A 96,957-nucleotide genomic window follows, 5' to 3' on the forward strand; every position below is an offset into this window, starting at 1 on the left:
CCCTACCCCCAGAGGCATGAACCGTAGAATGGTTACCGCTGGTGGGCTGAAGCCCACCCTACTCCCCAGAGGCATGAGCCGTAGAATGGTGACCGCTGGTGGGCTGAAGCCCACCCTACTCGGGGGCATGAACCGTAGGGTGGGCTTTAGCCCACCAAAACCATTCAACCCGACGGTGGCTGGACGTTCCAGGCATGCGGTTCGGAGCTTCAGCCCAGCAAAGGCTCCTTCAGTACAAGGCGCATTCTTTGCGGCTGATCGCGGTGCCCGGCCGGTAGCTGGCAGACCGGCAAGTCGTCGACCCAGACGAAGCCGTATAGCCGATAAAGGGCCAGGGCTGCCCGATTGGACTTGAACACGTTCAATTCGATGCAGCGCATGCCCTGCTCGCGGCAATGCTCGATGACCTTTTCCAGCAAGCGCCGGCCCAATCCCTGGCGTCGCCAGCTGGCATGCACCTGCATGCCAAGGATGCCTACGGTCGCATCGCCCTCGGGCCGGCAGTAGCTGTCCGGGTAGGCTTCGGCGGTAGCGACGATGCGTCCTGCATGCTCGATCACATAGACCGCCCAACCGTTGTCGTCCGCCCGCTCCAGCGCACGGGCGATGACGGCTTTGGGCGGTGCCTGGGGGCGAGTCGAGTACAGCCCTTCCGCTGCCACCTGGCCGAACAGCTCATGAAAGGCGTCGAGGTCGTCCATGCGGATCTTGCGCGGCTGCATGCCCGGGTCATCCTGAAAATCGTCGCCCATGCTACTCCAGAGCGCCTCCGCGTAACCAGAGCAATGTAAAGCCAACTTGACTAACGAAAGGTCTCTCTCTAATGTAAAGCAAACTTTCCATAGAAGGGATGCGTTATGAGCCAGAACCGTTTTCTCGTCCACTTCGCCCTGGCGATGGTTGCCTATGTAATCGCGGTGATCATCAGCAGCCTGTTGCTCGGCACGGTTGCGCACGGCGCGCTGCGTACCCTGTGCGCGCTGATTCCCATTGCCCCGCTGATCGCCGTCGCCATCACGGTGATTCGCCAGGTTCGTCAGCTCGATGAACTGGCCCGCGCCATCCATCTGGAAGCGTTGGCCATGGCCTTCGTGGGTACAGCCCTGATCACCTTCAGCTACGGCTTTCTGGAGACTGCCGGCTTCCCGCGCCTGTCGATGTTCTTCGTGTGGCCAGTACTGGCCTGCCTGTGGGCACTGGGTTCGGTGATCGCCTGGAGACGCTACCGGTGATCAACCATGTACGTGAACGGCGCACCGAGCGGGGCTGGTCACAGGCTGACCTCGGCGCGCAACTGGGCGTCTCGCGGCAGACCATCAACGCCATCGAGACCGGCCGCTACGACCCCAGCCTGCCCCTCGCCTTCAAGATCGCCCGGCTGTTCGAGTCACGCATCGAAGACCTGTTCCAGGCACCCGAGGAGTGAGCATGCCGACAGCGGAACACTCGCCCCTGCAGCGTTATCTGCATGCCGTCGAGCACCAGGGCTTCGCTGCCGACGCTGCCCAGTTGCAGGCCGCGCACCTGCTCCAGGCCTGCCATGAAGCCCTGCATGCAGCACCAGCGCGAACGCCACCAGGGGTTTATCTGTGGGGCCCGGTGGGGCGTGGCAAGACCTGGCTGATGGACAGTTTCTACCACTCGCTGCAGGTTCCAGCTCGGCGTCAGCACTTCCACCATTTCATGCGCTGGGTGCACCGGCGCCTGTTCGAATTGACGGGCACCGCCGAGCCCCTCGCGATGCTGGCTCGCGAGCTGGGTACGGAGATTCGTGTGCTGTGCTTCGATGAGCTGTTCGTCAGCGACATCGGCGACGCGATCCTGCTCGGTCGCCTGTTCGGCTCGCTGTTCGATGAAGGCGTGGTACTGGTTGCCACGTCCAACCAGCCACCGGATCAGTTGTACGCCGGTGGCCACAATCGCGAGCGCTTTCTCCCGGCGATAGCCGCGCTGCAGCGACACATGCAGGTGGTCGCCGTGGATGGCAATCAGGATCATCGTCAGCACCCAGGCCAGCACTGCCAGCGCTACTGGGTTCGCGAGCCGGGCCAGCCCAGCGCCCTGCCCGCGCTGTTCGATTCGCTGAGTGGCGGCGAAACCGCCAGCCACGAAGCGTTGGCCCTCAACCACCGATTGATTGGCGTACAACGTCACAGCGACAAGGTGCTGCATTGCAGCTTCGATCAACTTTGCGTGGAGCCTCTCTGCGCCCAGGATTTCATCCTGCTGTGCGACCGTTTCACGGCCATCCTGCTCGGAGACGTGCCGGCCCTCAGTGCGCAGCAACGCCCCTCGAAGATCGCCCGCGGCACCGAAGATGCCGCCGAGCGGGTGGTGGCCGGTGACCGTCATCTGCCCGCCCTGTCGATCCACGACAACGCCGTGCGGCGCTTCATCGCCCTGGTGGACGAGTGCTACGACCGCCGCGTGCCGCTGTATCTGGAAGCCGAAGTGGCGCTTGAAGCGCTGTACACCGAAGGCTATCTGTCCTTCGCGTTCCGCCGCACCCTGAGCCGGCTGCAGGAAATGCAGATGCAGCGCTTCGGGTGACCGCGGGTGCGCCAGATACTGACTTGGTAGGTTGCAGGCTGGGCCGGGCGGCGATCCGCCTTACCCCACCCGGTCGCTAGCTCCCAGGCTCCAGCATGGGAGTTCGGGCCAGGGTGCTCCGTGCCCTATCCCTGCGCGGCCGTTGGCTCGATGCCGAGGAAAGTACACAGCTCGGCCTTCTTGGCCATGGCGTCCTGGTAGCCCAGCTCGATCAGTTCGCTGCAGTAGCCGGGTTCGAACAGCAGGTAGCTCAGCACCCCACCACCGCCATCGCGGGTCGCGCCGGGGCCGCGCAGGAACAGGCGCAACGCGGCAGGCATTTCGCGGCGATGGCGGGCGGCGATCACGTCCAGGGGCTGACTGGGGGAGATCACCAGCACCTCGACCGGCGTCAGGCCATAGGTGCGGCTGCGCTGCTCGGCAGGCACCAGCCGGCCCAGCTGATTGAGGCGTGCCAGCAGCTCGATGTCGCTCTCGACGTTATCGATGAAGGTGCTGTTGAGCATGTGCCCGGCGATCTGCGCCAGGCTCGGCATGCTGCCGGCCGGCCGTGGAGCCGCGGCGCTGGCGCTGTTCTGATCGCCTACCGGATTGCCGCTCACCCCCACCACCAGCACCCGGGTGGCGCCAAGGTGCAGCGCCGGGCTGATCGGCGCCATCTGCCGCACGGCGCCATCACCGAAATACTCGCGGTTGATCTTCACGGGCTCGAAGATCAGCGGAATGGCGGTACTGGCCAGCAGATGGGGCAGCGCCAGACGGGTCGGTACGCCGACACGACGATGGCGGAACCAGGGATCGATAGCCGCCCGCCCCTGATAGAAGGTCACCGCCTGGGCCGACTCGTAACCGAAGGCGGTGACGGCCACCGCACGCAATTGCCGATGACGTATCGCGGCCGCGATCCCCGAAAAATCCAGCTCGCGTTCGAGCAAACCGGCCAGCGGCGAACTGTCGAGCAGCGCCACCGGCACCTGCTTGCCCAGGCCGAGCATGCTGTGGCCGACGAAACGGCTGGCCTGGCGCAGTACGCCGGGCCAGTCGCTACGGTATACCTGATCGGTGTGGAAGCTGCGCCATACGGTGCTCAGTCGACGCACCGCTTCGCGAAAATGCAGGGCTCCGCAGGCCAGGCTGACGGCATTGATGGCGCCGGCCGATGTACCGACGATCACCGGAAACGGGTTGCCCGATGAATCGGGCAGCAGATCGGCGATCGCCGACAGCACGCCGACCTGATAGGCCGCGCGGGCGCCACCGCCGGAAAGGATGAGGCCAGTGGTGGACGGTTCGCTGCGGGCATCCTGCGTCATCGGGTCGATTCCAATTCGAGGTTGTCAGTAGAGCTTGGGCTCGCCTGGTGGACGGGTCTTGAAACGGCGGTGCGCCCACAGATACTGCGCAGGACAGGTGGCGATGGCCTCCTCGACCCAGGCGTTGACGCGCAGGCAATCGGCCAACTCGGTCTCGCCGGGAAAGTCGGCGAGCGGCGGGTGAATGGTCAGGCGATAGCCCTGGCCATCGGGCAGGCGCTGCTGAGTGAACGGCAGCACGATGGCGCGTCCCAGGCGGGCGAACTTGGTGGTCGCGGTGACCGTCGCGGCCTGCACGCCGAACAGCGGCGCGAACAGGCTCTGCTTGGGGCCGTAGTCCTGATCCGGCGCATACCAGATCGCCCGGCCGCCACGCAGCACCTTGATCATGGCGCGCACGTCTTCACGCTCGATGGCGGTGGCATCCAGGTTGTGACGCTCACGCCCGCGTCGCTGCACGAAGTCGAACAGCGGATTGCGATGCTCACGGTACATGCCGTCGATGGTATGCACCTGGCCCAGCAAGGCTGCGCCGATCTCCAGGGTGGTGAAATGTATCGCCATGAGGATCACGCCCTGCCCTTGGGCCTGGGCCTGCTGCAGGTGTTCGATGCCTTCGATGTGCGCCAGCCGCGCGAGCTTCTCCCGCGGCCACCACCAGCTCATGGCCATCTCGAAAAAGGCGATACCGGTGGAGGCGAAATTTTCCTTCAGCAGTCGCTCGCGCTCGGCGGCGGACATCTGTGGAAAGCACAGTTGCAGGTTACGCGTGGCGATACGCCGCCGGGAACCGGCCACCCGGTACATCAACCAGCCCAGGCCACGGCCCAGACGCAGCAAGGCGCCATAGGGCAATTGCACGATCAGCCATAACAGCCCAAGCCCCAGCCACAACGGCCAGAAGCGTGGGTGAAGGAAGGAGCGACGAAATACTGGACGATCCATTGACGATCCTGGACAGCGTTCAAAGCCGCTTAGTCTAACAGCTCGCTCGGCGATGGTGCCCCACTGCCATTCAACGCCGCCAGCTGATCTGCAGTGTTTCTCCGGCGACCATGCGCTGCATGTGATCGGCCACCACGGGCTCCAGCTGCTCCAGCGTGGCCGCGTCCGGTGCCTCGATGAGCACGTCCAGGCCGCCCTCCACCACCGTCAGGGTGCAACGCGCCGGGTCGAAGAAGATCTCGCCACGGGTTTCGTCGACGCTCACCTGAAACTTGTGGCTCCAGTGCCGACACAAACGGGTCACGCAGCGCACGGCATGTTCGGTGGTAACCGTCGCACGGGATTCGGGCATGGCAGGGCTCCTGATCGATAGGCTGTTGGCGAGGCGGGAAATCTAGCATGCCGCCTCGCTGCTCGGCATGCGGCATTGTTGATCCATACGATCGAAAAGCCTGGACTTGCATGCCGGTCGACCCGGCGTCAGGATCGTACCCAGCCAATAACAATACCCGCCCCGTCACGGCCAGGAGAACCCCATGCAAGATGTCGTCATCGTCGCCGCCACTCGTACCGCCATTGGCAGTTTCCAGGGGGCGCTGGCGGATGTTCCGGCCACCGAACTGGGCGCGGCGGTGATCCGTCGCCTGCTCGAGCAGACCGGTCTGGATGGCAATCAGGTCGATGAGGTGATCCTCGGCCACGTGCTCACCGCTGGCGCCGGGCAGAACACCGCCCGCCAGGCGGCTATCACTGCCGGCCTGCCCCATGCCGTACCGGCCCTGACTCTCAACAAGGTCTGCGGCTCCGGCCTCAAGGCGCTGCATCTCGGTGCCCAGGCGATTCGCTGTGGCGATGCCGAGGTGATCATTGCCGGCGGCATGGAAAACATGAGCCTGGCGCCCTACGTGCTGCCCAAGGCACGCACCGGGCTGCGCATGGGCCATGGCCAACTGATCGACAGCATGATCAGCGATGGCCTCTGGGATGCCTTCAACGATTACCACATGGGCATCACCGCCGAGAACCTGGTGGACAGCTACGCCATCAGCCGTGAGGCCCAGGATGCCTTCGCGGCAGCCTCCCAGCAGAAAGCCGTGGCAGCCATCGCGTCCGGGCGTTTCGCCGACGAGATCACGCCGATCCTGATTCCCCAGCGCAAGGGCGAGCCCATCGCCTTCACCACCGACGAACAACCCCGCGCGGGCACCACGGCAGAAACCCTGGCCAAGCTGAAACTGGCCTTCAAGAAAGACGGCAGCGTCACCGCCGGCAATGCCTCGAGCCTCAACGACGGCGCAGCTGCGGTGCTGCTGATGAGCGCGAGCAAAGCGCAGAGTCTGGGGCTACCGGTGCTGGCGCGAATAAAGGCGTACGCCAACGCCGGCGTCGACCCGGCGATCATGGGCATCGGCCCGGTATCGGCCACCCGCCGCAGCCTGGACAAGGCCGGCTGGTCTCTCGATCAGCTCGACCTGATCGAAGCCAACGAAGCCTTCGCCGCCCAGGCCCTGTCGGTCGGCCAGGAGTTGGGCTGGGATGCTGCAAAGGTCAACGTCAACGGCGGTGCCATCGCCCTCGGCCACCCGATCGGCGCCTCCGGTTGCCGCGTGCTGGTCACCCTGCTGCACGAGATGCTCAAGCGTGACGCCAGGAAAGGCCTGGCCACCCTGTGCATCGGCGGCGGTCAGGGCGTGGCGCTGCTGCTCGAGCGGGATTGAACGGCGAGGCCGGTCTACTGCCGGGCCTGCCATTTCGGGGCCAGTTCGCGATACGATCAGGCTCCATCCCAACGAAGCTCCCCATGAACGATCTCCCAACCCTCCACTATCTGTTCGCCGAATGCCGCAAAACCTGCCCGCAGCGCCCGGAAGTCACGGCCATCGTGCTCTTCGCCCTGCTCTGCGAGGATGACGACGTGGTGTACCTGGAAATCCGCTACACCGACTACGCCAGCGGCCAGTTCGAAGGTGATCACCTCTGGCTGTCGCTGGAGGAAGCGATGCATTCCGCCCTGGAGGATCACGGCATTGCAGAGGATGACTGGCGAGCGCTGTCGGCCCGAGAGATCGCCCGCATAGACCGCACCATCGAGTAGCGGCTCAGGTTGATGGCCGCTGTCGCAGGACGCGGCGAGGCCTGCAGCTAGCGGCGGCAGCCGTCCCACAGTTTCATGATCTGCCCGACTGCGGCATCCAGCGCCGCGTGCTCGATGCCGTCGCGGGCCAGGGTGGACAGCCCCAGCAGGAAGCTGTCGAACGCCGACGTCAGTGCCTGTACGTCGGTATCGGCCGCCAGCTCACCTTCGCTGATTGCCCGCTCGATACAGGCACGTATTCCCTTGCGCGTGCGATCGCGGACTTCGCTCAGCACCGTGGTCCCCTGCTCCGGGGTGCAGACGCCGATCACCCCGAGGGCCACCATGCAGCCTCGCGGATGCCCCGTCTCGCATTGCATGCTGGCCGAGCGGCGCAGCGTCAGCTCGACGGCGTCGCGCGGCGCAAGGCCGCCATCGAAGAGGCTCTCGGTCACCCGACCGTGAGTGCTCATGTAGTGCTCCACGACCTCATCGAACAACGCCTCCTTGGAACCGAAGGCTGCATAGAAACTGGGTGCTGAGATTCCACCACCGATCCCGGCCTTGAGCTGGCTCAGGGATGTAGCCTGATAGCCATGCTCCCAGAACAGGTGCATCGCCTGGACGATTGCCGCATCGCGGTCGAATGTGCGTGGGCGCCCCATCTGTGCCATGTCCGTCCTCCCTCCTGATGACATAAATACTAGTCGATACAAAAGTCGTTGACCATGGCTCTGCGTCGCCTTACATTTGTACCAATCGATACATATATGAGACGCACCCATGACCGACTCCGCGAAAACCGATTCACTTCCCGTTTCAGCGCTACTGGCACTGGCGATGACGGGCTTCATCTGCATCCTCACCGAAACCCTGCCGGCTGGCCTGCTCCCGGAAATCAGCGCCGGGCTCGACGTTTCCCCCGCACTGGCAGGGCAACTGGTCACGCTCTATGCCCTGGGCTCGCTGCTGGCCGCGATCCCGCTGACCATCGCCACCCAGGGCTGGCGGCGGCGCAACGTCCTGCTGCTGTCGATAGTCGGTTTTCTGCTGTTCAACTCGATCACCGCCTGGTCGTCGAACTATGTCCTGACGCTGGCCGCCCGCTTCTTCGCCGGTATGGCGGCGGGTCTGGCATGGAGCCTGATCGCCGGTTACGCCCGGCGCATGGTCGCTCCGCATCAGCAGGGCCGAGCCCTGGCGCTGGCCATGGTGGGCACCCCAATCGCCCTTTCCCTGGGCGTGCCGATCGGCACCTGGCTCGGCGGTATGGTGGGTTGGCGCACCGCCTTCGGGCTGATGTCCCTGCTCAGCGTCGGGCTGATCGTCTGGGTGCTCGCCAAGGTGCCGGACTACCCCGGGCAATCGCGAACCCAGCGCATTGCCTTGCGTTCGGTGCTGCTGACGCCAGGCGTACGCCCCGTTCTCGCCGTGGTGCTGACCTGGATGCTCGCCCACAACATGCTCTACACCTACATCGCCCCCTTCGTCGCCCCTGCCGGGCTGGGCAATCAGATCGATGTCGTCCTGCTGACCTTTGGCGTCGCCGCCCTGGCGGGCATCTGGATTACCGGTCGCCTGGTCGACCGCCATCTGCGCCAGGCAGTGCTCACCAGCCTTGCCACCTTCGCCCTGGTCGCCCTGCTGTTCGGCCTGCACGCCGATTCGGTCGCCGTGCTGTACGTCGGTGTGTTCGTCTGGGGGCTGACCTTCGGGGGTGCGGCCACCCTGCTGCAAACGGCTCTGGCCGACGCCGCCGGCCCTGGCGCCGACGTGGCGATGTCGATGAACGTGGTGATCTGGAACAGCGCCATCGCCGGTGCGGGGCTGACCGGCGGCGTGCTGCTCGGCCAGTTCGGCGTCGGCGCCTTCCCTTGGGTGATGCTGGCCCTGCTGCTGATCGCCCTGTGGATCGCCTCGGCGGCCAGCCGCCACGGTTTCCCGTCCGGGCAACGACGCAGCGACGTGGTCGTCGCCGGACACTGATCACCCACCTTCGCCAATCAGGAGATAACCATCATGTCCCATTCAGATCGCAAATCCGTTCTGGTCCTCGGCGGCAGCCGCGGTATCGGTGCCGCCATCGTGCGCCGCTTCGCCAGCGATGGCGCGCAGGTAACCTTCACTTACGCCAACTCGGCGGCACCGGCACGGCAGTTGGCAGAAGAAACGAGTAGCCGCGCCGTGCAAGTTGACAGCGCTGATCGTGCCGCCCTGACTACCCTGATCGACAGCCTCGGCGCCATCGACGTGCTGGTGGTCAATGCCGGCGTGTTCGTCGCGGGTGACCCGCTGGGGCTGGATGCCGATAGCATCGACCAGCTCTTCACCATCAATATCAACGCGCCCTACCATGCAGCGGTCAGTGCGGCGCGGCAGATGCCAGCCGGCGGCCGGATCATCCTGATCGGCTCGAACATCGCCGACCGCGCAGCGATGCCGGGCATGGCCGCCTATGGCGCCAGCAAGGCGGCATTGAGTGGCATGGTCAAGGGACTGGCAAGGGATTTCGGCGCGCGTGGCATCACCGTCAACGTCGTGCAACCAGGCCCGACCGATACCGAGATGAACCCGGCCGACGGCCCGCTGAACGAGCTGATGCACAGTTTCATGGCGATCAAGCGGCACGCCCGCAGCGATGAGATCGCCAGCATGGTGGCCTGGCTGGCGGGTGCCGAAGCCCGGCTGGTGACCGGAACGGCGCTGACCATCGACGGTGGTTTCTCGGCCTGACGGTCACTGGCGCCATTCGGTGCCTGTTCGGGTGACTGCTCGCTCAGGTCACCCGCTCGGCCACCGGCAGCTTGGCGATGGCATCGCGGGTTTCGCGGTCCTGGGCATCGCGCCAGGTACGAAAGGCGTCCAGTTCGCCGCCCCAGGTTTTCATGACCCAGGCGAGCACGGCCAGATCGTCCACCAGGCCCAGGCCGGGAATGAAGTCCGGGATGGCGTCCAGCGGCGACACGAAGTACAGCAGGCCGGCCACGATGGCGAGCAGCGCCTGCGGGTTGATCGCCCGATAGCTGCCCCGCCACCAGGCCACGCACAGTTCCTGCAGCAGGCTCAGATCGCCCCTCAGCGAGGACAGGCTGCGGCCGCCACCGCTGCTCTTGCGTGTCACTGCCAGCAGCAATGCCGGCAAGCGACCGCGCTTCAGGAAACGCTGCGCGATGGGCAGGTAACGGGCAAAATTCCACGGTGCTTTCATGACCACTCCTCGTCAGCCCGCGTGTTCGCTGGGCTGTCTGTGGTTATCCACCATAGCTGTGGATAACCTTGTGAACAGTTATGGGATTAGCTTACCAAACGCCCTTGCCATGCGGCCTTGCCACAGATCGGACATTTTTTATCCAGCGGATAAAATCCTGCTAAATCAATTAGTTAAAAAAATCAAAAGATTTCGTAAAAAACCTGACCAAGTAAATAAGAACCTTTGTCGCAGTGTGCATAACCGTAACGCGGTGGTTGCATTCAGAGCGCTTTGCGGCTAGGCAAAAGCTCCAGAAACGACAACGCCCCGTAGAACGGGGCGTTGTTTCGAAACGAACAGCGCTTACTGAGCCGGAGCGGCCTCAGGTGCTGCTTGTTCCTGAGCGGCCTGATCCTTGATCGCGATCAGTTCCAGATCGAACACCAGTACCGAGTTGGCCGGAATGGCCGGGCTCGGGCTCTGGGCGCCGTAAGCGAGTTCGGCGGGGATGTACAGCTTGTACTTCTCGCCAACGTGCATCAGTTGCAGGCCTTCGACCCAACCCGGGATCACGCCGCCAACCGGCAGGTCGATCGGGGTGCCACGCTCGACGGAGCTGTCGAATACGGTGCCGTCGGTGAGCTTGCCTTCGTAGTGAACGGTGACCACGTCATCAGCCTTGGGCTGAGGGCCGTCGGCCTTCTTGACCACTTCATACTGCAGACCCGAGGCGGTAGTGGTGACGCCGTCACGCTTGCCGTTCTCTTCCAGGAACTTCTTGCCGGCCTGGGCCGCTTCTTCGTTGGCTTTGGTCATGCGCTCTTCGGCACGCTTTTGCAGCGAAGAGAAGGCTTCGATCAGCTCTTCGTCTTTCAGGCGCTGCTCTTTCTTGCCGATGGCGTCCTCGATACCTTGAGCGACAGCATTCGGATCCAGATCGTCCATGCCTTCCTGAGCCAGGCTTTTGCCCATGTTCAGGCCGATACCGTAGGAAGCCTTCTGAGCCGGGGTTTCCAGTTTCACTTCGCTGGTTTGCGAATCACAACCGGCGAGCACCAGGCCCACCAGGGCGATCGCTGCTGCCAAACGATGCTGTTTCATGCTGATTCCTTGTCCGCTGCGCCCTAGGGCAATCGAGTGAAGGCGCGAGCTTAGGGGGTGTGGGTGTGTCAACGCAAGCCGCGTTGCTGTGAATTGTCCAGGCAGATCACGCATGCTCTGCGGGAAATGGCGAGATGAAGCAGAAAGCTGACCGGATCGCTCAGTTCGCCGCGCCGATTTGCCAAGGCAGCCGCGTAACTGACTAGCCGGTATGAGTTTTTTTGCACGAAGAAGTTCAGTGGTGACCGGGTGAGCGGGCATCACCGAAGCGCTGCCCGCGCTCTCGCCACCCGTGAAGCCGACTCGCGTCCCAGCACCTTGCTGATATGCGACCCGGCGTCGATCAAACGCGCCAGATCGACGCCGGTTTCGATGCCCAACCCCTGCAACAGGTAGAGCACGTCCTCACTGGCGACGTTACCGGTCGCGCCCCTGGCGTAAGGGCAGCCGCCCAGCCCGGCGACCGAACTGTCGAACACCGCGACGCCCTCCAGCAGGCTGGCGTAGATATTGGCCAGCGCCTGGCCGTAGGTATCGTGGTAGTGCCCGGCCAGTTGCTCCCGTGGCACGTCACGGCCTACCACCTCGATCAGTTGCCGCACGCCGCCAGCGGTACCGACGCCGATGGTGTCGCCCAGGGAGATTTCATGGCAGCCCATGGCATGCAGCTCCCGGCAGACGGCGGCGACCTGATGGGGCGAGACAGCGCCATCATAGGGACAGCCCAGCACGCAGGAGACGTAGCCGCGCACGCGGATACCGCGCTGCTGGGCCATCTCCAGCACCGGCTGAAAGCGCAACAGGCTGTCGGCGATGGAGCAGTTGATGTTGCGCTGCGAGAAGGATTCCGACGCGGCTGCGAACACGGCGACTTCCTTCACACCGGCATCGATTGCCGCCTGCAGCCCTTTCAGATTGGGAGTCAACGCCGCGTAAGTGACACCGGGGTGCCGCTCGATACCAGCAAACACCTCGGTGCTGCCGGCCATCTGCGGCACCCATTTGGGCGATACGAAACTGCCGACTTCTATGTAGGCCAGCCCGGCGGCACTCAGGTCATTCACCAGACGCACCTTGTCGGTCACGCTGATCGGCTGCTTCTCGTTCTGCAGACCGTCCCGTGGGCCGACTTCCACCAGGCGCACGTAACGGGGCAGGCTCATGGCTGCGTCTCCAATTCGACCAGCACCCCGCCTTCGCCGATCAGCTCGCCCTCGGCGCAGTGGATCGCCTTGACCGTGCCCGCCTGCGGCGCCCGGATGCTGTGTTCCATCTTCATGGCCTCCAGCACCACCAGCGCGGCACCGGCCTCCACCTGCTGCCCCGGCTCGACCAGGACACGTACGATGCTACCGTTCATGGGCGCGGTGAGCCCACCCTGATGAACGTTGCCCGCTTCGGCAGCGGCAATCGGGTCGAAGCGGCGCACGGCCAGCCACTCCACGCCCCAGCGCAGATAAAGGGTGTCGCCCTGGCGCACGACCTGTGACTGGCGTACCGCGCTGGCGGGGCGCGTCTGAAGCACCAGGCTGTGGCTGGCGTCGCCGCACACCAGCGCCATACTCACCTCAGCGGGCAAACCACTCCGCCAGGCACTGCGTGACGCCCAGGGCGAGTACGGATCGTCCTGCCGCTGCTGCTCGCCATCGGTGGCTAGGAATGCCGCGCCAGCCTGCAGCCAGAACGCCTCCGGCAGCTCCGTGACCGGTGGCAGCAGCTGCGCCTGGTGACGGTCGATGAAGCCGGTGTCCAGCTGTGCGGCAGCGAACGCCGGGTTGGCCAGAATTCGCTGCAGGAACGCCAGATTGGTCTTGAAACCGCCGACCACGGTCTCTCCCAGCATGGCCAGAAGGCGCTGACGGGCCTCCTCACGGTTCTCGCCCCAGGCGATCAGCTTGGCCAGCATCGGATCATAGAACGGCGACACGTCATCGCCCTGCTCCACCCCGCTGTCGACCCGACGTCCCGGCCCGGCTGCCGGCTCGCGGTACAGGTCGAGGTGGCCACTGGCGGGCAGGAAGCCGCCTTCAGGATCTTCGGCGTACAGACGCACTTCGATGGCATGACCGACGAGGGGCACCTGATCCTGACGAATCGGCAGCGGCTCACCGCGCGCCACGCGAACCTGCCAGGCCACCAGGTCGAGATTGGTGATCGCCTCGGTCACCGGGTGCTCGACCTGCAGACGGGTATTCATCTCCATGAAGAAGAACTCGCCCCGGGCATCGAGGAGAAACTCCACGGTTCCGGCGCCGACATAGCCGATGGCCTGGGCAGCGCGCACCGCGGACTCTCCCATCGCACGCCGCAGCTCCGGCGACAGGCCCGGCGCCGGGGCTTCTTCGACCACTTTCTGATGACGGCGCTGGATCGAACAGTCACGCTCGTTGAGGTACAGGCAGTTGCCGTGCTGATCGGCGAAGACCTGGATCTCCACGTGGCGCGGCTGCAACAGGTATTTCTCCACCAGCATGCGCCCGTCGCCGAACGCCGACTGCGCTTCACGCTGCGCCGACGCCAGGGCTTCAGCCAGTTGGCTTTCGCTCTCGACCACCTTCATGCCCTTGCCACCACCACCGGCAGTCGCCTTGAGCAGCACCGGATAACCGATCCCTGCGGCTGCGCTGCGGAAGGTTTGCAGATCCTGAGCCTCGCCGTGGTAACCCGGTACCAGCGGCACGCCGGCCGCCTCCATCAGCGCCTTGGCCGCGGACTTGCTGCCCATGGCATCGATGGCACTGGCGGGAGGACCGAGAAAGATCAGCCCGGCCGCCTCGAGTTTGCGGGCAAAGGTGGCGTTTTCGGAGAGGAATCCATAACCGGGATGAATGGCCTGGGCGCCGCTGGCCTGCGCAGCCTCGATGATCCTGTCCATCAGCAGGTAGCTGTCGCCTGGTTTGGCGCCGCCGAGATCGATGGCGATATCCGCCTCGCGCACGTGCCGGGCACTGCGGTCGATGGTGCTGTGGACAGCCACCGTGGTCAGTCCGAGGGCCTTGGCGGTGCGCATCACCCGGCAGGCGATCTCGCCGCGGTTGGCGATCAGAAGGGTATCGATGGTTTTCATGGCTGTGCCTGCCAGGCGGAGGGACGTTTCTGCAGAAAGGCAGCGAGGCCTTCCTGCCCTTCTTCGCTGACGCGAATACCGGCGATCACGCTTTCGGTACGCTGGCGCAGGGCGTCGCTGAGTACACCGCTACCGACGCCGTGCAGCAACGCCTTGCTCTCGCGCATGGCCTGCGGGCTGTTGAGCAGCAGATTGGCAATCCACTGCTCGACCTCGCCCTCCAGCTCGGCCGCGGGATAGCACTCGGCGAGCAGCCCCAGTTCCCGCGCTCGCTCACCACTGAAGCGCTCGGCACTGAGCGCGTAGCGTCGGGTGGCGCGCTCGCCGATGGCCTGTACCACGTAGGGGCTGATCACCGCGGGAACCAGGCCGATGCGCACCTCGGACAGGCTGAACGATGCCTCGCTGGCACCGATGGCGATGTCGCAGCAGGCCGTCAGCCCGACCGCACCGCCGAACGCGGCGCCCTGCACCACTGCCAATGTCGGGCACGGCAAGTGGTAGAGCAGGCTCATCAACTCGCCGAGTTGGTGGGCGTCGCGCAGGTTGCTGGCGTAGTCGAGCTGCGCCGAAGCCTGCATCCAGGCCAGATCGGCACCGGCGCAGAAGTGCCGCCCCTGGCCGCGCAGGACGAGAAACCGCAGGCTGTCGTCAGCCGCGACCTGGCGCAATGCCTGGATCAGCTCCTCGATCATCTCGGCGTTGAAGGCGTTGTGCTTGTCCGGGCGGTTCAGCCACAGGGTGGCGACCCCGCGCGGGTCGGTGTGCAATTGGAGGGTGCTGAAATCGGTCATCGGTATGTCCTCGGCCAGGCTACATGCGGAACACGCCGAAGCGTGTCGGCTCGATGGGCGCGTTGAGGCTGGCGGAAATTGCCAGGGCCAGCACCTCGCGGGTCTGTGCCGGGTCGATCACGCCATCGTCCCAGAGTCGCGCACTGGAATAGAAGGCGTGGGCCTGGCGCTCGTACTGCTCGACGATAGGCTGCTTGAGGCGCTGCTCGTCCTCGGCGGAAAACACCTGGCCGGCGCGCTGCGCCTGCTCGTGCTTGACCTGCACCAGCACCCCGGCAGCCTGCTGCGCGCCCATCACGCCAATGCGCGCGTTGGGCCACATCCACAGAAAGCGCGGATCGAAGGCTCGCCCGCACATGCCGTAGTTGCCCGCGCCGAAGCTGCCGCCGATGATCACCGTGAACTTGGGCACACGGGCGCAGGCCACCGCGGTGACCAGCTTGGCGCCGTGCTTGGCGATACCGCCCTCTTCGTATTTCTTGCCGACCATGAAGCCGGTGATGTTCTGCAGGAACAGCAACGGAATGCCGCGCTGGCAGGCCAGCTCGATGAAGTGCGCGCCCTTCTGCGCGGCTTCCGCGAAGAGGATGCCGTTGTTGGCCAGGATGGCGACCGGATAACCATTGAGGTGCGCGAAACCGCAGACCAGGGTGGTACCGAACAGCGCCTTGAACTCGTCGAGCTGCGAGTCATCGACGATCCGCGCGATCACCTCCCGCACATCGAACGGCTGCTTGGAATCGGCGGGAATGATGCCGTACAGCTCATCGGCGCAGTAACGCGGCGCGATGGGCTGGCGCGCTTGCACGTCACCGAGCTTGCGCCAGTTGAGGTTGGCAATGCAGCGGCGCGCCAGGGCCAGGGCGTGCCGGTCGTTTTCCGCATAGTGGTCGGCCACGCCACTGGTCTTGCAGTGCACGTCGGCGCCACCAAGCTCCTCGGCGCTGACCACTTCACCGGTGGCGGCCTTCACCAGCGGCGGGCCGGCGAGAAAGATGGTCGCCTGCTCACGCACCATGATGGTCTCGTCGCTCATCGCCGGCACATAGGCGCCGCCGGCGGTGCACGAGCCCATCACCACGGCGATCTGGGGGATGCCCTGGGCGCTCATGGTGGCCTGGTTGAAGAAGATCCGGCCGAAGTGCTCGCGATCGGGAAACACCTCGTCCTGACGCGGCAGGTTGGCACCACCGGAATCCACCAGGTAGATGCATGGCAGGCGGTTCTGACTGGCGATGGCCTGGGCGCGCAGGTGTTTCTTCACGGTCAGCGGATAATAACTACCGCCCTTCACCGTGGCGTCGTTGGCGATGATCATGCATTCGACGCCTTCGACACGGCCAATTCCGGCGATCACCCCGGCGGCGGCAACCTCTTCGTCGTAGACCTGATAAGCGGCGAGCTGACCGATTTCCAGAAACGGCGAGCCCGGATCGAGCAGCCAGTCGATGCGCTCGCGAGGCAGCAGCTTGCCGCGCGAGCGGTGCCGTTCCTGCGCCTTGGCACCTCCGCCTTCGCGGGTACGGGCGAGCACGCCGTGCAACTCATCGACCTGGGCCAGCATCGCTTCTCGGTTGACGGCGTACTCGGGGGAACGGGTGTTCAGTTTTGTACACACAATGGCCATGACATTGGCTCCGACTGGCAGCGTGGGACTCTGATCACGCCGTTTCGTTGAACAGCTCGCGACCGATCAGCATGCGGCGAATTTCACTGGTGCCGGCGCCGATCTCGTAGAGTTTGGCGTCGCGCCACAGACGCCCGACCGGATACTCGTTGATGTAGCCATTGCCGCCGAGAATCTGGATCGCCTCACCGGCCAGCCAGGTGGCTTTTTCCGCTGCATAGAGGATGACCCCGGCGCAGTCCTTGCGGACCTGACGCACATGGCCGCTGCCCAGGGCGTCGAGCTGCCGGCCGACCGCGTAGAGGTACGCGCGGCAGGCCTGCTGGGTGGTGTACATGTCGGCCAGCTTGCCCTGGATCAGCTGGAACTCGCCGATGCTCTGGCCGAACTGCTTGCGGTCGTGGATGTAGGGCACCACCACGTCCATCGCCGCCTGCATCAGCCCCAGCGGGCCGCCAGAAAGCACCGCACGCTCGTAATCCAGGCCGCTCATCAGCACTCGTGCGCCTTCACCGACGCCGCCCAGTACGTTCTCCTGCGCCACTTCGACATCCTGGAATACCAGCTCGCCGGTGTGCGAACCGCGCATGCCGAGCTTGTCGAGCTTCTGGGCGACGCTGAAGCCTGGCGCGCCCTTCTCGACGATGAACGCGGTCATGCCCTTGGCGCCCGCGCTCGAGTCGGTCTTTGCATAGACCACCAGCACGTCGCAATCCGGGCCGTTGGTGATCCACATCTTGGTGCCGTTGAGCAGGTAACGGTCGCCCTTGCGATCGGCGCGCATCTTCATCGACACCACGTCGGATCCGGCATTGGGCTCGCTCATGGCCAGTGCCCCAATGTGTTCACCACTGATCAGCCTCGGCAGAAAGCGGCGCTTCTGGGCCTCGCTGCCATTGCGGTTGATCTGGTTCACGCACAGGTTGGAATGGGCGCCATAGGACAGGCCGATACCGCCCGCTGCCCGGGAGATTTCCTCCATGGCGATCATGTGCGCCAGGTAGCCCATGCCGGCGCCACCGTATTCCTCGCTGACGGTCAGGCCGAGCAGGCCCATGTCCCCGAACTTGCGCCACAGGTCCATGGGGAACTGGTCACTGCGATCGGCTTCGGCAGCCCGTGGGGCGATTTCCTTGGCGGCAAAACCGGCGACCGCGTCGCGAAGCATGTCGATTTCCTCGCCGAGGAAGAAATTCAGACCTGGCAGCGTGATGCTCATGTAACGACTCTCCATTGTTGTAGTTGTTGGATGCGCTAAACGATGGGGCAGCGGCAGATCAAGAAGCGGCGGGCATCTCCTGCATGGCGATCAGGCAGCGCTGTTCGGCGGTGTCCAGCTCACGTTGCATCTGCTGGATGTCGAGCAACTGGCGGGCGAGATGCTCGCGGCGCTCGGCGATCTTTTCCAGAAAATGGTCGAGCTGCTTGCGATTGCCGCCAGCGGGGTCATAGAGGTCGATCAATTCCTTGCACTCGGCGAGGGAAAAACCGATGCGCTTGCCACGCAGGATGAGCATCAGCGTCACCCGATCGCGGGCGCTGTAGATACGCTCCTGCCCCTTGCGCTCAGGCATGAGCATGCCCTGCTCTTCATAGAAACGAATGGTGCGGGTGGTGACGCCGAGTTCGTGGGCCAGCTGGGAAATGCTGTAGGAATGACTCATGGTGCGAGCGGCCTGCGAAGATTACCTTTACGTAAACGTAAGCCTGTAATTACACAGCTGTCAAATTGACGAGAAAGCCGCAGCGCATTGTGTGGGGTATGTGCATGGCCGTTGCGGCCATGCACGTCAACGAGGCATCAGGTGTTCGGCTTGCCGTCCCACGGCTCGCCATCCAGCGGACGTTTTCTGGCCAGTTCGGCTTCGTCTAGCCCTGAACCGCCGCCGATATCGCCTTCGCCGACGACGCTCAGATCGCGGTCAGCGGGCTCGTCACCGCCACGCTCCCGCGGCGAGCGTGCGCCGGTATCGTCGATCAGGTTCTCGGGGCTCAGGTCGTCGAGGCTGACACCGTCTTCATGACGGCCCTCTTTCAGCGTTTCACCGCCACTCTGCCCTGCGTCGCGCACGCGCTCATCCGGGTATTCGTGCTGCACCTCGTCCGCTGGACGGCGGTCGCCGATGCGCCCCTCGCGCTCATCCTTGCTATCGCTGAAATCCAGTTGCTCGATCGAGCCCATGCGATCCTCGGTATCGTCGATCTCACGAGGGGTGGCTGGCTGCTTGGGTGTGCTCATGACGTTCTCCAGTATGGGTCTGTTCGGTTGACTCGACCCCTACCGGGAAAATTCAGGGAAAGTGACGGGTTGCGGTGTGCAGTTCAGCCCTCCCCCACCAACTGTTCAAGGGCTTCTTCCAGCGGGCTGACGCTGGTGGGGCGAATCAGTCGGGTGACCTCCACGCCGTCGCGCAAGAACACCAGGGTCGGCCACAGCTTGACGTTGAAGGCGCGCCCCAGTGGTCGACCGCTGCCGTCCTCGATCTTCAGGTGGGTGACTTCGGGATAGTCCGGCATCACCTTGGCCAGCAACGGCTGCGCCGCCTGGCAATGGCCGCACCAGTCGGTGCCGAATTCGATGAGGGTCATACCAGGCTTGGCCCGTACTTCGGCGGCTGTCGGCGCCGTGCTGCTGTATTCGCTGCTCATGCTATATCTCCGCTCGTGAGCCAAACGCAACCGGCCCGCGCATGGCGGGCCGATTCGTGTTCTCAGCGTATCAGACGCCGTCAGTGACTTTCTTGACGACGGGCTTTACCCGCTCAGCGATTTCGCTTTCCAGCCGGGTGACGGTTTCTGCGATGCGATCCACGGCGGGGCGCATGGAACGGGCGTCTTCCACGAAGCCTTTGAGTCGGCAATGGCCGCTCAGGCCACGGGCAACCAGCAGGCCACCGAACGCTGCGCGAGCAAGGCCGAGTACACCGCCGCGCTTCAGGCCGCCACGGGCCATGGCGATACCACTGCCGATGGAAAGCGCACGCTCCCAACCCTGCACGTTACTGCCGCCTTGCTTATCGAATGTGGACATATCGCTAGCTCCAGTCTGTCTGTGATTCACAACGGACAGGCCGGAAGCAGCCGATGTTCGACCACTCCGACAAGCGGATGAGCGGCATTCAGAGATAACGCAGCCAGGTCAGGTCGCGGCGACGGGCCTTGAGTGCCGCGAACCAGCGCACCGGAGGAAAGAGCACCACGGCGAGCAGAATCGAGCAGAGCCACACCGGACCGATCGAGTCGAAACCGAAGTAATCGCCCTGGTTGGTGCCCCAGATGGCCACCGCCGCCAGGTACAGCAGCTTGAGCACGTAGAGGTGCAGCAGGTAGAAGAACATCGGCGCGCCACCGTAAACGGTCAGCACCTTCAGCCAGCGGTTGCCTTGGGCCCGCTCGAAGGCCAGCAACAGCAGCAGCCCCAGCCCCAGGGTCAGCGACAGGAAGGCCAGCGACGGTGGGTACTTGGTGATATTGAGAATGCTCATCAGGGTTTCCAGCCAGTTGCTGCCCATGATCCAGCTCTTCTCGCCGTAGCCGTTGCCTGCACGAACCACGATGAACACCAGCAGGGAAGCTAATCCCCAACCGAGCAACAGGCGCTGCCGGCCGGCGGCGTCTGCAGCACGGCCGAACCACGAACCAGCGGCATAACCCAGGGCGATCACGCCGATCCACGGCAACAGCGGATACGAGGTGCGCAGACGCAGGTTTTCGGAGACCTGCAGCCAGCCGCGATCATGCAGGATGGCCCATGGCACGTGCATCGCCGAATCGGCCGCGAAGTGCAGGCCATCGAGCAGGTTGTGACCGCATACCAGCACCAGCCCCAGCACGATCAGTACGCCGCGCGGCAGCCATACCAGCAGCGACAGTGCCAGCATGCTCAGGCCGATGGCCCAGATCACCTGCAGGTAGATCACCGTCGGCGGCACCTGAAAGGTCCAGGCGAAGTTCACCAGCGTGAATTCCAGTACGACCAGAAACAGCCCGCGCTTGAACAGGAAAGCGCTGACCGCGGCCCGGCCATTGGCCTTCTCGCCATACAGGAATGCCGACAGGCCGGTCAGGAAGATGAATACCGGCGCACAGAGGTGAGCCAGGGTGCGACTGAAGAACAGAGAAGGCTCGGTACTGCTCACATCCATGGGGTCGAGTACCTGTCGGTGCAGGAAAAACGTCTCGCGCACATGGTCGAGCAGCATGAACAGGATGACGAGCCCGCGCAGGGCGTCGATGGAAGTAAGGCGTGAGGTAACGGGATGGGTGGTGGCGGCAGTGGTCATAGCATATCCAGGACAGAAAGCCGGGCAGACAGAGGGTCTACCGGGCACAGCGAATGGTTATGATATAACAAACCTTAACTACCAGCCCAGCCCCATCGTCCATACGAGCATCAACCCTCTCCCACCAGCAGCGGGCGGCTGGGAACACCCGTCCCAGCGCGCCTTCATGCACTCAGACCAGAAATGAAATGGCCCCGGTCAATACCGCCACCAGGGTGATTCCCAGCGACAGCAGCACGGCCCACTTCACCGTGGATTTCTGAAAGTCGCCGATGTCCTTGTCCACCATGCCGACCAGCAACAGGGTCGAAGCCACCAGGGGGCTCATCAGGTGAACCGGCTGCCCGAGGATCGAAGCCCGGGCGATTTCCACCGGGTCGATGCCATAGGCCGCTGCAGCCTTGGCGAGAATGGGTACCACACCGAAATAGTAGGCATCGTTAGACAGCACGAAGGTCAGCGGCATGCTGGTAACTGCCACCACCAGCGGGAACAGGTGGCCCCAGGACGGCGGGATCATGTTGACGATGCTTTGCGCCAGGGCGTCGACCATCTTGGTGCCCGAGAAGATCCCCGCGAACACGCCGGCCGCGAAGACCAGCAGCACCACCGTCATGGCATTTCCCGAGTGGGAAAGTATCCGTTCCTTCTGAATGTCGAGCTGCGGGTAATTGATCATCAGGGCGACCACGAAACCGATCAAAAAAAGCACGGCGGCATGCGCGACGCCCATCACCAGCGCCGTCATCACGGCGATCACCAGAAACAGGTTCACCCAGACGAAGCGAGGACGCTTGTAGGGCTGGTCGCCGAGAATCTCCTCGATATAGCAGTTGCCGCCGCCGGTCTGCAGTTCGGTGTTGCCGATGCGGCTGCGCTCCTTGCGGCCAAGCACGTAGGCGATCAGCACCACGAAGGCAGCGCCGGCCACCATGGTCGGCAGCAAGGGAATGAAGTATTCGGAGGCATCGAGACCCAGCGCGGCGATGGCGCGCGTCGCCGGTCCGCCCCAGGGCGTCATGCCACTCATGATACTGAGCGACAGCATGGAAACCGTGGCGAGCACCATGGGGTTCATGCCGATGCGCCGGTACAGCGGCAACATCGCCGCGCAGGTGATCATGTAGGTGGTGGTGCCATCGCCGTCCAGGGCAACGGTCAGGGACAGCAGCGCCGTGCCCACGGCGATCTTCACGGGATCTCCGTTGACCTTGCGCAGGATCTTGCGAATCAGCGGATCGAACAGCCCCGTGTCGATCATCAGCCCGAAGAACAGGATCGCGAATAGCAGCAATGCCGCCGAGGGCGCGACCATCTTCAGGCCGTCGAGAATCATCTTGCCGGTCGAATCGCCGAAGCCTCCTGCGACAGCGAAAACGATCGGAATGAAGGTGAGCGCCACGATGGGCGACATGCGCTTCGACATGATCATGTAGGTGAACACGACCACCATCGCCAACCCGAGTAAAGCGAGCATAGAGTTCTCTCTTTTTGTTTTTGGAGACGAGCATCTCGTGGCGATCCGCGACAAGCGGATTTGCCCAAGTTACATGCTTCGTTTGCTGCAGTGACGGCTCTCTGCGTAGAACCTTTGCCAGGAGACCAGTGCCTCACTGGACGGCAATCTCACCCGGCCAGCAGGCGCTCCTCCGGAGCGTGCACCTCACCGGAAAACAGCCGCCTGGCGGTGCGTACCACGGACGCGCGAATGGTCTCGCCCTGCTCGCCCACGTAAGCCAGCGCCACCTCGATCGAACCGCTTGGATGTTCGATGCGTACCTGAGTCATGCGCTCTTCGCTGGCATCGAGACCGAGCATTTGCGCCGCCACGGTTCCCTGACTGACGCACGCGGTGGCCAGACCGATGGAGCCGGTGATGGCCAATGCGCGGTGGCAGTTGTGGGGCATGAAATACCTGACCTGAATCGTTCCGCCGGATGAGGCCGGTGCCAGCAGCACCGGTTTCGGAATGACTTTCTGGCTGACATCACCCAGCCCCATGGCCAGGCCCGCCTGCAGACGAATGGCGTCGAGCCGGGCGAGAAAGTCGAGGTCGGCATCAAGCTCGGCAGGTGACTCGCGGCCGGTCTTGCCCAGGCTGGCGGCATCGATCAGTACCATCGGCATGGCCATGTCGATACAGGTGGTTTCTACGCCATCGAAGCGGTCGCGGGTATTGCCAGTGGGAAACAGCTTGCCGGTCTTGCTGCCGGCAGCATCCAGAAAGGTCAGCTCGATAGGCGCGGCGACACCTGGTACGCCATCGATGCGGGTCGCGCCCGCATAGGTGACTGCACCGCCCGGCGTCTGCACCTTGGAACTGACGAAAGTGCCGGTATTGAGATTCCTGATGCGCACCTCAGTGGTAGCGGGCCCCGCCTTGACCAGGCCCTGCTCGACCGCGAACGGCCCCACGGCGCAGAGCATGTTGCCGCAATTGGGCGCCGTGTCGACCCGCCGCTGGGAGACCATGACCTGCACGAACAGGTAGTCGACGTCTGCATCCGGGTGGCTGGACGGGCTGACGATGGCGACCTTGCTGGTCTGCGGGCTGCCACCGCCTATGCCGTCGATCTCCAGCTCATGCCCTGCGCCCATGACCGACAGCAGGACTTCATTTCTCTCCTCTACCGACTCAGGCAAGTCGCTGGCGAGAAAAACCGGGCCTTTGGAGGTGCCTCCGCGCATGAGCACACAGGGAATTCGCTGCATGATTCTTACTCTTGTACTGATCAATCAGGCCGATTGATGTCTTGAGCAAAAGAGTTACACGCACCGACAATTCCATCAAATGCAAAGATTTAAGCGATTGATGCGTTTGACGCATCATTAAGCATGGCATTTCCGGATGGCTGAAAAACGCAACATCGCCGTGTGAGGTTACGCCGGCTTGTCACCGCCCAACGCGGTATAGCCCGGCCACTGTCGCAGCAAGGTATCGACGAATTGCTCCGCAGCCGGCGACAGCGACGAGCCATGGCGCCGTACCAGGCCCAGGGTGCGGCTGATCACCGGGTCCACCAGGGGGCGCTGCACCAGCGTAGGGTGATCTTCGGCAGGCATCGCCAGGCTGGGCATGGCGGCGATGCCCAGGCCTGCCTCGACCATCCCCAGAGACGTGGACAGGTGCTGAACCTCGTAGAACCAGCTGGGCCGCCAGTCGAGGTGAGCCAGGCCATGGTCGAGCAGCACGCGGTTGCCGCTCAAGCGCCCCACGCCGATCAGGCGGTAATCACTCAACTCCCGCCACGCCACCTGAGGCTGCTCCGCCAGGGGATGGTCACGTCGACAGGCAAGCACGAAGGGCTCGTTGACCAGCGGGGTGAAATCGATCTCCGCGTTCTGCCCGCTGAGCATGTTGATGCCGAAATCCGCCTCGCCGCGCAGCACGGCTTCGAGGCCTTCATGGGCGCTCAGGTCGAGGATACGGATGCGAATTTTCGGGTACTGCCGATTGAACTCACGGATCACCGTGGGCAGAAAGTAGAACGCCGCAGTTGGAATGCACGCCAGGGTGACCTGCCCGGACTGACGCTCGGCCAGTTCTCGAATGCCCAGAATCGAACGCTCGAAATCATCCAGCAAGCGCCGAGCCTTGGGCAGGAAGTCACGGCCCACGGCGGTCAGGCTGACCCGCCGCGTGGTGCGATCGAGCAGCTGGGTGCCCAAGCCCTCCTCCAGCTTCTGCATGCGTCGGGTGAGCGCCGGCTGGGACAGATGAATGGCGTTGGCCGCCTCGTGAAAATTGCCAAACTCAGCAATTTTGACGAAGGCACGAAGATCCTGAAGCTCGTAATTCATGCATAAAACCTATCAATGACGACTTTTATTATGGGAGGCAGATTAGTCCATTAATCAGAACGCGGCGACCACCCGTGAAAATGCCCCGTCCGAAGCCTCTAGCCAGCGCATTAATGCACTAAAAGCATTAGTTCTTGAAATATATGCAATTTACAAAACAAAACACACTGACCACCATTTAAGGAAAGCAACAATAAGCGAATTTATTGCACTGGAGACATCATGCAAGCCATTCCCTGCGTCCTGATGCGCGGCGGCACTTCTCGTGGTCCGGTTTTTCTGGCCAATCACCTGCCTTCCGATATTGCCCAACGAGACGAGCTGCTGCTTAAAATCATGGGCTCGGGTCACGAGCTGGAGATAGACGGTATCGGCGGCGGCAATCCGCAGACCAGCAAGGTCGCCATCGTGAGCACCTCCCCTCACCCGGATGCCGATGTCGACTACCTGTTCGTGCAAGTCATGGTCGCCCAGCGCCGGGTCGACACGGCCCCCAACTGCGGCAACATGCTCTGCGCCGTCGGCCCATTCGCCATCGAACACGGCCTGGTCAACGCCTGCGCACCAGTGACCCGGGTACGCATTCGCAACCTCAACACCAACACGTTGATCGACTCGGAAGTGCAGACGCCCAAGGGCAAGGTTCGCTACGAGGGAGAAACCAGCATCGATGGTGTTCCCGGCAGCGCTGCGCCAATCAAGCTGACCTTTCTCGATGCCGCGGGGGCGAAGACCGGAACACTGTTGCCTACCGGCAATGTTCGCGACCGCTTCGACGGCGTCGACACCACCTGCATCGACATGGCCATGCCCATGGTCATCATGCACGCCGAAGCGCTGGGCAAGACGGGCCACGAGACAGCTGCGCAACTGGACGCCGACAGCGCGTTGCTGGAGCGCCTGGAGCGCATCCGCCTGCAGGCAGGAAAGGCCATGGGCCTGGGTGACGTCAGCCAGATGGTGATCCCCAAACCGGTGCTGCTTGCACCACCTCGCACTGGCGGCACTCTGTCGACCCGCTATTTCATGCCCCACAGCTGCCATCGATCCATCGCCGCTACCGGCGCCATCGGCCTGGCCAGTGCCTGTGCCCTGCCGGGAAGCGTCGCGTTCGACATTGCCCCGATAACCGGTGCGGCCCTGGTACGCCTGGAACATCCGGGCGGGCAGATAGAAGTCTCACTCGAGCCTGGCGAAGACAGCCAGCCGCACCACATGCAGGCCTCCCTGATACGCACCGCGCGGCGCCTTTTCGCCGGCGATGTCTACGTGCCGCTGACGGCAAGAGGCACACAGAAAAACTGACGTCACCCGCGCCCCCGAGAGAACACAATAATGACAAGAAAGAATCTGCTCTATGTATCCCTCGCCCCCGCTTTCCTGACAGGCCTGCCGTTGGCGGCGGGCAACGCCCAGGCGGCCGGATTCATCGAAGACAGCAAGGCCAACCTGGAACTGCGCAACTTCTACCTCAATCGCGATTTTCGTGACGGCCCAGGGCAGAACAAGCGTGAGGAATGGGCCCAGGGTTTCATCCTCGACATGGAATCCGGCTACACCCCGGGCACCGTCGGTTTTGGCGTGGACGCCCTGGCCATGCTTGGCCTCAAGCTCGATTCATCCCCGGATCGCTCGGGTACCGACCTGCTGCCACGCAACGGCGATCGGCGCGCCGAGGACGACTACAGCAAGCTTGGCCTGACCGCCAAGGTGCGTTTCGCCGACAGCGTCCTCAAGGCAGGCACCCTGCTGCCGAAGATGCCGACCCTGCAGTTCAGCAACAGCCGCCTGCTGCCTCAGACCTTCGAGGGCTGGCAGCTGCAGAGCAAGGACATCGACCGACTGACGGCCTCGTTCGGCGAAATATCACGGGTGGTGCAGCGCGATGTCTCGGGCTCCAGCAAGCTGGCACTGAACAACAAGAACGGTCGCTTCGGCGCCAGCCCGAGCAGTGATCATCTGCGCTTCGCCAGCCTCGACTATGCCCTGACGCCGACCACTCAGGTGAGTTACCACCAGGGGGAGCTGAGGGACATCTACCGCCAGCACTTCCTCGGCCTGCAGCACACCCTGGCTCTGGGCCCGGGCAAGCTGAAAAGCGACCTGCGCTACTTCAACAACAGCGAGACAGGTCAGGCACGCGTCGGTGATATCGACAACCAGGTATTCAACGCCATGTTCACCTACAGCCTGGCTGGCCACGCGCTGGGCGTGGCCTACCAGCGCATGCATGGTGACGACGGCTTCGCCTATGTCGACGGCGCAACGCCCTACCTGACCAATTTTCTGCAGATCAACGACTTTGCCGGGCCCGATGAGCGCTCCTGGCAGGTTCGCTATGACTATGACTTCAACAAAGTGGGCATCCCCGGCCTGACCTTCATGACGCGCTACGTGCGCGGTAACGGCATCGACCTGGCGAATGGCGACAGCGGCAGCGAGTGGGAACGCAACACCGACCTGGCCTATGAATTCGCCGAAGGACCGCTGAAGAACCTCAAAGTCACCTGGCGCAATGCCGCCTACCGCGCCAATTTCACCCGCGGCATGGATGAAAACCGCCTGATCCTGAGTTACGCCCTGCCGATCTGGTGAGACGGCGCCACGTGAAAAACCTGCCAATAAATCCAATACAGGTAAACACCATGAAAGCTTTCAAGAACTGCCTTCTTCTCCCCCTCGCCGGTGCACTGCTGCTGACCACCCTGCAGGCCAGCGCCGAACAGCCGCACCGGCCAGAATGCATCGCGCCAAGCAAACCGGGCGGCGGCTTCGACCTCACCTGCAAGCTTGCCCAGGCGGGCCTGAAAGACAATGCCGTGCTCAAGTCGCCGATGCGCGTCACCTACATGCCAGGCGGTATCGGCGCGGTCGCCTACAACTCGGTGGCCGCCAATCGGCGTAACGAGCCAGGCACGCTGATCGCATTTTCCGGTGCTTCGCTGTTGAACCTGGCCTTGGGCAAGTACGGCCAGTTCGACGAAAACGCCGTGCAGTGGCTGACCACCATCGGTACCGATTACGGCACCCTGGCAGTGCGTGACGACTCGCCCTACAAGAACCTCGACGATGTCGTGCAGGCGCTCAAGAAAGACCCGAAGAGCGTCGTCGTAGGCGGTGGCGGCAGCATCGGCGGCCAGGGCTGGATGAAGATCGCGCTACTCGCCAAGGCAGCAGGCATCGACCCCAGCGAACTGCGCTATGCGGCCTTCGAAGGCGGCTCCGAGCACTACATGGCGCTGATGGGCAAACACGTCGATCTGGTCACCGGCAGCGCCAGCGAGATCGCCTCCCAGAAGGGCAACGACATCCGCACCCTGGCGGTATTCAGCGAAGAGCGTCTGCCCGGTGACCTGGCTTCCATTCCCACCGCCCGCGAACAGGGCTACGAGATCCAGTGGCCATTGATCCGCGGCTACTTCCTCGGCCCGGACGTTCCCGAAGAACACGTGCAATGGTGGCGCGAGGCCTTCGCCAAACTGGAGTCGTCCCCCGAGTTCGAGCGCTACATGGTCGACCGTGACGTGCTGCCGATGTATGTCGCCGGTGCGGACCTGCAAGCCCTGGTACACAAGCAGGTGCGGCAGTACCGCGAGCTGGGCCGCGAATTCGGGCTGGTCGAATAACCTCCTTCCGGGGGGCGCCGTTAGGCTCTCCCCATGGCCCCCATGCAAGACCCTATCTTCGCGGGCGTCTGCTTGGTCTCGCCCTAACATTGGCGACCTGATGGAACAGAACCTGCGCCGCGCCCTGTCGCTCTCCAACGGTGACCTGAGCATCCTGTGGAACGCCTCGATCAGCCGGTCGTATGGGCACTGCTGGCATTGATGATAGCCTTGCCCAACTGGCGTATCTGGCGGGCTCGCCGCAGGGCAGCGGCCCAGAGCGTCGGCTGATACATTACCGAATCAGGCTCCCCATGGAGCCTGAACCGCCTGGGAGCCTGCCATGCATATCGTCATTCCGGATGACTACCAGAACGTCATCCTCACCCTCGATTGTTTCGCCACCTTGAAAGGCCATCAGGTCAGCATTTATCACGATGCCGTCGACGACATTCGACTGCTGGCCGAGCGCTTCGCCGATGCCGATGCACTGGTGCTGACCCGAGAGCGCACGCGCATCGACGACGCACTGCTCGCCCATTTACCGAAGCTCAAATTGATCAGCCAGACCGGCAAGGTATCCAGCCATATCGATGTGGATGCCTGTACCCGTCATGGTGTGGCGGTGATGGAGGGGCGCGGCTCACCCATCGCACCGGCCGAACTCACCTGGGCACTGATCATCAATGCCAGGCGGCAGTTGTTCCCGGCCATGCAGGGCATGTACGACGGGTTGTGGCAGGTCAACCTCGGGCAACGCCTGGCCGGGCAGACGCTGGGCATCTGGGGCTACGGCAAGATCGGCCAGCGCCTGGCCCGTTATGCCCAGGCGTTCGAGATGCCCGTAATGGTCTGGGGCAGCGATGCGTCGCGCCAGGCCGCGGTCGCCGATGGGCACCGTGCGGCGCCATCACGGGAAGCGTTCTTCGCCGAATCCGACGTGTTGACCCTGCACCTGCGTCTCGCCGAGAGCACTCGGCATCTGGTCACCGCCAAAGATCTGTCACTCATGAAAACCAACGCATTGCTGGTCAATACCAGCCGAGCGGAACTGATCGCCCCCGGCGCCCTACTCGAGGCACTGAACCTTGGCAGGCCGGGCGCTGCAGCGCTGGATGTGTTCGAGCAGGAACCCATCTTCGACCCTGCGCACCCGCTTTTGAATCACCCTGCCGTGCTCTGCACCCCGCACCTCGGTTATGTGGAGCGAGCAGGTTACGAGCTGTATTTCGGCGATGCCTTCGCCAATGCCCGGGCGTTTTTCAACGGAGAAGAATGCGTACTGGCCAATCCCGAGGTACGACCGCCAAGGGAATGACAGAAATTCTTCAACATTGTGAAATACGCCACAAAGCCCGCGCCAGAGGGTTCAACGCGTCGATTCGCGCGGGCTCCAGCGGTGCTGGAGTCGTTTCGAGCAGGAACTGGCCGGGCCTTCTCGATCACAAAAACCTGACCATAAACCAAAAGATATTTATTAATAATTTAAAATCAATTAGTTGGATCAATTAAAAATCAGACGGACAAGCATTCTGGCGAAAAGAATACTGTCAACCGAACGCAACCTCGCCCTCGCCTTCAGGTGCAGCCCGGAGCGGCACGCGCACGGAAACCGATACCGTTTCGACCATGACCGCTCGCGCTCGCCCCGAGATCCGCAGTGAAGATGTGCTCTGCGACTTCGCTGCCCACAGAGTGATACCAGCCGGTTCCTCCACGGCCTTCGGCATGTCCGACCAGTTGCGCCTGAACCTGGCACTCAATGAGCTCGCCGCCGAGGTGCTCAGCGAAGTCTGGCGCGTTAGCGTTCTCGATATCAGCGTCGAATCGATGGCCGGCGGGCGCCTCAAATGTGCAATGCCTCTGCTGTTCAACGAACCGTTCAGGCTGACGTCCTGCAATTGGGTCAGCAATGTGAACATCGGCGAAACGCTCAGGGCGCTATGGCGAATCACAGGATCTCGTTTGTGAGTAAACGGCATCCAAACCGCACTCAAGAAAATCCTTGCTGTTATTACGTAAGAACCGCTGCATATATGTAAGCCATGATTCATCACCCTTGATCAGACTTGATATTCATTGGCCATCACAGCCCAATCTTTTCTCTTCGGCTAATCCGTTGTGAAGATGCGTGATCACCGGCTGGGTCCAACGCTTCCAACAACGCCTATATAGACGAGGCTGAATCATCAAAAAACAGGAGCCATAAAATCGACTACAACTTCCAGCGGAACTTTCCCTGATACAGCTGACGCCCAGTCAACATGCAAATGAAATCAAAATGACAGCACAATTACGGTAACAACCTTTCGGATTGATCAGCGTATGAACTAACTCGCCACTCGTCGCGCAATTACACCTAATGAAGTGTGGAAGGCCTACTATCGACGCTCTGCCAGAACAGCGATTGATGGCACTTCGCAAGCATGGAAAGCTGAGGCCTATGAGCATCGACGTGAAGTTTTCGGAAGCCGCCTGGTACCTGATCCAGTGCAAGCCCCGACACGACGACAAGGCCTGGGAACACCTGAACAGACAGGGTTTCGAGTGCTTTTGCCCGCGCACCAGAACGCAGGCGACCAGGGCAGGCAAACGCGTCCAAATCACCCAACCACTCTTTCCCGGCTACCTGTTTCTGCATATGCAGGAACAGGGTAACTGGGCAGCGTTGCGCTCGACACGAGGCGTCAGCAGGGTCGTTGCCTTCTGCGGAGTTCCTTGCCGAATAGATGATTCAATTATCGAGCAATTGAAAGCGCGCAGCCTGCAGAGCGTGCAAGCGAAAGCACTGACTGCCGGAGACAGAGTGCATATAAACAGTGGTCCACTGGCCGATATGGATGCGATCTTCCTGGCCATGGACGGCGAACAGCGAGTGATGCTGCTGCTTCGCTTACTTAATCGAGAAAAGCGCATAAAAGTCCCGCTCTCTCAACTTTCAATTTTACAGGCATGAATATTGCTCAACCTCTTAACATGCCTGTAACGCAAAACTTCTACTATCCGGGCTGAACCCAGAGCCTCAGCCACTGCAACCCATCCGACATCGCATCATTGCCCTCAAGAACGATGGCCTTGGGGCGGTAGCGTATTTTTCAGAACCGAGCACGCTGCCCCCGATTGCAGCACTGGCGGCAGGAGCGAACCATTAAAGCGCATGAAAAGTTCCGTGTTTTTTTATCGATGCGCCTGTGATGAGTTTCACGGCCAACGGGGAACTTCTTCCCTGAGCCGACAACCAATGACTCATGAAAAATGGCCGCAAGTCAACGCGATAGGTGACTGAACAGAGGCTGCCGGGCCATCGTCCCGCAGCGTAGTCACCCGGCCACTCCACTCAAGCGATCGACCCCGGGAAGGGATTTGGCACGATGAAACTCACCAAGATATTGACGGCTTCGCTAGCAGGTACGCTGTCTACGACCAGCTGGGCAACCGACCCGGCGAGCATCGACCTGGCTGGTTTCGAGTTCACGCCTACCCTCGACGTTACCGAGAGCTACGACGACAACTACCGCGGCCTGCGTGACGGCGCCGGTTCTTCCTGGATCACCAGCATCAACCCGAAGTTTCTGCTCAGCGCCGAGACGCGCAACAGCGGTTACCAGCTCGAATACGAATTCGACGACCAGACCTACCACTCTGACGATCGGGCCAGTCATACCGACCATCACCTGCGCTTTCGCAGCATTCTCGAATTCAACTCGCGCAATCGCCTGCGCTGGAACCTCGGCTATCACCGCGTCGAGGAGACCATCGACCTGGCGGATCCCGATGACAATGAAAACGACAAGTACGACCGCACCGTCGCTGGCGCCACCTACAGCTACGGTACGCTCAGCGGATTGAACCAGCTGGACTTCGGCGTCAATCGCGAGGGTATCCGCTACCGCAACAGCGGCGAACTCAACGCCGACGAAGAACGCGACAGCACCATGTTCAACACCGTGTGGTACCACCGCCTCGGTGGCAGCACGCGATCGCTGGTCGAACTGCGCCACACCGATCATGACTACATCCGCAGCGGCAGCAACCGCGACAGTACCAATGACGCCGCACTGTTCGGCGCCACCTGGGAAGCCACCGCCAAGACCTCCGGCACCCTGCGCCTCGGTGCCGAACGCAAGAACTTCGACAGCAACACGCGTGAGGATTACACCAGCCCGATGTGGGAAGTCGGTGTGGCCTGGGAACCGCGCACCTACTCTGTCGTCAAACTCAACACACGCCGTGCCTTCGACGAAGGCGACGACGGTGCGAGCACGGTTCAGGACACCACCACCCGCCTGAGCTGGGAACACGAATGGTCGGCCTTCATCCGTACGGATCTTGACTACCGCTTCTCCGATCGCGACTACAAGGCGATCGAGCGCAAGGACGAGCGCACCAGTTACGGCCTGGGAGTCACCTACTCCCCGGATCGCTGGGTCGATGTATCACTGGGTTATCGCCACACCGAAAACGATTCGAGCGTGCGGGAGAAATCCTATGACCGGAACATCTATCAGCTGTCGTTGAGTTTGAGCCTCTAGCACCGGGGCCCTCCTCAACAGGGTGACGACCAACGTCACCAACCCTATCAACCTTTTCCCGTTCGCCTCTGCAGGCGAGCGGTGGCGCCCTTTTTTCCGCGCCACAGACGAATCAACCACAAGGAGTAAGCGGATGTCAGTCCACCATCTGTTCAAAGCCTTCTCGCTGCTGCTGATGCTCGCATTCGCAGCGACTGCCCAGGCCAATCCACAGTATCGGCTGAGCTCTGGCGACGTGATCAAGATCAGTGTCTTCGGCGAGCCGGATCTGTCGTTCGAGGAAATCCGCCTCAATGACGCAGGCACTTTCTCCTACCCCTTCCTGGGGTCGATCGAAGCCAGTGACAAGACTGCCGGCGACATCGAACGCATCATCACCGACAGATTGAAGGCCGACGGCTATCTGGTCGATCCCCGCGTCTCCGTGAGCGTGACCACCTACCGCGAGTTCTACATCAGCGGCGAAGTGAAGGCGCCCGGCGGCTATCCGTATCAACCCGGCCTGACCCTGGACCGCGCCATCGCGCTGGCCGGCGGCCTGACCGAACGCGCTTCCACCAAACGCATCACCATCGCGCGCGGTTCAGGCGAAGCCCGAGCTTCGGAGAAGGCCGCGCTCGACACCCTGGTCAAGCCGGGTGACACCATCACCATCGATCAAGGGTTCTTCTGAATATGAACAGTCCTGCACGAACGATCCGACAGTGGCAGCCATCGCCGTCGGAAGCAGATAGCGATTACATCGACCTGCGGCGTATCTGGAACGCCATCTGGATGCGCAAGTGGGCCATCGTGCTGTTCGTGGTCGTGATCACGCTGGTCACCGCCCTCGCCGTGTCCCGTATGACGCCCGTCTACAGAGCGGTATCGACGGTGATGATCGAGACCAAAGGCACCCAACTGGTGTCCTTTCAGCAGGTCTACGACACCACCGGCGCAGTGAACGAATACCTGCAAACCCAGCTCGGCCTGATCAAGAGCCGCGGCGTTGCAGAGAAAGTGGTTCGCGAACTCAACCTCACCGAGCACCCGGACTTCGACCCGCGCCAGCAGCCCAAGCCGCTGATCAACGTCGGTGGGTTCGTGCGTAGCGTGCAGGGCATGCTGTCGGTGACCGGGCTGGTCGATGAGCCCGAGCCGGCCACACCGATGACCGAAGCCGAGCTGCTGGATATCGTCACCAAGATGCTGATGGACCGCACCAGCATCTGGGTAGAAGGCAAGAGCCAACTGGTGAGCATTTCCGTCGAACTGCCGGACCGCCTGACCGCAGCGCAGATCGCCAACTCCCTGGCCAGCAACTACATCGATAGCCAGCTCGAAGCGCAGATGGAAATGTCGCTGTCCGCTACCACCTGGATGAACACTCGCCTGACCGAGCTGCGCAGCTCGCTGCAGGAAGCCGAGAACCGCCTGCAAGCCTATCGCGAGGCCGAAGGCCTGGTCGATGTGAACGGCGTGGCGACCATCAGCAACAACGAACTGTCGCTGACCGGTGACCGCATGATCGACGCCCGTCGCCAGCGCGCCGAAGCCGAAAGCCAGTTCCGTCAGGTCGAGTCCATGGGCTCCACCGACTGGCGCCGTCTGTCCAGCGTGCCTGCCGTGCTGGGCAACCCGCTGATCCAGCAATTCAAGGCGGAAGAAGCCCGCGCTCGCGCCAAGGTCGAAGAGCTGTCGCGCCGTTACGGCGAGCGCCACCCGGCCATGGCCGCTGCCAAGTCCGACCTCAGTGCTGCCTCGGCTAGCCTGCGTGCTCAGGTCGAGCAGGTCGTGGCGAGCATCGAGCGCAACTACCAGCTGGCTGTCGCCAACGAGAACTCCCTGAATGCCTCGTTCAACAAGAACAAGGAACAGATCCAGGACATCTCGCGCAAGGAGTTCAAGGTACGTGAGCTGACCCGCGACGTGGAAAGCAATCGCTCGCTGTACGAAACCTTCATGACCCGTCTGCGCGAAACCGCAGCCACTCAGGACGTCAATTCCAGCAACGCGCGGATCATCGATCAGGCCATCGCGCCCATTCAGGCCGCTGCGCCGAACAAGAAGTTGCTGATCGTCCTGGCTGCCGGCCTGGCTCTGATTTTCGGTATCGCCCTGGCGGTGATCCGCGACATCCTCAACAACACCTTCAAGAGCGCCGACGACGTCGAGAACAAGCTGAACCTGCCGGTGCTCGGCATCGTCCCGCTGATTTCCACCAACACCAAGTACACCGCAGCGCACCTCTTCGAGCATGGTGAGGACGCGCGCTTCTGCGAGTCGATCCGCACCATTCGCACCAGCCTGATGCTGGCCGATACCTCGCGCTCGCAGAAGGTTCTGGTGGTCACCTCCTCGTCGCCTGGCGAGGGCAAGAGCACCCTGGTGGCCAACATGGCATTCGCCCTCAGCCAGCTGCAACGCGTGCTGCTGATCGATGCCGACCTGCGCCGCCCTACCTTGGCCAAGAGCTTCGACTTCCCGGTAGGTACGCCTGGCCTGGCCAACCTGATCACCGGGAGCGCCAAGGTCGAAGACTGCATCCACAACATGGGCAACAACCTGGACATGCTGCCAGCCGGTGCGGTACCGCCGAACCCGCTGGAACTGCTGGCATCGCCACGTTTCGCCAAGTTCCTGGAAATGATCAAGGAGCGCTACGACCACATCATCATCGATTCGCCGCCAAGCCAGGCGGTCAGCGATGCTTCGCTGCTGTCGACCTTCGCCGACTCGGTCATCTACGTGATCAAGTCCGAGGCGACCTCGATCCCGCTGGCACAGCGTGGCGTGGGCCACCTGCTGCAGAGCGGTGCCTCGGTGATGGGCGTGGTACTCAACCAGGTGGACGTGGAAAAAGCGGCCCGCTCCGGCGATTACAGCGGCTACTACGACCACTACGGTTACAGCGACCGCAAGGCCTGATGCAACCATGAAAATCCAGCGCATGACAGCGGGAGGTATCTGATGATCGATCTGCATAACCACTTGCTGCCGGGCATCGACGACGGTCCGGCAGACCTGCCAACCGCGCTGGAAATGGCCCGCATGGCCGTGGCCAACGGCATCAGCCACATCGTCTGCACGCCGCACATCCATGCCGGCCGCTACGAGAACGACAGCGAGAGCATTCGCGCAGCCTGCGCCAGCTTCAACGAGGCGCTGCAGGCGGCCGGTATCGACCTCAAGGTCGGCGCGGCCGCAGAAGTTCGTTTCTCTGGCGAGCTGATGACCCGCGTGAAGGACGGCAGCATTCCGTTTCTCGGTCAGTGGGAAGGCAAGAAGGCGCTGCTGCTGGAATTTCCTCACGGGGAAATGCCCTTCGGCGCCGAGCGGCTGACCCAATGGCTGCTGGAAAACGGCGTGGTACCGATCATCGCGCACCCGGAACGCAACAAGGCGCTGATGCACACGCCGAGCAAGCTCAAGCCCTTCATCGAGCAGGGCTGCCTGCTTCAGGTGACCGCCGCGTCTGCCGCTGGTCGCTTTGGTGAACGAGCAATGCACCTGGCTCACGAACTGCTGAGACATCGCGTGGTCAGCATTATGGCGACTGATGCTCACAACCTGGATCACCGCCCCCCCCAATTACAAGAAGGTCTCCTGCAAGCCGCCCGGATCCTGGGCGAGAGAGAGGCCGAACGTCTGGTCATCGACACGCCCTGGCGCATCGCACACCAGCATTTCGCTTAGTTGACTGCCTGATAACGCGTGCCTGTCGGTTCAGGCCGCTGGATTCGTATTTGTTGGAGGTTGGAAAACCATGCGTCGAGAACTCAGCAACAAGACGCACCGCAGCTACCGACTGGCGCGAAAGCGCGGTGAGGCAGTGGGTTCGCCCAGTGGCTCGTCATACGTATCGCATACGAACAGGTCGCCTCTCGTGTCGTTTCCGGGGGCATCACACTTCATCGAAGATTTGCACGAGGATCGCCGCAAATGATTTCCAAACGGATCAATCCTGCCGAAAACCGCAGGGGGCTGACGTTCTGGGGTCAATGGACCTGTGCCATTACTCTGGTCAGCATGCTGCTCTGCTATCTGGTCATCCAGCGTTATGGCGATGTGCCGACCGAGTACCGTCTGCTGATCGTACTCACGGTACTGGGTTCGGTGCCTGCCTATGGTCTGCTGCGCGTTTACCACAAACGCTTCAGCTACCTGACCGGTCTGGCGCATTTGCTGGCAGGGTGGCTGACCCTCCTCGCCGGCCTGCTGTTCGTCGCCTACTTCAGCCAGAGCCTGGAGCGTTTCTCCTTCGAAATCATGCGTGAGTGGGCGCTGCTTGGCTTCCTCGCCCAGGCGATCGCCTTCATACCGCTGCGCTATTTCGCCAGGCTTCATTCGGAAAAGCTGCGCAACGATCGCGTCTCGCTGATCATCGGTTCCGGTGAGAAAGCTCACGAACTGGCCGAGCGCCTGGCTGCCTCCAACCGCGTTCCGCTGATCGGCATGCTCGCGTCGAGCGACGATGCGCACACCCAGGACGGCCGCTTCCCGATTCTCGGCGCCCTGCATCAGTTGCGTGAAGTGACCGAGCAGCATGGCGTACGCCGGGTGTACATCGCCCTGACCCTGGACGAGATCTCGCACATCGAGAAGCTCTACATCGACCTGCTCGACATGAGCGTCGACGTGGTCTGGGTACCGGACTTCGGCAGCATGCCGCTGCTCAACCAGTCGATATCGCAGATCGAACAGTTGCCAGCCATCTACCTCAACGAAAGCCCGATCAGTTCGCACCCTGCTGCCGTGTTCAGCAAGGAGCTGATGGATCGCACCCTGGCCTTCCTCGCCCTGGTCGCCCTGAGCCCGGTGTTCATTACCGCAGCCATCGCGGTGAAGCTGTCGTCCCCCGGCCCGGTGTTCTTCCTGCAACCGCGCCACGGCTGGAACGGTGGCGTGATCCTGGTGTGGAAATTCCGCTCCATGCGCATGCACGACGACCAGAAGGTCAAGCAGGCGACCCGTGAAGATCCACGCATCACGCCTGTCGGCCGCTTCCTGCGACGCACCTCGATCGACGAACTGCCGCAGCTGCTCAACGTGCTGCGCGGCGAGATGTCCCTGGTTGGTCCACGCCCCCACGCGGTGGCCCACAACAACTACTACAGCGACAAGATTCTTGCCTACATGGCCCGTCATCGCCTCAAGCCGGGTATCACCGGTCTGGCTCAGGTGACCGGTCATCGCGGTGAAACCGAAACCCTGGAAAAGATGCAGCAACGCGTGGAACAGGATCTGGCCTACATCAACAACTGGTCGCTGTGGCTGGACATCAAGATTCTGGTGAAGACGCCCTTCACCCTGTTCTCGCGCGACATTTATTGAACGATGCCCCTTTGGCGTCACGTAACGATTAACGCTCACTCAAGGAATTTTTATCCATGAATATCACTGTCGTTGGAACCGGCTACGTCGGCCTCGTCACCGGCGCCTGTATCGCCGAGATGGGCAACACGGTTGTCTGCGTGGATGTCGATCCGAAGAAGATCGAAAACCTCAAGCGCGGTGTGCTGCCGATCTACGAGCCGGGTCTGGAGACCGTCGTGGAAGAGAACTTCGAGGCCGGTCGCCTGCAGTTCACCACTGCCCTGCCGGAAGCGATGGAGCAGTCGGACATCATCTTCATCGCCGTCGGCACGCCGCCCGGTGAAGACGGTTCCGCCGACCTGCGATACGTGGTGGAGGTGGCCCGCCAGATCGGCAGCCTGATGACTCGCCACACCACCGTGATCAACAAATCCACGGTGCCGGTTGGCACCGCCGACCTGGTTCGCGCCGAGATCCTCGAACAGCTGGAACTGCGCGGCAAGGACATCAGTTTCGACGTGGTCTCCAACCCGGAATTCCTCAAGGAAGGTGCCGCAGTCGACGACTTCATGCACCCGGATCGGATCATCATCGGTACCGACAGTGAGCGTGCTCGCAAGGCCATGAGCGAGCTCTACGCCCCGTTCATCCGCAACAACCCGCGCATCAAGTTCATGGGCGTGCGGGACGCGGAAATGACCAAGTACGCGGCCAACGCCATGCTGGCCACCAAGATCTCGTTCATGAACGAAATCGCCGGCCTCTGCGACCGCCTCGACGTGGACATCGAGAACGTGCGCCTGGGCATCGGCTCGGACCAGCGTATCGGCTACCACTTCATCTACGCCGGCTGTGGCTACGGCGGTTCGTGCTTCCCGAAAGACGTCAAGGCGCTGATCAGCATCGCGCACCAGAACGATTTCGAACCCAAGGTGCTGCAAGCCGTGGAGGCACGCAACGAGCAGCAGAAGCAGTCGCTGTTCAACAAGCTGGCCGCGCATTTCGAGGGTGACATCAAGGGCCGCACCTTCGCTGTCTGGGGGCTGGCGTTCAAGCCGGGTACCGACGACATGCGCGAAGCGCCGAGCGTGGTGCTGATCAACAGCCTGATCAACGCCGGTGCCAAGGTCAAGGCATTCGACCCGATCGCCCGTGAAACCGCCGCGCGCGAGTTCCCCGAGCACTGGTTCAGCGAAGGTCGTCTGCAGATCGTCGACGGCCAGTACGAAGCCGCCATCGATGCCGATGCGCTGGTACTGGTCACCGAGTGGAAGCCATTCCGCCGTCCTGACTTCAAGGCCCTCAAGAAGCTCCTCAAACAGCCGGTGATCATCGACGGTCGCAACCAGTACGACCTCGACCAGGTAGATCGCGAAGGCTTCGACTACTACGGCATCGGCCGCAAGCAAGTGAACGGCTGAGACCCTCCTGACAATGGACGTCATCGAACCTGAAGTCACAGCCCCCGCCGCCCTCTGGACCCGCTTGAGCGTGTCCGGCAGAGCGGCGCTGCGCAGCCCCGTGCTGCGCAATATCGCGACCGTCGCGTCTGGCACAGCCGGCGCGCAGGTCATCACCCTGGCCCTGATGCCGGTCATCACCCGGATCTACGGCCCGGAAACCTACGGGATACTCGGGGTATTCATGAGCCTGGCGTTCATGCTCATCCCCGTCGCTGCCCTCACCTATCCAGTCGCCATCGTGCTGCCCAAGCGCGATGCCGATGCCCGCGGCCTGATTCGATTGTCCCTGCTGATCGCCTGCGCCTTCGCAGCGCTCGCGGCTGCCGTCATCGCCCTGTTCGGCGAAAGACTGGCCGACCTGGCAGGCGTCACGCAGATCGCACCTTTTCTGATGCTGCTGCCGCTCGTGCTGCTGGCCGGTGCTGCGCTCGAAGTCACCCAGCAATGGCTGATTCGCCAGCAGCGCTATCGCCTCACCGCTGGCGTGGCCGTGCAGCAGGCCATCGCCCATAACGGTCTACGCATCGCTGTCGGCCTGCTGCATGCGAGTCCTGCGGCACTGCTGCTGAGCACCGCTGTCGGCCCGCTGCTGCATACCCTGATGCTCAACTGGGGGCTGCGCCGCAACCCTGGTGCAGTCGCCCAGAGCGAGGCTCCCGCGGTGCAACTGAGCACTCGCGAGCTGGCCTTGCAATACCATGATTTTCCGCTGTTTCGCGCACCGCAGATGCTCATCAACGCGGTGTCGCAGAACCTGCCGACACTGGTCCTCGCGGTGTTCTTCGGCCCGGTGGCAGCCGGCTTCTTCGCCCTCTGCAAACAGGCGCTGAACGTGCCAACGCAACTGGTCGGCAAGTCGGTGGCGGATGTCTATTACCCGCGCATCAGCACGGCAGTACAGGATCACCAGCCGATCGCCGGCATGCTCGCCAAGGCGACGGCGGCATTGGCGCTGGTAGGCCTGCTGCCCTTCGCCCTAGTGTTCTGTTTCGGCCCCCAATTGTTCGCCCTGGTATTCGGTGAGCAGTGGGCGGTGGCGGGTGAATATGCACGCTGGCTGGCCTCGGCCGAGTACATGATTTTCGTCAGCCGCCCCTGCACGGTCGCCGTCCCGGCACTCGCCCTGCAAGGCCGTTTCCTGATTTTCGAGGTGCTCAGCACCGTACTGCGCATCGCGGCCCTGATGGCAGGCGCCCTGTTTCTGGAACAGGCCGAACAGACCGTCATGGCCTTTACCGCGGCCAGCATCCTGATCTACCTGAGCCTGATCGCCAGCGTGCTGCTCGCCGCACGCCACTGGTACGGCAAGGCTGATCGGCAGACGCGCCGCGATCGCCCCTAAACACTTTCATCAGAGACTGGCTTCGATCCTATGACCGCACAATTGCCCACTATCGTCGTCATCGGCTACAACCGGCCGAAGAGCCTCAGTCGCCTGCTCGGCTCACTGATCAAGGCTCGCTATCCGCAAGGCGATGTTCGCCTGGTGATCAGCCTGGACAACTCCGGCAACCCGCAGCCACGTCAGGTCGCCGAAGCCTTCGACTGGCCGCACGGCGAGAAACGCATCATCGCCCATCCCGAGCGCCTCGGCCTACGCCAGCACGTGCTGAGCTGCGGCGACCTGACCGAACAGTACGGCGACGTGATCATTCTCGAAGACGATCTGTTCGTCTCGCCGTTCTTCTACGAGTACACCTCGCGGGCGCTGCAGGCCTATGCCGACGATGCCGGCGTGGCCGGTATCAGCCTGTACAGCGTGCAGTTCAACCAGACCGCCAACCTGCCCTTCACGCCGATCGACGACGGCGACTCTGACGTGCATTTCATTCAGATGGCCGCGTCCTGGGGGCAGGCCTGGTCACGTCGCCACTGGCAGAGCTTCCGCCAGTGGCTGGAAAGCCACGGCACCGACATCAGTCATATCGACGGCATCCCGGCGGATATCCGCGGCTGGCCCGAGTCCTCGTGGCTCAAGCTGTTCACCGCGTACATCATTTCCCGGGATCTGTATTTCGTGTACCCGTTCCGTTCGCTGAGCACCAACTTCGGCGATCCGGGTCAGCATTTCAACATCGCCTCGTCGCGCTTCCAGGTGCCGATCCAGCAACAGCCGATCGACTACCAGTTCGCAAAACGCGAAGAAAGCGTGTCGGTCTACGACGCCTTCTGCGAACTGCTGCCGGCCTGCGTAAAACGCCAGAACCCGGTGCTCGAGCCCTACGATTTCACGGTCAACCTGTATGGCTGCAAGACCTGCAAAAAGGGCCTGCAACTGACCCGTACCGAAGCCCGTGGGTTACACAATTTCAGCCTTTCCATGAAGCCCATGGAACTGAGCATCCTGCATAACATCGAAGGTGAGGGCCTAGCCCTGATCGACTCGGCCGACATAGACGGCGCCAGCCTGTCGCGGCCCAAAACGGAGTACGACATCTACCGTTTCTTTTACAAGTTTCCGTCGGTACGGATCATTCTTTTTGGCGTTATGGAACGCCTCCAGTTGCTGCTCAAGCGTACGTCCTAACGGACCGCGTTCAGCAACCGAACACAGACCCTCTATCAATTGAACATCGCAGGTATCGCAATGGAACAGAAAAAAGCGCTCATCACTGGTATCACGGGTCAAGACGGCTCCTACCTGGCCGAGTTCCTGCTCGAGAAGGGTTACCAGGTGCATGGCATCAAGCGTCGTGCCTCGTCGTTCAACACCCAGCGCGTGGACCACATCTACCAGGATCCGCACGTCGACAACCAGAACTTCATCCTGCACTACGGCGACCTCAACGACTCGTCCAACCTGACCCGCATCATTCAGGAAGTGCAGCCTGACGAGGTCTACAACCTCGGCGCGCAATCCCACGTCGCGGTGAGCTTCGAAGCACCGGAATACACCGCCGACGTCGACGCCATGGGTACCCTGCGCATCCTCGAAGCCATCCGCCTGCTGGGCCTGGAAAAGAAGACCCGTTTCTATCAGGCCTCGACCTCCGAGCTCTACGGCCTGGTGCAGGAAACCCCGCAGAAGGAAACCACTCCCTTCTACCCGCGTTCGCCCTACGCGGTCGCCAAGCTGTACGCCTACTGGATCACCGTCAACTACCGCGAAGCCTATGGCATGTACGCGTGCAACGGCATCCTCTTCAACCACGAGTCGCCACGTCGCGGCGAGACCTTCGTGACCCGCAAGATCACCCGCGGCATGGCCAACATCGCCCAGGGTCTCGAGCCTTGCCTGTACATGGGCAACATCGACTCGCTGCGTGACTGGGGCCATGCCAAGGACTACGTCCGCATGCAGTGGATGATGCTGCAACAGGATCAGCCAGACGACTTCGTGATCGCCACCGGCGTGCAGTACTCGGTACGTGAATTCATCACCTGGTCCGCTGCCGAGCTGGGCGTGCACCTGCGCTTCGAAGGCACGGGCGTGGACGAGCAAGGCATCGTCGAGCGCATCGAAGGCAACAACGCGCCGGCCCTGAAGGTTGGCGATGTAGTGGTACGCATCGACCCGCGCTACTTCCGCCCTGCCGAAGTGGAAACCCTGCTGGGCGACCCTACCAAGGCCAAGACCAAGCTGGGCTGGACGCCGGAAATCACCGTTCAGGAAATGTGCGCCGAGATGGTTCGTGAGGACCTCAAGGTCGCCAAGCGCCACGCGCTGCTGCGTGAGCACGGCCACGATCTGCCGGTATCCGTGGAGAACTGAGGATGACAGCGACTTCTCTCGATCAGCGCATTTTCGTCGCCGGCCATCGCGGGATGGTCGGTTCGGCGATCGTGCGTCACTTGCAGAGCCTGGGGCACCAGAACATCATCACGGCGCCCCGTGAAAGCGTGGACCTGGTCGACGCCGCCAGCGTGCAGCGCTTCTTCGCCGACCAGCGCATCGACCAGGTTTACCTGGCCGCTGCCAAGGTCGGCGGCATCCACGCCAACAACCAGTACCCGGCCGACTTCATCTATCAGAACCTGATGATCGAAGCCAACGTCATCAACGCCGCGCACAATGCCGGCGTGAACCGCCTGCTGTCGCTCGGCAGCTCGTGCATCTACCCCAAGCATGCCGAGCAGCCGATGCGTGAAGAAGCGCTGCTGACGGGCGTACTGGAGCCGACCAACGAGCCCTACGCGATCGCCAAGATCGCCGGGATCAAGCTGTGCGAAAGCTACAACCGCCAGCACGGTCGCGACTACCGCAGCGTGATGCCGACCAACCTGTACGGCCCTCACGACAACTACCACCCGGAAAACAGTCACGTCATCCCTGCCCTGCTGCGCCGCTTCCACGAAGCGACCCTGCGTGGCGACGATGAGGTGGTGATCTGGGGCAGCGGCACGCCGATGCGCGAGTTCCTGCATGTCGACGACATGGCGGCCGCCAGCGTGCACGTGATGAATCTGGATGACGCCACCTACCAGGCGCACACCCAGCCGATGCTCTCGCACATCAACGTCGGCACCGGGCAGGACTGCACCATCCGCGAGTTGGCCGAAACCATCGCTCGGGTCACCGAGTTCCAGGGTCGCCTGACGTTCGACAGCAGCAAGCCCGACGGTACGCCACGCAAGCTGATGGACGTATCGCGCCTGGCCAAGCTCGGCTGGACGGCGAGCATCGATCTGGAAACCGGCCTGCGTGACGCCTACCGCTGGTTCGTCGAACACATCGACGATGTGCGCAGTTGATGTTTCTGCCGACCGAGACCTTCAAGACCGTGGTCGCCAGCACACCGCTGGTGTCCATCGATCTGCTGGTTCGCAATGCAGAGGGCGAGCTGCTGCTGGGCGAGCGTCTCAACCGCCCCGCCCAGGGCAGCTGGTTCGCTCCAGGTGGGCGCATTCTCAAGAATGAAACCCTGGATGCCGCTTTCGAACGCCTGACCCGGGAAGAACTGGGCCAGGCATTCGAGCGCGACCAGGGCAGGCTGCTCGGCGTCTACGAGCACTTTTACGACGACAGCGTGTTTGGCGAAACACCGGATACCCACTACGTGGTGATCGCCTACGCACTGGAGCTTGGCGCTCGGCAGAGCCTGCAACCGCCAAGCGTGCAACACGGTCGCTACCGCTGGTGGCCGATCGAGCAGATGCGCGATGAACCGCGCATCCACCGCAATACGCGGGACTACCTGCAGGCGTTGTACTAGACCTCTCGCAAGCCACTCAACGCGGCGTCGGCTTGCGAGCCACGACAATTTCGATATGGGAACGCGAGCTTGTTCAAGCAATTCCTGGCATACCGCAACCTGCTGCTGATCCTGTTTGTCCTGAACTCGGCCTGTTTCTTTCTGACCGACGACAAGAAGGCCGGCATCCCCTACCTGCGCGAGCTTTATCTGCTCGGCGTAGTAGGTAGCGCTGCGGCCCTGTTCCTGGTGTGGAAGCGCGTTTACCAGTCCAAGACCAGCCTGTGGATCATCTTCATGGGCCTGGTGCTGCCGGTCACCTCGGCGATCATGGCGGAACTCAACTTCGATCAGCCGTTCATCTATGGCCTGCTCGAAGAACGTCGCAGCTTCGCTTATCTGGTGTTCTTCCCGGCCCTGTTCCTGCTGATCAAGACCGCTCCGACGCAAAAGCACCTGGAGACCTTCTTTCTCTATTCGGGCCTGGCGTGCGCCTTCGTCGGCTACTGCTACTACTTCGGGATCATCCCGGAAAACGCCGGCGTGTCGTTCACCGTGGATGCCAAGGACGCCGGCGAAGTGCTGCTGCGCCCGAACCGCTTCCGTATCGGTTCGAGCTACGTGACCATCTGCGCCTTCATGCTCATGTACAGCATGAAAGAGCGTATCTCGCTGCTCAAGGTAGTCACCCTGCTGTTCTTCGCCTCGTACCTGTGGCTGGTGCTGCAGACCCGTCAGACCATGATCATCTGGTGCCTGGCTGGCCTGTGGATCTTCCGTGACCGCATCGACTCGCTGATCAAGCTCGGTCTGCTGGCGGCCACCATCCTAGTCGCGTCGTACTTCATCTTTCCGGAGTTCTACTACGAGCAGTTCGCCAAGTTCGAAGCCCTGCTCGACGAGGCCACCACCGGCCCCGGCGTGCGCGATACCACCACGGCGATCATCATCGGCGCGGTCGCCGACAACTGGTACATCGGCATGGGCTCGCTGTCACTGCAATGGAAAGGCGGCTTCGGAGCACTCTACAACCCGCACTTCTACCTGTCGGACGTGGGCATCTTCGGCGTGTACTACCGCTACGGATTCCTGACTCCGCTGATCGCCTTGATCTTCTATGCCGGCTACCTGCGCATCATGAAACGCTGCCCGCAAAAGGGCCCGCTGCTCAATGCCTTCCAGCTGGTGTTCTGGTTCCAGATGCTCAACATGTTCCTGTCCAACTCGCTGATGTACGGCGGTGATGTGCTGGGCATCGGCGCCGCCTGTTTCCTGTACTTCTCCCGCGCCTACGCGACGGAGAAATCCCCGACTCGAGAGCTCAGAGGCACACGCCATGACAAACTTCAGTATCGTGACCATCAACTGGAATAATCTGGAAGGCCTCAAACAGACCTACCAGAGTGTGGCTGCCCAGACCTATCGGAATTTCCGCTGGATCGTCGTTGACGGTGCCTCCAACGACGGTGGCGCCGAATGGCTGGCGACCATCGACGAGCCCTACGCCGAGATCACTTCGGAGCGCGACAAGGGCCTCTACGACGCCATGAACAAGGGCCTGATCAAGGGCTCGGCCACCGAGGGCTACACCCTGTTCCTGAACAGCGGTGATTCGTTCTACGACGAGAACGTGTTGCAGAAGGTTGCCGATGCGATCGAGCAGGCGCCCAGCAAGCCGCGTTACGTCTATGGCGACTACTACCTGCAGAACGCCGAAGGCCGCCTCACGCCACAGAACGCCAAGAAGATCGAGCACCTGGTACTGGGCATGCCGTCCAGCCACCAGGCGATGTATTTCGAGAATGAAAGGCTGCGCAACGTGCGCTTCCGTGAGGATTTCAAGCTCTCGGCGGACTACTGCATGATCGTCGAATTCCTGCAGGGCCAGGACCACAAGCGCGACGTGCTGAAGATCGCCTCGCCGCTGTGCATCTTCGACACCACCGGTGTTTCCACCAGCCGTCGCTTCGATGCATTGAAAGAAGATATGCGCATCCGTCGGGAGGTCATGAAACTATCGCCGCTGCACAGTATCTCTTTGTATGTCCTGCACTACGTTCACACTCATAGCAAGTTGTTGAAAGCGGCACTGGGCAAATGAATCACGAGCAACGACAACCGTTGCCCATCCGCAATTCGCGCAAGTGGCGCAAAGAGGTGTTGATGAAAGCCTTTGACATCGAGTTCTACGCTGGCTCCAAGGATCGCCTGGTCGAGGACTTGGTCGAGCACAGCACCGACAGGTACAGCTACGTCGTGACACCCAACGTGAATCACATCGTGCAGCTGGAAACCGACCACGACCTCAAACGCTCTTACGCGGTGGCCCGCCACCGCATCTGCGACAGCCGTGTATTGCTGCCCCTGCTGCGCATGCTCAGAGTTCCCGTGGAAGATGCCATTCCCGGCAGCACGCTCACCGAAGAGCTGATCGACATCGCCGAGCAGCGCGCCTGGAACGTCACCGTGATCGGTTGCGAGGATGAAGACATCCAGCATCTGCGAGCACGCTACCCACACATCACCTTTCACCATCACAACCCACCGATGGGTTTCATCAACAGCGAAGAAGCGATCCAGGCGTGCCTGTCCTTCGTCATCGAACACCCATCCAATCTGGTGGTGCTCTCGGTGGGCTGCCCGCGCCAGGAAATCCTCGCGCAGAAAATCTTCGAAACCGATCAGGCTGTCGGCATCGGTCTGTGCGTGGGTGCCTCGATCAACTTCCTGTCCGGAAGAATTCGTCGCGCTCCGCTGTGGATGCAACGCTACTCGCTGGAGTGGCTGCACCGCGCTTTCACCGAACCTCGTCGACTGGTAGGGCGCTACGCGCACGACGCGTTCCGCATCCTGCCGATCCTGCTCAGGGAATTCAAACTTAGGCAATCACTCTTCATGGGAGGAGCTCCACGATGATTCCTGTCATTCTTTCTGGTGGTAACGGCTCGCGCCTCTGGCCGCTTTCGCGCCAACTCAACCCCAAGCAGTTCCTGCCCATCGCCGACGATTCGTTGTCCATGCTGCAGGCGACCATTCGCCGTCTGGAAGGCTTGCAGGTCAGCCAGCCATGCCTGATCTGCAACGAGGAACATCGCTTCCTCGCCGCCGAACAGCTGCGCGCCCTGGGCATCGAGAACGCCAGCATCCTGCTCGAGCCGGTCGGTCGCAACACCGCGCCGGCGGTCGCCCTGGCGGCTATCAAGGCGCTGGAAAAGGAGCACGACCCGGTACTGCTGGTGCTGGCTGCCGACCATCTGATCAAGGATGTCAGCGCCTTCCACCGCGCCGTCGAAACCGCCCTGCCCTTCGCCCAGGCCGGCAAGCTGGTGACCTTCGGCATCGTGCCGACCCATGCGGAAACCGGCTACGGCTATGTGCAAAAGGGTGCATCGGCTGGTGAAGGTGGCTTCACCGTACAGAGCTTCGTGGAGAAGCCGGACAGCGAGACCGCCGAGCGCTACCTGGCTTCCGGCGAGCACTTCTGGAACAGCGGGATGTTCATGTTCCGTGCCAGCCGTTACCTGGAAGAGCTGCAGCGCTGGCAGCCGGAAATCCTCGACGCCTGCCGCCGTGCTACCGCGCAGAGCGAGCAGGACATGCACTTCGTGCGTATCGGCAAGGAGGCATTCGCCGCCTGCCCGGAAGACTCCATCGACTACGCCGTGATGGAACGAACCGAAGACGCGGTGATGGTGCCACTGGATGCCGGCTGGAGCGATATCGGCTCTTGGTCAGCGCTGTGGGACGTCAGCGACAAGGACGAACAGGGCAACGTGCACAAGGGCGACGTGCTCAGCCACGATAGCCACAACAACTACGTGCATGCCGACTATCGCCTGGTCACTACCGTGGGCGTCGAGAACCTGATCATCGTCGAAACCAAGGACACGATCATGGTCGCCCACAGGGACAAGGCCCAGGAGGTCAAACGTATCGTCGAGCAGCTCAAGCGCGACGAGCGTGGCGAGCATCTCAACAATCGTGAAGTGTATCGCCCGTGGGGCATGTACGACTCCATCGATCACGGTGCGCGCTATCAGGTCAAACGCATCACCGTGAAACCGGGCGCCAAGCTGTCGGTGCAGATGCACCACCACCGTGCCGAGCACTGGATCGTGGTCAGCGGCACCGCGCAGGTGACCAATGGTGACGAGACCTATATGGTCACCGAGAACCAGTCGACCTACATTCCCATCGGCCAGATTCACGCCCTGGAAAACCCGGGCATGATTCCGCTGGAGCTGATCGAGGTGCAGTCGGGGACCTACCTCGGCGAGGACGACATCATCCGCTTCTCCGACAACTACGGTCGGGTGAAGGAACTCAAGGTTTCTGCAGCCTGATGGGCTTCCAGCGCCGCGCCGTTGCGGGCGGCGCTGGCTCATCGAAGATAGCAAGTTGTTGAAAAAGGTAAGCGCTGCAGCGACAACGCCGGTAGTTCTTTTCAGCCGCATGCAAGGGCCCGAGTCGAGCCCAGCAGGAGGTGTGATTCGCGACCTTTGGGATCACCAATCACGACTAACAGGGCGACGGATAGCTCCTTCATTTCGCTGAGAAAATGGATATTTACAAGAATAAGCAAAGCGCGAAGCCCACTTGAACAGATACCGGATAACTCCATCACTTTCCGACAACGAGGCTCGCCTGTGAAAACTTCACAACTGAAACTGCACGATCCTTTGATCCATAAACTGAAGTTGTTGGAAGAAGACGACGTGACTCCACTGCTCGACGAACTGAGCACGCCGAAGAAGCCAACGATCCTCGGCTTCCTCAATCAGCACGGCTACAACATCGTCCAGAACGATACGGAAGCACGCCGTCACTTCCTCAAGGTCAATTACCTGCTGCGCGACGGCATCGGTGTAAAACTGGCCTGCTCGCTCAATGGCCTGGCGCCAGGTGCCAACCTCAACGGCACCGATTTCATTCCCAGCCTGATCCGTCACCTGCTCGAAAGCGAACACAGCGACAGCTACCAGCTGTTCGCCATGGGCACCAGCGAGCCCTGGGTCAACCTGGGTGCCAGCGCGCTATTCGGCGATCGTACGTTTCACGCGATCGACGGCTTCCAGCCGACCGAGCGCTACCTCGAATTCGTGCGTGAGCACCTGCAACCGGAAAAGATCCCCTTGATCGTCATGGGCATGGGCATGCCTCGCCAGGAAGAAGTCGCTGTGAGCCTGCAGCGTGACCTCGGCCGCCCTGCTCTGATGATCTGCGGTGGCGCGATTCTCGACTTCGCGGCGCAGCGCTTCAGTCGTGCGCCGGCGGTAGTTCGCAAGTTCGGTATGGAGTGGGCGTATCGCCTGCTGATGGAGCCGCGTCGCCTGTTCAGCCGTTACATCATCGGTATCCCGCGGTTCTTCTACTACATCATGCGTAACGGTATAGACCGCAAGGTAGCGGTTACCGAGCAAGGCGCCTACGACCGCAAGTCCTGACGCCCTCGCGTTAGAACGGAAAACGCCCCGACTGAGTGATCAGCCGGGGCGTTTTTCGTTGCAGCGCATCAACGTTCGGGGCTTAGGGTGCGGCCCGACGCAGAGCGGGCCGGCCCTTATCGATCCTAGCGCCCCGTGGCCACCGCCAGCGGTTTCTCGCTGCGCACGCCATGGCTCTGCGCGATCAAGGCGAACACCTCATCCCACATGGCCTGAGTGCGGGTCTTGAGTTCTGCGGAATGCGCGTGCAGACGAGTGGAGAGCGCCTGCATCTGAGCCGGATCAGTGAGGTAATCGAGGGCACTGGAAAGCTCCTCGTCGCTCAGGTTGATGTTCAGCACGCCTTCGGCAAACCCGTAGTCGGCGAACAGCATCTGGTACTTGTGGCTCCACCCCGTGGCCAGCGATGGCACACCTTGCGACAGCGAACTGACCAAACCGTGGAAACGGCTACCCAAGGTGCCGCGACAGGCGCCGAGAATGCCCTTGATCGCCAGCGGATCGGTCTCGCGCAGGATCGGCAGCCCACCCACGGCCTGCGACACCTGCTCGGCGACCCGGGCATCGCCCTCGCCTTCGTGAATCAGCAGGAACGGCTTGGCGCCGCGCTCGACCAGCATCTTGGTCGCGCGCTGCAGGAAGGGCACATAGCCCTTGGCGACGCTGTCACCGGTCTTGTCGAGCATGCGGCAGTTGGGCACCACACAGACCTGATGAACGTCAGGATCGAAATAGGACGGTAGCGTGCCACTGATCAGATTGGTGAAATCGGGTGCTATCTTGATGTTGTCACGCTCGCCAACGACCTCGGTGAGGTAGTCGTAGGACACCTGTTCGCGGGCGAAAACCAGATCGCAGTTGTCGAGGAACGCCCTGACCGCATCCTTGCTCTTCTGATCGCGGAACGGGCCGAATGCCTGCGGCAGCAGAATCACCTTGCTGCCGTTCTTCTTCCAGCGCTTGCTGGAACGCGCCAGCTCTTCGGAAAGGTCCGGGCCCCACTGATCGCTGTAGGCGAAGCCAGCGGCATCGAGCACCACGTTCACTTCCTTGTCGAGCACCACACCGTACTGCTCGCGAATACCGGCCGGCACCAGTGCCGCCAGGTCGCCGAAGGGGATGCCGGCGCGCCACAGCCAGGCTTTCTGATACAGGCCCAGGGATGCACGGTTGACGTAGGGATAAGGGCTCTTGGCACGGCCAGGCTCCATCACCACCTTGGCGCTGGGAAGGTTCTTCTGTACCTGCTGCAGGGCAGCGTGCAGCATCAGTGCAGCCCCCTTGTTGACGAAACCGGCTTTGCGAATCTCGACGTACATATCACGTTCTCCTGAATTCACGAATCAACTGGGGCACGCTAATGAACACGTGCAGGAAAATACTCTTGGTCATCATGATGAACAGCGGCCGTGTCTTGCGTGACAGCAGCAGGCTCACGTAACCGGCGATGGAATAGGAAATCAGCGTCGCCCAGGCCGAGCCGACGACACCATGGCTCTGGATGAGGAAGTAATTGAGCACGATGTTGCTCACGGCTCCCAGGCCCTGGGTGACCAGGGAAAAGATGAAGGCCTCTTCGATGATGATCCACTTGCTGAACAGCGCGCGCATGAACACGAAGGTCGCCGCGAAGATATGGATAGCCAGCACCGGACCGGCATCGGCGTACTGCTCGCCATAGAGCGTCAGGATGATCCAGTCGGAGAGAAAGAACACCACGACCGCCAGGCCGAACGCCATGAAGAACAACACATCCAGCGACACCTGCATGAAACGGTTGTAGCCCGCCGTATCGGTCTTGCTGAGGTCGATCATCTTCGGGAAGACCGACGCCATGAGGATGGTCGGAATCAGGTACCAGGCTTCCGACAGCCGCGAAGCCGCCGAATACACACCCACCGAGTACTCGCCGAGCATGTACTGCAGCATGATCTGATCGACCTTGAGGTAGATCACCGCCGACAGCGAACCGAGGAAGATCAGCAGGCTTTTCTTGAGCAGGGTCTTGCCCAGGGTCCAGGAAAAGTCGAAGCGGAACTCGCGCTTGAGCATCACCGCATAGCAGACCAGGATCGCCGAGGTGACCATCACCACCACCACGTGGGCCAGGGCGATATACACCAAACCGGCACCGGCGATGGCCAGGATCATCTTCAGGCCGTTGCCACCGAGCTGCCCGACGAAGCCGGCCACTGCTGCATACTTGGCCTGAACCCGCGCCTGGAACCAGTCGATGAGCATCTCGAACGGCGTGAAGAACAGCGCCAGAGCGGTGAACAGCAGCACCAGGAAATTCTGGTCGTTGCCGATCAGGTAGGTGCCCATCATGATCGCGAAGGCGATCACCGAGCAGCCCACCTTGATCACGAATACCGTCGAGAGAATCTGGTCTTCGTTATCCGGGTTGCTGCGCAGTTCCTTGACCACCAGGCCGGTCAACCCCAGGTGCACCACGATGCTGAGCAGCCCCAGCAGCGCGAGTGCGTAATTGAGGTAACCGAAATCTTCGGGCCCCAGGTAACGGGCCAGTACCACGGTGGTCGCCAGGCCGATGGCCAGCATCAAGAACTTCTCGGCCAGCATCCAGCCAGAGTTGAGGAGGTACTTCATGCCCTCCTGGACACGCGTGGCACTCATCGGCTGGACGTCTCCAGGTGCCCGTAGCTGCGGGCTTCATCCAGCGACAGCTTCTGCGAGTACGGCACCAGACCGGTGTCCGCCGCATAGCCCAGAGAGATGAACATGACGATGCGCTCGTCCGGGTCGAGCTTGAGCAGCTTGGCCGCCGCTTGCTCGCGCTCGGGAATGTCCGGCCAGTTGATCGAACAGGACGACACGCCCTGCGTCTCCAGCGCGAACATGAAGGACATCGCGGCCAGCGCGCCGTCGATGTAGATCACATGGCGATCACGCACGTGCGGGTAGGCACGCAGACGCCCCACCACGGCAACGATGGCCGGGAAGTTGTGATCGAAACCGGCAACGCCCATCGGCAGACGCGACGCCTGCGCCACGGAAGCGGCGTCATCGAAGATCAGGAAGCGGTACGGCTGACGGTTACAGGCACTCGGCGACTGCACGGCGACTTCCACGGCCTTGTCGATCACCTCGCGCGGAACCGGACGATCCTGATACCAGCGAACCGAGCGGCGCTTCATCGACAGTTTACGCATGGCGGTGTAATCGACGCTCGGCGTGCTCACGTCAGCGGCGAAAGGTACCCGCTCGGTATCGGGATTGCGCAAGCTGCCTGGCGAGCTGACCGGGCGCTCGAGGCGAGCGAATTTCTCGCGGGCCCGGTTGATCACCGGGTGTTCGCCGGTCACGGTGAAGTACTCGGCGAGCACATCGTGAGCCCAGCTGACTTCGTCGCGATCCACGTTGCCGTTGAGCGAGGCGATGTAGCTGTCCACGGTGTCGCCGATGTAGTCCAGGGCGAACACTTCGCGCCGGGGCTGCATGATCAGGCCCTTCTCGATACGGTGCACGGCACGGCGCAGGAAGTAGTTGACCGGCTCGGCACCGGATAGATTTTCCTCGTGCTGCAGGTGCCCGACCACCACGGCATACGCTTCACGATCGAACGCCGACGAGAAGAACGAATAGTGGAAGCGCCGCAGTGTGGCCGACCGTGACAGCGCACGGATCCAGCCCATGGACAGTTTCTTCTGCAACCCTTTCAGGTTATCGATGCTGTCGCGGGGCAATACCTTCTTGAGGGATTCCTTCAACATTTTCATAGGCTGTGATTACCGTTCAATGGTTAATATCTCCCCCACAATCGCCATAGTGGTACGGCGACATTGAATTGATAGACGCAGGCAGTTATCAGCCCAACCGCAAGCGCCTGCACGCCACCAGAAGCCGATCATGGCTGGCGCATACAGCAAGCATCCCTACCCTGACGCAATCACCGGATCCCCTCTGCCCGCTCACCGGGAGCACGCAGGGAAAATGGCATTGGTACTGCAAACGGATCGACGTCCAGACCAGCACTTCAAGAGGCTGGAGGTGGCGATATGGGCTACCGCCTTTTCGTTGTCAGGGTTTAGGACTACGGAGCAACGCTTTGATTCCGCGCGGCGATGCTTTCCTGGGAAAAAGTTGCCGAGAGGCCGCCAAGCCTGGCAACAGAGCGGTCGAGACGGAGCCTGACAACCGGAAAGTGATGGGCGACAGGCGGCTTCGCCAAGGCAAAGCCGCCATCAACGTTTACGGCTGAAAGCACTGCACCGGGCCTAGCGCCTACCTGGCAAAAGGTCGTGCAGGGTTTCACTCAACTCACGTATGGAGAAGGGCTTGCCGATGGTTCTTACGCCCTGCCCCAGAATGGCCGATTCGGCATTCACCTCAGCGAAGATCAACAACACCGGCAAATCAGGCCGATAGCCGCGAGCGATATCCGCCAGCTCCGAGCCGGTCATCCCTGCGAGGCTTGCATCCGAGACCAACAGATCGAATGAGGCACCCGCGCTCAGCAGGTCGATGGCGGCCTGCGGCTCGGTGGCGTTGACGACTTCATGACCCATCTCGCCAAGCACTTCGCAAACCAGCAGACGCACCGCGGAGTCACTCTCGACCAGCAAAACCCGATGACCCGCTTTGCGCACAGGCGCCACCACCGCCTGGTGGTCGACCGCCTCACAAGCAGGCAGAAACAGGCGCACCGTGGTACCAACACCTGGCTCACTGTGGATGGTCGCCTGGCCGCCGCTCTGCCGTGCGAAACCGTGCACCATGGAAAGACCGAGACCGCTGCCCTGGCCAACGGACTTGGTGGTGAAGAACGGATCGAAAACCTTCTCAAGCGTATCGCTGCTCATGCCGGAACCGGTATCCGAAAGCGCGATGACCAGATAGCGCCCTGGCGAAAGGTCAGGCAGCGCCGCCCTATCTCCCTCGGCCAGATCGACCAGTGAAGTATGCAACCTCAACTGCCCGCCACCGGGCATGGCGTCACGGGCGTTGACGGCAAGGTCGAGAATGGCATTTTCCAGCTGCCGGGCATCGGCCAGGACGCGAGCATCGGCGTGCTGATAGTCGCCCTGCAGCGAGATGCCGTCACTGACCGTACGCCGGATGAGTGACTCCAGCGAATCGATCAATGAACTCACCGCCACCGGTCGGGCATCCAGAGGCTGGCGAAGAGAAAAGGTCAGCAATCTCTGAGTCAGAGCGCTCGCTCGGTCCGCGGAAACGCTGGCAGCCTCGATGAAACGTTCGATCCCTTCCAGACGACCGCCCGCCACGCGGCGCTTCATGATGTCGAGCGCGCCGATGATACCGGTGAGCATGTTATTGAAATCATGGGCGATGCCACCGGTCAACGAGCCGACAGCGTCCATCTTCTGACTTTGCAGCAGGGCCAGCTCACCCGCGCTGCGATCACCGTCCAGAAGCGCGCCACGCGCACGCTCGGTCAAAACGGACAGGCAACTGCAAAGCGAACGCGAGGTGAATGGGCGCTCCAGCAATACGGCACCATAACCATCGACCGCTGTTGGCTGCTGCGCAGGGTTGGCCGCTGCAAGTACGATGACGGGAGTGGACGACTGGAGGATTAGCTCTAACGCATGCCCCTGATCGTGGACCGCCTCTTCGGCGATCAATACGGCGCTGATATCGCTGGCCAGGGATTCGCTCAGCCTCCCCAGACCAGGGCAGACCTCGAAGGTGAAGCCCAGAGGTGCGAGCAGTGGCAGCAACAGATCCGACTCATCACTGCAGATCAATATGCGCATGGGGACCATCCGCGGGCAACCAACGTGTGTCGCCGAGAGAAAACTTTTGCAGGTTCCATTCGCGCAAATCCACACGAGCCCACGTCGCGATCGGCGTTATCCAGCAGCGGCAGGAAAACGGCCAGACCGGCGCTCGGCTCCCGGGCGCCATTGGCAACCCGTACTACAACCTCATCCATGGATAACCGCTCTCGACGCAATGGACTGCCGCAGGCTCGACTCGAGAGCCACGGCGCATAACAGCCTTCGACACCGGTGCACGAGCCATGTTCCAGAAAGAGAGGCGTTATAAAAGCGAGGTGATCAGCGCAACTGGGGGGCGATATTGATCAGCTCGGGCCGATCAGTTCCTTGACCTTGGCGATGACCTGATTGATATCGAAGGGCTTGTCGAACACCGCAGCGAAGAGTTCCGGGCTGGCCCGTCCGACACTGCCCTGGGCGCCGCTCATGAGAATGATCGGCAGGTCGCCGGATGCGGGCCGCGCCCGAATTGCACGGGCGAATTCGAGGCCATCCATGATTGGCATCATGAAATCGGTAATGACCAGTTCGGGGCGTTCGCGGTCGAGCACCTCCAACCCCTTGCGGCCGTTGCTCGCCTTCACCACCATGTAGCCTTCGTCTTCCATGGCATAGCCGAGAATATCCGCAATCAGGTATTCATCGTCGACTATCAGGATGGTTGTCATAGTCAATAGGCTCGATCAGGCGTCTTGCGCCGGCACGGCGTTCCCCGACAAGGCGCCTGCCGCATTCTTGAATGCCTTGCTGAGTTCAATACCATGATCGCTGATGACCACTTCCAGGAGGGAGGAATCGTAATAGCTATCCCTCATCTTAAGTATGGAAAGCAGGCGCTTTAGTTCAGCCTCCTTTTCCACGAAACGCATGAGAACCAGATTGTCGACGATGCTCGACAGCTCCGGGGCCGGCGCATTGATCTCGGCAGCGAACAGATCGCGCATTTCCCACGTGGCGAAAACCGTGACGCCCATCGCGCGCAGTTGGCTCATCAGCGCGCTGAAGAACTCGACAAGACGCGCGCTGCTGGTAGCTACACGCGCCATACCGCCCAGGCTGTCGATATGCAGCCGCTTGATGCCTTTGTCTCTGACGGCGTTGATCACCCGCGCGCCAAGGCCGTCGAGCAATCCTTCGGTGGTTGGCTGCCACATGATATGCAGCGCACCGGACTCTTCCATGGCGCGCAGATCGATGCCCAGTGCCGCCGCCTTGAGGCGCAGCCGCTGTGGCGTCTCGTAGAAGCCGAAATGCAGGCCTGGGGCCTCGACAGTGGACTGAGCGAGGAAATTCATGCCCAGAGTGGTCTTGCCGACGCCGGCGGGGCCCATGATCAAGGTGACCGAGGATTCCGACAGGCCTCCACCGATCAGGCTGTCCAGGCTGGGAATGCCACTGGAAATCCGCGCCAACGTCGCGCTGTCGTCCTGACTCGGCTTGCTGTACAGGCTCTCCAGGCGCGGGTGGATCACCAGGCCATCGTCGGTGATCTCGCACTCGTGCAGCCCAGACAGCGCACCGCTGCCTCGGGTCTTGCGCAAGTGAATGCGGCGTACCGAGCGTGCCCCGAACAGCTCTTCGCCCAGTTCGATCACGCCATCGACCATGGTGTGCTCCGGGCTACCGTCATCAAGGCGAGAACTGGTCAGAAACAGCACGGTGCAACCGGCGAAAGCCGCGTGCCCCTGCAACTCGGAAATGAATTTCTTGGTGTCGATCTGATTTTCCGCCTTGGAGCGGGCATTGAGCAGACCATCGACGATCAACAGCGTCGCTTTCTGGCGACTGATTTCACGACGCAACAGCTTGACGACCTCGTCCAGCCCCTCGTTCTCCAGCGTATCGAACGCACTGACGAACTGGATTTCCGCACCGACCTTGGTCGGGTCGAAGAAGGTCATCGTGGAGAGGAACTGAAAGAGCCTTTCGTGGGATTCGGCCAGCAGAGTGGCCACCAGCACGCGGCCACCATCACGCACATGATTGAACGCGATCTGGTTGGCGAGAATGGTCTTGCCCGAACCTGGGCGCCCCTGAACGATATAGGATGCCCCGGCTACCAGTCCGCCCTTGAGCAGCGCGTCCAGTCCATCGATCCCACTTTGAAGGCGTTGTAGCTGTTCCAAGTTCTGGCCTGCCTCAATCGAAGTTACGCAACGGTAACCTAGGCTTTAATGTGCTCTTCCCAGGCGTTAACGCACTGATAGAAAAGGCGATTCGCAATACTAGCATGTTCACGCACGTTCATCTGTCGCTTGCCCGATGGCTGCCGGCAAGTAAAGCGTTACCCTTGCCCCCTGCCCCAGCGTGCTTTCCACATGTACACCGCCACCCGCCTGACGGGCAAAACCGTAGACCTGACTAAGCCCCAGTCCAGTTCCCTTGCCAACGTCCTTGGTGGTGAAAAAAGGTTCGAACAGCCGTGAACGGATCGCCGGGTCGATGCCTACGCCCTCGTCGATCACTGAAATCGACACGAACGCCCCGTGCAAATCGTCCAGCTCCCCTGAAAGCACACGATTCTGTGCCTGCAGCCTGATAACGCCTGTCGCGGACATGGCGTCGCGTGCATTCAGAATCAGATTGAGCAGCGCCATCTCCAACTGGCTGGGGTCCAGCTCGACCTGATGTAATCCTGGCGCGAACTGCATTTCCAGGCTCATCGTCTTCGGCAATGCCTGACTGACGAAGGTGTGTGCCGTGTCGAGTAACTCATCGAGATCGACGAGACGGCTGGGCATCTGCTCGCAACGGGCGAAGGTCAACAGGTTGCGGGTCATCTGCGCGCCACGCTCGCCTGCATCCTGAATGCTCGCCAGCAGGCTGGCCAGTCGTTCCGGACTAGCGGCACGGCTAGCCAGCTTGGCAGCACTGAGAATGATGGTCAGCAGATTGTTGAAATCGTGCGCCATACCGCCACTCAGCTGGCCCAGAGCCTCCAGCTTCTGCGCCTGGAAGAGCTGTGCGCGCAGACCGTCGTAGCGCAAATCCGCCTCGTGGCGCTCAGTGATGTCTCGGGTAATCTTGGCCAGCCCGATGATTTCACCGCGCTCATCGCGAATCGCATCGATGGCCACCAGGGCCCAGAAGCGCGTGCCGTCCTTGCGAACTCGCCAGCCTTCATCCTGGGAGCGCCCATCCTGAAGTGCCCTTTCCATGAGCAGCCTGGGCTTGCCCGCCTGCCGGTCCTCTTCGGTATAGAACAGGGACAGATGCTGGCCGACGGCCTCTGCGGCATCGTAGCCCTTGATGCGAGCAGCACCAGCATTCCAGGAGACGATGCGGCCATGCGTATCGAGCATGAAGATCGCGTAATCGACCACTGCCTGAACCAGCATCTCGTAGTGACGCTCGGTCAAGGTGCTTGCGGAGAGAGGGGCTAACTGGCTGTTCATGATGCAGCGTTCACAGCGGCAATGGACGTGCAGTGTAGTCCGCCAGCGGTGGCAAGGGACAGCATGTTGTGCGACCCCGTTCATCTCCTGCGGATTGTCAAACGAGAAGCGGCCTGATATCTGTATATAAAACCAGTATCCAGCTTTAGCTCATGTCAGCGTCGAACGATCCACGTTTCTATTATCTGCACAACTTCCACAAGGCGCTGACCTGGATTGGTGAACGCCATGCCGACCTGCTGAGCGCGAACGAACGTGAGTTCCTGCTCGGCTTCGGTGCGCTCGACGAATCGGCACAGGCCCTGCTGGTGCGCATGATCATGCGCAAAGGCGTGCATTTTCGTGCCAGCAAGCTGAACTATCAGGAGATTGGCTGCTGCCGCCAGGCCGCCACACCGCTGATCGCCAATGGCTGGATAATCGATAATGCCGCGCTGCAGCTGGACCAATTGCTGGCGCTGCTGCGCAAGGACGAAATCGTTATCTGTTTCGCCGGCAACCTCAGTGATCGACGTGCCCGCAAAGAGCACCTGCTGGAACAGCTCAGTGAGCACTTCGATGAGGCACGGGCTTTCGATGCCTGGTGCCCGACTCTCGACGATGCCCTTTACAGCCTGACCATCGATGACCTGAGCGAGCGCCTGCGGTTGATGTTCTTCGGCAACCTGCGTCAGGAATGGTCGGAGTTCGTGCTCGCCGATCTGGGTATATTTCGCTACGAAAGCGTCGATTTTCCGCCCGACTCGCGAGCACTGCGCTGTCGCGAGGATGTCGACGACTACCTCCACCTGCAGCGCTGCCGGGAGGCGTTCGAAGCCGGTGACGCCACGGCGGACCTGCTCGAACGTGTAGACACCCGCCGCTACGACAACCCTTATATCGCCGAGCGGCGTGCCAAGTTGCTGTTTCGCATCGGTCAGCATCTGGAACGTTGTGCCGAGTTCGAACTGGCGTTGCAGGTATACGCCAGCAGCCGTTACGGCGCCGCGCGGCAGCGACAGATTCGCGTACTGGAACGCACCCTGCGTTACAGCGAAGCCTTCGAACTGGCAGGCCAGGCCATCGCAGCGCCCAACAGCGATGGCGAACTGCAACTAGCCGAGCGAGCCCTGGTGCGCCTGACCCGGCAATTGGGCATGCCTGCGCAGAAACGCGCCAAGGCGCCAGCACCGCCACGCCTGGATCTGCAACTGCCCAGGCTGCCGTCGCTGGCGGTGGAGCAGCTCGTGCAACTGCACCTGCAGCGCAGCGAGGCCCCCGTGCATTACGTCGAGAACACGCTGATCTGCAGCCTGTTCGGCCTGCTCTGCTGGCCCGCGGTATTCGCCGCCGTACCTGGCGCCTTCTTCCATCCGTTCCAGCACGGCCCGGCCGACCTGCTCACCGCCGACTTCTACCCACGCCGGCGAGAACTGTTCGCCGCGTGCCTGGAGCAACTCGACGATGACCGTTACCGCCACAGCATTCGTCGCACCTACCGCGACAAGTTCGGCATTCAGTCACCTTTCGTGCACTGGGGCGTGCTCAGCGAAGCATTGCTGGACCAGGCCCTCGACTGCCTGCCGGCAGCCCATTTGCGCGCCTGGTTTCGGCGCCTGCTCGGCGATATCCAGGCCAATCGCGCCGGTATGCCCGACCTGATCCAGTTCTGGCCCGAGGAAAAACGCTACCGCATGATCGAGGTGAAAGGCCCGGGTGATCGGCTTCAGGACAACCAGCGCCGCTGGCTGGCGTTCTGTGCCGAGCACGGCATGCCGGTGGACGTCTGCTACGTGCAGTGGGCCGACGCATGAGCTACCGCGTGGCGGTGCGCGCGCTCTGCGAGTTCACCGCCAAATGTGGCGACCTCGACCTGCGTTTCACGCCCTCACCCACTGCCCAGGAGGGCATGGCCGGCCACGCCACGGTAGTCAGCCGACGTGGCGAGCACTACGAAGCGGAAGTCCCGCTGGCAGGTGAATTCCGCTCCCTGCAGGTACGCGGCCGGGCCGACGGGTTCGATCCGCACAGCAACCTGCTCGAAGAAATAAAGACCCACCGTGGCGACATCAGCCGCATTCCCGACAATCACCGCCAACTGCACTGGGCGCAGGCGCGGGTATACGGCTGGCTGCTCTGCCAGAGCCGTGATTTGGCGAAAATCGATCTCGCGGTGGTGTACTTCAACGTCCTCACGCAGAAGGAAAGCGTGTTCCGCGAAACCCGCACGGCTGACGAGCTGCAGGCGTTCTTCGCGCAACTGTGCAGCCGCTTCATCACCTGGGCCGAGCAGGAACAGGCTCATCGCCAGCTACGCGACAGCGCGCTGGCCGAACTGCGCTTCCCCCATGCCGAGTTTCGCCTGGGCCAGCGGCAACTGGCCGAAGCCGTTTACCGGGCGGCCCGCGATGGCCATTGCCTGATGGCCCAGGCCACTACCGGAATCGGCAAGACGCTCGGCACGCTGTTCCCGCAGCTGAAGGCATTCGCGGAAAACGGCCTGGACCGGCTGTTCTTTCTCACCGCGAAAACGCCGGGTCGCCAGCTGGCACTGCACGCGCTACACATCCTGCGCGGCGAGACCCTGCCACTACGCGTACTCGAACATGTCGCCAGGGACAAGGCCTGCGAGCACCCCGACAAAGCCTGTCACGGCGAATCCTGCCCGCTGGCCCGCGGTTTCTATGACCGCCTACCCGCCGCGCGCCAGGCCGCGGTCGAGTGCACCTGGCTGGATCAGGCCGCAGTGCGCGACATCGCCCTCCAGCATCAGGTCTGCCCCTATTACCTGAGCCAGGAGCTGACCCGCTGGGCCGACGTGGTGGTATGCGACTACAACTATTATTTCGACCTCAGTGCCCTGCTCTACAGCCTGACCCTGATCAACGAGTGGCGCGTGACGCTACTGGTCGACGAAGCCCACAACCTGATCGAACGGGCCCGGCGTATGTACAGCGCCGAGCTCGATCAGGGGCGCTTCGAAGCCATGCGCAGCAACGCGCCCAAGGGCCTGAGTGCCGTACTGACACGCATCAGCCGCCACTGGAAGCAGTTGCACAAGGAACTGTCCGAGGACTATCAGACCTATCCGCAACCACCGGACCTGTTGCTTCTTTCCCTGCAGAAGGCGGTCAGCGCGCTTACCGATCACCTGACCGACCAACCCACCGGCAATGATGGCGAACTGCTGCAGTTCTACCTCGACGCCATGGCCTTCTGCCGCCTGGCGGAAACCTTCGGCCCCCACTCGCTGTTCGACGTCAGTCGCAAGGCGGATCCTCGCGGGCGCAGCCATTCGGTGCTGTGCCTGCGCAATATCGTGCCGGCGCCCTTTCTCGCCCCGCGCTTCGAGAACAGCCACAGCACCACGCTGTTTTCCGCCACCCTGAGCCCGGCCGGCTACTACGCGGATCTGCTCGGCCTCCCGGAAGCGACACCCTGGCTGGATGTCGAGTCGCCGTTCCAGGCCGCGCAGTTGCAGGTCCAGGCGGTGAGCAACCTGTCGACCCGCTATCAGCACCGCGAGCGGTCATTGGCGCCCATCGTCGCCCTGATGGCGCGGCAGTTCGCCGAACGCCCAGGCAATTATCTGGCCTTTTTCAGCAGCTATGCCTACCTGCAGCAAGTACTGGAACTGTTCGACCACGAGCACCCGCAGATCACCCGCTGGGTACAGGCCCGGCAGATGGACGAAACCGAACGCCAGCAGTTTCTCGAGCGCTTCCGGCCGGGTGGCCAGGGGATCGGCTTCGCGGTGCTGGGCGGGGTTTTCGGCGAAGGCATCGACCTGCCCGGGGACCGTTTGATCGGCGCCTTCATCGCCACTCTGGGGCTGCCGCAGATCAACCCGATCAACGAACAGATCAAGCAGCGCATGGCCGAGATGTTCGGCAATGGCTACGACTACACCTATCTGTTTCCCGGCCTGCAGAAAGTGGTACAGGCCGCTGGCCGGGTCATCCGCACCCCACAGGACAGTGGTGTGGTGCATTTGATGGACGACCGCTTCACCCTGCCCGAAGTACGTGCCCTGCTACCAGGCTGGTGGCAGGTGCAACGCAGCCGTGTACCTCAGGTCCTGGGTGCGCAGGTCAGCCGTCAGTTGCCGGGGCGCAGCGCTCCCGCAGCACTGCCAGCGCCGCCGCCACCACAGCAAGGCCTGTTCGACCTGCCGAGCTGAGCGCCTCGCCACGGGCGGCAGCGGCTTGCCGTGAGCGGCAAGGGAATGCCCAGGGCACCCCGACGTGAGAAATAATTCCTTTGACAATCAATCGACTGGCAGTAACCGAGCGGCTGGCACAGGCCTTGCTGAAGTGATGACTCACAGCCAAGGAGGTCCGCCATGAGCAGTATCGGTTCGCTCACCCATTACGGAACGACAAGCCCCCTGCAGCGCAGCCGTGTCGACGCGCTGGATTTCAAACAAAGCCGTGAGGCTGCATCGCTCGCCAAGCACGAGAAGGCGCAGGAAGCCAGTGCGCCGCCCAGGGGATTCAAGGGCGATCAGGCGGACTCCAGCCAGCAGGCCTACGACGAAGCCTTCGCGCGGATGATGGTCAACCTGTACAGCTCGGCTCAGGACTCGCAACAGGTGTCCGACAGCACAGGTGGCGACAGCTCGACCGGGAAACCGACCGCCGACAGTGCCCTCGCCCAGTTCATGGCCTACATGGACATGTCGCCTGCCGAGAAGATGCGCGACAAGATCCTCAAGGAAATCGGCATGAGCGAGGAAGAGCTCGAGAACCTGCCACCTGAGCAACGTGCTGCGGCCGAGAAGGAAATCGCCGAAAAGATGCAGACCCTGCAGGAGTTGCAGGCCGCGCAGGATGAGCAAGGCACCCTGCACGAGCATGCCTGATCAGCGCAGCCGATCGACCATCTCCGCCACCACGTCGAGCATCTCACCGGCCAGTTTCATCGAACGCTCGCCGTTCCAGCCCGTCAGCGGATCCGGCGTATCGTCATGATCCTTGAAGGGCATCTCCAGGGTGAACGACAGGCAGTCGAACTCCTGGCCGATCGAGTTGCAGGCCAGTGCCGTATTGGCCTGGCCCGGTGCGCTGCGCGGGTATCCGAAGCGCGTCTGGAACTCGGCACCGCGCTCGACCAGACGGCTGCGGAACTCACTCTCCAGCGCTTCCAGTCGCGCGGAGAACCCGGGATTGCCTTCGCAGCCGGCAGTGAACACATGGGGGATTTCTTCGTCTCCGTGGATATCGAGAAACAGATCCACGCCCACCTCACGCATGGCCTGCTGCACGAAGAACACCTCCGGGCTGCGCTCGAGGCTGGCCGACTGCCAGGCACGATTGAGGTCCTGCCCCGCAGCGTTGGTGCGTAGATGGCCACGGAAGGCACCGTCCGGGTTCATGTTCGGCACCAGATAGAGATCGGCCTGCTGCAGAAGAGCATCCAGAATGACGTCGCTGCTGTCCTGCAGACGGCGGACGATGCCCTCCATGAACCACTCGGCCATGTGCTCGCCCGGATGCTGCTGGGCGATGATCCACACCTTGCGGCTCGCTTGCGGGTGGCGATGCACGCGCAGCAGCTCGATATCCCGCCCCTCGATGCTGCGCCCGCAGCCATGCAGCTCGACACCCGGCAAGGCCAGCGCCTGAGCGATCAGGTCACTGTGCCGCTCACGGCTGTAGGGCTCGAAGTAGGCGAACCAGATGTGTTCATGCTCGGGCTCCAGGCCGAAATGCAGAGCGCCATCCTCGAAGCGGCTAGGTACCCGGAACCAGGTGCGCTGATCGTAGGAGGCTACCGCGTTGTAGCCCGTCCAGGCATGGCTATAGGCCGACTGCCCGGCGTTGGTGATGCTGAAATCATGGCGCGCGCCTGGTGTCAGGCCCTCGACCTGGAAATGAAACCACTGGAAATGGTGGCTGTTGAGATCCGGGCGCATGGTCAGCAGCACCTTGTGCGGGTCGCTGGCGTCCTGCACGAGGATGTTGCCGCTGTCGAAATCCGAGCTGATCTTCATGGTTGTTCTCAATGCTGCTTCACGGTCGTACCAGCATCGCAGTTTCCACGCTCGGGGGAAATCGCACGTGGGTGATTGCAGGCCACCGTGGTGCGGCTCACACTGCACACCTCGATTCTTTCTGCTATTCGGAGCCAGCGTGTCCCTAATCGATGATCAACACCGCCAGCGCGTGCTGGATGCCGCCGAGTCACAGGACTGCACGGTCTATCGCCCGGATGAGGACGATAGCGACACTGAAGAACAGGACGTGGGCGATGCCAAGGTCCTGTTCACCGGCCCGTTCGAGCCGCCTCAGGAATGGGACGCTGCCGAGCGTGACGACTATTTCGATGGCAGCGACCCGGCGCTGTTCTTCACCGCGCTGGTGGCCTGCGAAGCCAAGCCGGGCTCGAAGGCCTTCTTCATTCCACAAGCCGGCGATTACCTGGCAATCATGTCCGCTGGCGGCAAGGTGGACATGTACTTCGTCTGCGAGCGGCTCGACGACGAGCAGGGCCCCAGCTTCGTGCTGATTCGCGATGAAGAGACCGACTGAGCGATTCGATCCGGCGGCAGCACTGCATCGCTCGGCCGAATCGCCCGCAAGCGGGCTCCTACGGATAAGCCTCCTACCCTTGTCATGCCTGCCAGCGCCCCGTAGGGGCCGGCTTGCCGGCGATACTCGGTGAGCAGCTCACCTATTGCCCACCAGCGGTTTCCTGCGCTATCGGGGTGCTCGCAAGACGGGGGCCTCGTTGACATGAAACCGCCTACGGATGCGGCACCCGCCACAGTCATGCCTGCCAGCGCCCCGTAGGGGCCGGCTTGCCGGCGATACTCGGTGAGCAGCTCACCTATTGCCCACAAGCGGTTTGCTGCACTACCGGGGTGCTCGCAAGACAGGGGCCTCGTTGACATGAAACCGCCTACGGATGCGGCACCCGCCACAGTCATGCCTGCCAGCGCCCCGTAGGAGCCGGCTTGCCGGCGATCGCTTCGGCAGAAGGCTGCCATTCTTGGTTGATTGCCAAGATCCCCGGAAAGCAGAAATGAAAAAGGCGGGCCATCAGGGCCCGCCTTTTGTACGTCTGACTCAGCGCATCAGCTACGGATCAGGTGATCGAAAGCGCTCAGCGAAGCTTTCGCGCCCTCGCCCACGGCGATGACGATCTGCTTGTACGGCACGGTGGTCACGTCACCTGCGGCGAAGATGCCGGGCAGCGAGGTTTCGCCGCGAGCGTCGACGATGATTTCGCCACGGTCCGACAGCTCCACCGAGCCCTTCAGCCACTCGGAGTTAGGCAGCAGACCGATCTGCACGAAGATGCCTTCCAGTGCTACCGAGACGAACTCGTCGGAGTTGCGATCCTTGTAGACCAGGCCGGTGACCTTCTGACCATCGCCTTTCACTTCGCTGGTCAGGGCGCTGGTGATCACCTTGACGTTGGGCAGGCTGTACAGTTTCTTCTGCAGTACGGCGTCAGCACGCAGCTTGCTGTCATATTCCAGCAGCGTGACTTCGGAGACGATACCCGCCAGGTCGATGGCCGCTTCCACGCCGGAGTTGCCACCGCCGACCACCGCCACGCGCTTGCCCTTGAACAGCGGGCCATCGCAATGCGGGCAGTAAGCCACGCCCTTGTTGCGGTACTCCTTCTCGCCCGGCACGTTCATCTCTCTCCAGCGCGCGCCGGTGGACAGAATCACGGTCTTGGCTTTCAGGCTCGCACCGCTCTCGAACTTCACTTCGTGCAGACCGCCGGCGCTGGAGGCCGGAATCAGCGCGCTGGCACGCTGCAGGTTCATGATGTCGACTTCATACTGCTTGACGTGCTCTTCCAGGGCGCGGGCCAGTTTCGGGCCTTCGGTTTCCTGTACCGAGATGAAGTTCTCGATGGCCATGGTGTCGAGCACCTGACCGCCGAAGCGCTCGGCAGCAACGCCGGTGCGGATGCCTTTACGAGCGGCGTAGATGGCTGCCGCGGCACCGGCCGGACCACCACCGATGACCAGCACGTCGAAGGCTTCCTTGCCGTTCAGCTTGGCAGCGTCACGGGCGGAGGCGCCGGTATCGATCTTGGCGAGGATCTGCTCGGCATCCATACGGCCCTGGCCGAAGAGTTCGCCGTTCAGGTAGATGCTCGGTACCGACATGATCTGACGGGACTCGACCTCGTCCTGGAACAGCGCGCCGTCGATGGCGACGTGGCGGATGTTCGGGTTGAGCACGGCCATCAGGTTCAGCGCCTGGACCACGTCCGGGCAGTTCTGGCAGGACAGCGAGAAGTAGGTCTCGAAGTTGAATTCACCTTCGAGGCTGGCGATCTGCTCGATCACATCGGCAGCCAGCTTCGACGGGTGGCCACCGACTTGCAGCAGGGCCAGCACCAGCGAAGTGAATTCGTGACCCATCGGCAGGCCGGCGAAACGCAGGCTGATATTGCCATTCGGGCGATTCAGGGCGAACGACGGCACGCGGGCGTCGGTGCCATCGGTCTTCAGGGTGATCTTGTCGGTCAGGCTGACGATGTCGTCGAGCAAGCCTTTGAGCTCCTGAGATTTGTCGCTGTCATCGAGGGACGCGACGATCTCGAACGGCAGGCTGACCTTTTCCAGGTAGGCCTTCAACTGGGTTTTAAGCGTGGCGTCCAACATAAACGAGTCCTCAATGACAAAATTCGGGCAATAAAACGCCCGGACGGGTTACGCCCGGGCGTTCGGGCGCGCTTCCAAAATCAGTTGTTGATTTGATCAGCGCGTAAACGGATTGGGAAACGTAGCGAGCGGTGTTGAGGCAAGGCGAGATCAGGCTCGGGCGAGCAGTTTACGAGCTGTAAATGACGAGCCCGAGCCTGATTTCAACGCAGCATCAGCGACGCGCAGTGGTTTCCCGGCCGTTTTTAGATCTTGCCGACCAGGTCCAGGGAAGGAGCCAGAGTCTGAGCACCTTCTTTCCACTTGGCGGGGCAGACTTCGCCCGGGTGAGCAGCGGTGTACTGGGCGGCTTGCAGCTTGCGCAGGGTCTCGGCCACGTCACGAGCGATCTCGTTGGAGTGGATTTCGACGGTCTTGATCTGGCCTTCCGGGTTGATCACGAAGGTACCGCGCAGTGCCAGACCTTCTTCAGCGATGTGTACGCCGAACGCGTTGGTCAGCTGGTGAGTCGGGTCACCGATCAGCGGGAAGCGAGCCTTGCCAACGGCAGGCGAAGTTTCGTGCCATACCTTGTGCGAGAAGTGGGTGTCGGTGGTGACGATGTACACCTCGGCACCAGCCTTCTGGAAGGCTTCGTAGTTGTTGGCGGCGTCTTCGATTTCGGTCGGGCAGTTGAAGGTGAAGGCTGCCGGCATGAAGATCAGTACCGACCACTTGCCCTTCAGGCTCTCTTCGGTGACTTCGATGAATTTGCCGTTGTGAAATGCATTGACCTTGAACGGCTGGACTTGAGTGTTAATCAAAGACATCAGTGACTCCTTGGAGGGTTGAAAAATTTACAGGAGGGATAGTAGCCCCATATGGACCAAAGAGCCCATTGATTGAAACCATCAATCCAATAAGCTCAGTCAATCGACCCATATAAAAAGCCTTTTAAAACAATAATCTGAAGTTTTCGTCTACCGCAACCGATGATGGAGTCTCAACAGCATGCACCAGCAGCGCACCGGCTCCAGACGACCTACGCTTTCCGACAACGCCCAATCCTCTCTGGTTCGTGCCATGTGCCCTCGTCTGTGTGCTGCAGTGCTTGCCCTGCTCAGCCTCTGCTGCAGCGCGCAGGAGCGCCCGCTACGCTTCTCGATCACCGAAAGCGGTGTCATGCCTCTGGTCGAGATCCGCAACGGCGAAGCAGTCGGCGGAATCCTCTACGATCTGCCCATGCGGCTGGCGGAAAAAGTCGGCCGCCGTGCCGAGCTGCTGGTATTGCCGCGCCTGCGTGTGCAACGCGCGCTGTTGCACAACGAAATAGACGTGCGCTGCTACGTGAACCCTGCGTGGCTGAGCGAAACCTATCCGCAGTACGTGTGGAGCATTCCCTTCATGGTGCAGCGTGATCTGCTGGTAGGTCGTACCCCCGAGACGGTCACCCCGGAAAAACTGCCCAAACAGTCCATCGGTACGGTGCTGGGGTTCTATTACCCGACCCTGCATCCACTGTTCATGAGCGGCCAACTGCTGCGCGACGACGGCCGCACACAAGGTCTGGTGCTGACCAAGCTCGCAGCCGGACGTTACGATTATGCGATCAGCAACGAACTGGCCCTGCATTGGTACAACCGCCATGTCGACCAGGCCGAGAAGCTCCACCAGGTGCACGAGTTGGCCAGTGACCTGGCCGCTTGCCTGGTCCGCGATGCCCCCGACGTACCCACCATGCAATTGCTGCGCGCCATGGTGCAGATGAAAGAGGACGGCGAGTTCGATGCCATCCTGCAGCGCTACCGCTGAAAGAGGTCGCGGAACAAAGCGGTTCTCTCGACGGCCCATTGCGTGAATAATGCCCCGCCTGATTCGCCGCACGTTATCGAGGTAAACACATGAGTGGCCCAGCCCACGACGCCACGCGCCTGAGCGCGGGGGCGATCCTGCTGATCGAACTGGCCCTGGCGCTTGGCGGTTTTGCCATCGGCACCAGTGAGTTCTCGATCATGGGCTTGATGCCCAATGTCGCCGAGGACCTGGGCGTCAGCGAGCCGCAGGTCGGTCACGTGATCAGCAGCTACGCGCTCGGCGTGGTGGTCGGTGCGCCGATCCTGGCGCTGCTCGGCGCACGCCTGCTGCGCAAGACGCTGCTGCTGTTGCTGATGGGCGTCTTCGCAGTCGGCAACCTCGCCAGTGCCCTGGCGCCCGACTACGCTTCGCTGCTGGTCTTTCGCTTCTTCGCCGGCCTGCCCCACGGTGCGTATTTCGGCGTCGCCATGTTGGTCGCCGCGTCCATGGCACCACCGCACAAGCGCGCCAAGGCGGTAAGCCGGGTGCTGATGGGCCTGAGCGTGGCCATTCTGGTCGGCAACCCACTGGCCACCTGGCTGGGCCAGAGCGTCAGCTGGCGCTATGCGTTCGCACTGGTCAGCGTGATCGCCCTGCTGACCGTGGCGATGGTCGCGATCTTCCTGCCGGTGGACCGCAACGAGGTGCGCAGCAGCCCGATCAACGAGCTGCGCGCCTTCAATCGCGCGCCCATCTGGCTGGCGCTGGGCATCGGTTCGATCGGCTTCGCCGGAATGTTCTGCGTGTTCAGCTACATGGCGCCGACGCTGCTGGAAGTCACCCAGGTCAACCCGGGAATGATTCCGGTCGCCATGGCGATATTCGGTGTCGGCTGCATCCTCGGCAACATGGCGGGCGGCTGGCTGTTCGACCGCCTGCAATTCAAGTCGGTGGCCTGGATTCTGCTGTGGAGTGCGCTGGTGCTGTTGCTTCTGCCGGCGGCTACCCATTCGATCTGGACGATACTGCCGGCGATCCTCGCCCTGGGCACCATCGCCGCCCTGTCACCGGCCCTGCAGACCCACCTGATGGACGTCGCCACCGGCGCCCAGACCCTGGCCGCCGCCTCCAACCACGCGGCATTCAACATCGCCAACGCACTGGGCCCGTGGCTCGGCGGCCTGGCGATCAGCGCCGGTTTCGGCTGGACATCGACGGGTTACATCGGCGCGATGACCGCGGTGGGCGGCCTGCTGATTTTCGTCTGGGCGTGGAAGGTACAACAGGCGCGGGGCGCCGCCTAACCGGAAGATGTCGGGGCGACTGGCTGCGCCGCTGACGTGCGCCAGGCGTACAACTCGGCGCCGCCCTTGCCGGACAACAACCATCCGGTACGCGCCCCGACCAGCGTGGAAACGGCATGCTGGCGCCCCATCGGCAGGTGCCGCGCCATGAACAGCGCAGTATCGCGCACGACCGCCAGCCAGGCACTGTCCGACTGGAACAAGGGCGTCAGCAAGCGGCTGGCCTGGCGGTAATAACGAAGATGAGCGCGGCGCAGATCCGCGTAGGCGGCGAAGCGCTCGGGAAAATTCGCCGCCTGCTTCCGGTCCACTGGCCCCAGTGCGCTGGCCAGCGCAACGGCATCGACCAGCGCCATGTTCGCCCCCTGCCCCAGTTGCGGGCTCATGGCGTGGGCACAGTCACCGATTGCCAGCACCCGACCGTCATGCCACCGGGACATGCGCACATCGGCATAGGTGGCGAACATCAAGCGCTGCGCCGAGTCGATCGATTGCAGAAAGGCTTCGGCCGGTTCACCGGCGAGCTGGCGTACCGAATCCTTCCAGGCAGGCAGGCCGGACTGCTGCCACGTACCATGGGTCGCGACAGGCAGACTCCAGAACAGGCTGCTCAGGCGCGTATTGCGGTCGGTGTGGGTAGCGCCGGTCGGCATGATGCCGAACATCTGCGAACAGCCTCGGTACCACTGGCGCAAATCGGTTGAATCGGCGCCATCCGGCGTCGGCACGATGCTCCATAGCGCACCCCAGGGATAGGGCTTGACCCACTGACGGACCTGCATCTGCGCCCGCAACTGCGAGCGGGTACCGTCGGCCAGAATCAACGCCGCGTGGTCGCCGAGTGCGACCTCACCGCCCTGATCATCGGCAGCGATCAGGCTCACATGAGTGGGCGACTGCTGGAAACGGCTGATCGAAACACCCGTGCAGATATTCACGCCAGCCGCGCGCGCCGCGTTGACCAGCGCAGTCATCAGTACACCACGATGGATGCCGAGGCCGAAGGAATCGGCTTGCCAGTGCTGATAGCGGGTGTCGAGAATCACTCTTCCCGCACAGGCGGAGGTGCCGTACAGGCGGCTTACCGGCGCGCCGAGCGCTGCGCATTCATCGAACAGGCCGAGGCTGCGCAAAGCGGCCAACCCGGAAGGCTGCAGGAGAATGCCCGCACCGACCGGCTGCAGGTCGGCGACACGCTCGAAAACGCTGACAGCCCAGCCCTGACGGGCCAGCAGAATGGCACTGGCCAGCCCCGCGGTACCAGCCCCGACGATGGCAACGGGTAAATCTTTCACGGGCACGTCCTGTGCGGGGTTGTTGAGGCGGATTCTACCTCGGCTCGCTGAGCTGGATGTCGAAGCCGCCACGATTCTGGCTGATGATTCGCAAATCTTCGCTGCCGCCCGCTTCGACCTTCACCGCTACCTCACGATTGAGGCGACCCTTGCCACACAAGGTTTCGTCCTGCTTGTCGGCGGTGATGCCGAGAATACGGTTGCCTGCCGGTACCTGGAAACGTGCTTCCTCGCCCACCGCGATGCGCGCGGCGATCTTGCGGTCGACCAGCACGGCGACATAGCAGCCACCGCCCATCAGCCCCAGGTCACGGGTAACCACGACCTCCCCTCCACCGTTGACCGGCGTCTGGTACGCCAGCAGACGCTCGGCCGGCACGGCCGTGACCTTATCGGGATCGGCCTGGTACGAAGAGCAACCAACCAGAGCCAGCAGCGGCAGTACGGCGAAGATCGAACGCATGGGTTCCCTCCATGGGAATCTCGGTTAAGTGTCGAGTATGACCAGCACACTGCCATGACAGTGCCATAAATCCCGACACGACTCACCGGGATATTTGCGCCACCGTCTATTGCTGTCGCGGCAGGTTGCCCTTGCGGTATTCATCGGGCGACACGCCCATCAGCCGGCGGAACATGCCGATGAACGCCGACGCACTGCTGTAACCCAGATCCAGCGCGATACTTTCCACGGTACGTCCGCGCTCCAACTGCGCCAGCGCCGCGACCACGCGCAGGCGCTGCCGCCATTGCGCGAAGGACATGCCCAGGTCGCGCTGGCAGCGGCGCATCAGGGTGCGCTCCGTGGTATTGGCCTGACTGGCCAATTGCGCCAGCGAGCGAGTGTCCGCTGGGTTGGCCGTCAGCTGCCGCAACACCGGCTCCAGCAGCGCATCGCTGGAACTGGGCAAGTAGCTGCCGACCTTGGGAGCCCGGGCCAACTTGTCGAGCAGCAACTGCAACTGCCGCTCGTTCTCGGCCTGCCGCGCGGCGTCGGGAGGCGATTCGCGCAGGTCGTCGAGCAAGGCACGCACCAGGGGCGTCAGGCTCAGCGCGCAGGGTTCGGCGGGCAGCTCGGCACAATGTTCCGGGGCGACATACATCGAGCAGTGGCAGGCCTCGTGCCGATTGAAGCCGATGTGCTCCAGGTCCGGCGGCAGCCAGATGCCATATTGCGGCGGCGCCAGATAGTGACGCCCGGCGACTTCGATTTCCATGACACCGCTGAAGGCGTAGACGAACTCACCCCAGGCGTGGCGATGACGCGGATAGGTCGCATGCGCCGGCACGCTGGCGGTTCGGAAGAACAGCGGGGCCGGCAAGGCGTCGCTGAACGGGGGGATCTGCAGTCGCGGGGCGTCGATCTTCATCGCTCTGGCGGGTAACCGCTATGCGCTGTCGGGTTTGAACTATATCAGTAGAAATCGCCAGCACCATAATGGTGACCTACTCCACTGGCAGGCTCCGTTATGGACACGCGCAAGAACATCGACGGGCTGGCCGGGGCAATGATGGTCGTGCTGTGCATGATCTGGGGGCTGCAGCAGGTCGTGCTGAAGGCAGCGGCCGATGACGTCGCGCCCATGCTGATGCTCGCTCTGCGCTCGGGGGTGGCCGCCGTGCTGGTGGCATTGCTGATGCTCTGGCGCCGCGACGGCCTGTCGTTGCGCGAAGGCAACTGGCAGCCCGGCCTGATGGTGGGGTGTCTGTTCGCCCTGGAATTCATGCTGGTCGGTGAAGGGCTGCGCCATACCAGTGCCTCGCACATGGTGATCTTTCTCTACACGGCACCTATCTTCGCCGCGCTGGGGCTGCACTGGCGGCTGCCTGCCGAACGCCTGAAACCCCTGCAGTGGCTGGGCATCGGTGTGGCCTTCGTCGGCATCGTGGTGTCTTTCGCAGGGGGCTCGCCGGATCTCGAGACGCGGGATGTCAGCAAGCAGATGTTCGGCGATATCCTCGGCCTGCTTGGCGCCGTGGCCTGGGGCGCGACCACCGTGGTGGTGCGCTGCTCGCGCCTGTCCAGCGCACCGGTCACGCAGACGCTGCTCTATCAGTTGCTCGGTGGCTTCCTGCTGCTGATGCTGGCCTGCGCGCTGACCGGCCAACTGCACTTCAACCCCACGCCGGTGGCTCTGGGCGGCCTGGCGTTCCAGGCGCTGCTGGTGTCGTTCGCAAGCTTTCTGGCCTGGTTCTGGCTGCTGCGCAACTACCTCGCCTCGCGCCTCGGCGTGCTGTCGTTCATGACGCCGATGTTCGGCATCGTGTTCGGCGTATGGCTGCTCGACGAACCGCTGGAAATCAACTTCGTCGCCGGCGCCCTGCTGGTGCTGTGCGGCATCCTGATGGTCAGCGGTTACGAATGGTTGAGCCAGTGGCTGAAGCGACGGCGTTCATAGGAAGGCGTCGAGCAACGCGATGCCCATCGACGCTCGCCACATCGCCCGGTCCATCTACGGTTGGCGGAGCATTGGTGGGCTGAAGCCCACCCTACGGGCTGGCGGGGCGTTGAGCGAAGCGCCGCCCTCCCGCCGAATCGGAGAAGTGGTGGGCTGAAGCCCACCCTACAACGCGCGCACCATCCGCAGGGTGGGCGCCGCGGCGATCAAGCGCTCTGGAAGCGCTTCACCAGCCTGGCTTGCAGTTTCTCCAGCTCGGCCGGATCGGCCTTGCCGCTGCCATGGTTCTGCAAGCCCTGCTCGCTGAAGCGCGGAATCACGTGTACGTGGATGTGATAGACCGTCTGCCCTGCCGGCGCGCCGTTGAACTGGGTGACCTGCACGCCATCGGGCTCGAGCTCATCGACCAGCACCCGGGCGACCTTCTGCACGGCCAGGGTCAGCCTGGTCAGGTTGTCGGCGTCGATCTCGAGGATATTGCGAGCCTCGGCCCGCTTGGGGATCACCAGCGTGTGCCCGAAGGACTGCGGAAACAGGTCGAGGAACACCAGCACATCGTCGTTTTCGTACAGCTTGTAGCAGGGCATCTCGCCGCGAATGATCTTGGCGAAGATGTTCTGCGAATCGTAATCGCCGTAAAGGCTCATGGGCTTCTCCATCGCGTTGTGAACGTGCACGCACCATACCGGCTCGGCCGGCTGGTGCGAAACAATCGAATGCTCAGCGGCCCTTGCGCAGCAGCCCTAACCCGACCACCACGCCGACACCGCACAGGGCGATCAGGTAATAGGCCGGGCCCAGCGGGCTCCACTTCACCAGCAGCGAAACGGCCACCGGAGTCAGGCCACCGAACACCGCATAGGACATGTTGTAGGAGAACGACAGGCCGCTGAAGCGCACTGGCGCCGGGAAAGCATGCACCATCACGAACGGCACCGCGCCGATGGTGCCGACGAACAGGCCGACCAACGCATACAGCGGGAACAGCCAGTGCGGGTTGGCGTGCAGGCCGCTGTAGAACAGCCATACGCTGACCGCCAGCGCACTGCAGCCAACCACCAGCACCCGGCCGGCACCGATGCGGTCGCACAGGGCACCGCTGATGATGCAGCCGATGCTGAGCATGACGATGGCCAGGCTGTTGGCCTTCAGCGAAGTGACCGCATCGAAGCCGTAGAGGGTCTGCAGAAAGGTCGGCGTCATCAGGATCGCCACCACGATGCCGGCCGACAGCAGCCAGGTCAGCAGCGCGGAAATCACCACGCTGCCGCGATGGTCGCGCACCACGGTTTTCAGCGGCAGTTCCTCGGCCAGGGCCTTGCGCTGCTGCATCTCGGTGAACACCGGCGTCTCGTGCAACCACTGGCGCAGGTACATGGCGAACAGACCGAACACACCACCGATCAGGAACGGCACGCGCCAGGCCCAGTCGAGCACTTCCTCGGCGGTGAAGACGCTGTTGATCAGCGTGGCCATCAGCGAGCCGAGCAGGATGCCGGTGGTCAGGCCGCAGGTCAGCGTACCGCAGGCATAACCGATGTGGCGCGCCGGCACGTGCTCGGACACGAACACCCAGGCACCGGGCACTTCACCGCCAATCGCCGCGCCCTGGATCATGCGCATGAGCAGCAACAGCAGCGGCGCGAAGATACCGATCTGTGCGTAGGTCGGCAGCAGACCCATGATCAGCGTAGGCACCGCCATCATCAGGATGCTCAGGGTGAACATGCGCTTGCGTCCGATCAGGTCGCCGAAATGCGCCATGATGATGCCGCCCAGGGGGCGTGCCAGATAGCCAGCGGCGAAGATGCCGAAAGTCTGCAGCATGCGCAGCCAGTCGGGCATGTCCGGCGGGAAGAACAGCTTGCCGACCACGGTGGCGAAGAATACGTAGATGATGAAGTCGTAGAACTCCAGCGCGCCGCCCAGGGCAGACAGGGACAGGGTCTTGTAATCGCTACGGGTCAGGGGCCGGCCAGGTGCCGGCGATGCTGCGCGGTGCATGGGGAGCAATCTCGTGGGGGTCTTCGGGAGGCCTCGACCGGGAGCATCCGAGCGAGGGGGCACACACGATAGCAAATCCGCGGCGTCACGGCAGTGCCACAGGCTGGCCAGCACTGGTCCGGAGACGACCGGCATGGCTAGAATGCAGGCGAATCTCAAGGAATCGAGCTGCAGCGCGGAGAAAAACAGGTCTCACCGGGTCATACCCGCAGTCCGCGTTCGCTCACTCCCTCATAAGGAAACCCATGGACTGGCTCCACCTGCTCATCCTGTCGCTCATCCAGGGCATTACCGAATTCATTCCCGTCTCCTCCTCCGCGCACCTGATTCTGCCCTCGCAGTTGCTGGGCTGGCCCGATCAGGGCCAGGCCTTCGACGTTGCCGTGCACGTCGGCACCCTGATGGCCGTGGTGCTCGCTTTTCGCCAGCAGATCGCGGCAATCGTCAGCGGCTGGCTGGGTCACGTTCTGTACCGCCGCGCCAGCCCGGAAAGCCGCATGGGCTGGATGATCATCCTGGCGACCATCCCGGCCGCACTGGCCGGGCTGATCTTCGAATCGGTGATCGAGCAATACACCCGTTCGATGCTGGTGATCGGCACCACCACCATCGTCTTCGGCCTGGTGCTCTGGTGGGCCGACGTGAAAGGCAGCCGTGATGCCGACATGAGCCGCATGACGTGGCGCCATGCCCTGCTGATCGGCCTGGCACAGATGCTCGCGCTGATTCCTGGCACCTCGCGCTCGGGCATCACCATGACCGCCGCACTGATGCTCGGCTTCGACCGCAAGAGCGCCGCTGGCTTCTCCTTCCTGTTGTCGATCCCGCTGATTCTCGCCGCCGGCAGTTTGAAGACCCTGCACTTGATCGAAGAAGGCAACGGCGCGCACTGGGGCGACATGGCCTGGGGCATCGGCCTGTCGTTCGTGTCGGCGTTTCTGTGCATCAAGCTGTTCCTCGCCGCTCTGGATCGCATCGGCATGCTGCCGTTCGTGATCTACCGCCTGATCCTCGGCACCTTCCTGCTGTTCGTGGCGCTGTAGCCCGGTCGAGCGCAGCGACACCGCCCTGGGTATCGCTGCGCTCCACACCAGGCTACGGGCTGCCTCGGCGTTACCTTCTCCTACATCTGTCGAGCGCAGTTTCCGGTGAAACGCCTGAACAGGCTCAGGAGCGCGCAAGGCACGCTTATTGCCTGATCTTAGGGTCTGCCCCGAGAAGGCGAGTCCCCATGCTGCACGCCCATCTGACCACCCTGCATGCCGTCGTCCTGGCCCTCGATACCCTTTGCCAGAATGGCGATTGCAACGCTCACGAACTCCTGGCTGGCAGCGGCATCGACGCGGCGGATCTGCAGCGTCCGGAGATGCGCATCAGCATCGCCCAGGAACGCCAGGTGTTTCGCAATGCCACCGCCAGGCGTCAGGATCTCGGCCTGCTGCTCGGCAGGCGCATGCATGTATCGTCCTATGGCCTGCTGGGTTTCAGCCTGCTCTCGGCATCGACGCTGGGCGATGCGCTGGAGGTCGCCTTCAGCTTTCCCGCCTTGCTCGGCACCCTCTTCGACCTGCGTCTGCGCCGCGATGGCTCGCAGGCCTGGATCGAGGCCAGCCACTATCGCGACACGGCGGAACTGGAGACCTTCAACACCGAGTTCTGTCTGGCCTCGCTGAAGTTGATCTGCGAGGACCTGCTCGGTCGCACCCTGCCCCTGGACGCGGCCCGTTTCAGCCATCGAGCGCCACGCTACCAGCGTCAGTACAGCCGCGACTTCGCTTGTGCAGTGCGCTTCAATGCCGCCGACAACGCCATCGTTTTCGATAGCCAGTGGCTGGATCGACGCCTGCCCCTGGCAGACCCGGTGACTCACCGCGACACCCTGGAACGCTGCCGCCACCTGAACCGCGAGTTCATCTCCCACCTGGCGCTGATTTCCCGCGTACGCCAGTTGCTCGCCAGCCAGTTGCCGACGGCGCCTGGCCTGGATGGCCTGGCGCGCCAGCTGCGTTGCTCGTCGCGCACCCTGCGCAGGCAGTTGCAAGAAGTCGGCACCAGCTATCAAACCCTGCTCGATGAGCTGCGCTTCGAGCAGGCACGCCATCTGCTGGACCAGGAGCGGCTGCCCATCGCGCGGATCGCCGAGGCACTCGGCTACAGCGAAACCGCCAGTTTCCGCCACGCCTTCCAGCGCTGGAGCGGCGTATCGCCAAGCCGCTATCGGCGCCCGGTCAGCGCCTAGACCTGCACCGATACGGATCGCTGCTGCGCCATTTCGTGGCCACATCTATCCCCTTTTGGCCATTGCGCTCATTTCGCCAGCGCCAGACTCGGGCCAAGAATGCAGCTGTCCAAGTCGGAGACTCAGCCATGCGTACGATCTACAGCGATGACCATCACCTGCATCATGGCCGCTGCGAAATCATCGACGGGGAACTCAAGCCCTGCTTCGAAATGCCGTCGCGAGCCGACCATGTGCTCGCCCGCGTGCGCCAGCAGCAACTGGGTGAAGTCATCACCCCCAGCGATTTCGGCCGAGCACCGATCGAACGCATTCATCACCGCGACTACCTGAGCTTTTTCGAAGGCGCCTGGGCACGCTGGGCCGCCATGGGGCGTGACGGTGACCTGATGCCCTTCACCTGGCCGGCCCGCACCCTGCGCAGCGTGGTGCCGGACAACCTGCATGGTCAGCTCGGTTATTACAGTTTCGACGGCGGCGCACCGATCACCGCCGGCACCTGGCAGGCCGCCTGGAGTGCCGCCCAGGTCGCCCTTACCGGGCAGAAGCTGATCAGCGATGGCGCCACTGGCGCCTTCGCCCTCTGTCGCCCACCAGGCCACCACGCGGCCGCTGACCTGATGGGTGGCTACTGCTACCTGAACAATGCCGCCATCGCCGCTCAGGCCTTCCTGGATCAGGGCTGCAAGCGGGTCGCCATTCTCGACGTGGACTACCACCACGGCAATGGCACGCAGTCGATCTTCTACGACCGCAGCGATGTGCTGTTCGTCTCGATCCATGGTCATCCGGCTTTCGAATTCCCGTTCTTCCTCGGTTACCAGGACGAGCACGGCGAAGGCGCCGGTGAAGACTTCAACCTCAATCTGCCGCTGGCTTCCGGCAGCGGATGGGAGCAATGGAGCGCCGCACTGGAGAGTGCCTGCGCACGTATCGACGATTACGCAGCGGACGTGATCGTGGTGTCCCTGGGCGTGGACACGTTCAAGGAAGACCCGATTTCCCAGTTCAAGCTCGACAGCCCCGACTACCTGCGCATGGGCGAACGCATCGCCCGCCTCGGCAAGCCCACTCTGTTCGTGATGGAGGGCGGCTATGCCGTGGAGGAGATCGGCGTCAACGCGGTGAACGTACTGGAAGGTTTCGAAGGCGCCTGAGCCTACTGCCGACACCCCTGAATAACCGGAGCACATAACGATGAAAAATCTCCACCGTTTGTTCGGCGCCACCCTCTGCGGCGCGGCGCTGCTGGTCGGCAATGCCATGGCCGAGACTCGAGAACTGCGGGTCTACAACTGGGCCGACTACATCCTGCCGCAGACCCTCAAGGACTTCGAGCAGAAAAGCGGCGTCAAGCTCACCTGGGACACCTTCGAAACCAACGAAGCGCTGGAAGCCAAACTGCTCACCGGCAACTCGGGCTACGACCTGGTGGTGCCATCGAACATGTTCCTCGACACCCAGATCAAGGCGGGGGTATTCCAGAAGCTCGACAAGAGCAAGCTGCCCAACTGGAAGAACCTCGACCCTGCACTGCTCAAGCTGCTGGAGACCAACGACCCCGGCAACCAGTACGGCGTGCCGTACATGTACGGCACCGTGCTGATCGGCTTCAACCCGGACAAGGTCAAGGCCGCCCTCGGCGCCGACGCCCCCGTAGACAGCTGGGATCTGGTGTTCAAACCCGAGAACATGGAGAAGCTCAAGCAATGCGGCGTCGCCATGCTCGATGCGCCCAACGAGATCCTGCCGCTGGCGCTGCACTACCTGGGTTTGCCGCCGAACAGCACCAACCCGGCTGACTACGACAAGGCCACCGAGCTGATGATGAGCATCCGCCCGTACGTGACCTATTTCCACTCGGCCAAGTACATGACCGACATCGCCAACGGCGACATCTGCGTGGCCATTGGCTATTCGGGCAGCTTCTACCAGTTCGCCAACCGCGCCAAGGAAGCAGGCAACGGCGTGAAGGTCGAATGGCGCCTGCCGAAGGAAGGCGCACCGATCTGGTTCGACACCTTCGCCATTCCGGTCAGCGCCAAGAACGTCGAGGAAGCTCATGAGTTCCTCAACAACCTGCTCGACCCGAAAGTGATCGCACCGATCAGCGATTTCCTTGGTTACCCGAACCCCAACAAGGCAGGCATGCTGCTGGTGGACAAGGCGATCAGCGACAACGCCGACCTGACCCCGACCGCCGAGGGGCAGAAAACCCTCTACAGCGTCGAACCCCTGCCGCAGAAAGTCGAGCGGGTACGCACCCGTGCCTGGACCAAGATCAAGAGCGGCAGCTGAGCCGCCAAGCCGAGCGCGATCGGACGAGGGGCTTGCATCGGCCCTGAGCCGCAGGGTGAGTGATACCCCATCCTGCGACTGACCACCCGCACAAGCCCGCACAGGTTGCGGGCTTGTGCATTTTCGCCCATGCCACGGTCGCCGCGATCACATTGGCGGAACCTGCCAGCGCTGCAACGGCTCACATGCATGCGCTCCAGCAGCTACGCTGAGCACAGCCGTCGTTCGCTGCCATAACGCAACATCGAACGGCATGCATCGAAAACAAATCTCTAATGCCAATAGTTTTCATTAGCGACGATTTATCGCTAGAGTGGCAGCCCTGTCCGGGGGTAATGACCATCCCGGTGATTTGACCGGTCAAGCCATATGAGGATGAAGATGTTCAATCGGATCCGCTCGCGCACCTGTGCCTCCCTGCTCGCCGCCCTCCTTCTGACCCTGCTGCCGCAACTGGCCTCCGCCGAGGGCAAGTTCAAGGTCGTCACCACCTTCACCGTCCTCGCCGACATGGCCCGCGAAGTCGCTGGCGACGCCGCCGTGGTCGAATCGATCACCAAGCCGGGTGCCGAGATCCACAATTACCAGCCGACGCCGGGCGATATCCTCAAGGCCCGCGACGCTCAGTTGGTCCTGCGTAACGGCATGAACCTGGAGCTGTGGTTCGAACGTTTTCTGCAGCGCCTGCAGGGCGTGCCCTCCGCGACGCTGAGCGATGGCGTCGAGCCGATCAGCATCGCCGAAGGTCCATACGGCGGCAAACCCAACCCCCACGCCTGGATGTCGCCGGACTCGGCGATGATCTACATCGACAATATCCGTGACGCACTGGTCGAGCACGACGCCGCCAATGCCGAAACCTACAAGGCCAACGCCGAAGCCTACAAGGCACGCATTCAGGCCACCGTAACGCCGATCCGCGAGCGCCTGCAGGCGATCCCGGAGAACCGCCGCTGGCTGGTTTCCAGCGAGGGCGCATTCAGCTACCTGGCCCGCGATTTCGGCCTCAAGGAGCTGTACCTGTGGCCGATCAACGCCGATCAGCAGGGCACCCCGCAACAGGTGCGCAAGGTGATCGATGCAGTGCGCGCCAACAAGATTCCCGCCGTGTTCAGCGAAAGCACCATCTCCGCTTCGCCAGCCCAGCAGGTCGCCCGGGAAACCGGCGCCAAGTACGGCGGCGTGCTGTACGTCGATTCGCTCAGCGAACCGAGCGGCCCGGTACCGACCTACCTCGACCTGCTGCGCGTCACCTCGCAGACCATCGCTGACGGGCTGGCCGAATAATGCCCAACGCCCTGCACGAAGAGGACAGCCTCGACGGCATTCGTGTCGATGACATCAGCGTGACCTACCGCAACGGCCACACCGCCTTGCGCAATGCCAGCTTCGGCAGCCCGGGCGGTAGCATCACCGCCCTGGTGGGCGTCAACGGCAGCGGCAAGTCGACGCTGTTCAAAGCCATCATGGGCTTCGTGACCCTTGCCCATGGCAGCATCAGCGTGCTCGGCATGCCGGTGCGCGATGCCCTGAAACGCAACCTGATCGCCTACGTGCCGCAGAGTGAAGACGTCGACTGGAATTTTCCGGTACTGGTCGAAGACGTGGTGATGATGGGCCGCTTTGGTCACATGGGCATGCTGCGTCGTCCCAAGGCCGCCGACCGCCAGGCGGTTGAAACGGCCCTGGCACGGGTCGGCATGGGCGACCTGCGCAAACGGCAGATCGGCGAGCTGTCCGGCGGACAGAAGAAACGCGTGTTCCTCGCGCGCGCCTTGGCCCAGGATTCGCGGGTCATCCTGCTCGACGAACCCTTCACCGGGGTCGACGTGAAAACCGAGGACGCCATCGTGCGGCTGCTCGGCGAACTGCGCGACGAGGGCCGGGTGATGCTCGTCTCTACCCACAATCTGGGCAGTGTGCCGGAGTTCTGCGACCGCACCGTGCTGCTGGCGCGTACCGTGCTGGCCTACGGGCCGACCCAGCTGGTGTTCACCCGCGAGAATCTCGAGCGCACCTTCGGCGGTGTGCTGCGCCACTTCGAACTGCCGGGCGAAGGCCGTGATGACAAGTCGCCGCTGATCGGCATCATCACCGACGACGAGCGCCCGCTGGTGCTCTACGACGGCAAATCGACCATCCGCGGCCGCGTCGACGAAAAGGACCAATAGTGCACACCCTGCTCGAACCCTTTTCCTACGGCTACATGGTCAATGCCATGTGGGTCTCGACCCTGGTCGGCGTGGTCTGCGCGCTGCTCTCGGTGTACCTGATGCTCAAGGGCTGGTCGCTGATCGGCGACGCCCTGGCGCACTCCATCGTCCCCGGCGTCGCCGGGGCCTACATGCTCGGCCTGCCCTTCGCCCTCGGTGCCTTCGGTGCCGGCACGCTGGCGGCGGGCGCCATGCTGTTCCTCAATCAGCGCAGCAAGCTCAAGGAAGACGTGATCATCGGTTTGATCTTTTCGTCGTTCTTCGGCCTCGGGCTGTTCATGGTGTCGCTGTCCCCCACCTCGGTGAACATTCAGACCATCGTGCTCGGCAACATTCTCGCCATCACGCCGGGCGACACCCTGCAGTTGCTGTTGATCGCCGGCATCACCATGGCCGTGCTGGCACTGCGCTGGAAGGACTTGATGGTGGTGTTCTTCGACGAGCACCATGCCCGCTCCATCGGCCTCAGCCCGACGCGGCTGAAGGCGATCTTCTTCATCCTGCTGTCCGCCTGCACCGTGGCGGCCATGCAGACCGTCGGCGCCTTTCTGGTCATCGCCATGGTCGTCACCCCGGGCGCCACCGCCTACCTGCTCAGCGACCGTTTCGAGCGGCTGCTGCTGATCGCTGGCTGCATCGGCGGCCTGAGCTGCTTCATCGGCGCCTATGCCAGCTACTTTCTCGATGGCGCCACCGGGGCGATCATCATCGTGCTGCAGACCTGCGTGTTCCTGGTGGCTTTCGTCTTCGCGCCCAAGCATGGCCTGCTCGCCGCCCGCCGCCGGGCCGCCCAGGCACGGCTGGAGATGTGACCATGGAGATACTCCTGCAACCGCTGCAAATCGACTTCATGCAGTACGCCCTGCTGATCGCCGTGCTGGTGGCCATCCCCGCTGCGCTGCTGTCGTGCTTTCTGGTGCTCAAAGGCTGGGCACTGATGGGCGACGCCACCGCCCACGCGGTGTTTCCCGGTGTGGTCATCGCCTATATCGTCGGCCTGCCCTACTCGCTCGGCGCCTTCGTCGCCGGCATGCTGTGCGCGGTCGCCTCGGGCTATCTCAAGGAAAACAGCCGGATCAAGCAGGACACCCTGATGGGCGTGGTGTTCTCCGGCATGTTCGGCTTCGGCCTGCTGCTGTACACGCAGATTCACAGCGACGTGCACCTGGACCATATCCTGTTTGGCGACATGCTCGGCATCGGCTGGGCCGACCTGCTGGAAAGCGGCCTGATCGCCCTGGCCGTCACCGCATTCATCGGTCTGAAATGGCGCGACCTGCTGCTGCACGCCTTCGACCCGGTGCAGGCGCGCACTGTCGGTTTACCGGTGCGCCTGCTGCACTATGGCCTGCTGGCGGTGATGTCGCTGACCATCGTCGGCGCCCTCAAGGCCATCGGCATCGTGCTCACCGTGGCGCTGCTGATCGCCCCTGGCGCCATCGCCTTCCTGCTCACCCGCACCATGGGCGCCATGCTCTTCACCGCCGTGGGCATCGCCGTGGGGGCGGCACTGAGCGGCGTGTACCTGAGCTTCTTCATCGACAGCGCTCCCGGGCCGACCATCGTGGTACTGCTCAGCGCCTTGTTCGTGGTGGTGTTCATCCATGCGAGCAGGCGCGAGCACAGGCGCAGCGCACAGCTGTAGAATCCGCGTCACCTTCGATTTCAGACAAGGAATGTCATGCTCAAGCAGTCCCTGGCACTACTCGCCGGCAGCTTCCTGCTGGTGGCCTGCAGCACCCAGGCACCCACACCCGCCACTAAAACGCCAGACGAACTCGCGAAGGAGTATTTCGTCTTGGCGTCCATGAACGCGGTGCGCACCGTCGGTATCGAGGCGAATCCGGAGTGGCAGGTCGGAAGTTTCGAGATGGTCTACGTCCAGGACCGCCAGAATCAGTTGCTCGATTGCAAGGCGCGCCCCGCCAGCAATGCGAAGAACTCCGGTGGCTTTGCCTACAATCCACAATTGGCTGAGCGGATGAACAGCCTGTGCTGGCAGACCGTTCTGCCGCCCATTCCTGCGCACATGCTCGATGAAGGTGCGAGCACCAAGATAGTTGCCCCCCTCCAGTTCCCCCTGCGCCAGGTGGATGCGGCTCGCCAGGCCAGGAGCACCGCCGTCAATCAGCGAAGCGCATACTTCTGGAGACACCTGTTCGCCGATCAGCCGATCGACAGCATCGGCAAGGCACGCTTGATCGGCATGCTGGATGAACACCGCAACGTGCTTGGCTGCGAGGTGATCATCGAACCTCACCGGCTGAGGCGTCGTGATTTCAAGCAGGACAACAGCCTGCTCGATCATCTGGGGCATGCCTGTGCGACATTGCGCGATGTCCCTCTGGTACCCGGGCAGAAGCCCAACGCTCAGGGTCAGCACGTGTTCATCGTCAATCTCGACTACTCACCGTGGCGGCACAAGGCAGGCGACTCGCACGAGCAGTGACGCCGGCCGTTCGCAAATCCTCCCCCCTCCCTTCATTCCAGGCGAAGAAAAAGTCTTGCCTGGAATACCAAATACCACTCAAGTTAATCCGCCCCCAGCCGATTCAGTGTTCACAGGCCGGCACAAGGCCCGATGCTTTCTCGTTTACTGCCTCTCGCTTCAAAAACAACATCTCTCGCTCGAGCAGGAACAACCCGTGAACATCAAACAGAAACTCACCTGGGCCTTCGCGGCCATCGCCTGTGTGCCCGTCGTGCTGGTCGCGGTCGTGGTGGTGATCAACCTGCGCGCGCAGGCGCAGGACGACTTCCTCGACAGTAGCAGCCGGGAGATCCGTCAGATCGAGAACGCCATGAATCAGTTCCTCGATGCCATCGCGCAGAACGTCGAGTACCTGGCCAAGCATCCCGACATACGCAACGCCGGCGAGTTGAAGGACTACTCCGGTGCCGATGCCGCGCGGATACCGCTGAACGAGAACAATCAGGCGTTTCTGAAGATGTTCGGCGAGTTCGCCGCCAGCCACCCGAGCACCGCCTATCTGTCGATCGGCAAGCCCGACGGCGGCTACGCGTCCTGGCCCGACGACGCCAAGTTGAGCAACTACGACCCGCGCGTACGCCCCTGGTACAAGACCGCCATGGCCTCTCCAGGCAAAACCGTACGCACCTCCGCCTATTACTGGGCACCGGACGACGTGGTGCTGATGGGCACCGTGCGCACCATAGAAAATGACCTGGGCCAACCGGCCGGCGTGCTCGGCCTGGACGTTTCCCTCAAGCAGCTCACCGAACTGGTCAAGCAGATCAAGCTCGGCGAGAGCGGCTACCTGATGCTGCTGGAAAGCAACGGCAACGTGCTGGTCGACCCGCGCGATCCTGCCCATGGTTTCAAGCTGATCAGCGACTTGGGCGACGGCTACAAGGAACTGGCCGGCGTGGAAAACGGGTTGGTGGAGATAGAGTTGGACGGCGTGCCTTACATGGCCAACGTCTGGTCATCGAAAGCCCTCGGCTGGCGCTTCATCGGCCTGATCGAACGCAGCGAGGTGATGGCCAAGGCCACCAGCCTGACCTGGCAGATCGGTGTGATCGCCGCGGTACTGGCCGTACTGTTCGCCATCGTTGGCGCCAGCTTCGCCGGTCTGATCGTCAAACCGATCCGCAGCGTGGCCGGTGGCCTGGAAGGCATTGCCCAGGGCGAAGGCGACCTGACCCGCAACCTCGACGTGCGCGGCAATGACGAAACCGCTCTGCTGGCACGCTGGTTCAACCAGTTCCTCGGCGCCATCCGCACCCTGGTGCAACGCATCGGCAGCGCTTCGGCGGATCTGCAAACCGCCTCGGATGCCAGCACCCGCGTGGCCCGCGACATGAACGACGCCGCCGGCCGTCAGCGCGAGGCCGTGGAGCTGGTGTCCACCGCCTTCAACGAGATGGTCGCCACCGCCAACGAAGTGGCCCGCTCCTGCAGCCATGCCGCCTCCTCGGCCGACTCCGGCCAGCGTCAGGTGCACGATGGTCAGTTGCAGATCGACGAAGCCACCGGCAGCGTCTCGCGGCTGAGCGAGAACCTGCAGAAGTCGGCTCAGGCCATGCAGGTGCTGGAGCAGGACAGCAAGAACATCAATGCCATCCTCGACACCATCCGTTCGATCGCCGAGCAGACCAACCTGCTGGCCCTCAACGCCGCCATCGAGGCCGCGCGTGCCGGTGAACAGGGCCGCGGCTTCGCCGTGGTCGCCGACGAAGTACGCGCACTGGCCAAACGCACCGCGGACTCGACGGGCGAGATCGACAGCCTGCTGGGTGGCCTGGCCAAACGTACCCAGGACGTGACCAAGCAGATGCAGAGCAGCCTGAGCATGTCGCAGCAGAGCGTCGAACGGATTCAGCAGGCTCGCGACAGCTTCGAGCAGATCCGCAGCTCGGTGGACGAGATTCGCGATCAGAACAATCAGATCGCCACGGCGGCCGAAGAACAGCACCACGTGGCCGAAGACATCAACCGGCACATCGCGCAGATCCAGACCGACGCACAACTGGTCGAGGAACTGGCCCATTCGGCACGCAGCGACTCGCAGCGCCTGGAGGCACTGTCCGGCGAGCTGAATGGACTGGTGGGGCGTTTCAGAACCTGACGGCAGGCGCCGGGCAACCCGGCGCCGCATGGTGAAACAGGGAGGACGGCGGCTCGGCCAGCCTCCCTTTTTTCATTCAGCCTGCTGCTTGGGGGCCGGGCTCAGCTCGGTCTCGGCCTGCTGCAGTTCCCCGCGAGCTTCTTCCAGTTTGGCCTGACGCTTGGCTATCTTGCTGGCGTCGCCGCTCAGCTCGGCCTCGCGCAGATCCGCCTCACGCTCGCGCACCTCGTCCCGCGCCTCGCCGACCTTGCCTTCCAGCTCGCGCAGCAACGCCTTGTCGGTGCAATTGGCACGGACGTTTTCCAGTGCCGTGTTCAGCCCTTTGACCTTGCCGTCATGGCCAGCGGTCTTGGCAGCCTGGATCTGTTGCTGGATGTCCGCCACCTTCGCCTCGCAACGTGGATTGGACGCGGTGTCGGCCAGTGCCGGCAGGGCAGCGACGAGCAACAGGCTGGAAATCAGGGCTTTCATTGCAACTCTCCATAAACAACGTAACGGGTGCGCCTTTGGATGGCGCCAATACTGACCACAGAATAGTCGGATGATTTCCCGTGTCGTTCAAGCGACGCCGGTGCACCAAGACCGGCAGGCGCTTTTACTGAACTTCACGTGCCGATGCCTGCCGACTCTAGGGTCTGTTGACGTTTGCGCATGAGCGCGCCCGAGCTACTTGGCGCGCCCTGCAACGTCAACGGCCCCAATAAACCGAACAATCCGGTTCGGTGTTGCACAGGAGTCGATGAAATGCCCGATGCTCAAGGCAAGGTTCGTTATGCAGTGGTCGCAGGTGGCTGGATTTCTCAGGGCGCATTCATGCCTGGCGTCGGCCAGACCGACAATTCGGTGATCACCGCGCTGGTGACCGGCGACCCGATCAAGGCCGATGAACTGGCCGCGATGTACGACATCAAGAGCTACAGCTACGACGAATTCCCCGCGCTGCTCGCCTCGGGCGAGATCGATGCCATCTACCTGGCCACGCCGAATTTCCGTCACCGCGAGTTCGCCGAGCCCGCCCTGGAAGCCGGTATCCACGTGCTGCTGGAAAAGCCCATGGCAACCAGCGAAGAAGACTGCAAGGCCATCACCGCCGCTGCCGAGCGCTCCGGCGCCAAGCTGATGATCGCCTACCGCCTGCATTTCGAACCCGGCACCGTGGAGATGATCCACCGGATCCGTTCGGGCGATATCGGTGACCCGCGGCTGTTCACCGCCACCTTCACGCAGACCGTCGACCCGGCCAACCACCGTATGCAGAGCGGCTACTGGGCAGGCCCGGTGACCGATATGGGCCCGTACCCGATCAACGCGGTACGCAACCTGTTCGACGACGAGCCCCTGGAAGTGCGTGCCGTGGCCGTCCAGACACCCGGCCGCGAGATCAACACACCGGACACCGTGAGCGTCACCCTGCGCTTCGCCGACGAGCGCCTGGCGGTGTTCACCGTCAGCTACAGCCTGCCCGGCAGCCAGCGCCTGCAAGTGATCGGCAGCGAAGGCGAGTTCGAAGCCTCGCCCTGCTTCGGCTTCGGTGAGGGCGTAGGGATCAGCTACCGTGCCATCATCGGTGACGAGACCAAGGAGCACAGCCATCCGGTGGTCGATCAGTTCGGCGGCCAGACCCAGTACTTCTCCGACTGCATCCTGCAGAACCGCGAGCCGGAGCCCGATGGTGACGAAGGCTGGCGCGACGTGCGCATCCTCGCCGCCATCGAGCGGGCGCTGCAGACGGGTCAGCCGCAGCGCCTGGAATCGCTACCCAAGCGCCCAGGCATCAGCGTCGAACAGGCACGTCGCCTGCCCTTGGCGAAAGTGCCTCGCTATGTGAACACCGACGAACCGGTGGGCTGAGCGGCCCAGGCCGCAATGCAAAAAGGGACGCCGAGGCGTCCCTTTTTCACAGCCGCGGAAAGAGCGGTTACAACTGAACCACGTCGAACTCGACGTCGGTAGCCACGTCAGCGTCGTAGTCCACGTCGCTGCGCTCGAAACCGAACAGGTTGAGGAACTGCTTCTTGTAAAGAGCATAGTCGGTCAGTTCGAACAGGTTCTCGGTGGTCACCTGTGGCCACATGGCCTTGCAGGCGTCCTGCACGTCGTCACGCAGCTCCCAATCGTCCAGGCGCAGGCGGGCTTTTTCATCGACCTCAGCCGGGGCGCCGTCGGCGCGGAACAGGCGGTCACGGAATAGGCGGTCGAGCTGGTTCTGGGTACCTTCGTGGATGCCTTTTTCCTGCATGATCTTGAATACCATCGACAGGTACAGCGGCATCACCGGGATGGCCGAGCTGGCCTGGGTGACTACCGACTTGAGCACGGCCACGTTGGCGCCGCCCCTGACTTCACCGGCCAGTTTCTGGTCCAGGCGCAGGGCGGTTTCGTCCAGATCCTGCTTTGCCTTGCCCAGGGCACCGTGCCAGTAGATAGGCCAGGTGATTTCGGTGCCGATGTAGCTGAAGGCCACTGTACGCGCGCCTTCGGCCAACACGCCGGCGCCAGCCAGGGCGTCGACCCACAGCTGCCAGTCCTGACCGCCCATGACGGTGACGGTATCGGCGATTTCCTGCTCGCTGGCTGGCTCGATGGACGCCTCGATGATCACGTCCTTGTTGGTGTCGATGGCGGTCGACTTGTACGGCTGGCCGATAGGCTTGAGCGCCGAACGGATTACTTCACCGCTTTGCGGCAGCTTGCGCACCGGCGAAGCCAGGGAGTAGATCACCAGGTCGATCTTGCCGCCCATTTCGTTCTTGATCAGCTCGATGACCTTGTCGCGCGCTTCGTCGGAGAAGGCGTCACCATTGATCGACTTGCTGTACAGGCCTTCGGCCTTGGCGAACTTGTCGAACGCAGCCGAGTTGTACCAGCCAGCGGTACCGGCCTTGGTTTCGGTGCCCGGCTTCTCGAAGAACACGCCCAGGGTGTCGGCGCCAAAGCCGAATGCGGCAGTGATGCGCGCGGCCAGGCCGTAACCGCTGGAGGCGCCGATAACCAGCACCTTCTTCGGACCGTCGTTACGCACGCCCAGTTTGCGCGTGGCCTCGATCTGCTCGGCCACGTTGCGCTCGCAACCCAGCGGGTGGGTGGTGGTACAGATGAAGCCACGAACTTTAGGGTGAATAATCAACGTGTTTACCTCGTCATCGTTTTTGGGCAGGCGACAGTGTAATGTCGATTGGTCGCCGGAGAAAAAGGAGATTAGACCTATTGGTCGCTCCAAATGCCAGCCAGGCCACATTTCGTCGGTTGGTTGTTTTGCCGCAGGGCCTCGGCGACATGGCCATCCAGATCCCCGGCACTGGCCTTCGCCTCGACGATTCCTTACCATCGGCAACCTTTCAACGCCAAGGCCGCACAGGCCGTGCCACGCTCGGCTCCACGCCGGGCCGTCCGCCTTGCTCGATCAGGTAACCCATGAAAATCGCTCGTCTGCGCGCCGATGTCCTGGCCGGTCTCACGTCATCGTTCGCGCTGGTGCCGGAGTGCATCGCCTTCGCCCTGGTGGCTCAGGTCAACCCGCTGATGGGCCTGTATGGCGCCTTCTTCATCTGCCTGATCACCGCCCTGTTCGGTGGCCGCCCCGGGATGATTTCCGGTGCTGCGGGCTCCATGGCGGTGGTCATCGTCGCCCTGGTGGTGCAGCACGGCGTGCAATACCTGCTCGCCACGGTACTGCTCGGCGGGTTGATCATGCTGGCCTTCGGCGCGCTGCGCCTGGGCAAGCTGGTGCGCATGGTGCCGCACCCGGTGATGCTCGGTTTCGTCAACGGCCTGGCCATCGTGATCGCCACCGCGCAACTGGAGCACTTCCAGCATGACGGCCACTGGATAGCCGGCAACGAGCTGTACCTGATGCTCGGTCTGGTGGCGCTGACCATGGCCATCGTCTACATCCTGCCGCGTCTGACCCGCGCCATACCGCCAGCCCTGGCGGCGATCCTCAGCGTCGGCCTGCTCACCTACTTCCTGCAGTTGCCCACCCATACCCTTGGCGACATGGCGCAGATCGCCGGTGGATTGCCCGTGCCGGCATTGCCGCAGATTCCCTGGAGCCTGGAGACCCTGTGGATCATCCTCCCCTACGCCGTGCTGATGGCCATGGTCGGCCTGCTGGAAACCCTGCTGACCCTCAACCTCACCGATGAGATCACCGAAAGCCGCGGCCACCCGGATCGCGAGTGCGTGGCCCTGGGCGCGGCCAACATCGCCTCCGGCCTGTGCGGCGGCATGGGCGGTTGCGCGATGATCGGCCAGACCATGATCAACCTCAGCTCCGGCGGCCGCGGTCGGCTCTCGGGCATCGTCGCCGGGGTGATGATCCTGCTCTACGTGCTGTTCCTCTCACCGCTGATCGAACTGATTCCCCTGGCCGCACTGGTCGGCGTGATGTTCGTGGTCGCCCAGCAGACCTTCGCCTGGGCCTCGCTGCGAGTGCTTGGCAAGGTGCCGCTGAACGACGTGCTGGTGATCATCGCGGTGACCGTCATCACCGTGCTCACCGACCTGGCCACCGCCGTGCTCTGCGGTATCGTCATCGCTGCGCTGAACTTCGCCTGGCATCACGCCCGCGAGCTCTACGCCGACAGCCATATCGAAGCCGACGGCAGCAAGCTCTACCTGCCCCACGGCACCCTGTTCTTCGCCTCCACCGCGCCGTTCCTCAACCTGTTCGACGCCGCCAACGACCCCGCCGAGGTGACCCTCGACTGCCGCCACCTGAGTTTCGTCGACTACTCAGCCATCGCCGCCCTGATGACCCTGCGCGAGCGTTACAGCAAGGCCGGCAAGCACCTGCGCGTGGTGCACCTTTCGGAGCGCTGCAAGCAACTGCTCAAGCGCGCGGGCATGCAGCCGGCGTGACGGCCGGACCGCATGTCCGTTACGCCAGGCATTCATAGCTTCAAATCATTACAGGGAAGACAGACGTATGAAGAAATTGATTGCAGGGATGATCGCCGCCAGCGTTGCCGGCTGTGCTTCGTACTACCAACCGGCTCAGCCTGCACGGGTAATGTGGGAACCCACCAGGCAAGCCAAAACCGATGTCGATACGGCGCTCAAGCAGTGCGACTTCATCGATCAGATGAGTGCAGGTGTGCAAAAGATCCAGGAACAGGCCAAGTGCATGCGCGACCTGGGCTTCGAACCGGATTTTTCCAGCTACAGCCCCCATAACTGCTACGGCAATGCCCCTGCCGGCTGCATCGTCTACTGGCCGCAAGGCATGGTTCGACCGCAGCCCGTGAAAGCCAAGACAGCACCCACTGGAAACTGATCGTTGAGTGACTAAGACATTGGCCGCAGAGCGTCCAGATCAGGCACCAACGCTCGAGCGTGGGCGCCACCAGAATGGTTGGACGTGCCGGGCTCATTTTTGACGTACAGTTTGCTGGTAGGAGTCGACATGACCAAAACACCTGACGGCCCATTGTGCCTGGTTTTCATTCCCGCGTTAGTGACCGTTCTCCACGCGGCAGAAAAGCAAAAAGGTGCTCCGCTCACCGAGCAGGAAGTAATTGATATCCGCAACAATGCGACCTGCGTAAAACTCCCTTTCAGCGCCGCGCTGAATAGCGAGCAAAAAAGAGGCTATCCAGATATCGTCGCAGAGAATTGCTGGGAGGCATGGCAGTCGATGCGCACCCAGCTGTTCAGCTAAGGGCCTGTAAACACTATCAGCTCAACTCGCCCTATTAACCAAGACTTAGGCAAAGACATGAGCTACATTGACTCCATTAAGCATGAACTGGTCGGCTATATTAATGGCCTACCAATCTACCACCCGTTTGAGACCATTAAAGATGGTGCCTGGGGCGAATACGACTTTTCATGCTCACCCGAGAACTTAGTTATTGGCGGTGGTTCCGGCGAGCATCCGGCGTTGGTAGTTCATCACTTGGGCTCACTGGTCGCGAGGTACCTTCTACTATGCATTGAAAAGAACGTGGAGCACTTCAGTGATCGTATCCCAACGCCACCAGAGGAAACGGTAGATCGTCTGAGTGATATCGCCTTTGATACCGGAGAGACTCTAGAGTTTTGCAATTGGTCAATGACACATATCCGAGACTTTGTAGACCTAGCAAAATCCCCACTGCACCAAACACCATTACATGAGACACAAGATCCGGAAGAGTGGATAAAAGAGTCCATAGGAGAATTCGTATATTTCTCCCTCCCCGAGCTCAACCCATTTCATGCTGAAATGATTAGTTTACCAGGCATCAACGACGGGTTTCTTGGCTACTGGATGAATAACGTGACGTGTCCACCGCCAAACTATATAAAAAGTAAAAAAGAGTCCATAAGAGGCGATGAATTCAAAGAGCATGGTTTTTTTCGGTGGGACTACAATTATCCACCAGAAACATAAGAGCCGCGCCACTCCCGAACTGGGGCAGCACATTATAGCTTTTATCCACTGAGCCCTATGGCGGACATTGATGAGGTTTTAGCAACGGTGTAGGCCAGGCAAAGCGATGCCTTGCGCGAGGTACTGTCCAAAACAGATGTTACAGCACAAGTTCTGATGCCACTTTTACTAGAAGATTGGCTCGACCTACACGAGGATACTGTTTTTGATCTTGGGCTTACCAGAGAGCCAAGTGCTGTAGAGGTCATTATCAAGGCAGCAAATGTACCGCTCCTACATTTGGAGGCTCTGTGAAGTCAAGTGAGTGGACGAGGATTGCCACGATAGCTGCTCCTTTGCGGAGCGTGGGAGCTAGCAAAATTTGATCGTTCCCACGGGAGCGTAGGCGCCATCAGAATCACAGACCCGTAGGAGCGTCGCCCTCGGCGCGAAACGATGGTGGGCACAGCCCGTTATCGGCGTTACCACTACGATTCGCCCCGAGGTCGGGGCTCCTACAACTCGACCATTCCCTCGAAGTCAGCGCCTGCGCGATGACTGCCTGGGTTGCAGCGCATCGAGAGCCGGTGCGTTCTGTCGGGCCCAGTCGTAGATCAGTTCGATGGGCTCGACCAGCCGCTGGCCCAGTTCGGTGAGCGAGTAATCGACAGCCGGCGGCACGCTGTCGTACACCTGCCGGTTCACCAGCCCGCTGGTTTCCAGTTCACGCAGCGTCTGCACCAGCATTTTCTTCGAGATGCCGGGCAGACTGCGGTGCAGCACACCCGCACGGGCGCTGCCGCCGTGGCGGGCGTGCAAGGTGTGCAGGATCATGCTCGTCCACTTGGTGGAAAACAGTTCCAGCACACGCCGCGGCGCGCAGTCCTCGCGCCATTGTTCTTCGGGAGATCCGGTTTGCATCGGGGTGGTTACCTTTTGGTGCCGTCTTGGTTTGAGTCGTCAGCATCGCTATGGTGCCAAGGCTCTATCTTCGAAGGAATCTCTAATGACACATCACGCACTGGTCGTTGGCGCTAGCGGCATCGTTGGCAGCGCCACCTCCCGCCTGCTGGCCGATCAGGGTTGGCAGGTCACCGGTCTGGCCCGTAACCCCAAGGCCGCCGAGAACATCACCCCGCTGGCCGCCGACCTGCTCGACCCGGCCTCGCTGGCAAGCGCACTCGAGGGGCTCAAGCCGAGCCATGTCTACCTGACCACCTGGGCACGCCAGGCCACCGAAGCGGAGAACATCCGCGTCAACTCGGCGATGATCCGCAACGTGCTCGACGCCCTGCGTGCAGCCGGCAGCGTCAAGCATGTCGCGCTGGTCACCGGGCTCAAGCACTACCTCGGCCCATTCGAAGCGTACGGCAAGGGCAGCCTGCCGCAGACGCCGTTCCGCGAGGAACAGGGCCGCCTTGATGTGGAGAATTTCTACTACGCCCAGGAAGATGAAGTGTTCGCCGCCGCCAAGCGCGATGGCTTCACCTGGAGCGTGCACCGCCCGCACACCATCACCGGTGTGGCAGTCGGCAACGCCATGAACATGGCGACCACCCTCGCCGTCTACGCCTCGGTCTGCCGCGAAACCGGTCGCCCTTTCCGCTTCCCCGGCTCGGCCGTGCAGTGGAACAGCCTGACCGACATGACCGACGCCCGCCAGTTGGCCAGGCAACTGCACTGGGCCTCGACCACCCCGGCGGCCGCCAACCAGGCCTTCAACATCGTCAACGGTGACGTGTTCCGCTGGAGCTGGATGTGGCAGCGCATCGCCGAGTGGTTCGGCATCGAAGCCGCCGCTTTCGAAGGCCAGCCTGCACCGCTGGAAGAACAGATGGCCGGTGATGCCGAGATCTGGCACACGCTTGCCGCCAAGCACGGCCTCGCCGAAGCGAAAATCGAGCGACTGATCTCGCCCTGGCACACCGACGCCGACCTTGGCCGGCCCATCGAAGTGGTCACCGACATGTCGAAAAGTCGCAAGCTGGGCTTCCTCGACTATCAGGCCAGCGACGACGCCTTCTTCGCTGTATTCGAGCACCTGCGCGACGCCAAGCTGATTCCTTGAGAACCTGTTGATTGTCTTTGGGCTCTACCTGCGATAGTTCCCACGCTCTGCGTGGGAACTCAGTCTGTGACACTCTGCGCCACGATTTGCGAGCGCAGAGAACGATGCATGGACGCAGAGCGTCCCACCAATGCATTACCACGCAGAGCGTGGGAACGATCACAAAAGCCGTAAGCTGGGCTTCCTCGATTATCAGGCCAGCAACGACGCCTTCTTCGCCGTATTCGAGCACCTGCGCGACGCCAAGCTGATTCCTTAAGAACCTGTTGATTGTCTTTGGGCTCTACCTGCGATAGTTCCCACGCTCTGCGTGGGAATTCAGTCTGTGGCGCTCCGCGCCACGATTTGTGAGCTCAGAGAAGGATGCATGGACGCAGAGCGTCCCACCAATGCATTACCACGCAGAGCGTGGGAACGATCACAAAAGCCGTAAGCTGGG

General features: G+C 62.3%; 91 protein-coding genes and 2 pseudogenes. 55 read left to right on the plus strand and 38 right to left on the minus strand.

What is annotated here, in order from left to right; translation table 11 throughout:
• Window positions 1-209 precede the first annotated feature (209 nt).
• A complete protein-coding gene (locus tag ACT9T4_RS17060) occupies window positions 210-752 on the minus strand; it encodes a GNAT family N-acetyltransferase (protein WP_499118082.1) in 543 nt (180 codons plus the stop codon).
• A 105-nt stretch (window positions 753-857) separates the two neighbouring features.
• On the opposite strand from ACT9T4_RS17060, the gene ACT9T4_RS17065 reads away from it, so the two are divergent.
• The 3 genes from ACT9T4_RS17065 to zapE are packed head-to-tail and all read left to right on the plus strand — an operon-like array spanning window position 858 to window position 2,550.
• Window positions 858-1,232, plus strand: a complete 375-nt coding sequence (locus ACT9T4_RS17065; protein WP_499118084.1) for a hypothetical protein — start codon at window positions 858-860, stop codon at window positions 1,230-1,232.
• On the plus strand, window positions 1,229-1,426 hold the full coding sequence (locus tag ACT9T4_RS17070; RefSeq protein WP_042552708.1) for a helix-turn-helix transcriptional regulator: 198 nt from the start codon (window positions 1,229-1,231) through the stop codon (window positions 1,424-1,426). The genes ACT9T4_RS17065 and ACT9T4_RS17070 overlap by 4 nt, the downstream gene beginning before the upstream one ends.
• A 2-nt stretch (window positions 1,427-1,428) precedes the next feature.
• Window positions 1,429-2,550 carry a cell division protein ZapE gene (gene zapE / locus ACT9T4_RS17075; RefSeq protein WP_042552707.1) on the plus strand — a complete coding sequence of 374 codons (1,122 nt, stop codon included), beginning with the start codon at window positions 1,429-1,431 and terminating at the stop codon, window positions 2,548-2,550.
• Window positions 2,551-2,675: 125 nt separating this feature from the next.
• Here zapE and ACT9T4_RS17080 read toward each other — a convergent pair whose 3' ends face one another.
• The 3 genes from ACT9T4_RS17080 to ACT9T4_RS17090 all read right to left on the minus strand — a co-directional run bounded on the left by ACT9T4_RS17080 (window position 2,676) and on the right by ACT9T4_RS17090 (window position 5,160).
• A complete protein-coding gene (locus ACT9T4_RS17080) occupies window positions 2,676-3,863 on the minus strand; it encodes a patatin-like phospholipase family protein (RefSeq protein WP_499118087.1) in 1,188 nt (395 codons plus the stop codon).
• A 24-nt stretch (window positions 3,864-3,887) separates the two neighbouring features.
• A complete protein-coding gene (locus ACT9T4_RS17085) occupies window positions 3,888-4,808 on the minus strand; it encodes a lipid A biosynthesis lauroyl acyltransferase (protein WP_179537740.1) in 921 nt (306 codons plus the stop codon).
• 70 nt (window positions 4,809-4,878) lie between these two features.
• Complete coding sequence (locus ACT9T4_RS17090) at window positions 4,879-5,160, minus strand: DUF2218 domain-containing protein (protein ID WP_499118089.1); 282 nt, start codon at window positions 5,158-5,160, stop codon at window positions 4,879-4,881.
• A 184-nt stretch (window positions 5,161-5,344) separates the two neighbouring features.
• Here ACT9T4_RS17090 and ACT9T4_RS17095 point away from each other — a divergent pair, with 184 nt between their 5' ends.
• Complete coding sequence (locus ACT9T4_RS17095) at window positions 5,345-6,526, plus strand: acetyl-CoA C-acetyltransferase (protein WP_499118091.1); 1,182 nt, start codon at window positions 5,345-5,347, stop codon at window positions 6,524-6,526.
• Window positions 6,527-6,609: 83 nt separating this feature from the next.
• Window positions 6,610-6,903, plus strand: a complete 294-nt coding sequence (locus ACT9T4_RS17100; protein WP_179537737.1) for a hypothetical protein — start codon at window positions 6,610-6,612, stop codon at window positions 6,901-6,903.
• A 47-nt stretch (window positions 6,904-6,950) separates the two neighbouring features.
• Here ACT9T4_RS17100 and ACT9T4_RS17105 read toward each other — a convergent pair whose 3' ends face one another.
• Complete coding sequence (locus ACT9T4_RS17105) at window positions 6,951-7,556, minus strand: TetR/AcrR family transcriptional regulator (protein WP_499118093.1); 606 nt, start codon at window positions 7,554-7,556, stop codon at window positions 6,951-6,953.
• A gap of 109 nt (window positions 7,557-7,665) precedes the next feature.
• Between ACT9T4_RS17105 and ACT9T4_RS17110 the strand changes: the two genes are divergently transcribed.
• Window positions 7,666-8,868 carry an MFS transporter gene (locus tag ACT9T4_RS17110; protein ID WP_499118095.1) on the plus strand — a complete coding sequence of 401 codons (1,203 nt, stop codon included), beginning with the start codon at window positions 7,666-7,668 and terminating at the stop codon, window positions 8,866-8,868.
• A gap of 33 nt (window positions 8,869-8,901) precedes the next feature.
• Window positions 8,902-9,615, plus strand: coding sequence for an SDR family oxidoreductase (gene bdcA / locus ACT9T4_RS17115; RefSeq protein WP_499118097.1), 714 nt, complete (start codon window positions 8,902-8,904; stop codon window positions 9,613-9,615).
• 43 nt (window positions 9,616-9,658) lie between these two features.
• Here bdcA and ACT9T4_RS17120 read toward each other — a convergent pair whose 3' ends face one another.
• The 15 genes from ACT9T4_RS17120 to ACT9T4_RS17190 all read right to left on the minus strand — a co-directional run bounded on the left by ACT9T4_RS17120 (window position 9,659) and on the right by ACT9T4_RS17190 (window position 24,745).
• Window positions 9,659-10,090 carry a YkvA family protein gene (locus tag ACT9T4_RS17120; protein ID WP_042552698.1) on the minus strand — a complete coding sequence of 144 codons (432 nt, stop codon included), beginning with the start codon at window positions 10,088-10,090 and terminating at the stop codon, window positions 9,659-9,661.
• Window positions 10,091-10,435: 345 nt separating this feature from the next.
• On the minus strand, window positions 10,436-11,173 hold the full coding sequence (gene bamJ, locus ACT9T4_RS17125) for a BamJ family beta-barrel-assembly machinery protein (RefSeq protein WP_179537732.1): 738 nt from the start codon (window positions 11,171-11,173) through the stop codon (window positions 10,436-10,438).
• Window positions 11,174-11,433: 260 nt separating this feature from the next.
• Window positions 11,434-12,336: a hydroxymethylglutaryl-CoA lyase gene (locus ACT9T4_RS17130; RefSeq protein WP_499118100.1), complete on the minus strand. Its 903-nt coding sequence runs from the start codon at window positions 12,334-12,336 to the stop codon at window positions 11,434-11,436.
• Window positions 12,333-14,240, minus strand: coding sequence for an acetyl-CoA carboxylase biotin carboxylase subunit (locus ACT9T4_RS17135; RefSeq protein WP_499118102.1), 1,908 nt, complete (start codon window positions 14,238-14,240; stop codon window positions 12,333-12,335). The genes ACT9T4_RS17130 and ACT9T4_RS17135 overlap by 4 nt, the downstream gene beginning before the upstream one ends.
• Window positions 14,237-15,034, minus strand: coding sequence for a gamma-carboxygeranoyl-CoA hydratase (locus ACT9T4_RS17140; protein ID WP_179537729.1), 798 nt, complete (start codon window positions 15,032-15,034; stop codon window positions 14,237-14,239). The genes ACT9T4_RS17135 and ACT9T4_RS17140 overlap by 4 nt, the downstream gene beginning before the upstream one ends.
• Before the next feature lie 19 nt (window positions 15,035-15,053).
• A complete protein-coding gene (locus ACT9T4_RS17145; protein ID WP_042552693.1) occupies window positions 15,054-16,661 on the minus strand; it encodes a carboxyl transferase domain-containing protein in 1,608 nt (535 codons plus the stop codon).
• A 34-nt stretch (window positions 16,662-16,695) separates the two neighbouring features.
• Window positions 16,696-17,874 carry an isovaleryl-CoA dehydrogenase gene (locus tag ACT9T4_RS17150; protein WP_197076967.1) on the minus strand — a complete coding sequence of 393 codons (1,179 nt, stop codon included), beginning with the start codon at window positions 17,872-17,874 and terminating at the stop codon, window positions 16,696-16,698.
• Window positions 17,875-17,938: 64 nt separating this feature from the next.
• Window positions 17,939-18,325: a MerR family transcriptional regulator gene (locus tag ACT9T4_RS17155; RefSeq protein WP_499118105.1), complete on the minus strand. Its 387-nt coding sequence runs from the start codon at window positions 18,323-18,325 to the stop codon at window positions 17,939-17,941.
• Between the two features lie 137 nt (window positions 18,326-18,462).
• Entirely contained in the window at window positions 18,463-18,900 is a 438-nt protein-coding gene (locus ACT9T4_RS17160; protein WP_179537728.1) for a phosphotransferase system, HPr-related protein, read from the minus strand.
• Between the two features lie 83 nt (window positions 18,901-18,983).
• Window positions 18,984-19,310: a thioredoxin family protein gene (locus ACT9T4_RS17165; protein WP_042552689.1), complete on the minus strand. Its 327-nt coding sequence runs from the start codon at window positions 19,308-19,310 to the stop codon at window positions 18,984-18,986.
• Window positions 19,311-19,380: 70 nt separating this feature from the next.
• A complete protein-coding gene (locus ACT9T4_RS17170) occupies window positions 19,381-19,692 on the minus strand; it encodes a DUF2892 domain-containing protein (RefSeq protein WP_499118108.1) in 312 nt (103 codons plus the stop codon).
• An 88-nt stretch (window positions 19,693-19,780) separates the two neighbouring features.
• Window positions 19,781-20,944 (minus strand): acetyltransferase domain-containing protein, encoded by a 1,164-nt coding sequence (locus tag ACT9T4_RS17175; RefSeq protein WP_499118110.1) that lies wholly within the window; start codon window positions 20,942-20,944, stop codon window positions 19,781-19,783.
• A gap of 172 nt (window positions 20,945-21,116) precedes the next feature.
• Window positions 21,117-22,421, minus strand: a complete 1,305-nt coding sequence (locus ACT9T4_RS17180) for a CitMHS family transporter (RefSeq protein WP_042552686.1) — start codon at window positions 22,419-22,421, stop codon at window positions 21,117-21,119.
• A gap of 149 nt (window positions 22,422-22,570) precedes the next feature.
• Window positions 22,571-23,656 carry a 4-oxalomesaconate tautomerase gene (locus tag ACT9T4_RS17185; RefSeq protein ID WP_179537725.1) on the minus strand — a complete coding sequence of 362 codons (1,086 nt, stop codon included), beginning with the start codon at window positions 23,654-23,656 and terminating at the stop codon, window positions 22,571-22,573.
• A gap of 168 nt (window positions 23,657-23,824) precedes the next feature.
• Window positions 23,825-24,745, minus strand: coding sequence for a LysR family transcriptional regulator (locus ACT9T4_RS17190; protein WP_042552684.1), 921 nt, complete (start codon window positions 24,743-24,745; stop codon window positions 23,825-23,827).
• 222 nt (window positions 24,746-24,967) lie between these two features.
• On the opposite strand from ACT9T4_RS17190, the gene ACT9T4_RS17195 reads away from it, so the two are divergent.
• The 23 genes and pseudogenes from ACT9T4_RS17195 (at window position 24,968) to ACT9T4_RS17305 (ending at window position 50,216) form a co-directional block, all read left to right on the plus strand.
• Window positions 24,968-26,050, plus strand: a complete 1,083-nt coding sequence (locus tag ACT9T4_RS17195; RefSeq protein ID WP_499118113.1) for a 4-oxalomesaconate tautomerase — start codon at window positions 24,968-24,970, stop codon at window positions 26,048-26,050.
• Window positions 26,051-26,080: 30 nt separating this feature from the next.
• Window positions 26,081-27,340, plus strand: a complete 1,260-nt coding sequence (locus tag ACT9T4_RS17200; protein ID WP_499118115.1) for an OprD family porin — start codon at window positions 26,081-26,083, stop codon at window positions 27,338-27,340.
• Window positions 27,341-27,390: 50 nt separating this feature from the next.
• The gene (locus ACT9T4_RS17205; RefSeq protein ID WP_499118117.1) at window positions 27,391-28,371 is read left to right on the plus strand and encodes a Bug family tripartite tricarboxylate transporter substrate binding protein; all 981 of its coding nucleotides are present in this window, start codon (window positions 27,391-27,393) and stop codon (window positions 28,369-28,371) included.
• A gap of 88 nt (window positions 28,372-28,459) precedes the next feature.
• Window positions 28,460-28,641 (plus strand): annotated as a pseudogene (locus ACT9T4_RS17210) (tripartite tricarboxylate transporter permease); the annotation flags it as partial.
• 52 nt (window positions 28,642-28,693) lie between these two features.
• Entirely contained in the window at window positions 28,694-29,668 is a 975-nt protein-coding gene (locus ACT9T4_RS17215; protein ID WP_179537721.1) for a D-2-hydroxyacid dehydrogenase family protein, read from the plus strand.
• A gap of 311 nt (window positions 29,669-29,979) precedes the next feature.
• Window positions 29,980-30,321 (plus strand): hypothetical protein, encoded by a 342-nt coding sequence (locus tag ACT9T4_RS17220; RefSeq protein ID WP_499118119.1) that lies wholly within the window; start codon window positions 29,980-29,982, stop codon window positions 30,319-30,321.
• A gap of 472 nt (window positions 30,322-30,793) precedes the next feature.
• A complete protein-coding gene (gene rfaH / locus ACT9T4_RS17225; protein ID WP_042556830.1) occupies window positions 30,794-31,306 on the plus strand; it encodes a transcription/translation regulatory transformer protein RfaH in 513 nt (170 codons plus the stop codon).
• Window positions 31,307-31,721: 415 nt separating this feature from the next.
• Window positions 31,722-32,882: an outer membrane beta-barrel protein gene (locus ACT9T4_RS17230; RefSeq protein ID WP_042556831.1), complete on the plus strand. Its 1,161-nt coding sequence runs from the start codon at window positions 31,722-31,724 to the stop codon at window positions 32,880-32,882.
• A 133-nt stretch (window positions 32,883-33,015) separates the two neighbouring features.
• Window positions 33,016-33,555: a polysaccharide biosynthesis/export family protein gene (locus tag ACT9T4_RS17235; protein ID WP_042556832.1), complete on the plus strand. Its 540-nt coding sequence runs from the start codon at window positions 33,016-33,018 to the stop codon at window positions 33,553-33,555.
• 2 nt (window positions 33,556-33,557) lie between these two features.
• Window positions 33,558-35,789 (plus strand): GumC family protein, encoded by a 2,232-nt coding sequence (locus tag ACT9T4_RS17240; protein WP_042556833.1) that lies wholly within the window; start codon window positions 33,558-33,560, stop codon window positions 35,787-35,789.
• A 42-nt stretch (window positions 35,790-35,831) separates the two neighbouring features.
• A complete protein-coding gene (locus ACT9T4_RS17245) occupies window positions 35,832-36,557 on the plus strand; it encodes a tyrosine-protein phosphatase (protein ID WP_499118123.1) in 726 nt (241 codons plus the stop codon).
• Between the two features lie 246 nt (window positions 36,558-36,803).
• Window positions 36,804-38,195 (plus strand): undecaprenyl-phosphate glucose phosphotransferase, encoded by a 1,392-nt coding sequence (locus ACT9T4_RS17250; RefSeq protein WP_042556835.1) that lies wholly within the window; start codon window positions 36,804-36,806, stop codon window positions 38,193-38,195.
• Between the two features lie 56 nt (window positions 38,196-38,251).
• Entirely contained in the window at window positions 38,252-39,598 is a 1,347-nt protein-coding gene (locus ACT9T4_RS17255) for a UDP-glucose dehydrogenase family protein (RefSeq protein WP_042556836.1), read from the plus strand.
• 70 nt (window positions 39,599-39,668) lie between these two features.
• The gene (locus tag ACT9T4_RS17260) at window positions 39,669-40,982 is read left to right on the plus strand and encodes a lipopolysaccharide biosynthesis protein (protein WP_499118125.1); all 1,314 of its coding nucleotides are present in this window, start codon (window positions 39,669-39,671) and stop codon (window positions 40,980-40,982) included.
• 30 nt (window positions 40,983-41,012) lie between these two features.
• On the plus strand, window positions 41,013-42,167 hold the full coding sequence (locus ACT9T4_RS17265; protein ID WP_042556837.1) for a glycosyl transferase family 2: 1,155 nt from the start codon (window positions 41,013-41,015) through the stop codon (window positions 42,165-42,167).
• Window positions 42,168-42,227: 60 nt separating this feature from the next.
• On the plus strand, window positions 42,228-43,352 hold the full coding sequence (gene gmd, locus ACT9T4_RS17270) for a GDP-mannose 4,6-dehydratase (RefSeq protein ID WP_042556838.1): 1,125 nt from the start codon (window positions 42,228-42,230) through the stop codon (window positions 43,350-43,352).
• A gap of 2 nt (window positions 43,353-43,354) precedes the next feature.
• Window positions 43,355-44,332 (plus strand): GDP-L-fucose synthase, encoded by a 978-nt coding sequence (fcl, locus tag ACT9T4_RS17275; protein WP_042556839.1) that lies wholly within the window; start codon window positions 43,355-43,357, stop codon window positions 44,330-44,332.
• Window positions 44,332-44,793, plus strand: a complete 462-nt coding sequence (locus ACT9T4_RS17280; protein WP_042556840.1) for a GDP-mannose mannosyl hydrolase — start codon at window positions 44,332-44,334, stop codon at window positions 44,791-44,793. Before fcl ends, ACT9T4_RS17280 begins: the two co-directional genes overlap by 1 nt.
• Before the next feature lie 69 nt (window positions 44,794-44,862).
• Window positions 44,863-46,146 (plus strand): hypothetical protein, encoded by a 1,284-nt coding sequence (locus tag ACT9T4_RS17285; RefSeq protein ID WP_042556841.1) that lies wholly within the window; start codon window positions 44,863-44,865, stop codon window positions 46,144-46,146.
• Window positions 46,109-46,873 carry a glycosyltransferase gene (locus ACT9T4_RS17290; protein ID WP_042556842.1) on the plus strand — a complete coding sequence of 255 codons (765 nt, stop codon included), beginning with the start codon at window positions 46,109-46,111 and terminating at the stop codon, window positions 46,871-46,873. Before ACT9T4_RS17285 ends, ACT9T4_RS17290 begins: the two co-directional genes overlap by 38 nt.
• 62 nt (window positions 46,874-46,935) lie before the next feature.
• A complete protein-coding gene (locus ACT9T4_RS17295) occupies window positions 46,936-47,688 on the plus strand; it encodes a WecB/TagA/CpsF family glycosyltransferase (protein WP_042556854.1) in 753 nt (250 codons plus the stop codon).
• A complete protein-coding gene (locus tag ACT9T4_RS17300; RefSeq protein ID WP_499118130.1) occupies window positions 47,685-49,115 on the plus strand; it encodes a mannose-1-phosphate guanylyltransferase/mannose-6-phosphate isomerase in 1,431 nt (476 codons plus the stop codon). Before ACT9T4_RS17295 ends, ACT9T4_RS17300 begins: the two co-directional genes overlap by 4 nt.
• Before the next feature lie 303 nt (window positions 49,116-49,418).
• The gene (locus ACT9T4_RS17305) at window positions 49,419-50,216 is read left to right on the plus strand and encodes a WecB/TagA/CpsF family glycosyltransferase (RefSeq protein ID WP_042556844.1); all 798 of its coding nucleotides are present in this window, start codon (window positions 49,419-49,421) and stop codon (window positions 50,214-50,216) included.
• A 125-nt stretch (window positions 50,217-50,341) separates the two neighbouring features.
• On the opposite strand, the gene ACT9T4_RS17310 is transcribed toward ACT9T4_RS17305, so the two are convergent.
• From ACT9T4_RS17310 to ACT9T4_RS17340, 7 genes are all read right to left on the minus strand, one after another.
• A complete protein-coding gene (locus ACT9T4_RS17310) occupies window positions 50,342-51,535 on the minus strand; it encodes a polysaccharide pyruvyl transferase family protein (RefSeq protein WP_042556845.1) in 1,194 nt (397 codons plus the stop codon).
• Window position 51,536: 1 nt separating this feature from the next.
• On the minus strand, window positions 51,537-52,853 hold the full coding sequence (locus tag ACT9T4_RS17315) for a flippase (RefSeq protein ID WP_042556846.1): 1,317 nt from the start codon (window positions 52,851-52,853) through the stop codon (window positions 51,537-51,539).
• Window positions 52,850-53,956, minus strand: a complete 1,107-nt coding sequence (locus tag ACT9T4_RS17320; protein WP_052493882.1) for a nitroreductase family protein — start codon at window positions 53,954-53,956, stop codon at window positions 52,850-52,852. The genes ACT9T4_RS17315 and ACT9T4_RS17320 overlap by 4 nt, the downstream gene beginning before the upstream one ends.
• 498 nt (window positions 53,957-54,454) lie before the next feature.
• Complete coding sequence (locus tag ACT9T4_RS17325; RefSeq protein ID WP_499118133.1) at window positions 54,455-55,957, minus strand: ATP-binding protein; 1,503 nt, start codon at window positions 55,955-55,957, stop codon at window positions 54,455-54,457.
• Between the two features lie 329 nt (window positions 55,958-56,286).
• Window positions 56,287-56,649: a response regulator gene (locus ACT9T4_RS17330; protein WP_042556847.1), complete on the minus strand. Its 363-nt coding sequence runs from the start codon at window positions 56,647-56,649 to the stop codon at window positions 56,287-56,289.
• Window positions 56,650-56,664: 15 nt separating this feature from the next.
• Window positions 56,665-58,107: an ATPase domain-containing protein gene (locus ACT9T4_RS17335; RefSeq protein ID WP_042556848.1), complete on the minus strand. Its 1,443-nt coding sequence runs from the start codon at window positions 58,105-58,107 to the stop codon at window positions 56,665-56,667.
• A gap of 108 nt (window positions 58,108-58,215) precedes the next feature.
• Window positions 58,216-59,376: a two-component system sensor histidine kinase NtrB gene (locus tag ACT9T4_RS17340; RefSeq protein WP_179540014.1), complete on the minus strand. Its 1,161-nt coding sequence runs from the start codon at window positions 59,374-59,376 to the stop codon at window positions 58,216-58,218.
• A gap of 152 nt (window positions 59,377-59,528) precedes the next feature.
• Here ACT9T4_RS17340 and ACT9T4_RS17345 point away from each other — a divergent pair, with 152 nt between their 5' ends.
• The 3 genes from ACT9T4_RS17345 to ACT9T4_RS17355 all read left to right on the plus strand — a co-directional run bounded on the left by ACT9T4_RS17345 (window position 59,529) and on the right by ACT9T4_RS17355 (window position 64,216).
• Window positions 59,529-61,169, plus strand: a complete 1,641-nt coding sequence (locus ACT9T4_RS17345; protein ID WP_042556850.1) for a VRR-NUC domain-containing protein — start codon at window positions 59,529-59,531, stop codon at window positions 61,167-61,169.
• The gene (locus tag ACT9T4_RS17350; protein WP_499118136.1) at window positions 61,166-63,535 is read left to right on the plus strand and encodes an ATP-dependent DNA helicase; all 2,370 of its coding nucleotides are present in this window, start codon (window positions 61,166-61,168) and stop codon (window positions 63,533-63,535) included. The genes ACT9T4_RS17345 and ACT9T4_RS17350 overlap by 4 nt, the downstream gene beginning before the upstream one ends.
• Before the next feature lie 162 nt (window positions 63,536-63,697).
• Complete coding sequence (locus tag ACT9T4_RS17355; protein ID WP_499118138.1) at window positions 63,698-64,216, plus strand: hypothetical protein; 519 nt, start codon at window positions 63,698-63,700, stop codon at window positions 64,214-64,216.
• On the opposite strand, the gene ACT9T4_RS17360 is transcribed toward ACT9T4_RS17355, so the two are convergent.
• Window positions 64,217-65,347, minus strand: a complete 1,131-nt coding sequence (locus ACT9T4_RS17360) for a M14 family metallopeptidase (RefSeq protein ID WP_499118141.1) — start codon at window positions 65,345-65,347, stop codon at window positions 64,217-64,219.
• A gap of 139 nt (window positions 65,348-65,486) precedes the next feature.
• Between ACT9T4_RS17360 and ACT9T4_RS17365 the strand changes: the two genes are divergently transcribed.
• Window positions 65,487-65,885, plus strand: coding sequence for a hypothetical protein (locus ACT9T4_RS17365; protein WP_499118143.1), 399 nt, complete (start codon window positions 65,487-65,489; stop codon window positions 65,883-65,885).
• Between the two features lie 545 nt (window positions 65,886-66,430).
• On the opposite strand, the gene ahpF is transcribed toward ACT9T4_RS17365, so the two are convergent.
• Both ahpF and ahpC read right to left on the minus strand, forming a co-directional pair.
• Window positions 66,431-67,984, minus strand: a complete 1,554-nt coding sequence (ahpF, locus tag ACT9T4_RS17370; RefSeq protein ID WP_042552239.1) for an alkyl hydroperoxide reductase subunit F — start codon at window positions 67,982-67,984, stop codon at window positions 66,431-66,433.
• A 245-nt stretch (window positions 67,985-68,229) separates the two neighbouring features.
• Window positions 68,230-68,793, minus strand: coding sequence for an alkyl hydroperoxide reductase subunit C (ahpC, locus tag ACT9T4_RS17375; RefSeq protein WP_042552238.1), 564 nt, complete (start codon window positions 68,791-68,793; stop codon window positions 68,230-68,232).
• Window positions 68,794-68,974: 181 nt separating this feature from the next.
• On the opposite strand from ahpC, the gene ACT9T4_RS17380 reads away from it, so the two are divergent.
• The gene (locus tag ACT9T4_RS17380; RefSeq protein WP_231570109.1) at window positions 68,975-69,775 is read left to right on the plus strand and encodes a substrate-binding periplasmic protein; all 801 of its coding nucleotides are present in this window, start codon (window positions 68,975-68,977) and stop codon (window positions 69,773-69,775) included.
• An 89-nt stretch (window positions 69,776-69,864) separates the two neighbouring features.
• A complete protein-coding gene (locus tag ACT9T4_RS17385; protein WP_042552237.1) occupies window positions 69,865-71,061 on the plus strand; it encodes an MFS transporter in 1,197 nt (398 codons plus the stop codon).
• Here ACT9T4_RS17385 and ACT9T4_RS17390 read toward each other — a convergent pair.
• From ACT9T4_RS17390 to ACT9T4_RS17400, 3 genes are all read right to left on the minus strand, one after another.
• Complete coding sequence (locus ACT9T4_RS17390; protein WP_499118146.1) at window positions 71,058-72,356, minus strand: FAD-dependent oxidoreductase; 1,299 nt, start codon at window positions 72,354-72,356, stop codon at window positions 71,058-71,060. The genes ACT9T4_RS17385 and ACT9T4_RS17390 overlap by 4 nt on opposite strands.
• A 34-nt stretch (window positions 72,357-72,390) precedes the next feature.
• Complete coding sequence (locus ACT9T4_RS17395; RefSeq protein ID WP_042552235.1) at window positions 72,391-72,819, minus strand: 3-isopropylmalate dehydratase; 429 nt, start codon at window positions 72,817-72,819, stop codon at window positions 72,391-72,393.
• Between the two features lie 106 nt (window positions 72,820-72,925).
• The gene (locus ACT9T4_RS17400) at window positions 72,926-73,726 is read right to left on the minus strand and encodes an AraC family transcriptional regulator (protein ID WP_042552234.1); all 801 of its coding nucleotides are present in this window, start codon (window positions 73,724-73,726) and stop codon (window positions 72,926-72,928) included.
• 99 nt (window positions 73,727-73,825) lie between these two features.
• Between ACT9T4_RS17400 and ACT9T4_RS17405 the strand changes: the two genes are divergently transcribed.
• Window positions 73,826-74,755 carry a DMT family transporter gene (locus ACT9T4_RS17405; protein WP_042552233.1) on the plus strand — a complete coding sequence of 310 codons (930 nt, stop codon included), beginning with the start codon at window positions 73,826-73,828 and terminating at the stop codon, window positions 74,753-74,755.
• 206 nt (window positions 74,756-74,961) lie between these two features.
• Here ACT9T4_RS17405 and ACT9T4_RS17410 read toward each other — a convergent pair whose 3' ends face one another.
• Entirely contained in the window at window positions 74,962-75,402 is a 441-nt protein-coding gene (locus ACT9T4_RS17410) for an HIT family protein (protein ID WP_042552232.1), read from the minus strand.
• 73 nt (window positions 75,403-75,475) lie between these two features.
• Window positions 75,476-76,759: an MFS transporter gene (locus tag ACT9T4_RS17415; RefSeq protein WP_042552231.1), complete on the minus strand. Its 1,284-nt coding sequence runs from the start codon at window positions 76,757-76,759 to the stop codon at window positions 75,476-75,478.
• Window positions 76,760-77,004: 245 nt separating this feature from the next.
• On the opposite strand from ACT9T4_RS17415, the gene ACT9T4_RS17420 reads away from it, so the two are divergent.
• The 11 genes and pseudogenes from ACT9T4_RS17420 to ACT9T4_RS17470 all read left to right on the plus strand — a co-directional run bounded on the left by ACT9T4_RS17420 (window position 77,005) and on the right by ACT9T4_RS17470 (window position 88,098).
• Window positions 77,005-77,802: an undecaprenyl-diphosphate phosphatase gene (locus ACT9T4_RS17420; protein WP_042552230.1), complete on the plus strand. Its 798-nt coding sequence runs from the start codon at window positions 77,005-77,007 to the stop codon at window positions 77,800-77,802.
• Between the two features lie 188 nt (window positions 77,803-77,990).
• Window positions 77,991-78,998: an AraC family transcriptional regulator gene (locus tag ACT9T4_RS17425; RefSeq protein ID WP_499118151.1), complete on the plus strand. Its 1,008-nt coding sequence runs from the start codon at window positions 77,991-77,993 to the stop codon at window positions 78,996-78,998.
• Window positions 78,999-79,126: 128 nt separating this feature from the next.
• On the plus strand, window positions 79,127-80,155 hold the full coding sequence (locus ACT9T4_RS17430; protein ID WP_179537706.1) for a histone deacetylase family protein: 1,029 nt from the start codon (window positions 79,127-79,129) through the stop codon (window positions 80,153-80,155).
• A 40-nt stretch (window positions 80,156-80,195) separates the two neighbouring features.
• The gene (locus ACT9T4_RS17435) at window positions 80,196-81,296 is read left to right on the plus strand and encodes a polyamine ABC transporter substrate-binding protein (RefSeq protein ID WP_042552227.1); all 1,101 of its coding nucleotides are present in this window, start codon (window positions 80,196-80,198) and stop codon (window positions 81,294-81,296) included.
• 381 nt (window positions 81,297-81,677) lie between these two features.
• Complete coding sequence (locus ACT9T4_RS17440; RefSeq protein WP_499118153.1) at window positions 81,678-82,583, plus strand: metal ABC transporter substrate-binding protein; 906 nt, start codon at window positions 81,678-81,680, stop codon at window positions 82,581-82,583.
• Window positions 82,583-83,467 (plus strand): manganese/iron ABC transporter ATP-binding protein, encoded by an 885-nt coding sequence (locus ACT9T4_RS17445; protein WP_042552225.1) that lies wholly within the window; start codon window positions 82,583-82,585, stop codon window positions 83,465-83,467. The genes ACT9T4_RS17440 and ACT9T4_RS17445 overlap by 1 nt, the downstream gene beginning before the upstream one ends.
• Window positions 83,467-84,321 (plus strand): metal ABC transporter permease, encoded by an 855-nt coding sequence (locus ACT9T4_RS17450; RefSeq protein WP_197076949.1) that lies wholly within the window; start codon window positions 83,467-83,469, stop codon window positions 84,319-84,321. The genes ACT9T4_RS17445 and ACT9T4_RS17450 overlap by 1 nt, the downstream gene beginning before the upstream one ends.
• A gap of 2 nt (window positions 84,322-84,323) precedes the next feature.
• Complete coding sequence (locus ACT9T4_RS17455) at window positions 84,324-85,154, plus strand: metal ABC transporter permease (RefSeq protein ID WP_179537703.1); 831 nt, start codon at window positions 84,324-84,326, stop codon at window positions 85,152-85,154.
• 36 nt (window positions 85,155-85,190) lie between these two features.
• Complete coding sequence (locus tag ACT9T4_RS17460; RefSeq protein WP_499118154.1) at window positions 85,191-85,958, plus strand: hypothetical protein; 768 nt, start codon at window positions 85,191-85,193, stop codon at window positions 85,956-85,958.
• Window positions 85,846-87,240, plus strand: a pseudogene (locus ACT9T4_RS17465) (cache domain-containing protein); the annotation flags it as partial. The gene ACT9T4_RS17460 and the pseudogene ACT9T4_RS17465, both read left to right, overlap by 113 nt.
• A gap of 90 nt (window positions 87,241-87,330) precedes the next feature.
• Entirely contained in the window at window positions 87,331-88,098 is a 768-nt protein-coding gene (locus ACT9T4_RS17470) for a methyl-accepting chemotaxis protein (RefSeq protein WP_373565138.1), read from the plus strand.
• A 72-nt stretch (window positions 88,099-88,170) separates the two neighbouring features.
• On the opposite strand, the gene ACT9T4_RS17475 is transcribed toward ACT9T4_RS17470, so the two are convergent.
• A complete protein-coding gene (locus tag ACT9T4_RS17475; protein ID WP_042552221.1) occupies window positions 88,171-88,569 on the minus strand; it encodes a DUF1090 domain-containing protein in 399 nt (132 codons plus the stop codon).
• Window positions 88,570-88,842: 273 nt separating this feature from the next.
• Here ACT9T4_RS17475 and ACT9T4_RS17480 point away from each other — a divergent pair, with 273 nt between their 5' ends.
• Complete coding sequence (locus ACT9T4_RS17480; protein WP_042552220.1) at window positions 88,843-89,949, plus strand: Gfo/Idh/MocA family protein; 1,107 nt, start codon at window positions 88,843-88,845, stop codon at window positions 89,947-89,949.
• A 67-nt stretch (window positions 89,950-90,016) separates the two neighbouring features.
• Here ACT9T4_RS17480 and fabV read toward each other — a convergent pair whose 3' ends face one another.
• Window positions 90,017-91,225, minus strand: a complete 1,209-nt coding sequence (fabV, locus tag ACT9T4_RS17485) for an enoyl-ACP reductase FabV (protein WP_499118156.1) — start codon at window positions 91,223-91,225, stop codon at window positions 90,017-90,019.
• A 287-nt stretch (window positions 91,226-91,512) separates the two neighbouring features.
• On the opposite strand from fabV, the gene ACT9T4_RS17490 reads away from it, so the two are divergent.
• The 4 genes from ACT9T4_RS17490 (at window position 91,513) to ACT9T4_RS17505 (ending at window position 94,471) form a co-directional block, all read left to right on the plus strand.
• Window positions 91,513-92,958 carry a SulP family inorganic anion transporter gene (locus ACT9T4_RS17490; RefSeq protein ID WP_042552218.1) on the plus strand — a complete coding sequence of 482 codons (1,446 nt, stop codon included), beginning with the start codon at window positions 91,513-91,515 and terminating at the stop codon, window positions 92,956-92,958.
• A 67-nt stretch (window positions 92,959-93,025) separates the two neighbouring features.
• Window positions 93,026-93,373, plus strand: coding sequence for a hypothetical protein (locus ACT9T4_RS17495; RefSeq protein ID WP_179537702.1), 348 nt, complete (start codon window positions 93,026-93,028; stop codon window positions 93,371-93,373).
• A 129-nt stretch (window positions 93,374-93,502) separates the two neighbouring features.
• Window positions 93,503-93,757 carry a hypothetical protein gene (locus ACT9T4_RS17500; RefSeq protein WP_499118159.1) on the plus strand — a complete coding sequence of 85 codons (255 nt, stop codon included), beginning with the start codon at window positions 93,503-93,505 and terminating at the stop codon, window positions 93,755-93,757.
• A gap of 57 nt (window positions 93,758-93,814) precedes the next feature.
• On the plus strand, window positions 93,815-94,471 hold the full coding sequence (locus tag ACT9T4_RS17505; RefSeq protein WP_499118161.1) for a hypothetical protein: 657 nt from the start codon (window positions 93,815-93,817) through the stop codon (window positions 94,469-94,471).
• Between the two features lie 519 nt (window positions 94,472-94,990).
• Here ACT9T4_RS17505 and ACT9T4_RS17510 read toward each other — a convergent pair.
• Window positions 94,991-95,371 (minus strand): winged helix-turn-helix transcriptional regulator, encoded by a 381-nt coding sequence (locus ACT9T4_RS17510; RefSeq protein WP_042552215.1) that lies wholly within the window; start codon window positions 95,369-95,371, stop codon window positions 94,991-94,993.
• A gap of 85 nt (window positions 95,372-95,456) precedes the next feature.
• On the opposite strand from ACT9T4_RS17510, the gene ACT9T4_RS17515 reads away from it, so the two are divergent.
• A complete protein-coding gene (locus tag ACT9T4_RS17515) occupies window positions 95,457-96,518 on the plus strand; it encodes an SDR family oxidoreductase (RefSeq protein WP_179537700.1) in 1,062 nt (353 codons plus the stop codon).
• Window positions 96,519-96,648: 130 nt separating this feature from the next.
• Window positions 96,649-96,777 carry a hypothetical protein gene (locus tag ACT9T4_RS17520; RefSeq protein ID WP_499118163.1) on the plus strand — a complete coding sequence of 43 codons (129 nt, stop codon included), beginning with the start codon at window positions 96,649-96,651 and terminating at the stop codon, window positions 96,775-96,777.
• The last annotated feature ends 180 nt before the right edge of the window (window positions 96,778-96,957 follow it).

The organism is Pseudomonas sp. SZ40, assembly GCF_052958135.1.

What these genes read in the sequence shown, in the direction of transcription:
- ACT9T4_RS17060 (WP_499118082.1), bottom strand. Translation starts at nt 752, where the DNA reads ATGGGCGACGATTTTCAGGATGACCCGGGCATGCAGCCGCGCAAGATC.
- ACT9T4_RS17065 (WP_499118084.1), top strand. Translation starts at nt 858, where the DNA reads ATGAGCCAGAACCGTTTTCTCGTCCACTTCGCCCTGGCGATGGTTGCC.
- zapE (WP_042552707.1), top strand. Translation starts at nt 1,429, where the DNA reads ATGCCGACAGCGGAACACTCGCCCCTGCAGCGTTATCTGCATGCCGTC.
- ACT9T4_RS17080 (WP_499118087.1), bottom strand. Translation starts at nt 3,863, where the DNA reads ATGACGCAGGATGCCCGCAGCGAACCGTCCACCACTGGCCTCATCCTT.
- ACT9T4_RS17085 (WP_179537740.1), bottom strand. Translation starts at nt 4,808, where the DNA reads ATGGATCGTCCAGTATTTCGTCGCTCCTTCCTTCACCCACGCTTCTGG.
- ACT9T4_RS17090 (WP_499118089.1), bottom strand. Translation starts at nt 5,160, where the DNA reads ATGCCCGAATCCCGTGCGACGGTTACCACCGAACATGCCGTGCGCTGC.
- ACT9T4_RS17095 (WP_499118091.1), top strand. Translation starts at nt 5,345, where the DNA reads ATGCAAGATGTCGTCATCGTCGCCGCCACTCGTACCGCCATTGGCAGT.
- ACT9T4_RS17100 (WP_179537737.1), top strand. Translation starts at nt 6,610, where the DNA reads ATGAACGATCTCCCAACCCTCCACTATCTGTTCGCCGAATGCCGCAAA.
- ACT9T4_RS17105 (WP_499118093.1), bottom strand. Translation starts at nt 7,556, where the DNA reads ATGGCACAGATGGGGCGCCCACGCACATTCGACCGCGATGCGGCAATC.
- ACT9T4_RS17110 (WP_499118095.1), top strand. Translation starts at nt 7,666, where the DNA reads ATGACCGACTCCGCGAAAACCGATTCACTTCCCGTTTCAGCGCTACTG.
- bdcA (WP_499118097.1), top strand. Translation starts at nt 8,902, where the DNA reads ATGTCCCATTCAGATCGCAAATCCGTTCTGGTCCTCGGCGGCAGCCGC.
- ACT9T4_RS17120 (WP_042552698.1), bottom strand. Translation starts at nt 10,090, where the DNA reads ATGAAAGCACCGTGGAATTTTGCCCGTTACCTGCCCATCGCGCAGCGT.
- bamJ (WP_179537732.1), bottom strand. Translation starts at nt 11,173, where the DNA reads ATGAAACAGCATCGTTTGGCAGCAGCGATCGCCCTGGTGGGCCTGGTG.
- ACT9T4_RS17130 (WP_499118100.1), bottom strand. Translation starts at nt 12,336, where the DNA reads ATGAGCCTGCCCCGTTACGTGCGCCTGGTGGAAGTCGGCCCACGGGAC.
- ACT9T4_RS17135 (WP_499118102.1), bottom strand. Translation starts at nt 14,240, where the DNA reads ATGAAAACCATCGATACCCTTCTGATCGCCAACCGCGGCGAGATCGCC.
- ACT9T4_RS17140 (WP_179537729.1), bottom strand. Translation starts at nt 15,034, where the DNA reads ATGACCGATTTCAGCACCCTCCAATTGCACACCGACCCGCGCGGGGTC.
- ACT9T4_RS17145 (WP_042552693.1), bottom strand. Translation starts at nt 16,661, where the DNA reads ATGGCCATTGTGTGTACAAAACTGAACACCCGTTCCCCCGAGTACGCC.
- ACT9T4_RS17155 (WP_499118105.1), bottom strand. Translation starts at nt 18,325, where the DNA reads ATGAGTCATTCCTACAGCATTTCCCAGCTGGCCCACGAACTCGGCGTC.
- ACT9T4_RS17160 (WP_179537728.1), bottom strand. Translation starts at nt 18,900, where the DNA reads ATGAGCACACCCAAGCAGCCAGCCACCCCTCGTGAGATCGACGATACC.
- ACT9T4_RS17165 (WP_042552689.1), bottom strand. Translation starts at nt 19,310, where the DNA reads ATGAGCAGCGAATACAGCAGCACGGCGCCGACAGCCGCCGAAGTACGG.
- ACT9T4_RS17170 (WP_499118108.1), bottom strand. Translation starts at nt 19,692, where the DNA reads ATGTCCACATTCGATAAGCAAGGCGGCAGTAACGTGCAGGGTTGGGAG.
- ACT9T4_RS17175 (WP_499118110.1), bottom strand. Translation starts at nt 20,944, where the DNA reads ATGACCACTGCCGCCACCACCCATCCCGTTACCTCACGCCTTACTTCC.
- ACT9T4_RS17180 (WP_042552686.1), bottom strand. Translation starts at nt 22,421, where the DNA reads ATGCTCGCTTTACTCGGGTTGGCGATGGTGGTCGTGTTCACCTACATG.
- ACT9T4_RS17185 (WP_179537725.1), bottom strand. Translation starts at nt 23,656, where the DNA reads ATGCAGCGAATTCCCTGTGTGCTCATGCGCGGAGGCACCTCCAAAGGC.
- ACT9T4_RS17190 (WP_042552684.1), bottom strand. Translation starts at nt 24,745, where the DNA reads ATGAATTACGAGCTTCAGGATCTTCGTGCCTTCGTCAAAATTGCTGAG.
- ACT9T4_RS17195 (WP_499118113.1), top strand. Translation starts at nt 24,968, where the DNA reads ATGCAAGCCATTCCCTGCGTCCTGATGCGCGGCGGCACTTCTCGTGGT.
- ACT9T4_RS17200 (WP_499118115.1), top strand. Translation starts at nt 26,081, where the DNA reads ATGACAAGAAAGAATCTGCTCTATGTATCCCTCGCCCCCGCTTTCCTG.
- ACT9T4_RS17205 (WP_499118117.1), top strand. Translation starts at nt 27,391, where the DNA reads ATGAAAGCTTTCAAGAACTGCCTTCTTCTCCCCCTCGCCGGTGCACTG.
- ACT9T4_RS17215 (WP_179537721.1), top strand. Translation starts at nt 28,694, where the DNA reads ATGCATATCGTCATTCCGGATGACTACCAGAACGTCATCCTCACCCTC.
- ACT9T4_RS17220 (WP_499118119.1), top strand. Translation starts at nt 29,980, where the DNA reads ATGACCGCTCGCGCTCGCCCCGAGATCCGCAGTGAAGATGTGCTCTGC.
- rfaH (WP_042556830.1), top strand. Translation starts at nt 30,794, where the DNA reads ATGAGCATCGACGTGAAGTTTTCGGAAGCCGCCTGGTACCTGATCCAG.
- ACT9T4_RS17230 (WP_042556831.1), top strand. Translation starts at nt 31,722, where the DNA reads ATGAAACTCACCAAGATATTGACGGCTTCGCTAGCAGGTACGCTGTCT.
- ACT9T4_RS17235 (WP_042556832.1), top strand. Translation starts at nt 33,016, where the DNA reads ATGTCAGTCCACCATCTGTTCAAAGCCTTCTCGCTGCTGCTGATGCTC.
- ACT9T4_RS17240 (WP_042556833.1), top strand. Translation starts at nt 33,558, where the DNA reads ATGAACAGTCCTGCACGAACGATCCGACAGTGGCAGCCATCGCCGTCG.
- ACT9T4_RS17245 (WP_499118123.1), top strand. Translation starts at nt 35,832, where the DNA reads ATGATCGATCTGCATAACCACTTGCTGCCGGGCATCGACGACGGTCCG.
- ACT9T4_RS17250 (WP_042556835.1), top strand. Translation starts at nt 36,804, where the DNA reads ATGATTTCCAAACGGATCAATCCTGCCGAAAACCGCAGGGGGCTGACG.
- ACT9T4_RS17255 (WP_042556836.1), top strand. Translation starts at nt 38,252, where the DNA reads ATGAATATCACTGTCGTTGGAACCGGCTACGTCGGCCTCGTCACCGGC.
- ACT9T4_RS17265 (WP_042556837.1), top strand. Translation starts at nt 41,013, where the DNA reads ATGACCGCACAATTGCCCACTATCGTCGTCATCGGCTACAACCGGCCG.
- gmd (WP_042556838.1), top strand. Translation starts at nt 42,228, where the DNA reads ATGGAACAGAAAAAAGCGCTCATCACTGGTATCACGGGTCAAGACGGC.
- fcl (WP_042556839.1), top strand. Translation starts at nt 43,355, where the DNA reads ATGACAGCGACTTCTCTCGATCAGCGCATTTTCGTCGCCGGCCATCGC.
- ACT9T4_RS17280 (WP_042556840.1), top strand. Translation starts at nt 44,332, where the DNA reads ATGTTTCTGCCGACCGAGACCTTCAAGACCGTGGTCGCCAGCACACCG.
- ACT9T4_RS17290 (WP_042556842.1), top strand. Translation starts at nt 46,109, where the DNA reads ATGACAAACTTCAGTATCGTGACCATCAACTGGAATAATCTGGAAGGC.
- ACT9T4_RS17295 (WP_042556854.1), top strand. Translation starts at nt 46,936, where the DNA reads ATGAAAGCCTTTGACATCGAGTTCTACGCTGGCTCCAAGGATCGCCTG.
- ACT9T4_RS17300 (WP_499118130.1), top strand. Translation starts at nt 47,685, where the DNA reads ATGATTCCTGTCATTCTTTCTGGTGGTAACGGCTCGCGCCTCTGGCCG.
- ACT9T4_RS17310 (WP_042556845.1), bottom strand. Translation starts at nt 51,535, where the DNA reads ATGTACGTCGAGATTCGCAAAGCCGGTTTCGTCAACAAGGGGGCTGCA.
- ACT9T4_RS17315 (WP_042556846.1), bottom strand. Translation starts at nt 52,853, where the DNA reads ATGAGTGCCACGCGTGTCCAGGAGGGCATGAAGTACCTCCTCAACTCT.
- ACT9T4_RS17320 (WP_052493882.1), bottom strand. Translation starts at nt 53,956, where the DNA reads ATGAAAATGTTGAAGGAATCCCTCAAGAAGGTATTGCCCCGCGACAGC.
- ACT9T4_RS17325 (WP_499118133.1), bottom strand. Translation starts at nt 55,957, where the DNA reads ATGCGCATATTGATCTGCAGTGATGAGTCGGATCTGTTGCTGCCACTG.
- ACT9T4_RS17330 (WP_042556847.1), bottom strand. Translation starts at nt 56,649, where the DNA reads ATGACAACCATCCTGATAGTCGACGATGAATACCTGATTGCGGATATT.
- ACT9T4_RS17340 (WP_179540014.1), bottom strand. Translation starts at nt 59,376, where the DNA reads ATGAACAGCCAGTTAGCCCCTCTCTCCGCAAGCACCTTGACCGAGCGT.
- ACT9T4_RS17345 (WP_042556850.1), top strand. Translation starts at nt 59,529, where the DNA reads ATGTCAGCGTCGAACGATCCACGTTTCTATTATCTGCACAACTTCCAC.
- ACT9T4_RS17350 (WP_499118136.1), top strand. Translation starts at nt 61,166, where the DNA reads ATGAGCTACCGCGTGGCGGTGCGCGCGCTCTGCGAGTTCACCGCCAAA.
- ACT9T4_RS17355 (WP_499118138.1), top strand. Translation starts at nt 63,698, where the DNA reads ATGAGCAGTATCGGTTCGCTCACCCATTACGGAACGACAAGCCCCCTG.
- ACT9T4_RS17360 (WP_499118141.1), bottom strand. Translation starts at nt 65,347, where the DNA reads ATGAAGATCAGCTCGGATTTCGACAGCGGCAACATCCTCGTGCAGGAC.
- ahpF (WP_042552239.1), bottom strand. Translation starts at nt 67,984, where the DNA reads ATGTTGGACGCCACGCTTAAAACCCAGTTGAAGGCCTACCTGGAAAAG.
- ahpC (WP_042552238.1), bottom strand. Translation starts at nt 68,793, where the DNA reads ATGTCTTTGATTAACACTCAAGTCCAGCCGTTCAAGGTCAATGCATTT.
- ACT9T4_RS17380 (WP_231570109.1), top strand. Translation starts at nt 68,975, where the DNA reads ATGCACCAGCAGCGCACCGGCTCCAGACGACCTACGCTTTCCGACAAC.
- ACT9T4_RS17385 (WP_042552237.1), top strand. Translation starts at nt 69,865, where the DNA reads ATGAGTGGCCCAGCCCACGACGCCACGCGCCTGAGCGCGGGGGCGATC.
- ACT9T4_RS17395 (WP_042552235.1), bottom strand. Translation starts at nt 72,819, where the DNA reads ATGCGTTCGATCTTCGCCGTACTGCCGCTGCTGGCTCTGGTTGGTTGC.
- ACT9T4_RS17400 (WP_042552234.1), bottom strand. Translation starts at nt 73,726, where the DNA reads ATGAAGATCGACGCCCCGCGACTGCAGATCCCCCCGTTCAGCGACGCC.
- ACT9T4_RS17405 (WP_042552233.1), top strand. Translation starts at nt 73,826, where the DNA reads ATGGACACGCGCAAGAACATCGACGGGCTGGCCGGGGCAATGATGGTC.
- ACT9T4_RS17410 (WP_042552232.1), bottom strand. Translation starts at nt 75,402, where the DNA reads ATGAGCCTTTACGGCGATTACGATTCGCAGAACATCTTCGCCAAGATC.
- ACT9T4_RS17415 (WP_042552231.1), bottom strand. Translation starts at nt 76,759, where the DNA reads ATGCACCGCGCAGCATCGCCGGCACCTGGCCGGCCCCTGACCCGTAGC.
- ACT9T4_RS17420 (WP_042552230.1), top strand. Translation starts at nt 77,005, where the DNA reads ATGGACTGGCTCCACCTGCTCATCCTGTCGCTCATCCAGGGCATTACC.
- ACT9T4_RS17425 (WP_499118151.1), top strand. Translation starts at nt 77,991, where the DNA reads ATGCTGCACGCCCATCTGACCACCCTGCATGCCGTCGTCCTGGCCCTC.
- ACT9T4_RS17430 (WP_179537706.1), top strand. Translation starts at nt 79,127, where the DNA reads ATGCGTACGATCTACAGCGATGACCATCACCTGCATCATGGCCGCTGC.
- ACT9T4_RS17435 (WP_042552227.1), top strand. Translation starts at nt 80,196, where the DNA reads ATGAAAAATCTCCACCGTTTGTTCGGCGCCACCCTCTGCGGCGCGGCG.
- ACT9T4_RS17440 (WP_499118153.1), top strand. Translation starts at nt 81,678, where the DNA reads ATGTTCAATCGGATCCGCTCGCGCACCTGTGCCTCCCTGCTCGCCGCC.
- ACT9T4_RS17445 (WP_042552225.1), top strand. Translation starts at nt 82,583, where the DNA reads ATGCCCAACGCCCTGCACGAAGAGGACAGCCTCGACGGCATTCGTGTC.
- ACT9T4_RS17455 (WP_179537703.1), top strand. Translation starts at nt 84,324, where the DNA reads ATGGAGATACTCCTGCAACCGCTGCAAATCGACTTCATGCAGTACGCC.
- ACT9T4_RS17460 (WP_499118154.1), top strand. Translation starts at nt 85,191, where the DNA reads ATGCTCAAGCAGTCCCTGGCACTACTCGCCGGCAGCTTCCTGCTGGTG.
- ACT9T4_RS17470 (WP_373565138.1), top strand. Translation starts at nt 87,331, where the DNA reads ATGAACGACGCCGCCGGCCGTCAGCGCGAGGCCGTGGAGCTGGTGTCC.
- ACT9T4_RS17475 (WP_042552221.1), bottom strand. Translation starts at nt 88,569, where the DNA reads ATGAAAGCCCTGATTTCCAGCCTGTTGCTCGTCGCTGCCCTGCCGGCA.
- ACT9T4_RS17480 (WP_042552220.1), top strand. Translation starts at nt 88,843, where the DNA reads ATGCCCGATGCTCAAGGCAAGGTTCGTTATGCAGTGGTCGCAGGTGGC.
- ACT9T4_RS17490 (WP_042552218.1), top strand. Translation starts at nt 91,513, where the DNA reads ATGAAAATCGCTCGTCTGCGCGCCGATGTCCTGGCCGGTCTCACGTCA.
- ACT9T4_RS17495 (WP_179537702.1), top strand. Translation starts at nt 93,026, where the DNA reads ATGAAGAAATTGATTGCAGGGATGATCGCCGCCAGCGTTGCCGGCTGT.
- ACT9T4_RS17500 (WP_499118159.1), top strand. Translation starts at nt 93,503, where the DNA reads ATGACCAAAACACCTGACGGCCCATTGTGCCTGGTTTTCATTCCCGCG.
- ACT9T4_RS17505 (WP_499118161.1), top strand. Translation starts at nt 93,815, where the DNA reads ATGAGCTACATTGACTCCATTAAGCATGAACTGGTCGGCTATATTAAT.
- ACT9T4_RS17510 (WP_042552215.1), bottom strand. Translation starts at nt 95,371, where the DNA reads ATGCAAACCGGATCTCCCGAAGAACAATGGCGCGAGGACTGCGCGCCG.
- ACT9T4_RS17515 (WP_179537700.1), top strand. Translation starts at nt 95,457, where the DNA reads ATGACACATCACGCACTGGTCGTTGGCGCTAGCGGCATCGTTGGCAGC.
- ACT9T4_RS17520 (WP_499118163.1), top strand. Translation starts at nt 96,649, where the DNA reads ATGCATTACCACGCAGAGCGTGGGAACGATCACAAAAGCCGTAAGCTG.